Source organism: Nitrosopumilus sp. (assembly GCF_025698945.1).
Taxonomy (GTDB): Archaea; Thermoproteota; Nitrososphaeria; order Nitrososphaerales; family Nitrosopumilaceae; genus Nitrosopumilus.
On sequence record NZ_JAILWM010000002.1, the window covers coordinates 169,463 to 252,502 of the forward strand.

81 protein-coding genes, 6 tRNA genes and 2 pseudogenes (1 of these 89 running past the window's edge) are annotated in these 83,040 nt (G+C 34.5%); 41 read left to right on the forward strand and 48 right to left on the reverse strand.

The genetic code is table 11. From position 1 onward, the window contains the following. The 3 genes in view from pdxT to K5790_RS06245 are tightly spaced (at most 30 nt apart) and all read right to left on the reverse strand, a layout consistent with a single transcriptional unit that may run on beyond the window. On the reverse strand, positions 1-398 hold the 5' portion of the coding sequence (gene pdxT, locus K5790_RS06235) for a pyridoxal 5'-phosphate synthase glutaminase subunit PdxT (RefSeq protein ID WP_297593380.1). 220 nt of this gene lie to the left of the window's left edge; only the first 398 of its 618 coding nucleotides appear in the window; it begins with the start codon at positions 396-398; its stop codon lies beyond the left edge, outside the window. Further along, a complete protein-coding gene (gene pdxS, locus K5790_RS06240) occupies positions 395-1,363 on the reverse strand; it encodes a pyridoxal 5'-phosphate synthase lyase subunit PdxS (protein ID WP_297593382.1) in 969 nt (322 codons plus the stop codon). Before pdxS ends, pdxT begins: the two co-directional genes overlap by 4 nt. Positions 1,364-1,393: 30 nt before the next feature. Beyond that, positions 1,394-1,927 (reverse strand): hypothetical protein, encoded by a 534-nt coding sequence (locus tag K5790_RS06245; RefSeq protein WP_297593384.1) that lies wholly within the window; start codon positions 1,925-1,927, stop codon positions 1,394-1,396. An 88-nt stretch (positions 1,928-2,015) separates the two neighbouring features. Between K5790_RS06245 and K5790_RS06250 the strand changes: the two genes are divergently transcribed. Beyond that, a tRNA-Trp gene (locus K5790_RS06250) sits at positions 2,016-2,168 on the forward strand. 10 nt (positions 2,169-2,178) lie between these two features. Here K5790_RS06250 and K5790_RS06255 read toward each other — a convergent pair. Continuing rightward, positions 2,179-4,446: an aconitate hydratase gene (locus K5790_RS06255; protein WP_297593387.1), complete on the reverse strand. Its 2,268-nt coding sequence runs from the start codon at positions 4,444-4,446 to the stop codon at positions 2,179-2,181. Between the two features lie 153 nt (positions 4,447-4,599). Here K5790_RS06255 and K5790_RS06260 point away from each other — a divergent pair, with 153 nt between their 5' ends. Continuing rightward, positions 4,600-5,232 (forward strand): hypothetical protein, encoded by a 633-nt coding sequence (locus K5790_RS06260; RefSeq protein WP_297593389.1) that lies wholly within the window; start codon positions 4,600-4,602, stop codon positions 5,230-5,232. A gap of 4 nt (positions 5,233-5,236) precedes the next feature. Here K5790_RS06260 and K5790_RS06265 read toward each other — a convergent pair whose 3' ends face one another. From K5790_RS06265 to K5790_RS06275, 3 genes are read right to left on the reverse strand one after another with little or no spacing between them, the layout of a single operon-like run. Then, the gene (locus K5790_RS06265; protein ID WP_297593391.1) at positions 5,237-5,803 is read right to left on the reverse strand and encodes a hypothetical protein; all 567 of its coding nucleotides are present in this window, start codon (positions 5,801-5,803) and stop codon (positions 5,237-5,239) included. Between the two features lie 18 nt (positions 5,804-5,821). Continuing rightward, positions 5,822-6,061 carry an Lrp/AsnC ligand binding domain-containing protein gene (locus K5790_RS06270; protein WP_014963852.1) on the reverse strand — a complete coding sequence of 80 codons (240 nt, stop codon included), beginning with the start codon at positions 6,059-6,061 and terminating at the stop codon, positions 5,822-5,824. A gap of 43 nt (positions 6,062-6,104) precedes the next feature. After that, positions 6,105-6,524 (reverse strand): EVE domain-containing protein, encoded by a 420-nt coding sequence (locus tag K5790_RS06275; RefSeq protein ID WP_297593537.1) that lies wholly within the window; start codon positions 6,522-6,524, stop codon positions 6,105-6,107. Positions 6,525-6,846: 322 nt separating this feature from the next. Between K5790_RS06275 and K5790_RS06280 the strand changes: the two genes are divergently transcribed. Next, positions 6,847-7,107: a hypothetical protein gene (locus K5790_RS06280; RefSeq protein WP_297593392.1), complete on the forward strand. Its 261-nt coding sequence runs from the start codon at positions 6,847-6,849 to the stop codon at positions 7,105-7,107. Here the strand turns inward: K5790_RS06280 and pheT are convergent. Next, complete coding sequence (gene pheT / locus K5790_RS06285) at positions 7,078-8,721, reverse strand: phenylalanine--tRNA ligase subunit beta (protein WP_297593393.1); 1,644 nt, start codon at positions 8,719-8,721, stop codon at positions 7,078-7,080. The two genes, K5790_RS06280 and pheT, sit on opposite strands and share 30 nt — an antisense overlap. Further along, on the reverse strand, positions 8,712-10,100 hold the full coding sequence (locus tag K5790_RS06290) for a phenylalanine--tRNA ligase subunit alpha (RefSeq protein WP_297593394.1): 1,389 nt from the start codon (positions 10,098-10,100) through the stop codon (positions 8,712-8,714). Before K5790_RS06290 ends, pheT begins: the two co-directional genes overlap by 10 nt. 50 nt (positions 10,101-10,150) lie before the next feature. On the opposite strand from K5790_RS06290, the gene K5790_RS06295 reads away from it, so the two are divergent. Both K5790_RS06295 and K5790_RS06300 read left to right on the forward strand, forming a co-directional pair. Further along, positions 10,151-11,263 (forward strand): tryptophan--tRNA ligase, encoded by a 1,113-nt coding sequence (locus K5790_RS06295; protein WP_297593395.1) that lies wholly within the window; start codon positions 10,151-10,153, stop codon positions 11,261-11,263. Beyond that, the gene (locus K5790_RS06300; protein WP_297593397.1) at positions 11,260-11,541 is read left to right on the forward strand and encodes a hypothetical protein; all 282 of its coding nucleotides are present in this window, start codon (positions 11,260-11,262) and stop codon (positions 11,539-11,541) included. Before K5790_RS06295 ends, K5790_RS06300 begins: the two co-directional genes overlap by 4 nt. Positions 11,542-11,690: 149 nt before the next feature. On the opposite strand, the gene K5790_RS06305 is transcribed toward K5790_RS06300, so the two are convergent. The 5 genes from K5790_RS06305 to K5790_RS06325 all read right to left on the reverse strand — a co-directional run bounded on the left by K5790_RS06305 (position 11,691) and on the right by K5790_RS06325 (position 15,157). Next, entirely contained in the window at positions 11,691-12,743 is a 1,053-nt protein-coding gene (locus K5790_RS06305; protein ID WP_297593399.1) for a CxxC-x17-CxxC domain-containing protein, read from the reverse strand. Positions 12,744-12,815: 72 nt separating this feature from the next. Further along, entirely contained in the window at positions 12,816-13,145 is a 330-nt protein-coding gene (locus K5790_RS06310) for a hypothetical protein (RefSeq protein WP_297593401.1), read from the reverse strand. Between the two features lie 52 nt (positions 13,146-13,197). Then, entirely contained in the window at positions 13,198-13,674 is a 477-nt protein-coding gene (locus K5790_RS06315; RefSeq protein ID WP_297593402.1) for a phosphopantetheine adenylyltransferase, read from the reverse strand. A 33-nt stretch (positions 13,675-13,707) separates the two neighbouring features. Further along, positions 13,708-14,775 carry a hypothetical protein gene (locus K5790_RS06320; protein WP_297593405.1) on the reverse strand — a complete coding sequence of 356 codons (1,068 nt, stop codon included), beginning with the start codon at positions 14,773-14,775 and terminating at the stop codon, positions 13,708-13,710. A gap of 308 nt (positions 14,776-15,083) precedes the next feature. Beyond that, positions 15,084-15,157: transfer RNA gene (locus K5790_RS06325), tRNA-Ala, on the reverse strand. 79 nt (positions 15,158-15,236) lie between these two features. Here K5790_RS06325 and K5790_RS06330 point away from each other — a divergent pair. Next, positions 15,237-15,791, forward strand: a complete 555-nt coding sequence (locus K5790_RS06330; RefSeq protein ID WP_297593407.1) for a thioredoxin family protein — start codon at positions 15,237-15,239, stop codon at positions 15,789-15,791. A 33-nt stretch (positions 15,792-15,824) separates the two neighbouring features. Further along, a tRNA-Ile gene (locus K5790_RS06335) sits at positions 15,825-15,899 on the forward strand. Positions 15,900-15,906: 7 nt separating this feature from the next. Here K5790_RS06335 and K5790_RS06340 read toward each other — a convergent pair. Then, on the reverse strand, positions 15,907-16,800 hold the full coding sequence (locus tag K5790_RS06340) for a B12-binding domain-containing protein (RefSeq protein ID WP_297593409.1): 894 nt from the start codon (positions 16,798-16,800) through the stop codon (positions 15,907-15,909). Between the two features lie 437 nt (positions 16,801-17,237). On the opposite strand from K5790_RS06340, the gene K5790_RS06345 reads away from it, so the two are divergent. Further along, a complete protein-coding gene (locus tag K5790_RS06345) occupies positions 17,238-17,636 on the forward strand; it encodes a hypothetical protein (RefSeq protein WP_297593411.1) in 399 nt (132 codons plus the stop codon). 110 nt (positions 17,637-17,746) lie between these two features. Continuing rightward, positions 17,747-18,133, forward strand: coding sequence for a hypothetical protein (locus tag K5790_RS06350; protein ID WP_297593413.1), 387 nt, complete (start codon positions 17,747-17,749; stop codon positions 18,131-18,133). Between the two features lie 7 nt (positions 18,134-18,140). Here K5790_RS06350 and K5790_RS06355 read toward each other — a convergent pair. Next, a tRNA-Leu gene (locus K5790_RS06355) sits at positions 18,141-18,262 on the reverse strand. 91 nt (positions 18,263-18,353) lie between these two features. On the opposite strand from K5790_RS06355, the gene K5790_RS06360 reads away from it, so the two are divergent. Beyond that, positions 18,354-18,427: transfer RNA gene (locus tag K5790_RS06360), tRNA-Thr, on the forward strand. 137 nt (positions 18,428-18,564) lie between these two features. After that, positions 18,565-19,428, forward strand: coding sequence for a DNA adenine methylase (locus K5790_RS06365; RefSeq protein ID WP_297593415.1), 864 nt, complete (start codon positions 18,565-18,567; stop codon positions 19,426-19,428). A gap of 89 nt (positions 19,429-19,517) precedes the next feature. Here K5790_RS06365 and K5790_RS06370 read toward each other — a convergent pair whose 3' ends face one another. The 3 genes from K5790_RS06370 to K5790_RS06380 all read right to left on the reverse strand — a co-directional run bounded on the left by K5790_RS06370 (position 19,518) and on the right by K5790_RS06380 (position 21,318). Next, positions 19,518-20,168 carry an ammonia monooxygenase gene (locus K5790_RS06370; RefSeq protein ID WP_297593417.1) on the reverse strand — a complete coding sequence of 217 codons (651 nt, stop codon included), beginning with the start codon at positions 20,166-20,168 and terminating at the stop codon, positions 19,518-19,520. A 107-nt stretch (positions 20,169-20,275) separates the two neighbouring features. Beyond that, positions 20,276-20,638: a hypothetical protein gene (locus K5790_RS06375; protein ID WP_297593419.1), complete on the reverse strand. Its 363-nt coding sequence runs from the start codon at positions 20,636-20,638 to the stop codon at positions 20,276-20,278. A gap of 116 nt (positions 20,639-20,754) precedes the next feature. Next, on the reverse strand, positions 20,755-21,318 hold the full coding sequence (locus K5790_RS06380) for a methane monooxygenase/ammonia monooxygenase subunit C (RefSeq protein WP_297593421.1): 564 nt from the start codon (positions 21,316-21,318) through the stop codon (positions 20,755-20,757). A 254-nt stretch (positions 21,319-21,572) separates the two neighbouring features. On the opposite strand from K5790_RS06380, the gene K5790_RS06385 reads away from it, so the two are divergent. The 3 genes from K5790_RS06385 (at position 21,573) to K5790_RS06395 (ending at position 23,124) form a co-directional block, all read left to right on the forward strand. Next, the gene (locus tag K5790_RS06385) at positions 21,573-22,142 is read left to right on the forward strand and encodes a methane monooxygenase/ammonia monooxygenase subunit B (RefSeq protein ID WP_297593423.1); all 570 of its coding nucleotides are present in this window, start codon (positions 21,573-21,575) and stop codon (positions 22,140-22,142) included. Positions 22,143-22,235: 93 nt separating this feature from the next. After that, positions 22,236-22,550 (forward strand): hypothetical protein, encoded by a 315-nt coding sequence (locus tag K5790_RS06390; protein ID WP_297593425.1) that lies wholly within the window; start codon positions 22,236-22,238, stop codon positions 22,548-22,550. Between the two features lie 40 nt (positions 22,551-22,590). Further along, on the forward strand, positions 22,591-23,124 hold the full coding sequence (locus K5790_RS06395; RefSeq protein ID WP_297593427.1) for a hypothetical protein: 534 nt from the start codon (positions 22,591-22,593) through the stop codon (positions 23,122-23,124). A 101-nt stretch (positions 23,125-23,225) separates the two neighbouring features. On the opposite strand, the gene K5790_RS06400 is transcribed toward K5790_RS06395, so the two are convergent. Together K5790_RS06400 and K5790_RS06405 are read right to left on the reverse strand one after the other, a co-directional pair. Next, positions 23,226-23,567: a hypothetical protein gene (locus tag K5790_RS06400; protein ID WP_297593429.1), complete on the reverse strand. Its 342-nt coding sequence runs from the start codon at positions 23,565-23,567 to the stop codon at positions 23,226-23,228. 39 nt (positions 23,568-23,606) lie between these two features. Beyond that, positions 23,607-23,939 carry a hypothetical protein gene (locus K5790_RS06405; protein ID WP_297593431.1) on the reverse strand — a complete coding sequence of 111 codons (333 nt, stop codon included), beginning with the start codon at positions 23,937-23,939 and terminating at the stop codon, positions 23,607-23,609. 124 nt (positions 23,940-24,063) lie between these two features. Between K5790_RS06405 and K5790_RS06410 the strand changes: the two genes are divergently transcribed. The 14 genes from K5790_RS06410 to K5790_RS06475 all read left to right on the forward strand — a co-directional run bounded on the left by K5790_RS06410 (position 24,064) and on the right by K5790_RS06475 (position 36,152). Beyond that, positions 24,064-24,513 (forward strand): 30S ribosomal protein S15, encoded by a 450-nt coding sequence (locus K5790_RS06410; protein WP_297593433.1) that lies wholly within the window; start codon positions 24,064-24,066, stop codon positions 24,511-24,513. Then, positions 24,513-25,934, forward strand: a complete 1,422-nt coding sequence (locus K5790_RS06415; RefSeq protein WP_297593435.1) for a DHH family phosphoesterase — start codon at positions 24,513-24,515, stop codon at positions 25,932-25,934. The genes K5790_RS06410 and K5790_RS06415 overlap by 1 nt, the downstream gene beginning before the upstream one ends. After that, positions 25,897-26,139: a KEOPS complex subunit Pcc1 gene (locus K5790_RS06420; RefSeq protein WP_297593437.1), complete on the forward strand. Its 243-nt coding sequence runs from the start codon at positions 25,897-25,899 to the stop codon at positions 26,137-26,139. Before K5790_RS06415 ends, K5790_RS06420 begins: the two co-directional genes overlap by 38 nt. After that, positions 26,139-27,404, forward strand: a complete 1,266-nt coding sequence (gene serS / locus K5790_RS06425; RefSeq protein ID WP_297593439.1) for a serine--tRNA ligase — start codon at positions 26,139-26,141, stop codon at positions 27,402-27,404. Before K5790_RS06420 ends, serS begins: the two co-directional genes overlap by 1 nt. A 40-nt stretch (positions 27,405-27,444) precedes the next feature. After that, complete coding sequence (locus K5790_RS06430) at positions 27,445-28,056, forward strand: 30S ribosomal protein S3ae (protein ID WP_297593441.1); 612 nt, start codon at positions 27,445-27,447, stop codon at positions 28,054-28,056. 25 nt (positions 28,057-28,081) lie between these two features. Continuing rightward, positions 28,082-28,507, forward strand: a complete 426-nt coding sequence (locus K5790_RS06435; RefSeq protein WP_297593443.1) for an RNA-binding domain-containing protein — start codon at positions 28,082-28,084, stop codon at positions 28,505-28,507. 188 nt (positions 28,508-28,695) lie between these two features. After that, entirely contained in the window at positions 28,696-30,153 is a 1,458-nt protein-coding gene (locus tag K5790_RS06440) for an NAD(P)/FAD-dependent oxidoreductase (RefSeq protein WP_297593445.1), read from the forward strand. A 39-nt stretch (positions 30,154-30,192) separates the two neighbouring features. After that, positions 30,193-30,987 (forward strand): MoxR family ATPase, encoded by a 795-nt coding sequence (locus K5790_RS06445; protein WP_297593447.1) that lies wholly within the window; start codon positions 30,193-30,195, stop codon positions 30,985-30,987. Beyond that, positions 30,988-32,550 carry a vWA domain-containing protein gene (locus tag K5790_RS06450; RefSeq protein ID WP_297593449.1) on the forward strand — a complete coding sequence of 521 codons (1,563 nt, stop codon included), beginning with the start codon at positions 30,988-30,990 and terminating at the stop codon, positions 32,548-32,550. Between the two features lie 84 nt (positions 32,551-32,634). Continuing rightward, positions 32,635-34,185, forward strand: a complete 1,551-nt coding sequence (locus K5790_RS06455; RefSeq protein ID WP_297593451.1) for a pyridoxal-phosphate dependent enzyme — start codon at positions 32,635-32,637, stop codon at positions 34,183-34,185. A gap of 4 nt (positions 34,186-34,189) precedes the next feature. Next, positions 34,190-34,645, forward strand: coding sequence for an ASCH domain-containing protein (locus K5790_RS06460; protein ID WP_297593453.1), 456 nt, complete (start codon positions 34,190-34,192; stop codon positions 34,643-34,645). Positions 34,646-34,709: 64 nt separating this feature from the next. Next, positions 34,710-35,273, forward strand: coding sequence for a TATA-box-binding protein (locus K5790_RS06465; RefSeq protein WP_297593454.1), 564 nt, complete (start codon positions 34,710-34,712; stop codon positions 35,271-35,273). Between the two features lie 17 nt (positions 35,274-35,290). Next, a complete protein-coding gene (locus K5790_RS06470; protein WP_297593456.1) occupies positions 35,291-35,512 on the forward strand; it encodes a hypothetical protein in 222 nt (73 codons plus the stop codon). Between the two features lie 70 nt (positions 35,513-35,582). After that, the gene (locus K5790_RS06475; RefSeq protein ID WP_297593458.1) at positions 35,583-36,152 is read left to right on the forward strand and encodes a hypothetical protein; all 570 of its coding nucleotides are present in this window, start codon (positions 35,583-35,585) and stop codon (positions 36,150-36,152) included. 4 nt (positions 36,153-36,156) lie between these two features. Here K5790_RS06475 and K5790_RS06480 read toward each other — a convergent pair whose 3' ends face one another. Together K5790_RS06480 and K5790_RS06485 are read right to left on the reverse strand one after the other, a co-directional pair. Then, a complete protein-coding gene (locus K5790_RS06480) occupies positions 36,157-36,855 on the reverse strand; it encodes a hypothetical protein (RefSeq protein ID WP_297593460.1) in 699 nt (232 codons plus the stop codon). A gap of 104 nt (positions 36,856-36,959) precedes the next feature. Continuing rightward, positions 36,960-37,145, reverse strand: a complete 186-nt coding sequence (locus K5790_RS06485) for a hypothetical protein (protein ID WP_297593462.1) — start codon at positions 37,143-37,145, stop codon at positions 36,960-36,962. Between the two features lie 116 nt (positions 37,146-37,261). Here K5790_RS06485 and K5790_RS06490 point away from each other — a divergent pair, with 116 nt between their 5' ends. Further along, positions 37,262-37,603 (forward strand): P-II family nitrogen regulator, encoded by a 342-nt coding sequence (locus K5790_RS06490; protein WP_297593463.1) that lies wholly within the window; start codon positions 37,262-37,264, stop codon positions 37,601-37,603. Positions 37,604-37,753: 150 nt separating this feature from the next. Here the strand turns inward: K5790_RS06490 and K5790_RS06495 are convergent, their stop codons facing one another. The 5 genes from K5790_RS06495 to K5790_RS06515 form a co-directional block, all read right to left on the reverse strand. Next, on the reverse strand, positions 37,754-37,993 hold the full coding sequence (locus tag K5790_RS06495; protein WP_297593464.1) for an Lrp/AsnC ligand binding domain-containing protein: 240 nt from the start codon (positions 37,991-37,993) through the stop codon (positions 37,754-37,756). 139 nt (positions 37,994-38,132) lie between these two features. Then, positions 38,133-39,095, reverse strand: a complete 963-nt coding sequence (gene dusB / locus K5790_RS06500) for a tRNA dihydrouridine synthase DusB (RefSeq protein ID WP_297593466.1) — start codon at positions 39,093-39,095, stop codon at positions 38,133-38,135. Positions 39,096-39,153: 58 nt separating this feature from the next. Further along, entirely contained in the window at positions 39,154-41,322 is a 2,169-nt protein-coding gene (locus K5790_RS06505) for a thrombospondin type 3 repeat-containing protein (protein WP_297593468.1), read from the reverse strand. 78 nt (positions 41,323-41,400) lie between these two features. Further along, positions 41,401-43,569, reverse strand: a complete 2,169-nt coding sequence (locus K5790_RS06510) for a thrombospondin type 3 repeat-containing protein (protein WP_297593470.1) — start codon at positions 43,567-43,569, stop codon at positions 41,401-41,403. A 12-nt stretch (positions 43,570-43,581) separates the two neighbouring features. Beyond that, a complete protein-coding gene (locus tag K5790_RS06515; RefSeq protein ID WP_297593539.1) occupies positions 43,582-45,972 on the reverse strand; it encodes a thrombospondin type 3 repeat-containing protein in 2,391 nt (796 codons plus the stop codon). Between the two features lie 195 nt (positions 45,973-46,167). On the opposite strand from K5790_RS06515, the gene twy1 reads away from it, so the two are divergent. Beyond that, positions 46,168-47,196: a 4-demethylwyosine synthase TYW1 gene (gene twy1 / locus K5790_RS06520; protein ID WP_297593472.1), complete on the forward strand. Its 1,029-nt coding sequence runs from the start codon at positions 46,168-46,170 to the stop codon at positions 47,194-47,196. Here the strand turns inward: twy1 and rdgB are convergent. Both rdgB and K5790_RS06530 read right to left on the reverse strand, forming a co-directional pair. Then, positions 47,156-47,722 (reverse strand): RdgB/HAM1 family non-canonical purine NTP pyrophosphatase, encoded by a 567-nt coding sequence (gene rdgB, locus K5790_RS06525; RefSeq protein WP_297593541.1) that lies wholly within the window; start codon positions 47,720-47,722, stop codon positions 47,156-47,158. The genes twy1 and rdgB overlap by 41 nt on opposite strands. Beyond that, positions 47,706-48,326 (reverse strand): KEOPS complex kinase/ATPase Bud32, encoded by a 621-nt coding sequence (locus K5790_RS06530; RefSeq protein ID WP_297593474.1) that lies wholly within the window; start codon positions 48,324-48,326, stop codon positions 47,706-47,708. The genes rdgB and K5790_RS06530 overlap by 17 nt, the downstream gene beginning before the upstream one ends. A 37-nt stretch (positions 48,327-48,363) precedes the next feature. Here K5790_RS06530 and K5790_RS06535 point away from each other — a divergent pair, with 37 nt between their 5' ends. Next, the gene (locus tag K5790_RS06535) at positions 48,364-48,690 is read left to right on the forward strand and encodes a hypothetical protein (protein ID WP_297593476.1); all 327 of its coding nucleotides are present in this window, start codon (positions 48,364-48,366) and stop codon (positions 48,688-48,690) included. On the opposite strand, the gene kae1 is transcribed toward K5790_RS06535, so the two are convergent. Beyond that, the gene (kae1, locus tag K5790_RS06540; protein WP_297593478.1) at positions 48,684-49,667 is read right to left on the reverse strand and encodes a KEOPS complex N(6)-L-threonylcarbamoyladenine synthase Kae1; all 984 of its coding nucleotides are present in this window, start codon (positions 49,665-49,667) and stop codon (positions 48,684-48,686) included. The genes K5790_RS06535 and kae1 overlap by 7 nt on opposite strands. 1 nt (position 49,668) lies before the next feature. Further along, positions 49,669-50,856 carry a redox-regulated ATPase YchF gene (locus K5790_RS06545; RefSeq protein WP_297593480.1) on the reverse strand — a complete coding sequence of 396 codons (1,188 nt, stop codon included), beginning with the start codon at positions 50,854-50,856 and terminating at the stop codon, positions 49,669-49,671. A 73-nt stretch (positions 50,857-50,929) separates the two neighbouring features. Here K5790_RS06545 and K5790_RS06550 point away from each other — a divergent pair, with 73 nt between their 5' ends. Together K5790_RS06550 and tgtA are read left to right on the forward strand one after the other, a co-directional pair. After that, positions 50,930-51,478, forward strand: coding sequence for an AAA family ATPase (locus K5790_RS06550; protein WP_297593482.1), 549 nt, complete (start codon positions 50,930-50,932; stop codon positions 51,476-51,478). 31 nt (positions 51,479-51,509) lie between these two features. Further along, complete coding sequence (tgtA, locus tag K5790_RS06555) at positions 51,510-53,021, forward strand: tRNA guanosine(15) transglycosylase TgtA (protein WP_297593484.1); 1,512 nt, start codon at positions 51,510-51,512, stop codon at positions 53,019-53,021. A 38-nt stretch (positions 53,022-53,059) separates the two neighbouring features. Here the strand turns inward: tgtA and K5790_RS06560 are convergent, their stop codons facing one another. Together K5790_RS06560 and K5790_RS06565 are read right to left on the reverse strand one after the other, a co-directional pair. Further along, positions 53,060-53,362, reverse strand: coding sequence for an ATP-binding protein (locus K5790_RS06560; RefSeq protein ID WP_007403030.1), 303 nt, complete (start codon positions 53,360-53,362; stop codon positions 53,060-53,062). A gap of 140 nt (positions 53,363-53,502) precedes the next feature. Next, entirely contained in the window at positions 53,503-53,715 is a 213-nt protein-coding gene (locus K5790_RS06565) for a hypothetical protein (RefSeq protein ID WP_012215921.1), read from the reverse strand. A gap of 113 nt (positions 53,716-53,828) precedes the next feature. Between K5790_RS06565 and K5790_RS06570 the strand changes: the two genes are divergently transcribed. The 4 genes from K5790_RS06570 to K5790_RS06585 all read left to right on the forward strand — a co-directional run bounded on the left by K5790_RS06570 (position 53,829) and on the right by K5790_RS06585 (position 56,437). Further along, entirely contained in the window at positions 53,829-55,094 is a 1,266-nt protein-coding gene (locus K5790_RS06570; RefSeq protein WP_297593486.1) for an MBL fold metallo-hydrolase, read from the forward strand. Between the two features lies 1 nt (position 55,095). Then, positions 55,096-55,938, forward strand: coding sequence for a DNA glycosylase (locus K5790_RS06575; protein WP_297593488.1), 843 nt, complete (start codon positions 55,096-55,098; stop codon positions 55,936-55,938). Positions 55,939-55,971: 33 nt separating this feature from the next. Beyond that, positions 55,972-56,046 (forward strand) — tRNA-Arg (locus tag K5790_RS06580). A gap of 40 nt (positions 56,047-56,086) precedes the next feature. Continuing rightward, a complete protein-coding gene (locus K5790_RS06585) occupies positions 56,087-56,437 on the forward strand; it encodes a hypothetical protein (protein WP_297593490.1) in 351 nt (116 codons plus the stop codon). Here K5790_RS06585 and K5790_RS06590 read toward each other — a convergent pair. From K5790_RS06590 to K5790_RS06615, 6 genes are all read right to left on the reverse strand, one after another. Then, the gene (locus K5790_RS06590) at positions 56,434-56,895 is read right to left on the reverse strand and encodes a plastocyanin/azurin family copper-binding protein (protein ID WP_297593492.1); all 462 of its coding nucleotides are present in this window, start codon (positions 56,893-56,895) and stop codon (positions 56,434-56,436) included. The genes K5790_RS06585 and K5790_RS06590 overlap by 4 nt on opposite strands. A gap of 51 nt (positions 56,896-56,946) precedes the next feature. Beyond that, positions 56,947-58,533 (reverse strand): cytochrome b N-terminal domain-containing protein, encoded by a 1,587-nt coding sequence (locus K5790_RS06595; RefSeq protein WP_297593494.1) that lies wholly within the window; start codon positions 58,531-58,533, stop codon positions 56,947-56,949. After that, positions 58,517-59,122 (reverse strand): twin-arginine translocation signal domain-containing protein, encoded by a 606-nt coding sequence (locus tag K5790_RS06600; protein WP_297593496.1) that lies wholly within the window; start codon positions 59,120-59,122, stop codon positions 58,517-58,519. The genes K5790_RS06595 and K5790_RS06600 overlap by 17 nt, the downstream gene beginning before the upstream one ends. A gap of 46 nt (positions 59,123-59,168) precedes the next feature. Further along, entirely contained in the window at positions 59,169-62,963 is a 3,795-nt protein-coding gene (locus K5790_RS06605) for a S8 family serine peptidase (protein WP_297593498.1), read from the reverse strand. 31 nt (positions 62,964-62,994) lie between these two features. Next, entirely contained in the window at positions 62,995-63,963 is a 969-nt protein-coding gene (locus K5790_RS06610; RefSeq protein ID WP_297593500.1) for a methyl-accepting chemotaxis protein, read from the reverse strand. Between the two features lie 109 nt (positions 63,964-64,072). After that, a complete protein-coding gene (locus K5790_RS06615) occupies positions 64,073-69,208 on the reverse strand; it encodes a hypothetical protein (RefSeq protein WP_297593502.1) in 5,136 nt (1,711 codons plus the stop codon). Between the two features lie 279 nt (positions 69,209-69,487). Here K5790_RS06615 and K5790_RS06620 point away from each other — a divergent pair, with 279 nt between their 5' ends. Further along, the gene (locus tag K5790_RS06620) at positions 69,488-70,375 is read left to right on the forward strand and encodes an NAD(P)-dependent oxidoreductase (RefSeq protein ID WP_297593504.1); all 888 of its coding nucleotides are present in this window, start codon (positions 69,488-69,490) and stop codon (positions 70,373-70,375) included. Here K5790_RS06620 and K5790_RS06625 read toward each other — a convergent pair. After that, complete coding sequence (locus tag K5790_RS06625) at positions 70,356-71,231, reverse strand: glycosyltransferase family 2 protein (protein WP_297593506.1); 876 nt, start codon at positions 71,229-71,231, stop codon at positions 70,356-70,358. The two genes, K5790_RS06620 and K5790_RS06625, sit on opposite strands and share 20 nt — an antisense overlap. 140 nt (positions 71,232-71,371) lie before the next feature. Between K5790_RS06625 and K5790_RS06630 the strand changes: the two genes are divergently transcribed. Continuing rightward, positions 71,372-71,887, forward strand: a complete 516-nt coding sequence (locus tag K5790_RS06630) for a stage II sporulation protein M (RefSeq protein ID WP_297593509.1) — start codon at positions 71,372-71,374, stop codon at positions 71,885-71,887. Here the strand turns inward: K5790_RS06630 and K5790_RS06635 are convergent. Then, positions 71,876-72,688 carry an ArsR family transcriptional regulator gene (locus K5790_RS06635; RefSeq protein ID WP_297593511.1) on the reverse strand — a complete coding sequence of 271 codons (813 nt, stop codon included), beginning with the start codon at positions 72,686-72,688 and terminating at the stop codon, positions 71,876-71,878. The two genes, K5790_RS06630 and K5790_RS06635, sit on opposite strands and share 12 nt — an antisense overlap. A 33-nt stretch (positions 72,689-72,721) precedes the next feature. After that, complete coding sequence (locus K5790_RS06640; RefSeq protein WP_297593513.1) at positions 72,722-73,345, reverse strand: adenylate/guanylate cyclase domain-containing protein; 624 nt, start codon at positions 73,343-73,345, stop codon at positions 72,722-72,724. Positions 73,346-73,719: 374 nt separating this feature from the next. Between K5790_RS06640 and K5790_RS06645 the strand changes: the two genes are divergently transcribed. After that, the gene (locus K5790_RS06645; protein ID WP_297593515.1) at positions 73,720-74,283 is read left to right on the forward strand and encodes a hypothetical protein; all 564 of its coding nucleotides are present in this window, start codon (positions 73,720-73,722) and stop codon (positions 74,281-74,283) included. A 2-nt stretch (positions 74,284-74,285) separates the two neighbouring features. Here the strand turns inward: K5790_RS06645 and K5790_RS06650 are convergent, their stop codons facing one another. From K5790_RS06650 to K5790_RS06660, 3 genes are all read right to left on the reverse strand, one after another. Then, complete coding sequence (locus K5790_RS06650) at positions 74,286-75,728, reverse strand: hypothetical protein (RefSeq protein ID WP_297593517.1); 1,443 nt, start codon at positions 75,726-75,728, stop codon at positions 74,286-74,288. An 84-nt stretch (positions 75,729-75,812) separates the two neighbouring features. Further along, on the reverse strand, positions 75,813-76,916 hold the full coding sequence (locus K5790_RS06655; protein ID WP_297593519.1) for a hypothetical protein: 1,104 nt from the start codon (positions 76,914-76,916) through the stop codon (positions 75,813-75,815). Beyond that, the gene (locus tag K5790_RS06660; RefSeq protein WP_297593521.1) at positions 76,909-80,070 is read right to left on the reverse strand and encodes a hypothetical protein; all 3,162 of its coding nucleotides are present in this window, start codon (positions 80,068-80,070) and stop codon (positions 76,909-76,911) included. Before K5790_RS06660 ends, K5790_RS06655 begins: the two co-directional genes overlap by 8 nt. Before the next feature lie 181 nt (positions 80,071-80,251). Here K5790_RS06660 and K5790_RS06665 point away from each other — a divergent pair, with 181 nt between their 5' ends. Further along, positions 80,252-80,500, forward strand: coding sequence for a hypothetical protein (locus K5790_RS06665; protein ID WP_297593523.1), 249 nt, complete (start codon positions 80,252-80,254; stop codon positions 80,498-80,500). 391 nt (positions 80,501-80,891) lie between these two features. Here K5790_RS06665 and K5790_RS10785 read toward each other — a convergent pair. Both K5790_RS10785 and K5790_RS10790 read right to left on the reverse strand, forming a co-directional pair. Continuing rightward, positions 80,892-80,996 (reverse strand): annotated as a pseudogene (locus tag K5790_RS10785) (thrombospondin type 3 repeat-containing protein); the annotation flags it as partial. A gap of 111 nt (positions 80,997-81,107) precedes the next feature. Then, a pseudogene (locus K5790_RS10790) lies at positions 81,108-82,559 on the reverse strand (hypothetical protein); the annotation flags it as partial. Between the last annotated feature and the right edge of the window lie 481 nt (positions 82,560-83,040).

Consider the following 83,040-nt stretch of genomic DNA (forward strand, 5'->3'; position numbering starts at 1 on the left):
GATATGTCAGATTCAAATGATTCACGCTGTCTTCCAAAAGAATTTCTTTCAAGTTTGATATCAAGAATATCCAATAGTGGTTGATTGGTTTTTCCGACTACACGATCATCAGCAGTTTTTGATAGCATTATCATACCAGCACATATTCCAAGAACAGGCATTCCATTTTCAATTTTTTCTTTTAAAATTTTCAACGAACCATTAACCAATGATAATTGTCCAATTGTTGTACTTTCTCCTCCAGGAATAATCAAACCATCAATTTGAGAAATATCATCAGGTGTTTTTACAGCAATTACCTTTCCTTCGATACCTAAATCATCTAGTGCATTTTTTACAGATAGGAGGTTTTCCTGAACGTCACCTTGTATGGCTAAAACACCTATACAAACACTCATGAAGTTCCACCACGATCTTGCATACGTAATTCTAATGTGTTAACATCTAATCCCAACATAGATTGTCTTTCATCAATCATTTTTTGAGCTTCTTTTACTTTATCAGATTCATTCCAAAAGGTTGTTGCTAAAACAATTGCTCTTGCTCTTTCTTTAGCATCATCTGCATTAAAAATTCCAGAACCAACAAAAATACCATCACACCCTAATGACATTAGATATGCTGCATCTGCAGGAGTAGCAATTCCACCAGCTGCAAAATTTACAACGGGCAATCTTCCTAGTTTAGCAGTTTGTTCAACAATATCATATGAAACTTTGAATTCTCTTGCCATTCTAACAAGATCTTGATTATCGCCTGAATCATAAATTGATTTTATAGTTCGGAGCTCATCATTTACTTTTTTGATATGTGTTACTGCTTCTGCAACATTTCCAGTTCCTGGTTCGCCTTTGGTTCTAATCATTGCAGCACCTTCTTCAATTCTTCTTAATGCTTCAGATAATGATCTTGCTCCATTAACAAAAGGTGTTGTAAAATCCCATTTCCAAATATGATGAGATTCATCTGCAGGAGTTAATACTTCAGATTCATCAATCATATCTACATCAGTTTCTTGAAGAACCAATGCTTCATTGACATGACCAATTCTACACTTTGCCATAACAGGAATGGTAACAGAATCCATAATATCTTCAATAATTCTAATACTTGCAGTTCGTGCAACACCACCTGCTTTTCTTACTTCAGATGGAAGTTTGTCTAAAACCATAACTGAAACAGCACCTGCCTCCTCAGCTATTTGTGCTTGCTCAACATTTGTAACATCCATAACAACTCCATTTTTTAGCATATGAGCAAATCCACGTTTAAGAGTAGATGAGCCACGAATTACATCGTTAAAATCTACTTTTTCAGATATTATTCCTTTAGCATCATTACGTTCACCAGATAAAGGCAGCATACTCTAATTTTCACTTCAGCCTATTTGTACCTATTCACTAATTTTAGATATAATTTGATCTAGTTCAGATTCAACCATAGTAATTATTGGAGGAATAAAATTTGACGTGACGTTTTGTTCAGGCCAATGGATTTGGTTTACACGACCGTTAAGAGTAACTTTGACATTAGATTTTTGATATTCACTTGCATTATCAAAAACTACAAAAGATTCAGATGGGATTGAAATAAATCCAGTTTCTTTGATCATTGCTTTTAATTTGTTTAAGGTTACTTCATCTATTTTGGAACGAATGTCAGGTTTTGGATATCCTTGTTCAGTAACAGAATATTTTACTTCCCCATCATTTTTTATTAAAAGAATTTCAGTTTTTTGAGATCCAATTCTTTCAGCTACACCAAAAGAAATTTTTTTTAATTGATGCTTTGTATATTCAATTTCTATTTTGTCATAAGAGTTAGCTGCAGAAATAGGGATTTCATTTTTTGTTAGTAATGGAACAGAAAGTAAAATTGCAGCAATTACAGGAATTGCTCCTAAAAGTAAGTAAATTGTTTTTACCATGATTGATTTACAATGAGAAATCGTTGATTATGCAAATAAATCTTGGTTAAAATAACTTAAAATTCAAGTCTATTTCATTCTTGATTGTGGGGTCGTAGCCTAGCCTGGTAGGGCGACAGTGTCTACGATTAGATCACCGCTAAGGGCTCCAGAGGTAAACTAAGCTAAACTGACTCACGGATGATGTAAGTTTGGAGCTGTAGTGACCCGTAGGTCGCCGGTTCGATTCCGGTCGGCCCCACGTTGAAATTTTATGGATTATTTCTCAAAACATTAAGTGCAGAACCAGCTTTGAACCACTCTATTTGTGCTTCATTATAAGAATGATTTAGTAAAATCTCTTCTTTATTTCCGTCATTATGTGTAATAATACACTTAACTTGTTTGTGTGGTGCTAAATTATCAAGTTCAACTAAACTGATTTTGTCATCTTCTAAGATTTTATCATAATCAGAAGGGTTGCTAAATGTCAATGCCAAAATTCCTTGTTTTTTCAAATTTGTTTCATGTATTCTAGCTAGACTTTTTGTAATTACTGCAACACACCCCAAATATCTAGGGGTCATTGCAGCATGTTCTCTACTACTGCCTTCTCCGTAATTATTATCGCCAATAATCACCCAGTTCATTTGTTTTTCTTTATACTGACGGGCAATTTTTGCAAAAGATTCTTGCTTGTTGTTAAGAATATTCTTTCCGACCCCAACTTCATCATTAAATGCATTAACTGCACCTAAAAGCATGTTATCGCTTAGATTATCCAAGTGACCTCTTAGAGATAACCAAGCACCAGCAGGAGAAATATGATCAGTAGTACATTTTCCTTTTGCCTTTACCATGATGGGTAATTCTTCAAAATCTTTTCCACTCCATGCAGGAAAAGATTCCAGTCTTTGCAGTCGTTTACTGTTAGGATCAATAATTACTTCAATATCTTTAGAATTTTCTGGTGGAGCAATAAAAATTCCCTCAGGTCTCATGAATCCTTCTTTAGGAACTTCAGGTGCGGGTTTTGGTGGTTCAAGCTTGAACTTTGTACCATCTGCAGCGGTTAATTCATCTTTTAATGGATTAAAAGATAATTTCCCACCTAATGATAAAGCAATAATCATTTCAGGACTTCCAATAAAATTTAGTGTATTTCGATGACCATCATTTCTTCCAGGGAAATTTCGATTAAAGGTAGTGACTATAGTATTTTTTTGATCTTTATCTAATTCAGGTCTATTCCATTGACCAATACACGGACCACATGCATTTGCTAATACTGTAGCACCAATCTCTTTTAGAGAATCCATTTGACCATCACGCTCTATTGTTCCTCTGATTTGTTCTGAACCAGGAGTAACGAGTAAAGGAATTTTAGATTTGATTCCTTTTGCCCTTGCTTGCTCGGCAATACTTGCAGCTCTTGACATGTCTTCATAAGATGAATTAGTACAACTTCCAATTAATGCAACAGATATTGGATCTACATAATCATTGGAAGTCACATCATCAGATAGTTCAGAAATACTTCGTGCTAAATCAGGAGTATGTGGTCCAACAATATGTGGCTCTAAAGTTGAAAGATTGATTTCAATTACTCTATCAAAAAAGTTTTCTGGATTATTTTCAATTTCAGGATCTGCAACAAGTGAAGCTTTATTTTGATTAGCTAATTCAGCAATGTCAGCTCTGTTTGTATACTTTAGATAGGTTTCCATTCTTTCATCATAAGGAAAGATTGAACATGTAGCACCAATTTCTGCTCCCATATTAGTTATGGTTGCTTTACCTGTACAACTAATTGATTTTGTACCAGGACCAAAATATTCAACAATTGCATTAGTGCCACCAGATACGGTTAATTCTTCTGCAACTTTTAGAATGATATCTTTTGGTGCAGTCCATCCATTTAGTTCACCAGTTAATTTTACACCAATTTTTTTAGGAAAAAGTAATTCCCATGGCAATCCAGCCATAGTTTCAGCAGCATCAAGACCACCCACACCTATTGCAATCATTCCTAATCCTCCTGCATTTGGAGTATGTGAATCAGTACCAATCATTAATCCTCCTGGGAAAGCATAATTTTCTAAAACTACTTGATGAATAATTCCTGCTCCTGGCTTCCAAAAACCACAACCATATTTTGCAGCTGCAGATTGTAGGAATTTGAAAACTTCACTGTTTTCATCAAGTGAAACTTTCATGTCAATATCTCCTTGAACTTCAGCTCTAATGAGATGATCACAATGAACAGTAGTTGGTAAAGATGTTTTATCAAGTCCAGCTTGCATGAATTGAAGCATAACCATTTGGCCAGTTACGTCTTGTAGAGCTACTCTGTCAGGTTTAAGAAAAACATAGTCTTTACCACCTTCAAATTTTTTTTCATCTATCTGATTAAAATGGCCTGCTAGAATTTTTTCAGTAAGTGTAAGTGGTCTTCCTACAGTTGATCGGTATTTTTTGATATTTTCTTTTAATTTTAGATATACATTTGAAACTAGTTCTGGAGTAGAATCAATATCCATATCAGCAATAAATCCATCCCGAATTTATATTTGCAATTAAAAAATACCTAAAAATTTTTTCACAGGCATGAAAATTCTTAACAATTATAAGCGAAAAGCAGCTTCTTAATTTACTGTTGGGGAGTAGCAAATTTTCAAAATTGAGGTGTAAACATGGTCAATAAGGGTTTTCCAAAATTTGGCATGTCACAAGCTGGAGCATTTGTTGCAGCACTTAAAAATTACAACTTGCCAGATTTCATTTTAGTTTTAATTGCCAAAGAATGCAAATCAGAACTTCTAGAGAGAGGACGGATAGACGATAGATTACAAAGTATGAATGATGAAGCTCTAGAACTTTTACACAAAGTTTTTGTTGGTTGTGAAGAAGACAGCGCAGGAAAATATGCACAATACAGATTCTATGCATATGTTTCTAGTATGTATCATAAATGTGAAGTTTTAGTTAATGAAACCATTCCAGGTCAATCTGGTAAAAATCACAAAATTCCAGTTGCTGTAAAAAATAATGGAATGTATATTTCGGTAGCATATAATAAAGCAACAGGAAATCCAGTTAACAAAAAAGAAACTGCAAGATTCTACGAAATGGTTGATGATATTAAGAGAGGAGAACATGGAACGATGTTAACTGATGCAATTTATGGTTCATCGGTAGGATTTAGAGGAGATGCTTTAGTGGAACTTGAAACTTTGAGTAAATCAAGACCAAATGATCCTGAAAACAAACTAGATTTTAAAACTGCAAATTTCGAAAATAATATTTATTCTGTAACAAAGTGTTAAGAAATTACAAATTTAGTTGAGAAGTATTTATAGTTAGAAACATTGGTTTACCATCTGTTTTTTTGAAATCTTCACCATATTGCTCAAATTCCAATTGTTCATAGAAATGTTTTGTCCAGATATCATGAACTTCCTGAACATATTTTTTGTGTCTTAAAATACGCAATAGTTCATGAAGTATCTCATGAGATACAGTAGTACAATTTTTTTCTGCAAGAAATAATGTATCATTTTCTTCTTTAGGTTGTTGCCAAAAAGCAAGACCAAAATTTTCAGCATGATATCCCTCACATGTACAATCTGTCCACAATGGTTTGAAATGAGTTAAGTAGAAATGATAAATTTCTTTTCCTCTTTGCTCATGATCACGTACTAGAGTATGTGTGTCAAGTCGTTGCAATATACTTCTAGGTTGGGTAACTAATTCATCACATTGAATTTCATAGTCTAATCCGAATTTCTCTTTAATCCAAACCTTGTAAAATTGGCTCATTTTTTGGATATATTCAAATTCAAATTTCCTTTTATCACGATCTTCTTCTTTTACAACAAAAATAAAGTGTAAAATCATTTTAAGAAAAAAGGGTGTTTATGTTTGGCCTTCAATACCCATCAGGGTTAGAGTTGAACGAATCTTTTCAATTTTTCTTATTTTCCAAGTAATTGTTTCTCTAAGTTTTTCAACAGTATCAGATTCGATCTTGGCCAAAATATCGTATGCACCAAAAGTTCCATGAACTTCCTTAACACCTTCTAAGCCCTTTAGTTGCTGTATGATAGCTTCTTCTGAACCTAGTTCACAGTTTATTAAAACATAAGCTGTTGCCATAAAATAATTAGATAATTCGACTATATCAATAAACCGATTTTAGTTAGGTTTGAGAAATCTTTAAAATCGCGTCCCATATTGGCTTTGGAACAGGCATTACGGATAATCTAGATATTTTAATCAATTCCCAATTTTTGAATTTTTTATCTTTTTTCATTTCATCTAGAGTTACAGGACGTTTCAAAGTTTTTTTATATTTTACATCAACAACAACAAAACGAGGATTTTCTTCTTTAGGATTAGGATAAGGCTTTGAAGTAATTTGCATAATTCCTACAGCTTGTCGTTCATCTCCGGTATGATAAAAAATTGCAAGATCACCAGGTTTCATTTCCCTCATATGCTTTAATGCTAAATTATTATGAACACCATCCCATACAGTTGATTTTTCTTTCTTCAATCTTTCAAAATTATATCCTCTAGGACCACTGGGTTCTTGTTTTGCTAGCCAATAATTTACCATTTCATTTTTCATTTTTGTAATGGATGTTTAATGTTTATCTAAAAATGAAAAATGTTCCCCGGTTCTGACTCGCACAAGATCATTGGTATTTTAGCCAAAACCTCCTTGGGTTTTCTAACCGGGGTTGCCCATAATGTAGCACGCCTGGGTGAATTAGAAATCATAGGTATCATTACGATCGACTCATCCTAATCCGTCTGCGTGCCTGCTCTTGGGCGTTTAATTGTAGAATCTACTTCTACTAAAAACCATCGTGGTCATTTTGAATTTATTAAATCAATTTTGTAACTAAAATTAAATTTCATATTAAAAATGAAATATTATGGAAATCAAAAATGTTACTTTATTTTTTATAGGAATTGTATTTTTAATTTTAGGATCATTGATAATAATTTTTGATTATCCACAAATTCAGTTTTTTGAAAATATGGAACTTCCAACTTACAATTTACTTGATGCCAATTCCAAGCAAATTCATCAAAGACTTACAATAGAATACTATATCGGAGTAATTTTTTTTGGTTTAGGAATATTATCATTGATTGTTTCTTTTCTAAAGAGATTTCAGAATAGATTCAGATAGTGAAATTTCAAAAGCCACAACAGGTACACGGATTTTATAGTTTTCAATGATTTTTGAGTTAATTTCTCCAATTATTCCAATAGATTTGCCACTTACAACAACATTAGCACAACGGCCAGCTTCAAAAGTTGGATGAGTTGCAGTTTTTGTTTCAATTTTCATATTAAAACCAGTATTTAATGCAGATTGCAAAATGGATTTAATTTCAGTAAAGTTTGAATCTTGATGTGCACTAACACATGAAAAATTAATTTTTTCAGATATTGGATTATCAAGTGAAAACACAGTTCCTGTCTCAAATAATTTTTGAGGATAAGATTCATGAATATTTTTTGATAGATTCTCTAACAATCCCGGAAGAATAGAATCACGCAATATTGTATGTTCCTGACTTTTTGAATCAAGTACAGAAATAATTTTTGAAGTATTTCTATTTGTCATTTCATATAGAACTCTTTTGCTAGTTAAACTAGAATTCAATGCCTCATGATATCCAAGTCCTGTCATTATTAGGCTCAGAGATTTTAGGACAACAGAGATTGGACTTGTTTGGCCAATGGTTTGTGACGGAGATAGTGTTGGTTCAAGATTTTGAATTCCATAACCTAAAGCAACTTCTTCAACCAAATCCATTTCTCCAAAAATATCAAACCTGTACGGAGGAATAGTACAAACAATGTTTTTTCCTTTAGATATTGCATCTAAACGAGATTTTTTTAATGAAGAAATAATTTTTGAAGTATTAAGATCTAAACCTAGGGTTTGATTAACTAGAGAAGAACTAACAATCATTTTCTTTTGTTCAAGTCTGGGTGAAGAATTTTTTGCACCAGATATTTGAACAGATTCTAAAGAAAAACCTGCAGTTTGTAAGATAGTTGCAACAACTGAAAGCATATCTTCAGCATCTGCTTTATTGATACCAGTCACCTCAACAAACAAATTTTTTGTTTTAGGTGTAACAGTTGTTACTGCAGCATTGATAATAGGAGGAAATGAAACCGTTTTTTGATTAGCATCTAAAATTAGGGGCATATGTGAGGAATTTTCAAGGATATTTCCATAATCTTTTCCAACATCTGTGTTTGAGAGAATTTCAGTGATTGTTAATTCCTTATCAGAATTTAATGGGACAAAATTGTGGTTTTGATTTGTTGTAGTGTAGACTAGAGGAAATGTGATCTTATCTAAATCATGAATTCCAATTGAGGATTTTTTTCGTTTTCTCCCTATTCCAAAATGTAAATCTTCTTGCATTACCATTAATTGCTTGATTGTTTTATCATCAATTTTGCCATTTTTGGCTACAATTCCAGTCACATATGGACGAATTTTAGATACTTGAGGCTTTACAGAAATTTGATATTTGTTTGATTTTTTGACAACAAGCTTTACTGCTCCAGTTTTTTTCCCAAGTAATCCTTGCAATCCAAGAGCAATTCCAAAATCAGTGGAATAATCTGGTCTATTAGGGCTGTATTCAATTCTAACAAGATCTTTATCTTCAGATTCTATATCAAGACCTAGGAAAGGCAGAGAATCTGAAATTTGTTTTTTTGATACTTTACCAATCAGTTTCTGTAATCTGGAATATGATAATTCAATTACTGGCATTTGGTAGCACTCCTTAACCAACCTAAATTGTTGTTGTAAAATTCTCTAACATCATCTAATCCATATTTCAACATGGCAATTCTTTCAATTCCACCACCCCAAGCTAAAACTGGTTTGTTTATTCCAAGAGGTTTGGTTACTTCAGGTCTGAAAATTCCCATTCCAAATAGTTCTACCCATTTTCCTAATCTTTCATTATATACCATAGTTTGCAAAGATGGTTCTGTGTATGGGAAAAATGTTGGCCAAAATTTTATTTTTGTGATTCCAATTCTTTTGTAAAACTCTCGTTGAATGCCCATCAAATCCCTTAACGTTGCATTTTTTCCAACAACAACTCCCTCTATTTGATTAAATTCTACTAGATGTTTGTAACTAACTTTTTCATTTCTAAATACACGACCTAATGAAAAAACTCTAGCTTCATCAGGCTTATTTTCAGCTAGATGTTTTATTGTAACACAAGTGGTATGGGTTCTAAGGACCATTTTTCTTGCTTCATTGATATCCCACTGGTATCTCCAATTTTTCTTATGAGAATCAGAAACTCTTCTAATTTGCTCAGACGTTCCAATTTTTTTTGCAGAAATTTTATCAAGATAAAAAGTATCTTGTAGTTCTCTTGCAGGATGATCTTGCGGAGTGAATAGAGCATCAAAATTCCAAAAGCTTGGTTGAGTCATATTTCCATTAATTTCTGAAAATCCCAATGTTACAAAAATTTCACGAATTTCATCAATGGTATCTTTCAATGGATGAGTTCTTGCAACAAAAACCTCTGGAACTTTAGCCTCTACATCTATTGCACCAGTTGATTCGGAGAGTTTAATTGATTTTGCTAAATCTGTTAATGAAATTTCTTTATTCTTGATAACTTCTTCAACAATAAAATCAGGTCTTCTCAAAAGGGATGCTAAATCATTTGCATCTACTTTGTCTTTTGATAGTTTTTCAGTTCTAATTTGTTTAATGGTTTTTTCTCCAGGCAATTCTGCAGGAATAGATAGAGATGAAAGTTGTTCTGATGAACTTTCAATCCAATTATTTTTTTTACATAATCCCATTGCGGGTCCAAAAATAGGACCTAATTCTTTTTGTAATTCAGATAATTTTTTTGGACCATCTTTTAAAAGATTCAATAATCTTCTTTCAGGCAATCCCAGTTCCAAGGATTCTTTTCCATTTTTTCCCAAAGTAAGAATACTTGATGTTGATTCGTTTACAATTGCAAGATCTTTGAGTTTTAGCCATTCTATTCCACGTCTAACTTGATCTGGTGAAAGAGAAGTGGATTTTTCAAGCATTTCAGGAGTTTGTTTTTGAACATCTTTTAGAGATGCGATAATTTTTTTTTCAATCTCATGAAAAACCTGCGACAACAGTGAAAGTTCGAAAAAGACTTTTTAAACCTTAACCTAAGTCAAATTGAATGTCAGTTGATGACTTTGTTGTAACTCCTTGGCATGTAGAAGGAGATATTGACTATGATAAATTAACCAAAAAATTTGGCACTGAAAAGATTTCACCAGAATTGAATAACAGAATCAAAAAGATTGCAGGGGAAGACCATTTTATGCTAAGAAGAGGCATATTCTTTTCTCACAGAGATATGAACAGAATTCTTGATGACTATGAAAAAGGGAACAAATTTTTTCTTTATACTGGCAGGGGACCCTCAGGTCATACTCATATAGGACATTTAGTTCCATGGGTTTTTGCAAAATGGTTACAGGAGAAATTTGATGTTAACATGTATTTCCAACTAACTGATGATGAAAAATTTTATTCAAAAGCAGATTTAACATTAGAAGATACTAAAAAATTTGCATATGAAAATGCCTTAGACTTTATTGCACTAGGATTCAAACCTGAAAAAACAAAAATTATAATCAATACAAAAAATATTCAGACGCTTTATCCTATTGCGGCTCAAGTTGCAAAAAAGATTAATTTTTCAAACACAAAGGCAACATTTGGATTTACTAATGAAACAAATCTAGGAATGATTTTTTATACATCATTACAATCGGCCCCTTGTTTTATTGAAGACAAACCGGTTTTAATTCCACTAGGAGTAGATCAAGATCCACATTTTAGATTAACAAGAGACGTAGCACCAAAAATAGGAAAACCAAAACCTGCACTAATTCACAACATTATGATTCCAGGTTTAGAAGGACCAGGAGGAAAGATGTCTGCATCTGATGAAAATGGTACAGTATACACCACTGATACACCTAATGTGGTAAAGAAAAAAATTAACAAATATGCATTTTCAGGTGGTCAACCTGACATTGAAGAACATAGAAAACTTGGAGGTAATCCTGATATTGATGTATCATTTCAATATCTAAGAATATTTTTTGAACCAAATGATAATAAATTAAAATCAATTTATGAAGATTACAAATCGGGAAAGCTTCTCTCCGGAGAATTGAAAGCAATTTTAATTGAAAAAATTAATAACTTTCTTTCAGTACATCAAGAAAAAAGAGAAAAAGCAAAAGACCAATTAGAGAAATTTCTTTTTGAAAATAAATGAAAATCAGTATAGAGTGTGATGATGAATATGAGGCTCAAAAATTAGCCTCCTTAATATTCATTAAAGACGGAAAAGAAACATACATCACAGGAATTCTAAATATTGTAAAAAATGAACTTGTAATATCATTGAAAGACAAATCAGCTCACAGTGTTTTATTAAAAGACCAGGATCATGTTGAAAAATTTGCAGATTTTATTCAATCAGTTTTAGACAAAGAACACACCCTAATTTCTACTAAAATTTCAGAACATATTGTAGAAATAGTAAAAAAGTGAGGACCTATGGAGAAAATATAGTGTAAAGGGCCACAATTCCAACCATTGCAATAAGAGAAATTCCTAAAGCCTTAAAGTCGCCATTCATATTATATTTCAAAAATAATTATAATTAAAGTGTTAATAAATTCTCAGAAATGATTCTAGGATTACCTAGGAAAATATCTGCTCTTTTTCTGTTTTGGTTTTACTTTTTCTACTTTGCTTTTTGTAATAGGTTGTCTGATCTGGTTACAGTTCAAACATAGGACCTTTAGCTCTTCTCTAGCGAGTTCAGGTTCTGAAATGTATTTTCCCCATGAGGAAGCTGCACCCCCTCGTTTAACATCATCAAAGCCATTTTCTTCAAAAATATGACTTATTCCTAAAGCTCTCTCATCTTTAAATCCACAACTAGAGCAACTTTTGCCGCCTAAAATTTCAAACAATTTTTCTTTTAGAGATTCATAAAATTTGTCAGAAGCATTTGCAAAAAAACTCTCTCGCTTTTTTAAGAATTTTTCATTTTTTGGTTTTTTGGAGATAATTCTGTCCCTACTGGACTGTTTTTCATTTCTTGAATATCTAGAGTCTCTATCGTTTCTAGAATTTCTGTCATTTCTAGAATATCTATCACTAGCTGAATCTTGTGGTTTGTTTTGTCTGAAACAGTCATTACAGTAAACAGGTCTGTCTGTTCTTGGAACAAATGGAACTTGACATTCAGTACCACAATCAGCACAAGTTACTGTTGTAGATTCTTCTCGTCGGTCATTTCTTGAATATCTAGAGTCTCTATCGTTTCTAGAATTTCTGTCATTTCTAGAATTTCTGTCATTTCTAGAATTTCTGTCATTTCTAGAATTTCTGTCATTTCTAGAATATCTGTCATTTCTAGAATATCTATCATTTCTAGAATATCTATCATTTCTAGAATATCTATCATTTCTAGAATATCTATCACTAGCTGAATCTTGTGGTTTGTTTTGTCTGAAACAGTCATTACAGTAAACAGGTCTGTCTGTTCTTGGAACAAATGGAACTTGACATTCAGTACCACAATCAGCACAAGTTACTGTTGTAGATTCTTCTCGTCGGTCATTTCTTGAATATCTAGAGTCTCTATCGTTTCTAGAATTTCTGTATGAACGACTAGTGTTATTATCTCCAGAGGATCTCTGAGATTTTTTCTTATCAGAATACTTTGATTTGTAAAGCTCCATTTCTAAGAAATTTTAGATTGATTGGTTATAGATACTTTGAGATAAAATTTATGCCTAGAAAAAAAATTTCTACTAGACTAGAGATTTGTCCATTTCTGTAGCCAGTACTTCTTGAACTTTAAGAAAATAGAGTTTGGTAGAATATGGCATCTGATCTAAATTATTATCAACTACAATCATAAAGTATCTCACTGCACGTTTTGAGATATCTAGATTGAATTTCATTGTAAGAATAGGATCTTGATGAACTTTAATTTTATCTTGTAACCAAGGTGGTGCCATCTCAATTGTTTCATTAATAATTTTTTTGTACCAAAAAGAGAGATTTTGTGGATGGAGTCCCTGCTTTAGATCATTAACATCATTATCAATTATTTTCATCATATTATTGATGATTGCCATTAGCCTCAATCAAGAAATTGTGTTTTATTCCATTTACTCAAAGTTCTGCAATCTATTTGTCAATTGATAACAGGTTTCCTTCTGTATCAATTTCTGAATTTTTTATTCTAGTAGTAGAAATTCTCGTACCATCTTTTGCCAAAAACATAGGAACAGAGATAATTTTAACAGGAGGTAGGTTTTTTTCTTCCCGTAATTTGTTTAGTATCTGACCCTGATTGCTTGTTTCATCACTAGTAACTAAGGCTTCAACTCCTGTTTCCAATACTGCAGGACCAAAATCGTTTTCCAATTTACTAATTTGATAAGAAGAATTTGGAAATTCTTTTGAAATTAATTTATTTAAATTTTCTAGTCTTGTTTGATAGTTATTAGTTAGAACTTTACCTTTTTTTAATGCCAATTCATCACTTGTCAATCCAATTATTACTTTTTTAGAAATTTTAAATGAATTTGAAAGTAATGTAATATGTCCACGATGAATGATATCAAATGTACCTCCAGTAGCAATAAGAGAGAATTCCTGCATGAGAAACAATAAACTTCTTTTAAAATAAACTTACTATTTTACAATAACTAATACAAATGGACCTTGTTCTGCAATTGGAATATTATTTCTATCCCAAACAAAGGTTTCAATAAAAAACAATCCTGGTTTTTCAGGAATCCAGTCAATGGTTTGTGTTTGAAGTCCTGTTCCGATAAATCGACCATCATATTTTCCAATAAATTCTACATATGGAGATTCTCCGGATTCTTTAATTTGGACATAGTATGTGTATGGAGTTTCATTCGAGTTTTGTTTTAATGAAAACTGCACCCATGTTTGACTTTCAATATTTACTGTAGAGCCTAATGTAATTTCTGAAAGTTTGTTACCGGAAGTATCTTTTACGGATACATCTGAAATTTTTACTAATTTGGTCAGAGATTGTGGTGGTGGAATTTTCACATCAACAAAATCTGAATAAAAAACATCTGATTCAGCAAATAACAAAAATCCTACAGCTCTTGCATCAATGTTTTCATCAAGCTCAAAAGAAATCTCAGCATTTGATGCTACATTTCCTAGTTCAATAGTTGAGATCTGCAAATATCTTGGTGGCTCAAAACTATCATAAAAAACAGCATAGACATTTGTGTTGGAATTAGGTGCCCCACCATTCTCTAAAACCCCTGATAGGCGTAATGATGCATCATAGAAAACATCAGTGGGATAAACCAAGAGTCCCTTTTGTTTTCCTTCTGAAGAATCAAATCCCAACAAAGTGACAGATGCTTGTGTTATCTCTGAATTAGGAGATGTTGAACGAATTGAATATGGAGATTTTCCATTTGGTGGAATTGATTCTAGAATAGTTCCCCCAATTGAGATGTCAATTGGAGCAGGATCTATATCATCATAGAAAGTTACTTGGATTCTAACATTATCTACTGCAGATAGTGAATCATGGTTTTCTACCATCCCAATAACTACAGTGTATCCTTCAGCATCCTGATAAACAAAAGGTGTTTCATTACTTAGTGCTACTGATAATGTTGGTGCATTATCATAATATTCTTGAGAAAAACCCTGAGTGAATGGAATTAATAGTAAAATCAAAAATATATTAAAAATAATTTTTCGCATCTGAATTTCTTTCAGATTAGAGATTAATTTCGTATAACATATCATATAGTGAACAAGAAAGGTAACAACGTTTAACCCAGTTGACACTAGACATTAGAGATAATAAAAAGAGATTAAAAATAGATTAGTTCTATTTTCTCTTTGCTGTAATTGCTAACCAGTATATCAAACCGGGAGCTAAACCAACAATGAGTGGAATCCATACAGGCCATCCATCTACTGCGCTTGTCATAAAAGAAAACCGAAACTTATCCTATTTAAATCCATCCAGCAGTCTGAAATTCATCACTGATCGTTATAGGTAAAAGTGGACCGGACGGAATTTGAATCCGTGACCCCCCGCGTGCAAGGCGGGTATACTACCAGGCTATACTACCGGCCCACGAGAGGATGTTTATTGTGTGGATTTTAATTGTTGTCTTCTTGGCAAGAATTTTATTTGAAAGGAAGGAATTTTTTTTATGGTACTATTAGAATCACAAGTCAAACTAAAGACAGGTGATATAGCTCCTGACTTTGAATTACTAGGAATTGACGACAAAAAGCACTCCCTAAATGATTATGGAAACTACAAAGGAATTTTGATTATTTTCATGTGTAATCACTGTCCCTATGTCAAGGCAAAAGTTGATGCATTAAATGAGCTGTATGAAAAATTTGGAAAGGAAATCGCAATTATTGGAATAAACAGTAATGATTCTACAGATTATCCTGAAGATAGTTTTGAAGCAATGAAACAGACTGCAAAGGAGAAAGGATTTGGTTTTGATTATTTGGTTGATGAAACACAGGAGATTGCCAAGAAATATGGTGCCATGTGTACTCCAGACCCATTCTTATTCAATAGTGAAAGAAAGTTAGTTTTTCATGGAAGAATTGACAATGCAATGAAACCAGATGATATAGCCACAGAAAAGACAATGATCAACAATATACAGAAACTATTGACAGGTGAAAAAATTGAAAAAGACTTTGACCCATCAATTGGTTGTTCTATCAAGTGGAAAGAAAATTAAACTTAAATGAGTCCTGCCAAGAGATTTGTTCGTGGGCTCGTAGCTCAGCTTGGCTGGAGCGTTCGACTGATAATCGAAAGGTCATGTGTTCGAATCACATCGGGCCCATTTTTCATTATTTAGAATTAGCATATACTGTCTGAGACCACTGTAAAATATCATCAATTTTTTCAGAAATTAAATCGGATTCAATTTTTGTTTTCTTAGATACTTTGCCACAAAGAGCTAATTTCATTTTTTTGCCTGATTTTTCTTTTATTGAAGATATTGAATCAACAAAAAAGTTCAGGCCTTCGCTAGTTTGTGAGAATACAACTACAATCAAAATTCCAGGTTTTTGTTTCCATATTTTTCCTACAAGTTTTTGAAAATCAAGATCAAATAAGACATCTATTGCAGATGACATGTCACCCAAATTGGAAACTCTCCATCCATTAGAATGATACACAGCAGAAACTGCTTCAGAGAGCAGACTGCTTTGAGAATCAGCTGAAATTAATACCACATTTTTTTGTGGATCTGAAACCATAGATTGTTGATTGAAGATTTGAATAGATTTTGAGATCGTGGTCCTAAGAAGATTACGCTCTGCTGTTCCAATCTTTCCATCATCATATAATTTCTGTACATAATCAATTGCTGGCAAAATTACTTCAAGAATTAATCGATTTACAGTTCCACCTGAATTCAAACAATTTCGAATTAGAGAAAAGACTTGGTCTTCTGTTCCTTTAACTAAATAATCAGCATACTGTGGTTGAACTTTAAAATAATCATCTGGAAAATTAAATGATTCTTGACCTGGTTCTAAAAACCATAATGTGAGATTTCCAATATTTTTTTGTCGCAGTAAGCCTTCAGCTGCAAAAACTTTGAGGTATTTAGACATGGTAATTCGATTAACTCCTATCTTTTCAGAGATTTCAACACCGGACATTCCAGAAACTGAGTTTTCTAATAATGAGATTAGTTTTTGTCTAATGTCCTCAGTAGAATATCCTCGTGCCATAGTGTATTTTGATAGAGGTATTGTATAAAGACTAATTTTAGAATTTACCATTAATGAGAAATTTAGTCTTCCTTTTAGGAAATAACCAGATTCAAAATGGCAGGGTAGTGGAAAAAGATTAGTTGATTCAAAATAATCTAAGAATCACGGAAGCAAATCATAACCTGCATAATATCTAATCAAAAGAGTGATACCGATACCAAGAGAAATACTCACACCTAATGCAATCATCACTAATTTATCCAATAATATCTTCATTTGTTCATACTATAATTATTTTTTGGACATTCAGAGATTTAGATGAAAAGACGCCCACCGAAGCCTGTGGGATTGAAATCAAGGGGGATAATAAATGGAAAACCATGATTCAAAATTCTGTCAAAAGTTAATAGCAACTCAATTCTATTGTTTATTTTATGGTAATTCCAATCTGAATTATGGGTAAAGAACCAAGATCCATAATTGTAAAAACAATGGTGACAACAAAAGTTAGTAAAGATACTTTCGAATTTTTTTCAAATCTAAAAAATTGGGAATTTGGAGGTGCATTAAAAAACATTCAAAAAGATAAAGATGATTGGTGGGTATGCAATTCGCCATTTGGTGAAGTAAAGATAAGATTAAGATCAAATGAGAAATTTGGAATTTTAGATCACGATTTTATTGGTGGGGGTGGAGAATGGACTGTATCATGCAGAGTTACTCCAAATGAGAGTGGTTCTACAGTAACATGGTTGTTTATACGACCTGAACCTATGACACAAAAACAGTTTGAAGAACAGTTGAAGAATTTTGATAATGAGATTATGGGTTGGAAAAAAGCCTTAGAATCCTAACACATGTCCCGACTGAAAACAGTCAAAATCATGTCCCATCAAGGAAACAGTTCCCAAAAAATAAAACATTATATACTTCGGTACCTTAATGTACGGTAAGGAAAAGTAAATTGCCAAAAGCCGGATTCAAATCAATCACTGTTTCAGAAACTGTTTATGATAAATTCCACGAAGTTTATCAAAAAAGTAAAGACGACCTACAAATGAAAGGAGTCAACAGTTTTTCAGGTTATGTCACTTACATGTTAGAGGAGATGATGCAAAAGGACAAGACCTTTGCAAGATATGCTCCAAAGATTGAAAAGATTTCAGTTGATGATGATAGAGTAATACTAAAGGATAATATCAAAAATAGAATTGCAGAAGTTGCAGTACAGAAAGGAGAATTGTTCTGTCAGCTCTGTGACGAAAAAGATTGTGTACATATTGGCTTTGTTTTCTCTCTGCCAGATGTTTACGAAATCCTCAATGCCAGAGGAATAAAACATCCAAAATAAAGAACAGTGGAGGAGGTGGGATTTGAACCCACGAACTCCTGAGAGACAGGATCACCCATTATTTGATCTTAAGTCCTGCATGTCCAAAAGCACAAAGTGCTTACTTTGGCCAGGCTTGATTACTCCTCCAAAAGGGTAGAAATTTGTGTGAAATTTAACAGTTTAGAGTAAATTGCAGAAGAATGAAGAATTATAAGGATTTTCTACAGGGAAAATTTGTGCTTCGATAGCTCAGCCTGGTAGAGCGTTACATTGGTAATGTAAAGGTCGCGGGTTCAGATCCCGTTCGAAGCTTATTATTTTCTATAACATTCTAAAATTGACAGATTTACGAAATTTGTATTTAAGCTATTCTGAGGCAAGTAAAAAGTTAGTTCAAGATCAAATAAATTTGTGTAAAGTGCAGTTAATGAATTCTGCAATACTAACTATTGAAACAAGTATACTCTCAAGTATCATCTGTCACTCCAAAACCATTTGTTAAATGGGCAGGAGGAAAACGCCAACTAATTCCAATTCTAAATGAGAGTTTACCCAAATCTTTTGGGACTTATTATGAGCCATTTCTTGGAGGGGGAGCTTTACTATTTCATATGCTAACTGAAAGAAATGGTCAAAAATGCAGCATCTCTGATTTGAACTCTGATCTAGTATTGGCATATACTACAATTAGAGATAGAATTGACGAGCTTATTTCCTCTCTAAAAAATCATGAAAGAAATTATCAGAAAGATTCTAAATCATACTATTACTCCATTAGAGAATCAAATCCAAGAAGTGAAATTGAAAAGACATCAAGATTGTTATTTCTCAATAGAACCTGCTTTAATGGATTATATCGAGTAAACAGCAAAGGAAAATTCAATGTACCTCTTGGAAGATACACCAACCCAAATATCGTAAATGAAGAAAATTTACGTTCAGTTAGTTTCATTCTCCAATCAAGCAAGGTTGCAATCAAATGTCGTGATTTTGAGGCAGTACTGCAAGATGCCAAAAAAGGAGATCTAGTATACTTTGATCCACCATACCAACCAGTAAGCGATACTGCAAATTTTACCAGTTATACAAACAAGGATTTCACAGATAGCGATCTTAGTAGACTAGCAGAACTTTGCTCAAAACTTGATTCAAAAGGATGTAAAGTCCTATTATCAAATTCAGATTCAAAACAAGTTGCCGATATGTTTTCAGGAAAAACTTGGAAAGTTAGAAAGATTCATGCAAATCGTTCAATCAATTCAAATTCTAAAAAGAGAACAGGTCACTTTGAATTATTGATTAAAAATTATTAGCCTTAGTTTATTTTCAAAAATTTTCAAATAAAAAATCTATAGAGTGTACTCTAGAGGATTAAGAAAATGAAAAGGAAGAGGTTGGGTGTTTAGTCCCACTTTGACCATGCGGCCATCCATCTGTATGTCCAAGTGTTTAGTTTACAACCTAGTGCTGCAAACGTACATGCCAATACTGCACCTGCACCTGCACCTAAAGCCACTGGGCTGTTATAGAACTTTCCAACTTGAGGTTCTATCGGTGTCATGTATGGTGGCAATGTTGGTCTTGGATATTTGAATGCCGTTTCAAGTGGGTCTGCTACTGTTATCAGGTTTACCATGTTGAACAATGGTAAAGACATTCCTACTAGTACGCCGCCAAACAGTATCAAGGAGTGCTTGTTCTTCTTTGTTGCCCAGTAGACTAAATCCAACAGCATTGCTGATGGTAACCAAACTGGTGTTACAATGAAGTCATATGGATATCCGAGTGCAAACCATGCACCTTTTGCTACCCATGTGTATACTGTCATAATTAGAGCGTAGTACGTTGCTGTACCTGGAACACCTGTAAATGTTAGGTAATATGTTGCACCTACTACAAGCATCAACGTTTGCGATATTGAGAATACCGTGTACGAAGTCCAAGCCCAGTCAGTGTAGAAGATGTAATCTCCTGCATTAATTGTTAACAGTGTTGAGTTAACTGCAACTACTACTATGAATAAGTAGTGTGTACATCGTCTTAACCAGACCATATGAAGGTGAAGAAACGGTCAGTATATAAAATTTTAGAGTATGATGGAGATCGTTGTTCTGAACCTAAAAATGAAAATGAAAAAGAAATGTCTGAAGGGTTTTCCTTCTAGTATCCAACATATAGTGATATGAATATTGTACCGGCTGTGACAGCAGCTACACTACCGCCAACGATACCATTACTATTTTTGTTGGAACCTTCTTCCATGACTTTAACACAGAAGATATAACCTATTGCCTCAATGATTGTCAAGACGATGAATGCAAAGTGACCACTAGAGGTTGGATATGCCCATGGATAATAGAAATATCCTGCTGCAGTACCACCAAAAGTTGCTAACCATGCTGCCCAGAATGAAATTGTAATCATACCAGTCATGTTTTCAACGCGCTTTCCAATCATTCGTTCTACATCAGCACTTGATGATCCACCAGCGCCGCCAGAACCGAATCCTTTAGGAAGAGTCATTCTGGAATTATTCTAATAGAGAATCCTTTTAAGTCTTTCTTAAACTGAGGGAGGAAGTACGATCTACGTCTTTTGAAAATAATAAAAAGGAAAAAAGTGTGCTTTTGCACTTTTGTCTATGGTATTGCTCTGCTGTACAATTTGCCTTCTAAGGCCATCTTGTACATTTCTGCAACATATGGGTTCTCTCCAGGAGTTTCTGCACCTAGTTCTACGAGTCTAGCATATACTCTGACTACGTATGCAAGTGCACCCATGAATGCTACTACAACACCCATGTTAAACATCCAGTGATTTGGTACTGCAAAGATCTCCTCTACAAACCAGAAGTGCCACATCTCATTGACTCCAATTGTAAACATTGTTGCAAGGTAACCTAGAATGGTCATCTTCAAACCAGTGTTCATTGAATTATTTGGGCCTCTAAGAACTGGAACTTTTCTATCATAGATTGCTGCTGCTCCCCATCCAAGTGGTAATGCGATGAAGTGGGAATACAACCACCAGTGAGCTGGTGTGAAAGCACTATCTCTGATAGATGTCTGATGTAGTGATCCATCAACGAAGTTATCAACTTCGACTGATGCTGCAGTGGACCCCATAGCAATAACGATGAGCCAGATTTTTTTAAGTCTCTGAATCTCAACTTCTTTTGGGATTAATGCGGGCATCTGTGCCATGTCTACAATCATGTGAGTTCGGCATATAAAGTAAGAGTTTCAAAAATGGTTAGTTAGGTTCAAATTTTTTAGTAATTAGAGTAAAAATCAATGAAATTTTTTCTTTTCATTGATTTAGATTGAAATAATTTTATTATTATTTTTTCATTTTCATTGTTAATCATTGATGATAAACAATGATTGGAGCATCGATCCTCGCTATCAAGGTAAAACATATAACGATGTGTATTTCTTTCTGAATATTAGGGATAACTATGGTCGAAAAAAAGATTTTCGTATTTGGACTAGCTGTAGTACTTGCACTAGGAACTTTAGGTTTCAACTGGGTTGAATCCGTACTTCCAACTGCAGATGCACACGGTGTCCAAGCACAACTTCAGAGTCGTTTCATCAGAATTGAGGATGAAACCTTCAACAGACAATCCCTGCAAACTGGCGAAACCTTGACACTTCAAGGAACTTTAGTCAGTCTTGTAGAAAGAGACCTTAGAGGATGGCTATCTATCTTCTCAGAGTCAACCAACGCAGGTAACAGATGGGAAATGTTGGCAAGAGACCCACCAGGAAACGTCTTTGACATTCCAGGTAACTCAGTCATTGATTACTCACTATCTGCAAAAGCACTTGAACCAGGTGTATACCACGTACACACCCAACTCAATGTAGCAAAAGTTGGTCCAGGACTTGGTCCAGGTCAAACAGTAGTAGTTGAAGGAGATCCAATTATCAAACCAATCCCATATACCAACATAGCTTACCAATCAATTATCATTGGCGTTGGATATGTCATTACGTTTGCAACACGACCCTGGCAAGTAATATAAACACCCAACCTTTTCCTTTTCATTTTCAATGAACTTACGTTTTACGTAATTAGATAAACCAAGTTTTATCTTCTAGAAAATTAATATGAAAATATGCTAAGTTTTAAAATTACCAAACTAGATATTTTTCAAAGTTATTTTTTTGGCGAAGTAGAATTTCGTTCAGATAAATTCAAAGTAAATATTCAGAATCAAAGAAGAGGTAAAGTTCTCAAACTTCCTTTTGAGATAAAATCAAAAAATGAAAAAGTGATTGTCAGAATGACAGGGCCAGGTGATTTATTCATTGAAGATTACATCCCATACAAAGGAGAATCAGAATGGCTTGAAATTGACTCTGATGAAATTACATATTATATTGCAGATCATCAAGATCAGTTAGATACAATTGAAATAATGATAGAGTAAAAGAAAGGACTTTAAGGTATATCTTGTCAAAGGCATCACGATGAAATATCCTGGAATGGGTGATCCCTACAAAAGGAAAAAAACTATCAGATTTTTAATTATTACAGCAATCATAGCAATATCAGTAGGAGTAATCAGTTCCGTTCTTCAGGGTCAGTTTAGTCAAAATGACCCTCTCAAAGTATGCATCAATGATAGAGAAACCCCTTACAAAATGAAAGTCACTTTGGAGTTAATTATTGATGGTCTTCCTACACCAATTCCTGCCAATATCAATGCAGGATTAAATGATGGTGAATGTAAAAGAACCATGTATACTCTAACAGATGATGGGACCATCTATGTTGAGTGGAAAGAGGAGTATCCATGGGAAATTGGACACTTTTTGTGGATGTGGGATTTTCCTCTAAGAGATATGGATCAGGATAAATCTACATTTTATGTAAATGGTAAAGAATCATCACATTTCATCAATACGCCATTACAAGATGGATATCACTACAAGGGAGTATTTACTACAAAGGATTATGATTCATCCAAAGATTCAGATTTCCTACCAGAGTTAGAAAAATAGTATTTACGACTTTGATAAAAGATCAAATTTTGAAAAAATAGAATTAGTGCAAGTTAAAACTAGAGTTTCTAAAAATAATGAAAAGAAGAAAGGAAGTGATTTTACCAGTATTTACCGTTGTCTGGAATCAGACCAATACCTTCTCTTTCAAAGTGTCTGTCTAATTCGTCAACCCATCTCTCACGGTTGTCTTTGTAAGCCCATCCGTGTACACGTAACCAGAATGAGATAATTCCGAGAAGGAATATTGTGAACATCATGGTTCCGAAGATGTAAATCATTACATCATAGAATAATGGATCATAGTTTGGTCCCAGTTGTCCTGTAATTGAAGACAGGATGCTTAGGAAAATTCCTACGATAGGAGTCATTGTATATTTTGGCTCTATTTGTGCGATATATACATTTCTTTTATTATCAGAAAGTACGAGATCAGTATTCACTAAGAGTATCTAATAAAATAATAGAAAAGTGAGGTTTGACTATCCTCTACCCATTGCTGCGTATTTACCAGATCTTCCTCTAAGGAAGAAGGCGCCTGCAATACCACCGAAGACAGCTGCTGCAATAACTGATGCACCAACTACACCGCCTGCGTCAAGATATGGAGTTCCTGAACCCGATGCAGGGTTTGCTTCAGCAGCTTCAATTCTTCTTCTTTGAATTTCAAGTGCTTCTTCTAAGGTATAAGCTCCGGTTTCTCCTTGGCCGCCGACATTTCCCATGTACTGTGCAAATGCAACTGATGCTGCACCAATAGCACCGAAGAAAAATACAGCTAGCATTGTTGTTGTTAAGAGTATTTTTGTATTCATACGGTTTACCTGTTCGATTTGAACCCGGTGACTTATTTAACTTTTATTCTGAACCCCAATTTTTGGTATAATGTACGAGATCAGTAGAAGTAACGTTTAATTCTGTTCTAAATTGTGCAAAATCATGGGACGAATGCACACTCATAGACATGGAAAATCACATTCCATAAGACCAGCTACTCTACGTGCACCTTCATGGATTACACAGAGCCCAGCAGAAATTGAAGAATTAGTAATAAAATATTCCAAAGAGGGTTTAACTCCTAGCCAAATTGGAATTAAACTAAGAGATCAGCATTCAATTCCATTAATCAAACCAATTACCAAAAAAGGCATCGGTCAAATTCTTGAAGAAAATGATTTGAGAGCAGAAATGCCAGAAGACCTAGATAACATTGTAAGAAAAGCAGTTGGTCTTCAAAAACACCTTAAAGAAAACAAGGGAGACAATAGAAATGTTAGATCTTTGGAATTAATCGAAGCCAAAGTACATAGACTATCTGTATATTACAAAAGGATAGGACGAATTCCAGCAAAATGGAAATATAAATCCGTGGTTGCTCAATTAGAGTAATGACAAAATCACTTGACGAATCACTTTCATTTTTCAAAGATAAAATTTCAGACTGTATAAAATCAAAAAAATCAATTTCCGTTACAACTCATATTGATTGTGATGGACTTACATCAGGAAGTATTATTACCAAAGCACTAATCAGAGAAGGGGCAAATTGCACTGTTAGAACATCAAAAGAATTTAGTAAAAAAATTGTAGAATCATTCAAAACAGATTCTAGAGACTTTCACATTGTAACTGATTTGGGAGGAGGGTTTGCAAAAGAACTCAATGAAACATTAGGAGATAATTGGATAGTTTTAGATCATCATCAAATTTCTGATGAAGAAATAGATAATGAAAATGTCATCAATGCATGGAGTTATGGAATTGATGGAGGAGTTGAGATATGTGCTGGAGGAATGGCATATCTAGCATCAGTTGCCCTTGATGAGAAAAATTCAGATTTATCGTCTATTGCTGTGGTCTCGGCTTTAGGAGATAGACAAGATCAAGGAGAAAGAAAGTCATTTACTGGAAAGAATTTTGAAATTGCAAATACTGCCAAAGAATTAGGATTAGTGGATATTGATTTAGACTTGCTTTTAGTTGGCAGGGAAACAAGACCACTTCCAGATGCATTAGCATTTACATCTCAGCCATTTATTGAAGGATTAACATGGAACAGAGATACTTGTCTTTCACTTCTTAATTCATCTGGAATTAAGTTAAAAGATGGAGGTAGGTGGAGAGTACCTGCGGAACTAAATGAGGAGGAAAAAAGACAAGTTATTGAATCAATTTCCAAATTTACCTCTGGCAAAAACTCCACTGAGATAATGTCAGAGTTAATCGGATATACATACACATTTCCAAGAGAAGATAAGAGAAGTTTCTTGCGAGATGGAAGAGAATTTTCAACTATGTTAAACTCGTGTGGGAGAATAAATCGATCTGGAGTTGGAATGGCAGTATGCATGGGTGATCGAAATAAGATACTAAGAGAGGGAGAATCAATTTTAACAGATTATAGAAGAATGATCAGAGAGTACATGAATATTCTTTCAAATGAGAGATGGAGAATTTCAGAAAGTGAGACATGTGTGATGGTAAATGGGGAAGACATTGTTCCTGAAACCATGACAGGTACCATTTCATCATTAATTGCAGGATCACCTAAAAATGCAGGAAAAATTGTAATTTTGAGAACCAAAGGAGAAGAGAATACAATAAAATTCTCATCAAGAAAATCCTTTGGTTGTAATTCAGATATCAATCTTAGTGAAGTAATGAGAATCGGTGCTGAAAAATTTGATGGTGTCGGGGGAGGGCATAATACAGCAGCTGGAGCAAAAATAACTAAAGACAAATTAGATGAATTTCTTAATTATTTAGAAGTAAATGTCGTTAACGTGTCAAGTCCAAGTAACAATCAATAAAATATCAAAAGAAAAGGCGGAAACTGTCAAAAAGGCATTAGAACCAGATAATGTGAATTTTCCCGAAGGATTGAGTCTTTATGTTGAAAATATTGATAACAAACTAGTTTTTAATTTTGAGAGTAAGAAAAACATGAAACAGCTGATTGGAACTATTGATGAAGTGTTAGAGCATATTCAGGTTGCACTAAAGGTGATAGAATAGTGTTAGATCCTAAATTAATCAAGGAAAAATCCCAAATAATTCAAGATATGCTAAAAGCAAGATCTGTAGATTTTGATTTAGATGCCCTAATAGAATCTGATCAAAAACGACGTGATTTTATTATAAAGACTGACGAATATAGAAAAAGGAAAAATGAAATCGGGATACAAATCTCAAAAATGAAAAAAGCAGGAGAGGATACAACCCAGATCTTAAATGAAATGGTTGAGATCTCTGCAAAATTAACAAAGTTAGAATCAGAGCAATCAGAAATAGAAAAAGATTATTCAAAATTAGCATTAACTATTCCGAATCTTATTCATGAATCAGTTCCAATTGGAGCCGATGACAGTTTCAATAAAGAAATTAGAAAATGGGGGGAAATTCCAAATTTTGATTTTAAAATAAACGATCACATCGATATTTCAGAAAATTTGGATTTAGTAGATTTGGAGAGAGCAGCAAAAGTTGCAGGAGCCAGATTTTATTACTTGAAAAATGATTTAGTTAGATTAAACCAGTCATTGATTCATTTTGGATTAGATTTTCTTGCGGAAAAAAAATATTCATTGGTTCAACCACCATATATGATCAATAGAGAATCAATGGAAGGTGCAGTTATTGCAGATGATTTTGAAGAGGTCATTTACAAAGTTGATCAAGAAGATCTTTACATGATTGGAACATCAGAGCATGCCATGGCAGCAATGCATTCTAAAGAAATCATTGAGGGAAAAGATCTTCCTATCAGATATGCTGGAATTAGTCCCTGTTTTAGAAAAGAAGCAGGTGCTCATGGTCGGGATCAGAAAGGGATTTTCAGGGTTCACCAATTTGATAAGATTGAGCAATTTGTATTTTCAAGACCTGAAGACTCTTGGAAGGAACATGAAAGAATGTTATCAATTGTCGAGGAATTTTATCAAAAATTAGGAATTCCTCACAGAGTTATGTTACTATCAAGTGGAGATATGGGCAAAGTTTCAGCAAAGACATATGATATTGAGGCATGGATGGCAGGACAAAATGCCTACAGGGAAGTAGTTTCATGTTCAAATTGTTTAGACTATCAAGCTCGCAGATTAAAGATCAGATTCAGAGATAAGACAAATGAGGATACACAATATCTACACACACTCAATAGCACACTAATTGCTACAACAAGAATTTTGGTAGCAATAATGGAGAACAATCAAACAAAAGATGGACATATTAGAATTCCAGATGTTTTACAGAAATACATGGGAAATCAGAAAGAAATCTAGTGACATACCCTTATATTTTGGATTCAAAGGTCGATAATAATTGGCACGTAGAAAAGGTCGAGTAAAGGACAAGTGGAGAGAAAAACGCTGGATTACAGTTAATGCTCCAGATTCATTTAACAATGTTCCAATTGCATATGTACCAATCACTGATGATGAAAATGCAGTTGGGAGAGTTTTAGAAGTTACATTATATGATATTCTAAAAGGAGATCCTTCACAACACCAATACAAAATCTATTTCCAGATAAACAATGTAGATGGAGACAAGGCAACAACAATGTTCAAGAGATTTGAATACTCAAAAGAATTTTTACGAAGTTTAGTTAGAAGAGGATCATCAAAAATTAATTTCATTATAGATATCAAAACTAAAGATGGGTATATCTTTAGAATTAAAGTAATTGCACTTACTCATAGACAACTAAACACATCTAGAAAACATGCTCTTAGATTAATTGCAAGAGATGTAATTAACAAAACAGTTCCAGATATGACTATTGAACAATTTGTGCAAGCCACTTGTTACAGTAAGATTAACTCAGATATCATGGCCGCATTTAAGAAAGTAATCAGAGTAAGACATGTAGGTCTAGAGAAAGTCAAACTCATCAGAACTGCAGAAAAAGAAACAGTATTGCTTGAAGCATAAAACCTGAAATCATTCAAAATCAATCATGATTGAAAAGATTGAAATTTCTATTGATGTCATAGTTCATGCCACTGAGGATATTTCAAAAATTTTCAAATCATTTGAGGTATTTGATTTAGAAGAGGAGAATTTTGAGGTCAAAGAAACATCAGGATATTTTGATAATCCCATCAAAATCTTAAATGCAAAAATTACCAAAAATAATGCTCAAAAGTTTATGAAAAAACTTGTTGAATTATTATCAAAAGATCAAATTAATGAGTTAATTGATCAAATTGAAGAAAGAACAGTGGATTCAAGGTTTCACATGAGATTAGACAAACAGGAGTTAATCAAAGGCAGTATAGCAATCAAAGAAAAAGATACAATAAAAATAAAAATTCATACTCCAATTTACAATAAAAAAGATACAATCAAATCATTTACAGAAATTTTTCAAATTGCCAACTAGATTAAATAGGAATAAGAGAAGAATACCATTTGGGAATGAGGAAATAACAGCCGCTCCAGTCTGAGTGAATACTATGAAGACGCCGCGACGAACCGACCCCATAATTGATTAGATCAATTGAATTTTCAAATAATTTCCCAATAATCATGATGTATTATTTTAAATACGGATAGACGAACCCCATAAACGTGGCAGACTATGATGTTATTGTTGCAGGCGGAGGGCTTGCAGGTACTATTACAGCACAAGCTATATCTCATTATTCAAAACAAAATCTGAAAATTCTAGTTGTTGATAGAAATACAGAATTTTTACCAGGTAGAAAATCATTGGCAGGTTGGGTATGTGGTGATGCATGCTCCAAAGAAGCAGTCGATTTTATGTCAAAAAGGATCAAAGTTGAGTGGACCAGACCTGAAATCGAGCATGATGTTAAAGGGGTAATGGCATTTTCACCAGATAAAGAAACCGCAATTCCATTTGATGGTGCAGGATACATGTTAAATCGTCAAAAACTACCCGAGATTCAAAATGAAAGATGTAGAAAAATGGGAATTGAATTTGAATATGAAATTAATCTAACTGGTTTAATTTATGAAGGACAGCAGGCTGTTGGAGTTCAAGGAATAGATAATAAAACTAAACAACCCTACAAAAAAACATCAAAAATTGTGATTGATGCAACAGGAGTTACATCAATGCTAAGAAACGGACTCCAAAATTCTACAAAGGTTGAAAAAAGAATCGATAGAAGAGATTTGGAATCAACTGGCAGATACATTATGTACTTTGATCAGGGAGAAAAAGATCTTTCTGAATTTGATCCTGATTATTGTATAATTCACTTGGATCAAGATATTGCTCCTGGGGGATATGGTTGGGTATTTCCTAAAGCAGATAACAAAGTCAATATAGGTTTAGGAGTAGAAAAATCACTTTTAGAAAGAAGGAACAAAAGATTAGGTAAAAAAGACAATGTCGAATCATTAATGAAAGAATATCTAAATCGCAATACTGCAATAAAAAATCCAAAACTATCAGAAGACCCAGAAGATATCAATAACAATTCAGGGATTTTTCAAGTATCTGTAAGAAGACAAAACGATTGTATGGTATCTGGCGGATACATGTTAGTTGGTGACTCAGCATGGATGCCAAAACCAATTGATGCAGGTGGAATTGGTCCAGCATTAATTGCAGGAACTATTCTTGGAAACAATGTAGCACAAGCAATTGAAGCTAATGATGTAACAGAGGCTGGACTTTGGCAATACAATTTAGATTTTATCAAAGAGTATGGATACAAAACTGCTGGTCTTGAATTGTTTAGAAGATTAGTACAACAGATGAGTAATGAGCAAATTAGTTATGGAATGAAACACTTTTTGGGAAATCTTGATGTAGAATCAATAAGTAAAGGCGAACATCCTGACTTTTCTGGACTAGGTAAAATTGGAATGATTATCAGAGGTGCAATGAATAAAACAGTTGCAGATGGACTAAGATACACATCAAAACAAAATCAATGGTTAGTAGAACATTACTATAACTATCCAAAAGATCCTTCTGGATTTGAGCAGTGGAATAAAACATTACATCAAAGACTCGATGAAGCTTTTGCAAAAGTAGAAGCATTTGATAAATAGATCTAATATTAAATATTGAGATAATCATTAAAAACATACTTGGAAGAAACTCAGTATCTTGATTGGAATAATTCCATTCAAATTTTAAAAAAAGCCCATGAAGCAGGTCTTTTTGTATTAATTATTGGGCCAAAAGGAACAGGTAAAACATCTCTGGTTAGGGATTTTGCAAAAAATATGAATTCAAACTTAGATTCAATTAATTTTAGCCTCCGAACTAGAGAAAGTCATCTTGTTGGAACAAAAACCCTAACCGATGGAACAGTAAGTTTTGACGAAGGGGTTTTGATTAAATCAATGAGGCAGGGGGATTTACTTTACTTAGATGAAATTAATTCAGCTGAAGCAGATGTATTATTGAGATTAGATGAAGCATTAGATGATCGACGACAAATAATGCTAAAAGAATCAACAGGAGAAGTAGTAAAGGCCAATGATAATTGGTTTGTTATTGCTACAATTAACCCATTAACACATAGTGGAACAAAAGAGTTGCCTCCACAAATTTTAAGCAGATTTCCTGTAAGAATTAGATTAGAATATCCACCAGAAGATATAGAACTAGAAATTATTAAAAAACATGTTTCAGGAGTAAATGATTCAGAGTTAGTTCAAGCAATAAAATTGGCAAATACATTAAGACAAGCAGCAGCTGTAGAAGAATTATTTTATTCACCTAGTTTAAGGGAAACAATTGCATTTGGAAAACTAGTGGAGAAAGGAATGTCTCCAAAAGATGCTGCAAATTACGTTTTTGGAAATGTTTACACACAATGGGGAAATATAGAATATCAAAAAGTAAGCGACATCATTACCTCCATGTTTGGTAATTAGATGCAAGCAATTCAACTTCAAAATGAATCTTTAGTTGAGATTGCTACTTTTCTTGTAAGGCGATGGTCAGAAAGAGATAACATGGTAGTTGAAATCTCCGATAAAGTTGAAACTAAAACAAGACTTAATGAAAATAAGGTAATACTTACACCACTTGAAAAGAGAATTGGAAATGACTTTCAAAAATATCGACAACTAAGAACATCGTTATGGTATGAAGCAATGAGAATAAAGTACTGTAAAAAAATTCTTAGCAATGATCATGCATTTGGTTTTATTCTCAATACAATTGAAACATCAAGAATTGAACAACTAGGAAGGAAAATTTGGAAAGGAATGACTGATGAAATTATTTTTAATTACGCCTACATGTTAGTAGAAAGACCTCAATTACATACGGTTTATGGAAAAGCTAGAATCGTAGAGGCATTTTACCAATATTTTATGTTTGGAGCAATAAAAGGTGAAATACAATCAAGCCACTTTGAGAAAATTAAAGAAGCATCTATTTTTGCAAAGAAAATTGTAAAAAAAGCGATTGAAGAAAACTATGATACAGAGTGGCTTGAAAAAAATGTTAGTCAAATTATTAAAATTCTAGATATTGATTCTCTACTAACAATTCCAATGTCAGTATCATTTTTGAAAGCTGGAATGGCACTAACTGAAGAAGAATTACTAAAAGTTCTAAAAATTATTGCCAAAAATAAAGAAGGAGATTTTGGATCTGTAGATTCTTCTGCAATTTTAAGAGGAGATAATGTTTATGGAGAATACAAAGTATTACTTGATGAGAATAAAAAAAGTGAAAATAAAGGATTGACCCCTGAAGCAATTGGAATTCAAATTCCATCAACAAAAAATGTTGATGAAACAACAATTTATGATATGAATTTAATTAATGGATTAAAAGTAAAATTCAAAGAATGGAAAACAGGTTGGAAAGAACAACACCTCAGTTCAGGAGAAGAGTTTGATGAAGAAAACTACATTGAGGGTCATGAACCATTTTTTACAGATGTTAAAAAGTCAATTAAAACAAAAATTGTAATATTATTGGATCACTCATCTAGTATTGCATCAGATGCACTGGAATACAAAAAAGCAACTCTGGCTCTTTGTGAGGTTTTATCATATCTCAAAGTAAAATTTGCAGTTTATGCATTTAGTACTGAAAACAGATCAGTTGTCTGCTGGTCTATCAAACCTGACAACATAAAGTGGAATAATATAACTGCAAAGAGGTTAACTCAGGTAGTTGCAAATGGATCAACTCCATTAGCAGAAGTTTATGATAAAATGTTTCCAACATTACAATCAAAAAGGCCAGACATCTTTTTGACATTAACAGATGGAGAACCATCAGATCCTGATGCTGTAAGAAATATGACAAAAGCTCTCAAAGGATTAGGAATTAAGATGGTAGCCTTAGGATTAGGGCCAAATACTCTCAGAGCTACTACTATTGCTAATAATCTCAAGCATTTAGGATATGAAAAAACAATGGCTGTAAGTAGACTAAAAGACATTCCAAGTAAAGTAATCAGTGTTTTAGATGTTTAAATCAATGAGTAACGTTTCCTTCTGCATCGTTTTCTTATGAAATATTTTATATGAGATTAGAATTGATGCAACACTAGAGAGATTTTGAGCGAAAACCAAAACAATTCCATCGATAATGTTTTGTTAGAAAAATTTGAACAAGAAATATGGAATAAAATACCTCATTTGAAAGAAGAAGAAATTGTAAATCCAACGCCACTAGTTGATCTAACGGAAGATTTCATAGAATGTGCCAAAAGTGTGTATAAAGTAGACCTTGATGAGAAGGATTTGAAAGTCTATGGAAAGTTTGATTCTACATTATTAAGTGGATCAATCAAAGTAAGAGCTGCTTCACACATCATCCATGAAGCAATTATCTCGGGTAAACTAAAAGGAAATCAAACAGTAATTGAAGCTACTTCGGGAAATTTCGGAATAGCACTGGGTCTATTATCAAAGATTGGAGTGAATGTAGTTGCACTTGTATCAAGAAAGCTACAAGAAGGAGTGTTTAAAGAATTAAGAAATGAAAATATTCGAATTATGGATTTGGATATGGATATTTGTCCTGCACCAGGAATGGAAAATAAAGCAGACGAGTTGGCTGCAAAAGCAACTGCTGGGAATATTCGTTCACAACTAGTAGAGCTCGGATTTGATCCTAAAATTTTTGATGAAAATATTCAAGATATAGAATCATTGCTAGCTAAACAAGACATCATAAACTTGGCAAGATTTCTTGCAAAAATTTACGATTTATTCTGTCCAAAACAATACGATAATGAATTGAACATAGATATCCATAGGACAGTAACAGCTCCTGAAATTGATCAGCAACTGCACAAAAATGGAGATTCATTAGAAAATTATCAAATAATTTGTTCATTTGGTACTGGAGGAACATCAGGAGGTTTAAGTCAATATATGACCAACAAATATGGAAAAAAATCAATTCATGTAGTTTTCCCAAACCCAGGACAAGATGTTGCAGGAATTAGAACTAAGGCAAAAGCCACAGGATTGACACTATATGATCCTAAGACATATGCAGCAGAACACGAGGTGGATTTTGAGAAAGCAAAATTTCTTTTAAAGTATTTTGTGGATAAAGGACACGATATTGGAGAAAGCACAGCTCTAGAATTATTTTCAGCAATGGAGATGGCAAAATCTGGAAATTATAAAAAATTTGTCATCATGGTAGCTGATGGAATTGAAAAATACAGGAAGAACTTTGAGCAGATATCAAAAAATAAAATGCCAATAAACATTTCCTTAGAGCAAGCATCATCAACAGTAAATGATTATGATAAAGTTATCTGGGTACATACACAATATACTCCTAAGGAAGAAGGAATTGAAATGATTGCAAAGTCATTAGGAATTGACAAGTCTAAAATTTCAATACCCAAAGCAAGCACCATTAATCAATTATTATCAACTCAACAAATTCCAGAAGAACTCAGTAAGGAACTAAATGGTTCAAAAGGAAAATCCTTGTTAGTGTGCATGGCAGGAAATACATCACTTATGACTGCACAAGTACTTGCAAGTAAAGGAATAGTTACTCAGAGTTTGAATGGTGGAATCACAAACTTACCTGAAGGAAGAGGTAAAAATCCTGGGGAATACATCAAAGTAGCTACTGAATAATATTTTGAAATGTCTTTCGGTTTCTCAACCATTTGCTGATTTGATTATCTCAGGTAAAAAAACTATAGAGTTAAGAAAATGGAACACGAATTTTCGAGGTGAATTTTTAATTCATGCACCAATTAAAATTAGAACTAAAGATTCTAAGAGATTGAAAATAAATAAAAAATTTGTAACTGGTGTTATTGTTGGCAAAGCAGAACTATATGATGTAAAAAAGTATAATTCGTTAAAAGAGATTAATGCTGAGAAAAAATTTCATTTTGCATCTAAAGATTATCATAATAAAACATATGGATTTTTACTAAAGAAAGCAAAAGCATTTAGAATTCCAATTCCTTGTAAAGGTCAATTAGGTTTTTTTGAAGTAGATTTGCCAAAATCTAAAATAAAAAATAATGAAATTGTATCAGATATCATTGATGAAGAATTTAGGTATCAGTGGATTGGACATCATTGAAAATTTCAAATATTCCAAAAAATCGGACTAGTATATATAAAGGAAGTATTTAAATCCCCTCGTTATGCCTCAGACAAAGCCTATTGTTAGTGTTGAAAATGTTGTAGCTTCTGCATCTGTTGATCAGAAAATTGATCTTAATGACATAACTGCAAAATTTCCAGATACTGAATATCATCCTGAGCAATTTCCAGGACTTGTTTTTAGATTAACAAATCCAAGAACTGCAACGTTAATTTTTCGAACAGGGAAAATGGTTTGTACTGGAGCAAAATCTGAAGATATGGCAATAAAAGCAGTTAATACAGTAGTTCAGAAATTAAGAAAAGGAAAAATCAAAATTAAAAATGATGCAGTGATTACAGTTCAAAATATTGTAGCTGCAATTAATTTAGGTGGAAAAATCCATTTAGAAAAAGCAGCAAGAACTTTACCTAGAAGTATGTATGAACCAGAACAATTTCCAGGATTAATTCACAGAATGCTTGATCCAAAAACAGTTATTTTGTTATTTGCATCAGGGAAATTGGTTTGTACTGGAGCAAAAAAAGAGTCTGATGTTTATCGTTCAGTACATAACTTGCATTCATTATTAGAAGAAAAAAATTTAATGATTTATGACGAATAATTAATTTTTTATATTAATTGACTCAAGATTCATTTGAAAAAGAAAAAATCAAACTTACACCAGATACTGGATTTAATTTAGTTGGAATTGATTATTTTGCAGATACTGGCAATCAATTGTATTTAGTTGAACATTTTGAAATGTATCAAGATGCACTAAATGCTAAGAAAGATAAAAAAAATCCCGATGATTATTTTGTTTTGTACAAAGACGGGGTTGGGGAATTTTACTGTAGATAATCATAAAAATAGCAAGACTGTATAATATTTTACAAACTTTCTTATCATCCAGTGATCATCTTGATAATTTATGGCTGATGAAACTAAGGATTTAATCGACACATTATACCAAAAAGACACTTTAACAAAAACTGAGCAAATATCTCAACCAATTAGAAAGAGCCCAAAGGCAAAGTATCAGATTTTCGATGAGTCTGAATTTACTAGGGGTAGAGAGGTTTTAGGGGATCTTATTGTACATGGCATGATAGCCTCAGGTGGTACCGATATTGACTGGTTAATTGAGCATAATGGTGGATTTATCATTCTAGAATTCAAGGGGTTTCATAATGATAAGATCAATATTGCCAAAGGACAAATGATTGCCTACGAAAAACTACATGAAAAATTGAATCAATCGTCAAAATGTTTTCTTTATGTTGTAGGATGTGACGATATTGACTTTTCTAATCCTGATTCCACAGTTTGGTTATTTGAAATGAGACAGTGGAAATCAGGAGCAATTCCTAAAAACACTATGGATATTTATGGTGAGGAATCAAATCGGCAAAATAAATTCATTGTTTATAGAGAATACATGAATGAGATCACAGTGGAGAAACTAAGAGAGGTACTAGATTCTCATTGGAAAGAATTCTAGTAAATTACTTTGAAAATGAAAAGGTACTAGATTTAGTTTCTTTACCATTATCAACTTTAAGAGTATAAGTTCCAGAGTTTTCCCATCCAGCACCACCAGCAATAGCTAATGTGGAAAATCTCCCATTACTTTTAGTAGAAACTTGTTCGGCCCAAACTAATTCATTTTCATTATTTAGAATTGATAAATTTATAGTTCCAGAGGTATCAGAAATGCCGCTAATTGAAATTAGATCCTTTTTAGAATATGATGACAAGTCAGTTTGAACAGAAAGAGAAGTAGGTTCTGTACTAGTTGGAGTATTAACTAATGTAGGTGATGTTTCAGAAATATCACTAAATGAAATAACCAAAGCAATTATTATTACTAATGCAACACCACCAATACCCATGTAAAGTTTGGAATTTTTTACATTAGAAGAATATTTGGGTTGGGGTTTAGTTTGATATGTTTGATTTTGTTGAATTAATTTAATTTCAGGTAGAACAACATCAGGAATTACTGGTTTATCTTCTTGTGTAGGAGTTTTACTGATTGGTTTTTTGCCAAGATGTTTTTCTGCTAATTGCCTTACATAATTTCTTTCATAATTACTTATGACTTCATTATTTTCACATGCTCTACAAATTTGTTTTAGAATGCGATCATCTCCAAAATCTTTGTCTAAAAGGGCCTTTACGTCATCTAACAGAGGATCATTCATGTAAAAATCATCTCAATTTGATTATTTATGATTAGCTTGTTTAACATTTCGAATGATTTCTTTATTAAAAAAATAATATTTGAATTTTAATTGTTAATAGAGACCTATTTTGAATAAATTTTTTGGGCTTGGATTATGACTGTTCTGATGTAATCTTTAGCAGTAGAATCAGAAACACCCATTTGTTTGGCTCTTTGATAAAGTTGATTCTCATGAGGATTTGTCAAATAAAACTTCAAGAGATAGTTTAGTCTGTGAGAACGTTTTTCGTCGCTTTTCATAATTTTCATTTTTTTTTACCCTAAAAAGGCAAGAGGATAATAAAATAACCAATTGGCAAATAGTATCATAAAAACGAAAAAAAAACATATGATCTTTTTTAAACAATAGTAAAAAATGAATGAAAATGAAACGAATTGAGGCAACCGTACACATTGATAAAACAGGTGCTGTTTCCAATGCAATCAAGGATTTAGTTGGAGGATTTACCATTCTGGAAGGAAATGGTAGAGGTTCTGGTGAAAGACAAACTATGAGAGCAGGAAGGGGAACAGGAACTTTTATCGCAGAATTCAACAAAGTTGCAACTGTAAGTACAATAGTGGATGACTCCCAAGTAGAAAAGGTTACAGCAGCCATTATAGATGCATCATTTACTGGTAAAGCAGGAGATGGTATTATTGTGATTTCATCAGTTGATGATGTCATTAACATTGCATCAAAAAAGAGAGGTTCTGAAGCCCTCTAATCATTTCTTTTATTATAAGATAAATTATTTTATGAAGCTTCTGAGAGGGTCACTACTCCTCTCAGATAGGTGTCTCTTTGGGAGACGAGTTTTTTGAAGGGATGGAATATCATTACAATTTAAGTATAAAAGCAAATGATTTTGGAAAATTCATTGTTGCCCTTCAATTCCCATTAGTGTAAGGGTTGAACGTATTTTTGGGATTTTTCTAATCTTCCAAGTAATTGTTTCTCTAAGGGCTTCTACCTGCCCAGATTCAACTTTGGCTAAGATATCATATGCGCCAAATGTTCCATGTACTTCCTTTACCCCTTCAATAGATTTTAGTTCAGAGATTACTGATTCTTCAGAACCTAGCTCACAGTTTATGAGAACATAAGCTGTTGCCAATTATGATTCAACTCCTATTTTCATACATAAAATGCCATGTTGAAATATATAAGAATAGTCCAATTTATTTTAAAATTCAATAGCATTTTTGATTAAAATATGAACGAATGTAAAGGTATTTTCAGAAAAATTTGAAATTCTAAGAGTTTGTGGAAGCACATGTCATGATTTTTTCTAGTTCTTCAATTGTTTTTGAAAAAGTAATTTTAGAGCGCAATTGAGCACCTCCTTTCATTCCTTTGGTAAATCTCATGGCCTGACCCTTTATGTTTGCAAATTTAATTTTATAATTCATTGTTAAATGCAAATAATCAAAAAAGGAATTCAATCTATCTTTAAAAGAATATTCCTTGTAAGATCCAGTTTTGAGATAATCGTTGATTTGTTCAAATAAAAATGGATTTCCCATTGCTCCTCGTCCTATCATCACATAATCACAGTTTGTTTCATCAAGCATATTTTTTGCATCTTCAGGAGTAGTAATATCACCATTTCCAACTATAGGGATGTTAGAAATTTCTTTGAGCTCTTTAATTAATTTCCAATCTGCATTTCCAGAATATCCTTGACTTACAGTTCTTGGATGAAAAGTAATCATTTGAATTCCCTTGTCTTCTGCAAGTTCAGCAATTTCTCTAAAAAGAAATTTGCTAGCATCAGTAACACCTGCACGAATTTTAAGCGTAACAGGTTTTTTTACAGCATTAACAAGAGTTTCAAAAATTTGATTAGTTAAATTGACTTCTTGTAAAAGAGCACCGCCTGCCATTTGTTGAGTAATATGAGGTGCAGGACAACCCATATTGTAATCAATTATATCAAAAAAAGGTTCTACGATTTTGGCAGCTTGTTCTAAAGCATTAAGATCAGAGCCAAATAACTGAACAGATAGAGGCCTTTCATTTTCAGAGAATTCAATGAAGTCTTGTATTGTACTCATTTTTTCTTTTAGTTGCTTTTCTTTTGCAATAATGCTATGAATGTTAGTAAACTCAGTTACAACTAATCCCGCTCCCATTTTTTTACATTGTAATCGTAATGCAGGATCACTCACCCCAGCCATTGGAGCCAAAAATGCCCTACTAGAAAATTTTGGAAGCATAATATAAAGTCAGAATTTATGATATATTTACTATTTTAAAATAATAGAAAAATAATAATCATGGATCGGGGCAACCGTCTTCATCTCGGTCACCATCATAATCCTCAGGATCAGATGGACACAAGTCAAGATCATTTATGATACCATCCAAATCATCATCATGGACAAATCTTTGCTGTTCTGGAGCAATATCTGGGCAGCCATCATGATCATTGTATTTATTCCATGTTTCAGGTTGAGTAGGACACAAATCTATATTGTCATAATAGCCATCACCATCAGAGTCAATTTTTGTAGGTGTAGTTGATTGTGCTGCTAGAACATCTGGACAACCGTCCCAATCCAAATATCCATTAAAGTTCTCTTGTTCATCAAGACATGCATCCCATCTGTCATCTATACCATCTCCATCAGTATCTGGGAAACTATAAGATGGAATAATGGAGCCTGTTGCATCTGGACAACCGTCTTCGTCTTGATAAAAGTTGTAAGTTTCAGGTTCTAGTGGACATGCATCAGAAATATCTGGAATTCCATCTCTGTCAGAATCTAGTATGGAGTTAAAGCTATCAGGACAACCGTCTTTGTCTTGGAATCCATTGTAAGTTTCTGGTTGATTTGGGCAGGAATCTAGATTATCAACAATACCATCACCATCTGAATCTGCTGTTGGCTTGTTATCAGCAATAGTATCTGGACAGCCATCTGTGTCTTGGAATCTATTGTAAGTTTCTCTAGCTTTTGGACATTGATCAATATTATCAGGAATTCCATCAAAATCAGAATCACCAAATGAATCATAAGCTATAGTATCAGGACAACCGTCTTCGTCTTGGAATTGATTATATCTTTCAGCAATAGTTGGACATTCATCAAAAATATCTGGAATTAAATCATAATCAATGTCAGATAATGCAGATTTTGAAACTCCAGGTACATCAGGGCAACCGTCTCTATCAAGATAATCATTATAGTTTTCCTTTTCATCAAGACATGCATCCCATCTGTCATCTATACCATCTCCATCAGCATCAGGAAATACGTAGGATGATACAACAGTTCCAGAAGTATCAGGACAACCATCAGCATCTTTGAAAAAGTTGTAAGTTTCAGGTTCTAAAGGACATTCATCTAAAACATTTGGAATTCCATCCATGTCAGAATCTAGTGTTGAGTTAAAGCTATCAGGACAACCGTCATCATCTAAAAATCCATTATATGTTTCTGGTTGATTGGGGCAATGATCTAGATTATCAACAATTCCATCTCCGTCAGAATCATAAGTAAAAGTATTTGTTCCAGTAGAGTCAGGGCAACCGTCATCATCTTGGAATTTGTTGTAAGTTTCTTTAACATAAGGGCATAAGTCATATTGATTTGAAATTCCATCTCCGTCAATATCACTAGTTACTTCATATTCTACAGTGTCAGGACAACCGTCATCATCTTGGAATTTGTTAAAATTTTCACGTTCCAATGGACATACATCACGAGAATCTGGAATACTGTCATAATCAGAATCTATCAAGGCTTCAGAAAATCCAGTAACATCGGGGCAGCCATCCCAGTCAAGAAATCCATTGTAGTTTTCAGGTGAATTCAAGCATGCATCCCATCTGTCATCTATTCCATCGCCGTCAGTATCTGGGAATTGGTATTGAGATGTAGTAGAGTCAACAGAATCAGGACAACCGTCATCATCTTGGAATCTATTGTAAGTTTCAGGTTCTAATGGACATGCATCTAGCGTATCAGAAATGCCATCTCTATCTCTATCAGTTAAGGTTAATGCATTTTCTGGACAACCGTCCTTATCATCAACTCCATTGAAAGTTTCTGGTTGATTTGGACACAAGTCCATATAATCAGGATAGCCATCCCCGTCAGAGTCAGCAATGTCTTTTGCCCCACCTGGAGCAATATCAGGACAACCGTCATCATCTTGGAATTTGTTGTAAGTCTCTTTTACAGTTGGGCAATTATCAATATGATCTTGAATTCCATCATAATCCACATCATACCATGGAACAAAATCAGCAGGACACCCATCAATGTTATTGCCATATTGAGGATCATAATCTTCTTTTAGATGAGGGCAAAAGTCCACATCATTAGGAACACCGTCACCGTCAGAGTCAATTTCAACATTAGCATATACACTGCCAGGTAGTAGCCCAATAGTAGATGTAAGTAAAAGTAGAAAACCTAAGAGAAATTGTTTTTTCATTGTCTATGACACCGCTATTATCACGTATTTATTAAGTCTCACGTTAAATAGATTCTTCTAAATTTTGAAAAATAACAATCATGGATCAGGGCAACCGTCTTCGTCTCGGTCACCATCATAATCCTCAGGATCAGATGGACACAAATCAAGATCGTTTATGATTCCATCCAAATCATCATCATGGACAAATCTTTGCTGTTCTGGAGCAATATCAGGACAGCCATCCCAATCTAAGTATTTGTTCCATGTTTCAGGTTGAGATGGGCAAGAGTCAACTACATCTGGATATCCATCATTGTCAGAGTCAGCATAAACTGGAATAGTAGACTCTGCTCCTGGAACATCAGGGCAACCGTCTTTGTCCAAGTAACCATTATAATTTTCTGGCTCGTTAATGCAGGAATCCCATCTGTCTTCAATTCCATCACCGTCAGTATCTGGGAATTGGTATTGAGAAATTGTAGAGTCAACAGAGTCAGGGCAACCGTCATCATCTTGGAATTTGTTATATGTCTCAGGTTCTAATGGACATGCATCAGATACATTTGGAATTCCATCTCTGTCAGAATCAAGTTGTGTTGATAATCTATCAGGACAGCCATCTTTGTCTTGGAATCCATTGAATGTTTCAGGTTGAGTAGGACAGAGATCTATTCTATCAGGAATTCCATCACCGTCAGTATCTGCTGATAATTTGTCATCAGCAATATAGTCTGGGCAGCCATCCCAATCTTGGAATTTATTGTATGTCTCTTTTGCAAGTGGGCATTGATCTACATCATCAAGGATACCATCACCGTCAGAGTCACCATTGAATGGAAGAAGAACGCTATCAGGGCAACCGTCATCATCTTGGAATCCATTGTATCTTTCTGCAATAGTTGGACAATCATCTCTATCATCTGGAATTCCGTCATAGTCAGTATCAATTAATTCTAGGGAGGTAGCACCTGGAACATCAGGGCAACCGTCTTTGTCCAAATAACCATTATAATTTTCTGGCTCGTTAATGCATGAATCCCATCTGTCTTCAATTCCATCACCGTCAGTATCTGGGAATTGGTATTGTGATACCAATGAATCAATAGTATCAGGGCAACCGTCTAAATCTTGGAATCTATTGTAAGTTTCAGGTTCTAATGGACATGCATCTAAATTATCTGGAACACCATCTCTATCTTTGTCATTGAAACCTAATGAATCAGGGCAACCGTCTTTGTCTTGGAATCCATTGAATGTTTCAGGTTGAGTAGGACACAAATCTATTCTATCAATTATTCCATCACCGTCAGTATCTGCTGCAAATTTGTCATCAGCAATATGATCAGGGCAGCCATCCCAATCTTGGAATTTATTATATGTTTCAGGGCTAAAAGGACACAAATCGTTTTGATCTGGAATACCGTCACCGTCTGCATCACCAGTGAATTTGTACTCAATTAAATCTGGACAACCGTCATCGTCTTGGAATTTATTATAATTTTCACGCTCTAAAGGACAATCATCTCTATCATCTGGAATTCCGTCATAGTCAGTATCAATTAATTCTAGGGAGGTAGCACCTGGAACATCAGGGCAACCGTCTTTGTCCAAATAACCATTATAATTTTCTGGCTCGTTAATGCATGAATCCCATCTGTCTTCAATTCCATCACCGTCAGTATCTGGGAATTGGTATTGAGTTGTAGTAGAGTCAACAGAATCAGGACAACCGTCATCATCTTGGAATCTATTGTAAGTTTCAGGTTCTAATGGACATGCATCTAAAGGATCAGAAATGCCATCTCTGTCTGAATCTTTTAGACTCAATGCATTTTCAGGACAACCGTCCTTATCATCAACTCCATTGAAAGTTTCTGGTTGATTAGGACACAAGTCCATATAATCAGGATAGCCATCTCCGTCAGAGTCAGCAATGTCTTTTGCCCCACTTGGAGCAATGTCAGGACAACCGTCATCATCTTGGAATTTATTGTAAGTCTCTTTTACAGTTGGGCAATTATCAATATGATCTTCTACTCCATCAAAATCAGCATCATACCATGGAACAAAATCAGCAGGACACCCATCAATGTTATTGCCATATTGAGGATCATAATCTTCTTTTAGATGAGGACATTGATCGATATCATTAGGAACACCGTCACCGTCAGAGTCAATTGCTTGATTAGCAAAGGCACCTCCAGGAAACATTCCTATTGTAGATGTAAGTAAAATCAAAAATCCTAAAAGAAGTTGTTTATTCATTTCCAGATACTCCTATTGTCCAGGTGCTGTGTCGGGACAACCATCTGAATCTTGATAATTATTGTAAGTCTCAGGCTCTAGTGGACATAGATCATATTCATTGATAATATCATCTAAGTCAGCATCATGTTTGTATCTTGATTGCTCTGGAGATATATCAGGACAACCATCTGAATCAGAATATTTGTTCCAAGTTTCTTTTTCATTTGGACACAAGTCATTATCATCAAATATTCCATCGCCATCAGTATCAACTCTTAGATTTCCTGTAGGTACTGTATCAGAACAACCGTCATAATCTGCAAATCGATTCCATGTTTCGTTTTGGGTAGGACACATATCCATTACATCTGGAACACCGTCACCGTCAGAGTCAGGTTGTGTATCATCAACATCAGGGCAACCGTCTTCATCTTGGAATCCATTATAGTTTTCAGCAACTAGTGGACAATCATCATCAATATCATTAATTCCGTCATTATCTGAATCAATCACAAATGATGTTGTAATGGTATCGGGACAACCATCATCATCTTGGAATCTATTGTAAGTCTCTTTTACAGTTGGACATGCATCTATTGCATCAGGAATTCCATCTCTATCACGGTCATTAGATGGAATATAACTATCAGGACAGCCGTCTCTATCTAGAATTCCATTGAATGTTTCTGGTTGATTTGGACAGTGATCATTATAATCATTAATTCCATCACCATCTGAATCTGGCATTCCTTTGTTATCTGCTATATTATCAGGACATCCATCCAAGTCTTGGAATTTATTATAAGTTTCAGGTGAATTTGGGCATTGATCAGTTTTATCAGGAATTCCATCATAGTCTGAATCTAAACTAGTTACATAATCTGGATAATCTGGGCAACCATCATCATCTTCGAATCCATTATATCTTTCTCTCTCAAGTGGACATTGATCTACTCCATCTAAAATACCATCAAAGTCAGAATCAAATTCAGATGGATTGTCTGGGCAACCGTCTTGATCTTGATATCTATTCCATGTTTCAGCTTCAGTTGGACATTGATCTAATTCATCTCGAATACCATCACCGTCAGAATCTAAAACTGCAAGATCTGGACAACCGTCTTGATCTTGATATCCATTAACTGTTTCTGGTTCAAGAGGGCATTTATCATTCAAATCAATTATTCCATCACCATCAAAGTCGGCATTAGATAATCCAGAGACACCGTCTGGACAGCCGTCATCATCTTGGAATCCATTATAAGTTTCAGGGTTAAGTGGACATTTATCTAATTCATCAGGAACACCATCTCTATCTCTATCTTGAGTGGATGCAGAATCTGGACAGCCGTCTCTATCAAAAATGCCATTGAAAGTTTCTGGTTGATTTGGACATAAATCTGCAAAATCATTTATTCCGTCTCCATCAGTATCAGGAATTCCTTTATCACTTGTTACAAAGTCAGGACAACCGTCTTGATCTTGGAATCTATTGTAAGTTTCTTTTACTTGTGGACATTGATCAATACTGTTTGGAATTCCATCTAGGTCTGAATCAACATCACTTGAATATGGAGGAATATCAGGACAGCCGTCATCATCTTGGAATCCATTATATCTTTCTGGTTCAAGTGGACATACATCATTAACATCTTTAATTCTGTCACCATCAGTATCATCTAGTACTCCATCAAAAGAAGGAGCTGAATCAGGACAACCGTCATAATCTGCGAATCTATTGAAAGTTTCTGGTTCATTTGGACAAATATCAAATTTGTCATCAATACCATCACCATCTTTATCATTAAATGTAGTATCTAAAACGACATCAGGACAGCCGTCTGTATCCCTATAACCATTAAACACTTCGGGTTCATTTGGACATAAATCAATTTTATCTTGTAAACCATCATTATCTGAATCAATAAAAGAAGAATCTGTTGCATTATCAGGACAGCCGTCTTGATCTTGGAATCTATTGTAAGTCTCAGCACTTAGAGGACATTTGTCTAAGTTATCTGGAACTCCATCTCTATCTCTATCACCGGCACCAAAAGTATCAGGACAACCATCAGTGTCTAAAATACCATTGAATGTTTCTGGTTGATTTGGACAATTATCTACCAAGTCAACTATACCATCACCGTCAGAATCAGGCAATCCACCTTTTCCACCAGATGGAGATAAATCAGGACAACCATCCTCATCTTGGAACTTATTGTAACGCTCTTTAAGATTTGGGCATTGATCTAAATGATCTGGAATTCCATCAAAGTCCTCATCATACCATGGAACAAAATTTGATGGGCATCCATCTATTGCACTCTCATAATCTTCTTGAAGATTTGGACATAAGTCAATTGAATCATCAACGCCATCTCGATCCAAGTCAATTTCAGCAAAAGCTGGACTTAGAGGAATGCTGGTTAAAGTAGTAACAAGCAAGACTAGAAATGGTAAAATATGTATTTTTTTCAATGCCTAAAAATACGTCGAGGATCCAGTTATTAAACCTCACTCTAGAATCAGCTAAAAATCTTTGAAGATTTAGTAAAAAATTCCATGATGGACAAAAATCTCGATCAATTTAAGTAAATGAGATCAAGATTTGAACATATGAGTTGTTCTGGAGAAACAATTGAAGAGGATGATCACCTAATTCAGATCAAACCAACAATATCTGAGCAATTAAAAAAAGCAAAGTATGGTGTTGCAGATCATTCAACAGTCGAGCTTTGTCATTGGACGAAAAAATCTTTCAAGCATGAAGGAAGTTGTTACAAACACAAATTCTATGGAATTTCAACTCATAGATGTATGGAGTTTTCTCCAGCAGGTATGCATTGTGAAAATCGTTGTGTGTATTGTTGGAGACCAATGGAGTTTTATGATTCTCTAAAAATGGATGCTGAACAAGTTGCAGAACCAAAAGATATCCTAATTAAATTAATGGCTGAAAGAAAAAAACTAATCAATGGATATTATGGTGATTCTAGAAACGATAAACAAAGATTAGATGAATCATTGCTACCAAGTCACTATGCCATTTCACTTTCTGGGGAGCCAACTATGTATCCAAAACTACCTGAGCTAATAAAATATCTAAAATCACTTGAAGCAACAAAATCAATATTTCTTGTAACAAACGGACAAGAGCCAGACATGATTCAAAGGTTACAAGATGAGGATGCATTACCTACACAATTGTATCTATCAACTAATGCTGCAGATTATGAGTCATTTTTAAGAATTAACAAACCAAAATATGATGACTCATGGGAAAGATGGAACAGAACTCTTGATATGTTAAAGAATTTGAATACCAGAACAGTTCTACGAATTACTCTAATTCGAGACTTTAACACACAAAAGGAAATGATTCCAGCCTTTGCAGAAATGTTTAAAAAATCTAGTCCACATTTCATTGAGATAAAATCTTACATGCATATTGGTCGTTCAACTAACAGACTAGAGCATTCAAACATGTTAGAAATGGAAGAAGTAAAACAATTCAGTGAAGAAATTATCAAACAAAGTAAAATATTTTCAATCATGGATGAAAGTTTTGTATCAAGAATTTGTGTATTACAAAATAAAGAACGATTTATAGATCGTTGGATTCCTGCCTATCTAAATACCATTTAGAAAATTTTTTTAGTGCTTTGTATCTATGAGATAATTGATTTTTATTTTTTAATTCAGCAAAAGTTTTAGAAGAATTTATTGGTGTAAAGATTGGATCATATCCCCAGCCTTTTCCTTTTAGGGATTTAGAAATTGTTCCACTAATCTTTGCGTTAAATGATTGTAAATTTTTTTTATCACAAAAAGTAATTATTGATTCAAACTTTGCTTTTCTATTATTTTTTAACAAATTAAGAATTCCAACATTACCAATAGTTTGAAAAACATATGATGAGTATGGACCAGGAAATCCAGACAGAGAATCAATAAAAAGTCCATCATCTTCAATAATCAAAGGCTTTTTACATTTTGAAAAAGCATCTTTAGCTTTTTTCTTTGCAATATCTTTCAAGGAATTTGATTGAATTTCCTCTAGTTCAGTTTTGAAAAATCCAATTTCAATTCCAAATGTATTGAGAATTTTTTTGACTTCTTGGTATTTGTGTTTATTAGACGATACAAAGTAAATATCAAACAACTGTTGCATATCTTCCACGACTCTCAATATCTGAGACCAAATTTAGGATTTTTATATAATACTCATTTCCTACTACAGATTTGTATCCTAAAAGGAAATTTTTCCAGGCAGGAATCATAATTTTAGCATGAGCGCTGTTTAGAATTTCTTTAATTAATCTTAAATCAACTGCGTGGTCTTCAGGTTTTATAGTATTTTGTGATAGACCAAAATCAATAACATATACAATATTTTGAAATAAAATAAAATTTGATGTGGTTAGATCACCATGCATTATTCCATTTTTATGTAGCAATCCAACCAATTTTCCAATTTGTTTTGATAATTCAATTATTTTTGATTCAGATAAATCATGAACGGGTTTACCAGGAATTTCTTGCATTGTTATTGAAGTATTATTCATATTTACAAAATAAACCATAGGTGATGGAATGCCAAATGATTTTACATGAGATAACATTTGAGATTCTTTAATTGTTCTTTGCTTTCTGATTTTTGAATCAAGAGAATCATTACGATAGTTCTTAATCTTTCGAATTTTTAGAATGGCTTTAGAGTCTTGCCAAAAAGTTTGATAAATGTCAGCTTCTGCTCCTTTTTTGATTAATTTCATTAACATTATATCTATAGGAATTCAATAAAAATTAACCATGGATGAGGGAGAAAAGAAGATCAAGCAAGAAGATTGTAATGAGGATAATCTAGGTGCAGGAATTCTTACATTAACAAATAAGAGATTAGCATTTGATAAAACAAGATCTAGAATGATGGACTTTTCTAAACAATTTGGTGATACAGTAATTGATGTTTCGCTAGAGAATGTTACTAAAACTTGGAAAGAAGGATTACTAATCAAAAAAGTGTGTTTTACTGCAAAAACCGATAATGGTGAACAAATCTTCAAGTTTGGAGTTTTTAATACTAAAGGATGGTTGAAGAGCATTGAAAACGCAATAAGTGAATTTAAAAATCAATAATCTACTTTAACAGAGTCTAATCTCCATGATTGTGTAACAAAAGTATCTTTGAGATTTACTCCACGCTTAACCTGAGATTCTAATAGACCAGTCCAGCAAATTTGACTTCCACAATCACCTGAATATTTTAAAGGCACCACATAAAATTTGCAATTGTGTCTTTTACATACATCTTGAAGCATTTCAGATAATCTTTTGTTAGCAGCAACTCCACCAACAATCATCAATTCTTTTTTTCCAGTAAATGACAGGGCTCTCTCAACAGTTTCACTTATCATCGCAAAAGCTGTTTCTTGAAGGGAATAACATGCATCATTCTTGCTTTTTTTTGCAATAGATTTTGTTGCAGATAATAGTCCTGAAAATGAAACATCATTTCCCTTAACTGAATATGGCAAAACAATATAATTTGAAGATAAAGATGCCAAGTCTTCAATATTTTTACCACATGGTGAAGCAAATCCAAGAGAGCGACCAAATTGATCAAGTAGTTGACCTAAAGTAATGTCCAGAGTTTCTCCAAAAACTCGCCACTGCTTGTTTAGAAATGCTAGCAACATTGTATGACCACCTGAAACTAAAAGAACAAGAGGATTCGTAGCTCCAGTAAGTAATTTTCCTAATTCAATATGTCCAATTGCATGATTGACAGGATAAATCGGAATTTTATAAAATGAAGATAGAGATCTTGCTACTACTGCACCCACTCGTAAACAAGGACCAAGACCTGGACCTGCAGCATATGAAATAATGTCCAAGTCCTTGATTGTAGTATTTGCTTCTTTTAGACATTCAGATAGAACAATTGAGCTGTTTTCGATATGATGGCGTGATGCCTCTCTTGGATGAATCCCTTCTCCATCATCTGGGCGATAAATTTTTTTTATATCAGAGAGAATCTTGCCTTTCTTGCCTTTTTTTTCTATAATTGCACAAGAGAATGTGTGAGCAGTACTTTCAATTCCCAGACCAAGCATGTTATCCCCTACTTAATGTAGATACAATTTTGATAACATCGCCATTTTTGAGTTTTTGCTCTCCACTGATTCGTTGTTTTGTTTTACAATCAATAGCATGCAAAAATCCCTTTGCAATATCAGCATGAATCAAACCTGCCAAATCTTTTGCAGTAGAATCTTGTGGGATTAATTTGGTGTCAGGTAAAATTTCTCCATCTTTGTTTGTTAGTTTAGTTTCATCCTCTACAGGATAGACTACAATAAATTTAAGAGAATCAAATACAGCAGTATTTAGAATTTTTTGAATGCCAGTAGAAGAAATTTTTGTTAATACAGACTTTACCAATTCAAGTGCTTTTTGCTGAGGAGGTGGAATTTCTTTTCCTTGAACAATATCAAAATCTTCATCCCCTGGTGAGTAGTGTATGATTCCTGCTTTTGCTGCTTTACGTAAAAGGAGTTCAGTTTCAGCACTACAAGGAATTGTGATTTCTGGAATTTTTTTAATTACTTCAAAATCTTTACATAAATCTGCTTTATTTGCTGCAATAATCATGGGTTTAGTACTCTTTCTTAATTCCTTTACAAATCTTTGAATGTCTTCATCTTGCCAATCTTTTGGGTTTTTTGAGATTAGACCCTGTCTTTGTAAAATTTCTTGTACTTGATAGTCCTTTATGCCTAATCCAGTGAATCGCTTTGCAATTCCATCAGTTAGTTTTGCACGCTTTTGATCAATTTCTCTTGTAATCTTATCCCATTCTCGCTTTAAAATATCTGCAAACCATTGATCAAATTCATCTTGAACAAATGCAACGTCCTCTAGAGGATCATGGGTTCCTACTGGAATTGGTTGTCCTTGGATATCAGTTGTTCCTGCAATATCTACAACATGTATCAAAACTTCAGCTTGTCTTGCGTCATCAAGGAATTGATTTCCTAGTCCTTTTCCTTCATGTGCACCAGGAACTAATCCAGCAACATCAATTAGTTTGACTGGAATAAATCTAGTCCCATTAACACATAATGGATTTTCATGTTTTATTCCAAAATGTTTGCAAGCACAATCAGACTGAACATAAGCCACACCAATGTTTGGTTCAATTGTAGTAAATGGAAAATTTCCTGACGCTACAGGTGTTTCAGTTGCAGCTGAGAAAAAAGTAGATTTTCCAACATTTGCTTTACCCAATAGTCCAATTTGCAATATTCTCAAAAATTCAATTCTACTTATTAGTATTGCAGAAATCGTTTAATGTTGATTATACAGTTTTTAGTTAATGTCAATTGCAATTACTGGAAATCCTGGAGTGGGAAAACATAGTATTTCAGATAAAATTGCTCAGAAATTCAATCTAAATGTAATTGACATCAACAAAATAGCAAAAGATTCAGGATTATTTGAAGTAAATCAAAATACTAATGATGTAGATACTGAAAAACTAAAAAAAGTCCTTAAAGAAAAAATATCTAAAAATAGCCTAATCATAGGACATTTAGCTCCATATGTTCTAGAAAAAAATCAAGTGGAAAAAATAATTATTCTGAGAAGAAATCCCTATGAACTTCTCGATGTGTATAAACAAAGAAAGTATAATGATAAAAAAAGTAAGGAAAACACGGGTAGTGAAATTTTAGGCATTATCACCCATGATACAATCAGAGAATTTCAAGAGAAAGCATTTCAAATAGATACGAGTGAAAAAAGCATTCAGGAGGTAACAGAAAAAGCCATCAATGTTATTTCAGGCGATACTCAAACGGAGGAAGTCGATTGGCTTGATTTAGTAACAAAAAATAATGATTTTAAAAAATTTTTTGATGATTGATTAAATAACGTCTTATATTTTGGAAGATCACTTGTTTGAAATATCAAAGACAGATTTAGCTGGAAGGATAGGAACTCTTTACACTAACCATGGAAAGATTGAGACACCAGCTTATGTTCCTGTAATTCACCCAGTAAAACAAACCATCCCATCAAAGAAAATTCGAGATATGGGTTTTGATCTAGTAATTACCAATGCATACATTACAAAAAATAATTATGGAGATGATGCAATTAAAAAAGGAATTCACAAAATCATAGATTTTGACGGAGCAATCATGACAGATTCAGGTGGTTACCAGGTTTTAGAATATGGAGATCTAAAAGTTTTGCCACCAGAGATGGCAAATTTTGAGAAAGGGATTTTAACGGATTTTGCAATCCCACTTGACAAACCAACAGGATTTGGCTTACCAATTAAAAAAGCAGAAGCGTATGTAAAACACACTCTCAAAGTTTCAAAACAAACCCTTGATGAAAAAGAGAATAATGGTCAGATATGGATTGGTCCGATTCAGGGCGGAGAACATTTTGAACTAGTTGCAAAATCAACAAAGAGTCTAGTAGACATTGGATTTGAAATGTTAGCTTTGGGAAGTCCAGTTGAATTTATGGAATCATATGAGTATAGATTGTTGGCTCAGATGATAGTGGCTGCAAAAAAGAATATGCCTCATTCTATTCCATTGCATCTGTTTGGAGCAGGACATCCACTAACCATTCCTTTTGCCGTGGCTTTGGGTTGTGATACTTTTGATTCAGCATCATACATGCTTTATGCAAAGCAATTACGATACATAACTGATGATGGTACTCGTTATTTATCAGATATTTCCACTTTCCCATGCAATTGTGAAGTCTGCTCAAAATACACTCCAGATGAGTTACGTCAGCTTGAGTCAACTGATAAAATCAATCAGTTAGCGATTCATAATTTGTATTCAATAAAACTTGAAGTTGACAGGGTAAAACAGGCAATTCATGAGGGAAGATTATGGGAGTATGTAATGAAAAAGGCAAGGGCCCATCCCAAATTATTTGAAATGGTTGAAGTAATGACCAAAAATTATGAATTTCTAAGTATAACTACACCAAAATTTAAAGAAAAAGCAATTTTTCTTTATGGAAAAGAGGATCAATTCCGTCCAGAGGTTCAATCATATCACAATATTGTCAGAGAATTCAAATCAAAGAAAAAAAGAATAATCATTACCAGTGAGAGCAGCACAAAGCCAGCATATCTATCACATCAATACGTGGGATTAAAAAGAAAAATCAAAGATTTTGAGTCTTTCCAAGTTTGTCAATACAATCCAGTTTTAGGATTGATTCCAATAGAGATTTCAGATATTTTTCCTGCAGCACATCATGAGACTGCCAGAATTGATTTTGACCCAAAAGAATTCTCAGTATTTGAGAATACTTGGAAAAATTTCTTTGATAAAAACAAATTTGAAGAGATACATTATGACAGAAAAGATGAATTTGTAAAACATTTTGTAAAAACTCTACCAAAAAAAATTAAGAAAAAATCATTTGTATAATTAAAAATAAGAAAAAAGAATGTGCTAAAAGATTCAGCTTATAGTGCTGCGTCTTCTGCCCAACCTTTGATGAAGATACCGTTTTTGTGAAGAGGTACTGGTTGTCCAGCGGTGTAATTCATTGGTCTCATCCAAAAGATTGACTTTGTTGGGCATACACCTATGCATGCACCATCAGAAATACATCTTTCTGGATAGAAAACAAATGCTTTACCTCTCTTCCAGCCTTCAACAGGTTTTACTCTAAGGACATCTGGACCAAGAGTTGTACAGATTTCTACACATAGTGCACATCCGATACATCTTTGTTCATCAATGTCTGGAAGTATTGCTATTGGCATTACAATTACAAGATGGCTTGGAGACTATTTAAACCATGATTGAAATTCATAACCCTGTTATGAAATAGATCTATGAAAAAATATGCGCAGAATTTAGATTCGAAAATCTAAAAAACAAAAAGATAACGTGTTTTACACGTTTATTTTCTCATTGCGTCTATTTGACCAGAAGTAACCCAGTCAAGTAATTCAGCAGAAGAAGGATTTAGGTCTGCTTTCTGATTCATCAGATTGTTAACCCAAATCCAGTTAATTTGGTTTAGGAGTGGTTTGTTTGCTTCGTCACCTGCACGTGTTTTAGCGACGACGGCTTGATCTTGTTGTCCTAACCATTCTTGGAAGCTTCTTCCCATGAGGATCGGATCTTAGCTTACACTAATTAAAGCTTTTGTAGATTCCATAACAGGCATAATGATCGGTCTAATGCTAAGAAGGTTTTAACGTCGTCTTAAATTCACTTTAATTCTTGAATGTTAAAGTTTTAGGAGCTGCAAATGAAGTTGGCAGATCTGGTTTTTTAGTTGATTGCAATGGAACTAACCTGTTACTTGATTATGGAGTATTATTTGGAAGAAGAGGAACACCACCCCAATATCCTGTTCATGTAAAACCAAAGGATTTGGATGCAATAATTATCACACATGCACATCTTGATCATTCAGGAAATGTACCATCACTTTTTGTAAGTGGAAATACTGATGTCTATGCAACTCCACCAACCTTTGATTTATCAAAATTATTAATTGAAGACATGCTAAAAATTGAAAAAAATTCACACCCATTTGATATTCCTGAACTAAATAATATGATGAAAAATGCCAAAGAAATTGGTTTTAAAGAAAAAATTACCAAAGGAAATGCAACTTTTGAATTAAGAGAGTCAGGACATGTGATTGGTGGAAGTACAGTATTAGTGGAATCTGAAAAAAAGCGTCTATTCTATACAGGTGATATAAAGACAAATGGTTCACGAATGCTTCGAGAGATGGATTTGGATATTGGTGAGATTGACTTGCTAATTACTGAGAGTACTTATGCAATGACTGAGCAAAGACCTAGAAAAGAAACTGAAAGGGAATTAATTGAATTTGCAAATGAGGTAATGGATAGAAAAGGAACACTGTTTATTCCATCTTTTTCAGTTGAACGCTCTCAAGAAATTGCATGTATTTTAAAGAGTGCTAACTTTAAACATAAAATCATCATGGATGGAATGGCATTAAAAGTAAACGAGATAATGTTTAGACATCCAGATTATTTACGAGATCCTAAAGTTTTCTCAGAAGCAATCAAAAGTGCTGTATCAATCAGAGAACATAATGAAAGGAAACATGCAATGGAAGAGCCATGTGTTGTAATTTCACCTGCAGGAATGTTAGTGGGAGGAAATGCAGTGTATTATTTACAACAACTTTCATTTGATGATAAAAACGGAATTGCTCTTGTCTCGTACCAAGGAGAAGGAACTCCTGGAAGAAAATTACTTGAAACTGGAAAAGTTTCCTCACGGGGTAAAGATATTCATGTTACTGCTGAAGTAAAACAATTTGATTTTTCTGGGCATGCCGATAGAAATGAATTATTTGATATGATCAAACAGATAAAGGGAAATCCTAAAGTGTGTACTGTTCATGGAGACACTGAATCATGTGAATTATTTGCAAAGGAAATTAATGAGAAATTTGGGTTAGAGACTATCGCTCCGAAAGTCAATGATGTAATTTCAGTATAATATGCAAAAAAAGTATACAATAAATGTAGATATTTCAATTAATAGTGGCCAAGTTTTTCTTTGGAGAAAATATCAGGATTATTGGTATGGGGTAAATGGACAAAATGTTCTAAGGATTGATAATTTAGGTAAAATCAAATCATATCAAAATAAATCCATTGATTTTTTTAGAAATAAAGACAACACAGACCAAATAATAAAATCAATTTCAAAAGACAAGGTAACAAAAAATTCCGTAAAAAAATATTTTGGTTTAAGATTAATGGATCAAGATCCTTTCCAATGTTTGATTTCATTTATTGTGTCTTCAAATTCAAATATTCCAAAAATTAAACAAAGCTTAGAATGTATTTGTGCAAGATTTGGAGATAAGATAAAATTTGACAATAAGGAATTTTTTTTATTTCCAACACCCGAAAAATTATCTCAAGCGTCAATTTTTGAAATTAAAAAATGCGGAGTTGGATATCGTGCAAAATTTATCAAAGAAGCTGCAAAAGTAGTTGTTTTAAAAAAAATAGATTTTGAGGAGTTAAGAAAAACAAACTATTCTGAGGCTAAAAAACATATTTGTAAAATTCCAGGTGTTGGAAATAAAGTGGCTGATTGCGTATTATTATTCTCATTAAATAAACTGGAATCTTTTCCATTAGATAGATGGATGATTAAAATTTTAGAGAAATATTATTTGGATGAATTTAAAATAATGACAAAAACCATTACAGAAAAACAATATGAAATATTACATGAAAAAATTGTAAAACATTTTGGCCCCTATGCAGGATTTGCGCAACAATTTCTCTTCAAAATGGAAAGAGAAAATTACAAAAAAAAGTGGCTGTAAACCCTTAAAATGGCAATTAATTGCTATGTTTTTGGGCCTATAGCTCAGCATGGATAGAGTGTTGGACTTCTAATCCAATGGTCAAGGGATCGAAGCCCTTTGGGCCCGTTTAACAAAATTATTTATTCTAAATTAATTAGGTATTCTCGTGAAGGATATAGATTTTAAATTAAATTCTACAGATATTCATCCAAACACAGAGATAAAGGGAGTAATTTCAGTATCTTATCCAGGAAGATATGATGGAGTTGTAATTAATACTCAAATTTCTGATTCAAATGAGCACATTATTTACAAATCATATAATGGGAAAAATATCTCTCAAAATGTTTCAAGATTGTTTATCAACAAAGATGTAATGCCTGATAATACTGCAGAGTTTACTGCACTAATTCAATTTGAACCAAAGCAAGAACATGAGATAAAATTCAGAGCATCAATTATTGAACAACACAAAGAAATTGAAAGTCAGATAATTTTTGCAAAATATTCTGTCTAGAATCTACTCTTTTCTACAATTAAAGAACCAGTCATCCATGGATGTGGTTGACAGTGGTAATGAACTTCTTGTGGTTCTGTAAATAGAAATTCATATGTATCGCCAGGTTTGAGAACACCAGAAGACCCAAAGTCACCACTATAAGCATCGGCATGTCTGTGATCAGGAGTTACAGTATGTGCAGTATCATCCATGTTTTCCCATATCACTCTATTATTAATTGTCAATAAAACTTCGGCCTTATTTGGAACATAGTTTTCATTTCCCTCGATTACGGCACCTGGAACTATTTGAATTATCAAATCTTTTTCTGGATGTAAAATATGTTCATCAACTGAAGGTTTTGCAAGGGATTCTGGAAGATAAAATGAAGTGTAAAAAACTACAGTAGCTGACATGCCAATGATTAGTGCAATTACCCCAATACCGTATGCGTGACTGGATGTAGGCGCACTCATAATTTTTTTACTCTCCCAAGTTCTTATAAAGCTTGTTTAGGATTTTTGGAATCATGGTTTTTGAATATCATTAGAACCAAGATTTGGATTAGTATTTGTACCAACTCCTAGATCTGCTTGTGTCTTTGATACTGAAACTTCTGGAGCTAATTCTTTAAGTTCCGGTTTTGTTTCAGAGTCAGATTTTCCTTCGGGTAATTTGCTTAGTTCAGAAGATGCAGCTGGTTCGGCAAGTTTTGGTTTTTCATCTTGGACTGGTACTGGTGGGGGTGGGGGTGCATTCTTTTGTTGACTCATTGCATATCTGTAGACATGGAAGAATGCAGCAAACACTAGCAGAATAATTCCAATGAAGAACAAAGACACATTTTTCATTCCAGTTAATGCTGCATTGTAAGCTGCAATGTTTAGGAAGACTTGGAATGCCAATAATGCAACTAGTACCCAGTTTATCCATTTTTCTGAAAGATTAATTGTTGCAACCTTTTTTGGGCCTGTACTTTTTGCAAGCTTTGACTTTCTTTCAGCTTCGTTTGCAAGTTTAATCATCATATAGGTAAATCCAAATCCTAATGGAACCATCAAGATCATAGTAGAATAGAAGAATATTGGATCAATTACCAAACGCTCTACTAGTGGGACTGAAATATCTGGCGATATATAGAATCCCCAGTATGTGGTTACCATAATTTGTGCAAGGCTAGTAATTCCAAATGCAGTAATAATTGGTCTATCTCTCCAAGAGAATTTCTTGTATCTGTCTATGAATGGAATTAATACAAATGATATGATAAACAGCAATGGCCACAGTAATCCTGTGACAAATTTATCGTATTGAGTTCTCATGAATGCATAAATTCCTGTCAGATACCATTCGGGAACAGTAACACCAGGCGGTACGGTAGGCTCAAACTTGAAGCCCATATCAATAGGGAAGACACCGCCAGTGATCAGAATTGCACCGCCAATTGCCATTACCATTGGAACATCAAATACTAGGAATCTTGGGAAGTGAACTGCCATTAATCCTAGCATTACAATTGGTAGTAAGAACACATGTTGTGCATAAAATCTCAATACAAAATCCGAGAACCCACTTCCAAGTGCTGCATCACGAATCGTCGGTCCTGCAACAGGTATTGAAGTGGTTAATGACGCTGCAATACTGATTGCTAGTTCTGCTCTTTCACTAAAAATTACATCATATCCTGTAAATGCTTCAAGAATTGTTACTACTCCAAGAATGACACCAGTCATCCACAATACTTCGTTTCTTATTTTGTATCGTCCACTAAAGTATTGATAGTACATATGAAGAACAGCTAAAAGCACCATTGCATTAGAACCATGATAGTGAATGTTTCTAATGTGAAAACCAAATGGAACCTCATCGTTGATGAATTGAACACTATCCCATGCCCTATCTAATATTGGTTGATAGTAAAACATGAGAAGAGCTCCAGAAACACCTAGAATAATAAATACAATAAAAGTAAGCATTCCCAAGAAACCAAATGGACTTACAAATCGAGCGGGAAATGAAAACTTGATTCCAGTAAAAATTGTCCTATCAATTCCATCCCATAACCAGTAGAAGAAGCCTACAGCTCCTGTTCTACGTTTAAGCGAAACGGCCATATCCTATTACTCCATTTTCATGTGCATCAAACTTTGGTGGCATGATAAAAACAAATCCATCTGAATCAATCTCCAAAGTAAGCTTAGCTAAAGTATTTGATGGTGCAGCTTGTACTGAGGCAGGTCCAATAAAAGCTGTTCCAGTAACAGGATCATACATACTTCCATGACAAGGACACTCTCCTCTCTTTCTTCCTTCATCAGGCCAATATTTCCAAAGACACCAAAGATGTAAACAAATCATACTATAAGCTCGTAAAGCACTTGTATCTTTTTTTGCACCACCCAATTCTTCTGGGAGTCTAATGAATTGCCATTTACGGAATGCTTCTGCATCAAGTGCAGCATCGCCAGTTGAAGGGTATGTAATTACTTCAGCATGATTAACTGGATAAGTATTGATATTTGCCTGAGTGCCATCGGGTAAAATTACAGGAACTTTTTCTAATGAAGCCTGGTTTGGATTTGGCATGAAATTGCCAAATGGGACAAATGGTGCAAAAGCTAAGCCAGTACCTGCAGCACCGATTAATTTTAGAAAGTCTCTACGCGATAATCCGCCAGACTTTTTTGTCCCCAGCTCTGACATTCAAGCTGACGTACTCGCCAAATTGCTTATAAACCTTGTTCAATATTCAAGGTGATTTTTGTCTAATAATAAAAACACAAGTAATTCCGATCGCAATTCCAATGACCAGACCAATTGCAATACCCGTGATAAGTGAAGAATCAGAATTTTCAACAGGAATAGATTCTTGAGATAAAGTTTTTGTTTCAGAAATCATATCAGAGTCTTCAACTGATGAAATTGTTGGTTCTGAAACTTCTTCGACAGGTTCTATTGAAATTATCATTTCAGGAGAGATGTTAGTGAATTTTGCAGCTAATGTTATTGGCTCAGTTGTAGAATTTCCACCAAACAAAGTAGAATGAGTTAAAATTGTATATGTACCTGTTTGATTAATTGGCACATATAATACCGTTGAAGTATCATCTTTATTTTTTACAGGAAAGAATCCACCACCTTGACTAAAAATAGAATTGCCTAACCAATCAAGTGATGTCCAACCAAGAAAATGACCAAATACACCAGAAGGAACATTTGTTTGAATTATTTCTCCGGTTGGATCCATAACAAAAACTGCTAGATTAGTATCATCATGTTTCCATGAAAGCTCAATTGATACAGAATTAATAGATTCATTTTGAACATCAAAATAAAACTGACGCCAATCACCTGCCATATAGCGATTAACCATATCAAATGCACCTTTTGTATATCCATTGCCATAAAGAACATCATCGCTTTGTTTTCCTTGTATCAAAATTGCAGAATCATTGTCAATAATTGGGTGCTTTACAACAAATGATACGGGAGCATTTACAGAATGTTTATCGCTTTCAAATTTTAAAAATCCCTGATAGATACCTGTCTGCAGATCATTAGGAACAACCAGTGTAACATCAATATTTAGAATGTCTTTTGGTGGAACTAGAACAGTCTGAGAATCAGGCCAAATCATCGACCACTTTTCTTTTTGATAGTAACTAGCTGAAATGGTATAATCCATTGAAGTTGAATTCTGTTTTGTATCACCTAGCCAGTAAGAATATCTAGTTGGTACAGGATATACACCAATTAATGGTGTACCGTCAAATTTTTCTGAGGGATCTGAAACTCTTAATTCTTGAACAGTTCCCCAAGAACCTGCTCTATTAACTAGAGATAATTCAGAGCTTGTAATTTTTGTATCATTATTACTATCAATCCAATCATAAAGATATAATGAAGATATTTTGATATCATCTGCATATACCTTTGCAGTGTCATTCATAAATTGACTAAATGGAAAATTAACATTTAGAATTACTAGAGACGATTCATCAAGAGTTGGATTCTCCTTGTAAAAATAATCTCCAAGTTTAGTAGTATTTTTAACATCAGATAACTTAACATAGTTTGGGATAAAAGCATCAGTTTTATTTAGAAGTGAGTCTTGCTGACGTACAACAGTTGTTCCATTATATTGTGTTTTTTTAATTAATGAAAGCATTTCAGACTTTACGTCAATTGTTAATGTTTCATTTGTTGGATTTTTTATTGTAAATGTAGTTGTAGTTCTCTCTCCAGGTGATAATTGTCCTGCAAACCAACTAGTCATAGGAAATGATTTGTCTGATAGTTGGAATTTTTCAAATCCTATAGATGTAGTATTGAATTTTGCAATTGCAGGATCAAGAATTTTTTTAATGTTATCATATGATTTGTCATTATAAACAATGAATTTTCCATCATCACCATGAACATAGTTTAGTGCTGATTCTACATTTGCAAGACCTGAACCCTGAGTAAAGGGATCATTGTTAAGATCAGTGGCAGTTGACATCAGAATATTTTTTATCATAAAAGAATCATAATCTTGGGATTCTTTTTTCATTTCTTCCATTAATAATGCTGCCATACCAGAAACTAATGGAGCAGCCATACTAGTTCCACCAAATAACGAAAACGATTCATTCTTGGAATCTTTATTGACTTTGATTACATTTGATGGAGTAAATCCATGAGCACCAATACTCATTACATCAGGCTTTGGATCACCAATTATTCCAGGACCTCTACTTGAAAAATCAACTACGTGATTATAATGAGATGTATCATTTCCAAATCGCGGTTGATCTTTGAATGGACCATAACCTACAAACACGTTATTAGTTGTTGCACCAACTGTTATTCCAAATGGTGACGCATTTGGTAATCCTATCGTTCCATATCCATGTCCAGAATTTCCAGCACTTGAAATTATTGTAATACCAGGATAATTTTCATCCAAAGAGTTTGGAGTTACAAGTACACTTAGAATCAAAGACAAAACATCCATGCCAGGTGATGCCTTAAATGATGGAAAATTTGAAACACCCCAGCTATTTGAAATAATATCTACTCGCGGTTTTCCTGAAAATTTCCATTCATGGTCTTTGTTTTCAAATCCGGCAGCCCATAACCATCCATATACAGTATCACCAAACCAAAGTGCTTTAATGGGAACAATTTTTGCATCTGGAGCTACGCCCGTTATAGAATATTTTTTAGAGTTATTGTAAATATCATATGTCTCTTGACCACGTGAAGTAATAGATGCAGCACTTGATGTTCCATGTCCCATAAAATCAGCCATTATTCCAAAAAACTCCCCATCAGGATCTAATGCAGGAAGCAATGTACCATTAACTGCCTTTAGGACATCATCAACATTAGTAGAATTATTTTTAATTACACCATATACATCAAGAACTTGTGCACCAAGTGTTCCTGCACTATAATCATTTTTTCCATCTTTGTTAGAATCATAAACAAAAAATTCTTTTCCACTACCCAATACAATTGGCTTTTCATCAGTAAAATCAAAATCATAATTAGGTTTTTGACCAGACTTCAAGTCAAATCTAGTATAGTCTTCCCAAGAAGTACTTAGATCAGGAATTACAGTATCATAAACGCCTGCAGTAAAAGAATCGACTACAAGTACAGGTACAACTTGTATTCTAGCTAATGGTCCTTGTAAACCTCCTTGATAAATCACTCCAAGATGATAGATTCCACTTTTTGATTTGATATAGTTTCTATTATCGTGACCAATTTTCATGTCTTCGGTAAGAGTACCATTAAAAATTACTGTTGAGCCAAACTGAGGATAAAATGAATTATAGATTGGAATTTGACTTCCTTTACCACCTTTTGAAACATCAAGAAAAACACCATCCTTTGTAACATATGCTTTTGAAGTCATGTCTGATGGTATCGGTTTTGAATAATTCCTAATGATTTCATTTTTGTCAATGAATGCAAAAAAAGTTGCATTTGTTAGGACAATTCCTTGTCCGTCAGGATCTAGCATTATTGGATGGTTAATTTTATCTCGGGCTAGCGAGTGTTGAATATCAGGATTTGAAAAATCAACCCCAGTATCAACAATACCAACAAGTACATCTTTTCCAGTTGTACCATATTTTTTGGTGGATTCACTAGAACCCGTAATCATACCAATTCTAGATGCATCTTGAATTGTTTGATTTGATAAATGGTAATCTAATTTAAAATCTTCAATCACATGATAGCCTTGAGAAGATAAAGATGACGCATCTTTTTCTGAAAGAACTGAAATGTAAAAAAAACCATTATCAGAATTGATCCCTGTAATTGATTTATTTTTTATAAAATTATCTACATCTCCACTTCCAAAAATCAGATATCTTTTAAAATTATTTTCAGTGAAAAAATTAGAATCTATATCGACAACTCCTGTATCAAACATAATAGAACTTTGTAAATCATTCACATGAACTAGATCACCAGAGATAGATGCAAAAGAATTTGAAAACACGGGGGAGAAAAGAAGAACAATAAAGAATAAAGCCGCTTTGGGCATTAGTTAATTTTTATTTCCAGCATTATTATAACTATCTTCTTCTAGCAATTATTGTTATTTGTAGTGCAACTATAATTCCAATCGAAGCAATGATTGGAAACAATAATGAGTTTAGTTGTGATGATGCTTCACTGATAAATTCCACAGATGTAGAAATGGTACCAGTACTCTCATCTATTTTATTACTTGCTCTCTCCAACGTATTATCAAATCCTTCAATTTCTAATTTTAGGATGTCAAGTTCGTTTGATGTCTCATCAAGAATTGAATTTAGTTTAATTATTTGTTCAGAAATTCCTCCTAAATCCTGACTAAGTACATTAGTTGCAGCTGAGCCATGAGATGTCGTTCCTTGACTAAATGCAACTACATGAAACACATGTGTTCCAACTTCTCTAGGCGTATAATCTACATAGTATAATCCCTGATGTAGAGTCTTAAATGAATTTGATAATGGTACAGATATTCCTGATGGGAGATGAACATGTGTAGTTCCAAGTAATTTTGTTGGCTCACTTCCTATCAAAAGGCCATCACTTGTTGTTTGCACAAAAACTCGAATTGGTTGATTTATGGCTGCAGTTTCTGGAGCAAAAACTAGTGTATTTACAAATCTCTCAACTGGAACATCCAGTAGTTCAGTTGTTGATGAAAACTTTACATCAATTTTTTTGGACAAACCATTTTGTTCAGTGCTAATTACTTCAACAGTATATGTCCCATATGGAAAATTTGTTGATGGTTGCGGCCATGTTAGCAAATTGTAATTAAATGAACCATCTTCATTAGTTGATATTTGATCAAACTTTGCAATTGTCTCATCAGGTGCAAATAATCGAATAATTAGATTTTCTTCAGGCAATCCAGTTCCATAAACTTGTAGGTTGTGAGAGGGAGCATACACTTTACTGTTTGTAGATAAATCAAGTTCTGAAAAGGAATTTGGAATACCAACTATCAATAATACAAATATTAAAGAAAATAAAATTTGTAATTTCAATTTATTTAATTCTGATTGTTCTCCTAGATATTACTTCTGGAAAAATAGTCTATAACTTACGTTAAGAGATATTCAAAAAAAAGAAAAAAAGGGTAATGTGAACTAGTTTTTAACTTACAGTAATTGTTGTGCTGACTGGTGGTGATAATGCCGTTGGATTATCAACAGACTCCCAAACAAATGCAGTTGCACTATAAGTGCCTGCTTGATCTGGAATCCATGATAATGCTGGGCTGAATGATTGACCAGCTGACAATGAACCTGTAATCCATGCTAGTGAGACTGTAACACCGTTACCATCCTGGATCTGTACCAAGTATGCAAATTGTTGCTCTCTATCCTGACCATTTGCTAAGTCGGCTGTGATTTGTACCTGTTGGTCTACTTTAACAGTGCTTAGACTGTTACCGAAGGCATCAACGGTTCTCAAGTTAGAAGCTGGTGCTCTCTCGAGAGGTGGTACAACAGTACCGATTAGCGAAGTGGCAGTAATATCAAGTTCATCTGCAGTTGTGTATGGATCAGGTAGTGTATTGTCCTCATATTCTGCGGTGACAGTGTCACCTTCTGCGACTCTGAGTCTGTGACCAGAAGATTCATCAGTTACTGTGAAGAACACAGTTCCCTCGAATATTCCAGTTGCCTCATTAGTCTCAGTTACAGTAAGGTCAATACCTCCGGCATCGGAGTCAGACCACACATCGACATCGAAGTTGTCGACGGATTCTGGATCTAAGTTCATGTCTGGATCAATTATTCTTACAACACCTGTACCGCTAGCTGGATAGCTTGCTTCAAGCCACTGAACCTCACCGATGTTCCATCTGATTAGTGATGAACCAACTACAGTTTCATCCTCTGAGAATTCAAAGGATACTGTAATACCGTCATCATCATCAGATTCGATGTATCCGCTAGTTGGTCCAGAACCTGTGGTTCTTGGATTAGTATCGGATCCACCTTGTGTTGAATCACCAGTTGATGATTTACCATCAGCATCATGTACGAAACCGGTAAGGATAACCTCACCAGTAAAGATGCCTGTGTCAGTACCAGTTTCTACAAGTTTGTAGTTATTTAGTTTGTGTCCTCGGGTTGAGATCTTGATTGGATCAGTATCTGTATCTCCGATTTCATCAACTAAGTTACTATCAAAGTTGTGGTCTGGTGCGACGATGGTAATGTATACTTTATCAGTCCATGAGTAGACTTTTTGGTCAAGCTCTACAGTTGCTCCGAAGTTTGAAGTAAAGATTGTCAAGTTGACATCTTCATCTTCATCTCCTACATAGTCAGATCCGGATGGACCCCAGTCGGTATACTCGAGAACAATTTCTTCTCCTCTTTCTAACTTATCACCAAGTAATATATCAGGAATTTCGATAACAATCTGGAAGATACCAGTACTGTCACCTGTTTCTCTGAAGTTAAGTGGTTCTGGATCGAATTTTCCTCCTGAACCGCCAAGTGTACCCATAGATATGGTTGCGGCATCAGAGTCCCATTCGATTAAGTCCAATGAATATGTCTCAGCCTGATCATTGTCCAAATCAAGGTCTGGCTCAATGAGGGTCAAGATCATATCAGATCCTATAATATACACAGATTTGTCAGATTGCAATACACCGTTTCTTAGGTCAAAGGTAGCAGAATCTGTAACAGTATTGACATCACCTGATGCATCGGCTGGATCAGTATATTCTACTTGGAGAATATCTCCTTGTAAGATACAATAATCAGTACCGGCTGCTGGTGCTTGGTCAAATCTCTTATAGACATCTGTTCCTGCTACACCGCCAATTGCTACATAAGATGTAGTGTCTGGACAGGTGGAGCTTGCTGGACCATCGGTATATCTAATTAATATGTCAGATTCAAATATTCCTGCATCTGGTGCGATTTCTTCCATTGGACCAAATTGTCTGATGTTTGTAGACTTAGTAGCATTGTTGTTTCCAACATCTATTTCGCCTGGAACAGCAGATGGACCGCCGGCATAACCTAGTACGACTACTGATGAACCTCTGATAACAGAGAGTTTAACAGGTCCTACTTGGTTTGCTGGAAGTGCAGCTGCGACATTTTGTGCAATGGCATCTTCACCACTTGCGGATATATCGAAATCTGGGTCATTAACTCTAACGTGGACAGTTAAACCACCTTTTGATAAGAACTCACCAGAAGTTGTCAATCCAGAGGTACCATCCATTGCTGTTTGGTGTACTGGGAAGACAGATCTTCCATTTGGTGTAGTGTTAGTGTCAGGGGTTGCAAATCTCTCCGGAATACCAAATGGTACTGGATAGACTGTTCTGTCTAGACTGACTGATCCGGTGTTTGCGCGAACTCCTGCGCCATCACCTACTTCAATGGTTTCACCAGATGCGTCTCTAAAGTCAACATAGTTAACTTCAATGTCGAGTCCGGTTACTGATTCAGAAGCAGATGAAGTTGATCTACACCATGCTGATGGAATTTGGAAGTCACCAACGAAGATACCAGTTTCTGTTCCTGTCTCAATTAGAGTAAATCCAGTTGCGGCAAGGCCAGAATCAACACCTGTAGGCAAGCTACAGGATCCTCCTACGTTAGCAGCAGTCCAAAGTAAGTCATCAAATGTGACATCTAACAATCTACCTAACAGTTCACCATTTACGAGTGTAATGGATGTACCATTGTTTATTGCTGCAGTAGCACTTCTAGTACCACTTCCAACAATATCTCTAAGTGGATCACCTGGGTTTGAGACTGTTGTATAGATATCAATAAGATCAGAGTCTACGTTAAGGTCTGCGTCTTCTAGTGTAATTGTAACTGTGTCAGCATTCTTGTAACTGGATTGATCAAATGATACAATACCAGAGTGAGATGGAGCTTCTTGTTGATCAGCTACTTGTGTTGATACACCATCGGCACCTAAGTCAAGATAATTGACTCTTGGAGAGTCTTCATCTGTTAGGTCTTCAATTACGATGAAACTTGGATCATCGGCAATTGGAGATAAGCCTAGGTATGTATTTGCATCAAGTATGTTTATCTGATTGACCATGATAAACTCCAAGCTACCTGCAAAGGTGCTTGTGTTATCACCAGTCTCTTCTAGTTCCAATCTGATGAGTTGGTTGGCGATTCTCTCACCTGCATCCAATCCATCATTTACGAAACCGAAGCTGAAGAAGTCTGCTACCACTGCGTCAGTTTGATCTGGAATTGCTGGGCTTCCAACTAACGTACTGCTAACAAATGCTAGACCAACGTTATTTGTATTACCAACGGTTCCAGAATAAATTAAGTCATTAGTGGCATTAGGGATTTGGATTAAACCTGATTGCGGACTTACGTCATCTGCAATAAGTAATGCTCCTACTGGTACTGTATCTTCAATTAAACCAGTGGTAGAATTAACGATACGTGTAGTACTGTTCAGTAGATAGACATCAAATGTTCCTGTTGAACTTATACCTCTAACATCTATGTTGAGGAAGTTAAATCCATAGAAATCATCCTTGTCTAAAACTGTGCTGTGCAAATCATCTAGATCTGTACCTATATCTACAACAAGTGTATCAACTGCAGTTAAACCAGTACTGTTTACAATTGCTCTTTGACTGAATGTTTGTACAGTCACGTTTGCAATTTGAGTATCGGTAACTGTTGATATCTCACTTGCTCCAGTAAGACCAGGCCATACAATGTATGCAGCACGAGCTACGGTGCCTGAACCTGTACCTGTTTCACCAAGAGTAAATGGATCACCAGTTCTAAGAGCTGGAATCAAATCTACTGCTGGATCGTTTAGATCAAGGTCTTCATCGGCTCTGCTGTTTTTGTTGGCATCAGAGTCAACTAAGACTATTGGAATCTCTTCACCAGAGTTCCATTCATCATCAGTTGCCTGAATGTCTATTGTTGCAAATCCAAATCCTACAAGAATTGTAACTGGGCTTTCGTTGTAATCAATAGAAGCAGATTTACCCCTTGGGGCAGTTTCTGATACTTTGATTGCAGATTTATCTCCCTCATCATAAGTACCGAATACACCACTGTTTGGTCCTTGTTCAGTTACTGTGACTGGAATAGAATTAATCCCTATCTGCAAGGTTGTTGCAGTAGCTGGATCTTCTGAAGCAGTCAAAATCTCTGAATCTTCGTTATCTTGAATGGTAACGATAGCAGAACCTGTGGATTGTACGTCAGTATTTAGTAGGAGTACACAATTATCCTCACACATCAAGGATGATAATTGTGGAGCAATGTTGATAACACCACCTGTGATGGCATCACCTGCTGGTGCTCCGTTTTCATCAAATACTTGATAGTATGTAGCTGGACTTGTGCTGTTTGCTGCCCATGTCCAAGAGTCCTCATCTGTTGGGTCAATATTGAGCCAAAGATCAGTAATCGTGGCATGTACTTGTGAACCTTGTGGATAGTTTGCTCTATCTAAGCTTACACCGGCAAAGTTGTCAACAGTATCAAATGTGAGTGTTGTTGTTTGAACACCACCACCTTTGTTGTACTGTACGACTACGTTACCAGTTGGGTTTAGAGTATATAGTTGAACAAATGGCCATAATCCGTTTAGATCTGCTTCAGTTCTGTCAGTATCATATCCAATTTGTCCTATTGGGACAAGTGAATTGATATTGACATCTTTTGCTTCTCTAACAACATTAGATGTTCCATTAGGTCCACCGAGGGCATATGATGCACAATCAGCATTTGTTGCTGTTAGTGGTACTGGTGGATTAACTCCAACAGACATATCTCCTGCTGTGACGTTTAATGGAAGTGCGACTCCAGAGGTTTCAGTAACTGAGAAACCCAGTGTTGTGCCAGCAGTACCTGCTGAACAGAACACACCAAAGTTCAAGCCTACGGCTTGTCTTGGTGATACTGAGACTGTAGAATCTGCGATTAGTGCCATGTTTCTATCTGCAAAGTAACCATACCAGTTACCGTCGACGGCTTGAGTCATTCTGAGCTTTTTGCCGTTTACAGTAACGTCTGGTTCACCTTTAGCCTCATCAGTATCATTGATATCGCTATCAATGACTACGACCTCAATTACTTGAGGTCCTGACATATAGTTATCAAACTGTGAGTTTTCTGCGGATACAAAGAGGTTGGCGTTGGCAGCATGTGCAGCTGGCATTACACCAGGAATTGCAAATGTCATACCACCGGCAACCATAATTGTCATTAATGTAAGACTAGTTATTTTACGTCCTAATTCGTTGTTCATGTTATTGACCTTTTTCTTGAAAGTTTGTATTTAAGCCTAATGGACAAATTGTCCACAAATGGAAGGATTTTTGAAGTTTTTTCATGCCTATTGGAATTTTCGTATAATTTTTTGATCGCTTGATGTAATTTTTACATTTTTGTGGTTTTTTTGGTACTTTGTATGCTAAAAATTCTTCATTTCATATAACTATTATGTAAATATTTTAAAGTATTTGGCAGTTTTAATACTTCTGATCCTATAGAAACCAAGATAATTGTCTTGTAATTGGAATATTCATTGAAGATTCTAGTTACTGGAGGTGCAGGGTTTATTGGTAGATATTTAGTAGAATCTTTGAAGAAAAATCACACAGTTCTAGTCTATGATAATTTGTCAAACTCTAAAAAAATTCCAGATGAGAAAAATGTGAAATTTTGCAAAGGCGATATATTGGATTATGATAATCTCTGTAAGTTCTCAAAAGATGTAGATATTATGATTCATCTAGCTGCACTTACTAATGTTACAGAATCTGTAATTGATCCTGAAAATACAATAGATGTTAATGTTAATGGAACTGCAAATGTTATCAAAGCATGCAATGAAAATAAAATTAAAAAAATCATCTTTGCATCATCAGCTGCAGTATATGGTGATAATAGTGAGATAATTTCAGAGAATACAAAAACAGATCCTCTATCTGCATACGGGAATAGTAAGATAGAAGCTGAAAAAATAATTGTAAAAAGATGCAATGAAAATAAAATCAGTTACATAATTTTAAGAATATTCAACGTTTATGGCAAGGGGCAAAATGAAAAATATGCAGGAGTGATTACAAAGTTTGCAAAAAATATTTTGCAGAAAAAACCAGTTGTGATTCATGGTAATGGTAAACAGACACGTGACTTTGTTTCGATACATGACGTCATTGATGCGTTTTTGTGTGCAATAGAATCAAAGAGTAATGGAGTGTACAACATTGCAAGCGGAAAGTCTTTGTCAATTAATGAGCTAGCCAATATGATGTTTGATGTGTTTGGAAAAGTTGAGATAAAACATCTAGCCAAACAAAAAGGCGACATACAAAACAGTAACGCAGACATTACACTTGCAAAAGAGCAACTGCATTTTATTCCAACCAGAAAACTAAAGAAAGAACTGGCTAGTATCTATCACGAATAAGATTTGCCATTGAAAACAAAATCACTGCAGTAACAGACAAAATAGCACCAAGCAAAAACATCACAACAGATCCTAGCAAAGATCCGTAAAAGACAGTTTGTTGGTTAAGATATGCATCAAGAAATATCCCACCTAAAATAATTCCTGCTACAATTAATGCAATTCCTGGGATCCCGTAAAACTGCAGCGGATGCTTTATGGAGATATACTTTATTGTGTTTGCCAAAACAGATAAGCCATGTGATACTGGATTGTGAACTGATGTGTTCTCCCCATAAGAAACAGTTATTGGGATTTCAGCTAGTGATAGTCCTTTGTTTGATATTTTGAGTAAGATTTCAGTTGATACTGACATTCCTTCCTCTGTTGGATGAATCGCATCAATTGCGTTTTTTGAGTATGCCCTAAATCCGGATTGTGAGTCAGATACTTTGAGATCTGCACCATAGTTGGCAGCAGATGTTATAATCTTGATTCCTCGCTTCCTATAACCAGGAGCTTCTGCAGAATCATTTAGGAATCTTGATCCAATAACAACATCAACATTATGATCAGATAGTGTGTTTAGGAGCAGCGGTATTTGTTTGGGATCATGCTGTCCATCACCATCAAGTGTAATCATAATTTGCACATTGTTATTTCTTGCATAGTCAAAAAGGGTAATTATTGCTGCACCATAACCCCGGTTTGTTTTGTGTGAGATTACTATAGCTCCTGCTTTTTTTGCAATATTTGCCGTGTCATCAGTAGAGCCATCATCACACACTATAACTTGGTCAACATGATTTAGGGCAAGTTTTACCAAGTCTTCAATATGTGACTCTTCATTGTATGCTGGAATGCAGGCTATCTTCAATGTAATTTTTGTGAATTAACAGATATGTAAATAGTTAGTTTTTCAATTTTTTGAAATTTTCAGCCACTAAATATGAAATAGAAAATAGTTTGAATTATTCAAAGCAATAACCTCAAATAATATCTTAAGCAGATTACAGCGTGCTAAAAGTTAGAATAATTATATTTTTTATTTTTTTTGGGTTGTTTTCACTTGCTTTTCAAATCGGTGCAATGTATGATGTAAGTGATGAGGAAGCAAATGCGTTTGTACAAGAATTTCTATCAAATACAAATGAAATAGATGGTATTGGGATTTTTCTAAACAACATTTCAGCAGCACTTCCAATGTTTGTTCCGGGATTCGGAATAATTTGGGGGTTATACACAGGATGGTCTACTGGGATTGGTTTTGCATCACTAGTAACGATGGCACCTGCACTAAATGAAATCATGCCACTTTCAATTTTGTACTATTCGCCATTTGGATTCATGGAATTAATGGCATACTCGATTGCAATGTCTCGCAGCTATCATATTGTAATGGTATTGGCAAAAAAGAATAATTTAAAGAAAATTATCAAACCCACAATACTAGAGATTGGAATTGTAATTGCAATTCTTATCGTTGCAGGATATTTAGAAGAGTATATGATTGGTTTGGAACTAGTTGTTTGAGAGTTTATTTGCAACAAAGGGTTGTGCGTTGTGCCATGAATAATTAAAGTAATCAAAACACCACTGATGAAATAATGGGTCTTTGCTAACAAATGCAAAACCAGCATCAAGTTTTCCATCCAAATTTGGAAATAACAAACATGATTGTTTTTCATTAAGTATTACTGCAGCGCTGACATTTTTTGTCATCATTCTTTGGATATCTCCACTGTCAATGAATTTTTTGAATTTCTTTATTACAGTATTACGTGTACTAGATACTATTGCCTTTTCATAAAATATTGATTTTATCTTAACACCCTGTGAAAGCTTGGCATGTATTGGTTTTACAAAGTCATCAAAGTATGGAACATCATAGAGTACATTGTAAATGTATTCCTCTGCTTCTTCATAGATATTTTTCCAAGACTCAAAAACATCAACATAACTCTTCAAAAGTTTGGATTCATATAGTTCTCCTAACCTAGATATGAATTTTTCAGGAATAGAATCTACGGGATGCTCCAAAAAATATTTTTTGTGATCAATAACAAATGAAAGATTAGGGGCAATTCCTAGAACCATCTGTCCTAGTGTACTTAGAACAAAACTTCCTTTGGAATTTTTTAGAATAAATCCAGATTTTTCTAACCTCTCAAGGTTTCTGTGCACCTCAGGTGTTGTCGCATCAAGGGCTTTAGCAAGCTCTGAGAGTCTGTAGGTCTTTTGATTTAGCAGTTGGATAATTCTTAGTCTTTGCTCACTTGAGATCTCTAAGAAGTATTTAGCGTATTCATCTAATTTGTGGTCCACCTTTACCATGGTATTACACTAATACAAAATGGTTATTACTGTTTATGATAAATTTACAGAGTATACCTGATAGTTGTGCTTTATTGCAGACTTGAATTGTGTAATGTGTTTAAATGAATATTTTTTGGATTTTCTTGCAATTTCAAACAAGTCGCCACCTATTACTATCTGGTTTGGAGCAGCAAAATGATTTATCTTAGAGCATAGATTCACAGTAGAGCCAAAGATATCCTTTGATGAGGATGTCTTGTAGTTTGCAATCATTAGAGGTCCATAGTCCAAACTTATCCTATACTGTATTTGTGGAATTTTTCGTTCTTTTAGAATATAGTTTATTGCTCTTGATAACTCTATGAGTTTAGCACTGCATGCTAATGCAGAATTTACCGATTCGAATTGGGGAAAATAAAATAGAATTCCATCTCCAATATTTTTTACAACTGATCCTCCATGAAACTTTATGGCATGAGCTAATGTATTATGAAAAACCGAATAGTATTGGCATGCTTGTTCTTGTGAGATTTTTGAGATGATTTTAGTAGAGTTTACCACATCTACAATTCCTACAACATTATTCTGGTAAAGATTCTCAAATGAAATCATGTCTTCGTTAATTACTCTATTTGTAACCAAATCAGCATGTTGCATGTTTGTTTGAATCATCATGTTATGAATATGGTATAATTCAATGATAAGGGGTTGTTAGCTAATCAGCTAATTTTGTATGATTCATGCAAAAAGATGGTTATATTTTACATGTCACATATTATAATCATGCTTACAAAAATTTCATGCAATGTATGCCAAAGAATGACAGGAATCAAAGTATGGGAAGATCGATACAGGGGATACAGGGGCGTTTGTAATAGATGTGAGGGGAATTGGCCAGAATCATGATGACAAAAAGGGGTTTGGCCATACAGAGTCATTTCGATGAGATGTCTTGCATGCTATTAGAGGGATACTCAAATAAGAAAATAGACTAGTCGTAAACTCATACACGACAAAAAGTATATTCAACACGCATTGAAAATCAAAGTGTGGAAGATTTTGAGCTCTTATCAGTAATTGGAAGTTTAGCTACTGCTGTTGCCACAATAATTCTAGTAGTTTTGTTATGGAGAACAATCAGGCAGATGGAGGCAACAGTAGTTCTTAGCAGAATACAAACAGAGTTTAGGTTTCGTCCTTGGATTGGTCCTGTAAATGGCATCAAGAGTATGGGTAAAAATTCAGAGGGAAGGTTTCAGTTTGATGTTACAATAAAAAATTATGGCGAGCTTCCAGCTACTAATGTAAAAGCATCATTTACATCAAGTAACAAGATGATAAAAAAGAGCGAAATTAGTTTTACAGAAGATCAGAAATTCAATCTAGGTCCATTATTGCCAACTATGGAGAAACATTTTTGGTTTTTTATAGATGAGCAGACATTTGAAAAGGCAAAAAAGTCACAGGAGGAATTGTTCATTGCAGTATCCTTTGAATATCCCATAACAGACAGAACTAGCAGCTATGCAATGATAAGTCAATACAACCCAGACTTGGATGAGTTTGTGCATATAGACATGTGGGTTACAGGAACAGATCCGACCAAAAAATAGAATCACCAATCAAATGTGTATGCATCAAATGCCTTTAGATTTTTTCCTTGCCAGATAATTTGTGTCATATCTTTTAGGTACTTTATTGTTGCAGGTGGCTCTGCATTCCACTTGTATCCTAGCTCAGTGTCAACTTTTAGGATTCTGCTTTTAATTTCGACACCTTTAGGAATCTGGAAGTTGTAAGAAAACTCCTTGCAGTTAGTTGGAATTTTGTAAGAAAATGTGCGCTCTGGCTCTTCCCAATCATACTCTATTGTAACAAATCTTTTTCGCTGTCTTGGTTTGATTGGTTTTTTGAGTTTCACGGTAAATTCTTTATGTGTGGGCTTGTTTTCAGTAAGGCTGAGAATATCTGCCTCCAATCCTGATTCATCATAGACGCGTACGTTCATGTCAGCAAAGTCTTTGGGCGTATCGCCATCAAGGTAGTAAAACACTTGATCCTTTGGGGAGTTTGACAGGTTTACAAGATTCCATCGCCATGTATGATGAACCATCATGGTCTTGGGATCTGTTACTTTAAGATCAATGCCAATTGTGTTAAACAAAAACTCGGTCTTTGATTTTAATTCCTGCTCAAATGTCTCTTGTTTTTGCAGTATCTTTTTCTTTCTTGGAGTAGATTTTTCACCAAATCCCTCTCCGTAGATATTGAAAATGTTTAGCTGCTCGCCGTGCTTTATAGAATAGTCTCCTATTGGATGCATGATTTCCTTATACTCTGGAGAGAGAACCCTGACGTCTTCGGCAAACCTAGAAGAGCAGAAAATGTTTTGATCACCTGCCAAGTCCATTACACGTCTTGTCAGAATAATACCAGGTCCCCAGACATTATCCTGGCCGTTGAGATCCTTGATTATATAGACAGGCCCAATATCTATTCCAATTCTCAAGAGTACCTTGTCATCTTTTCTCTTTTTTGTCTTGTTGTATTTGTTTAGAATTTTATGCAGTTGTATTGATAATCTTAATGGGTACTCTGGACTATCAGAGAATCCAATTGCCATTCCATCACCTGTTGGCAAAATTACTGTAGAGTTTGGATCTCGATTTTGAAATATTTCTGTTCTCTGAATAAGCTCATTTAGGACAACTACTTTTCTTGCTTGCTCTTTTGTTGGAATTGTAGGGTTTGATCCTGCCACAATGTCTGTGAAAAACCAAAAAAATGTTCTAGTAAATGCGTTGATATCCCCAATATCATCAATGTCATGACCCTTAAGTGCGTCAAGCAGGTAATCTAAAAAGTCATCAGGACAGGACTTTAAGATTTGAAAACTGTTCATTGATAGTTTTATTGGAATTTTTAGTGACTTTTTTTTTATTTGTTTTTTTATCCATTCTTTTGTTTTGTGTGATTCCTCCATTAGTGATAATATTTCAGCTTCTTTTGTGATGCGTTGCAGTTTCCTGGAATTGGAAGAAGTGTCTTGTTTTTGCATGTGATAATTTTAAAACATCATTTACTTTTCAAGATTTCTATTGGTATTGTAAAATAATAAAATACTAAAGCACTATTTTAGGATCTAGTCATCAAGTGAGTGCTCACGAATTATTCCTGCACCCTTTAGATATTCTACACTTCTTAGAAATTCCTCATCAGTTATTTTCTCATCTGCCCAAAATTTGGCAGTATTCTTAAACCAGTAAGGCAACCCAGAAAAGTCCATCTTTTGGAATTCCTGATGATCAATCTTCATCTTCTCCCTTACCTTCTCCATAACATCTACTTTATTCTCATCAGACCCATCAGCTAGCAAAACATCCTCCCATGTTATTTGCCCCTTTTTTACGGGACCGTCTTTGAATAGTACGTTGTATTTTGCGTCATTTGTTTGGGACTCTTTAATTGAGAGCAATCCCAAAGCGTTAGAGTAATCACCATCGGAGATTTTGCCCAAAGCCCACCATTCAGTCATCATTTTACCCAGTTTCAAAAGGTGTTTTGAGGATTCCACGTTGTTACTTTTGATTTCACTAATGCCAATTGCTTCTTTGTACGGAGGCATTACAGAAAACGAGTATGCCATGTGTTCAACGTACAGTTTTGTCATAAATGACTCGCATGAATCATCATAGTCTGCTCTGCACTCGTCATATTTTTCATCATACACGTGAACAAGATCTTCAATTACTGCAATATCAAACTCTAGAAAATACAAAATAAAGTGAGACATCTCGTGTGTTAGAATCCATACCGGATCAGAGTAGTAAAAGTTTGGGCAATCACAAATAATTATTGCGTTATTAAATTTTCTGTCATTTCCTGCATGCATGAACAATCCTCCCATCTTCTCAGAATGAAGTTCTTCTTCTCCAAGATTCTTGGAGTAAACTAATACCAACAAGTCAAGATCTTCTGGCACATCATACATTGCATTGTATCTGTTCTGGTTTATACATAATGGATCGTATTTTGTGTTCTCAAACTGATACAATGCAAAATATTTTTCTGTTATTGTGTTGTATTTTTGAGTTGACTGGTAATCATAATTACTGCACACATTAGTATCAGTCACATAGACTAGTTGCCATTTTGTGTTCTCTGAAAAGTGTGTGGCATATGCATCAACTGTAAAAACTCCAACTGCAACAACTAAAGCAATGAGAACAATGAGTTTTTTAATCAAATCTTATCACTCCGTTATTTACAAGCCATTCCATTGACTTTACAAAATCATCATCAGAGATTTGATCATCTGCCCACCACTCTGCATTGCTTTTTATCCACTTTGGTATTTGAGTTTGACTTGTTGATTCATGGTTTGGAGCAAACATAATTCTATTATTTATGATATACTGTATTCCTTCTACAAATAGTTCATCAGAGATTTGATCATCTGCCCACCACTCTGCATTGCTCTTTACCCACTTTGGTATTACATCTGTTCTTAATTCTTGAATCTCTACTTCTTCACCCATATCAGGCAATGGATTGAATTCTGGAGATGACGATTCTACTTTAATTGCATCTCGGATAATGGTATCAAATGAGTTCAATTTCGGATCCCATGCACGAATAATGATATCGCTTGTATCCATTGGATTTGCAAATGTCATGTTAAATACTACAAATTTCTTTGGAGAGTCCTCCACTTCTTGTATTATCACATCTGCTTTCTGGAAGAATCCATTTGGATCCTTTACTTGGAGTGGCTTACCATCATTGTAAAGAATTTGTGTGTCGCTTTGTGAAATAGAATCCTTTGCGTCTCTCAGATTCATGTATAATGAAAAGTGTTGTATCTTTGTAGCCTCATATAGCACAAACTGAATTGTTATAGTATTATCAGTAACTAGTGAATGTGTAGATAATGTATTTTCAAATCCACCAAGAACGTATCCACTATCATTAATCATTAGTGGAAAATCAAAATCCTCAAAAGAATCTAGTGGCATTGGAAAAATTTGTTTTTTAGAGTTGTGGTTTAGAATCATATCCTCTACTTCTAAAGGAACATCAATCAAGGAATTTAGGACAAGGTTGTTCAACGATAAAGTTGGTGCCGAATAGTCAGAGCCACCACCGCCAAGTGCAGATATTCCAGCCAATGCATTAACCACTAGTCCAGGTCTTACTAATCCTCCACCTCCACCTCCAGGTCCTGAAGAGTCTTTTACTGAGACATCATGAGATTTTCCAAGATATGATACGGTAACAGTATCATCTGAATCAAAATTAACTGATATGCCACCTTTTGCTTTATCAGAAATAGGAGTAATCAATGCATTTGATGTAAAAAACCCACTTGTAATGCTCAATATATCCTCTGGAACAACTTGGATGGAACTGTTTGGAGTAGATGGTCCACTGGTTAGGCTAAGAACATTTTGGAATTTACCAGTATTAACTCCAGTTTCAGTTAGAATAAACGATATACCTCCAGAATCAGTTGTAGATTTAATTGATATGGTAGAAGTGTCAAAATTTAAGGGATCAATATTTTTGGATGCATCAGTTTGATTAATTGTAATGCTTTGAGAAGCAGATGCAAATGCATCACCATTCATAAAGATCAGAGTAGAAGAGGACCCGCCAAAGATTCCAGTGTTTAAACCTGTTTCACCAAGGGTAAGCGTAATTCCATCAGTATCTCTAGTGGATGCTATAGTAACATCAATCTCTTCAGCTGCTAATGGGTCTTGGTTGGAATTTTTATCATCTACTTGAACATTGACAACATCTCCATAATCAAAACTTGTAAACGAAGTTCCTCCTTTCTGAACCTCAATTAAGATAGGAAAGATCGTTGCAGCAGATGAACTGCCAGAAAAACTAGCAGTGATTGTATCTCCTGCTTTTGCCTCAATTGCAGATCCTAAAGTTGAATCTGCAAAAAACAATGTTCCAGTGAAAGTTCCTGTACCCACTCCTGTTTCAGATAATGAGAGTACCAGCCCGAGAGAATCTGATGTTGATGTTATTGTTGCATCAATAGAACCTGAAGATAAGGAGTCAACAATACTAATTTGTGCAGATTCATTTAGGGTGTATTGTGATTTATCAAAGGATACTGTAATTGGGGATGGTGTTCCTGTTACAAACAATACATCCCTATCAAATCCACCACCATCAGGGGTGGTATCTTCCCATGCAACAAAAACCCGATCTTCTTCAAGAGATATTCGAGGCTCTAAAGAAATTCCACTGTTACTACTAATATTTTGTGAAGTGTCAAAGGTCACACCAGAGTTGTCACTTGATTTAACTAAAATCTCATCATTTCCAGATGTGTTATCTCTCCATGAAACTGAAACATAGCCATTATCAGCTGCTACTTGCGGAGATATTGATTCTCCAGAGTTTTGGCTTAGATTTAGCGTTGTAAAAGTTGTTCCACTATCAGAACTTTTAGCAATAAATATGTCATCAGAGCCTGATACGTCAGCACTCCAAACAACATAAACAGATGTGCCGTCTATAGCAATCTTTGGATTTGGTGTTGACGTTCCTCCTGTGTCGCCAATGTCTTTAACAATAAAAGTATCACCATTGTTTGTACTGCTTGCAAATAAAATATCAGTACTGTTCTTCCATGTCACATAAACATTAGATCCTGCAGATGCAATTTCATGTAGTGATGCAGAACTTCCTGAACTTAGAAAATTCTTTGAACCAAACGTATCACCGTTATTGCTAATTCTCATAAATGCAATATCGTCTGATTCTTCCCAGACAACATATGCATCACTTCCAGAAACAGATACCTTTGGAATGATTGAAGACGTACCACTTAGCAATACAGGAGCATCAAAAGTCACACCCGAATCGCCACTATCTGAGAAAAATATCTCAGTCCCTTGCTGCCATACCACATAGACATCACTTGATAATGCTGCAACGTCGGGAAGTACAGATGTGTTAGTAGAAGAGCTTAAGATTACCTGTGCACTAAAAAATCCTCCAGAGTCTGTACTTTTAGAAAATGCTATCGTACTTGGACTAGATCCTTCGTGCCAAGCAGCATAAACATTAGTTCCTGAAACTGCAATTTGCGGGTTTTGAGAGTTTGCAACACCAGAGTCTAAAGTGATTGCACTTGCAAAGCTAGTACCGTTGTTTGTGCTTTTCTTAAAAAGAATGTTGTTACTTCCACTAGTATTATCCCTCCAAATCAAGTACACATCATCGCCTGATGTAACCATTTGAGGTTGTTGAGAGTCGCCAGAATTTGATGAGACATTAACTTGTGAATCAAAATTAAAAGATAGTGCAGATACGGGTATAGCTGAGCTTAGCAGTAACAACGACAATACAATTAATAGAAAATAAGTAGCATTCATCTTATAGCATGACAGTATTATACAAATAAATGATTTTCTTCGTAAGTGCATATTTGTCAAATCAGATCTAACCCATATTGTATTCAGACTTTTAAAGACAATAAAGGATCTTAGCTGTATTGATAATTTTTTTACAGCATAGCTAAGTCGTTCTTTTGTACATACAAGGCATATCTAACTTGTGAAGATATGTTGTGGTAGGGGAACAGCATCTGTTGAGATAGACATCTCGGAAATGCCATGGGCTGGAAAGCCTTTCATGGCATTTCAGAAAGAAAAGATAAGCAGCCTCCCAAAAGAAAAAAAACTTTGCATCATAAGAGGTACAAAGTCAGTATCACTACAAGAATACCTAAAGTCAAGAAGAAAAATTCTAGATGAAGGATTCTCTCTTGTGATATCTCGCGGAACTAGGATTCTGCGACTCTGAATTTTTTTTAAAGTATTGGAAATTGTATAAAATTGAAAATATTATACGGTAAATGATGTCTTGAATTAAAATTAGAATAATCTTGTGGAATTAAGATTAGGTGATTTTCAAATTATTTTTATTGACATCCAAGAGACGACTTTGCATCAGATATCAATTCTAGTAAGACATCTGCATCTTCTTGTAGCAATCCATTCTTCTTTCCTATCTTTGCGTTGATTTGGTTTTCTACAGCATTGACCTTACCACATACTGCAACATCATTATTTGGGTTTTCATCTTCTAGCAATAATATTGCATCACCTAATGGAGAACCAATGCCATTAATGTCACCTGACAGTGAATCTATTGCAGAAATTAGATCCAGAATAATTTCCTGAGGAACAACCACATCACATGCATCACCTAGTCCATCACTGTCAGAATCTTCTTGTTCAGGATTTGCAACAAGTGGACAGTTATCTTCCTCATCTCCAACTCCATCTCCGTCAGTATCTACAATGTTACTAACGTTAATTGATGCTGTTGCAATGTTGCTTGCCTCAAGTCCATCTCTTGCAATGAAAGTAAAGGAATCAGTTCCTGCAAATCCAGGATCTGGAGTATAAGTCATAGTTGCAGTATATCCTGTTTGTACAAATTCTGTCAGCTTTCCATGCAAGGGTTGTGATTTTATTATAATATTAAGTACATTGCTTTCAGCATCAGATGCAGACAAGATCACAATAGCAGAAGAGTCGGTTTGCATATCTACCTCAACATCTTCTGCCACAGGTGGTGTATTCAATACAGTATCAACTGTTGCAGGATTACTTGTGATTGGTAATCCATCAACTAGTGTTGTAACACTATATGTAAACGAGTCGTTGCCATCAAACGTATCAGGAGAATATATTACATTTGCAGTTGTTCCATCAGGATTGATAGTTATTGCACCAAGCGTTCCTTTTACAGGTTGTGTAATAATGTTAAACTGCATATCCACCCCTACAGCAGAAGATCCTGAAAGTGTAAGATTTACAGCATCTTGAATATTTCTTGTGATGAATCTTGCATCAAATGCTGATGGTTTTTGTGTATCAACATCAGGGGCTGCAGTAGATTCGATTACTGTATCAGTTGATTTGAATTCATTTAATGCAAATATTGATGTGTGAACTCTGTCACCATAGAGGAAGTTTACATCATCTCTAAAGTTAACATCGATGCTGCTCCAGTCATCAAATCCTTCAAGTGTTGTAATTGATTCGTCCTGGCATCCTGAGATCTCTTCTCTATAGTGAACATTTTGTGCAAATCCTGAATCAGTGTTTGGACCGTTTCTGTTAAAGTCAAATGGAGTACCTGTAGGAATTATTTGGGTAGGTGGTTTTGAGCCATCTGCAAGTATTCCGCCAACTACTGTTTGTAGATAAAATTCATCTCCAGGAGTTACAACAACACCTAGATTTTCATCAATAGATGTTTCTTCTAATGATGGCAATGTATCTCGTGAAAAGTCCAAAGGTCTGTTTGTATCAACATCAACTCCTCCAATTCTAGTCTCTGGGAACTGGAAGTTGTAGTTCATGACACTGTGATAGTTTGGTTTGCAGTTTAGATTATCATCTCCACCATGTTTTAGACCTAAGGTATGACCTAGTTCATGCATTAATGTTCCTGCCTGCTCATCAACAGTTCCTGCTTGTCCTGAAAATGATCCCATAGATATTGCAATATCGTTTCCACCAATTTCGGCAACACCTGATGAAAGTGGATCTTCGGCTAACTGGTTAAGGAAAATAACATATCGATACACTTGGGCCTTTAGTGCCAAAGTCTCTTGTCCTGCATCTCTTTGAGTAGAGTTTCCAAAGTATGCAGACTTTAGATCAGCAAATGATGGTTCATTTCCAACAGTGTTTTCCTCCCAGCGAATTAGCGGATGGAATGGAATCTCCTCATCAACTAGAACATGCAAGTTTACACCAGTATCTCCGTTATTGTTAATCAATGGTGAGTTTGCAAATGCTTCTACTACTTGATCAATTGCATCTTGTGATGGTGCTCTGTTTGTCATCCAGTCTATCTCAACGAATACATCAACTGCATCTGAAGATGGACAGTCAGCATCATTTCTGTTTGAAAGACCTGTATCTGCGCTGTTACATGTTTCAGTATATACTGCACCATCTTTCTCAATGGTCAGGCCCACATTTTGCTGAATCCAAGATGCACAAACACCATCGGTATTAAAGTCAGTACAAATTTCAGGTGTAACTGCTGTTGCATTAAAGACTCCAACTACCGGTTGAGGTTGTGCAATTATTTCTCCTCCAACAAACTTTGCAGATACTGCTGACACAGTAGCAACGTTGGCAAATGAATCACCATTCCAGTCACCTATCAGAGGAATGCTTCCTGCTGAACCCCACAAGAATTGAGGGGTATAGTAAGTTCCAGTATCAAGGTCGCGTAAGTGCCATCTACCATCAGAGTTGAATGTTCCAATGTCATCACGACCATCGCCATCCCAGTCGCCTACAACAGGAATGCTGTTT

What these genes read in the sequence shown, in the direction of transcription:
- pdxS (WP_297593382.1), bottom strand. Translation starts at nt 1,363, where the DNA reads ATGCTGCCTTTATCTGGTGAACGTAATGATGCTAAAGGAATAATATCT.
- K5790_RS06245 (WP_297593384.1), bottom strand. Translation starts at nt 1,927, where the DNA reads ATGGTAAAAACAATTTACTTACTTTTAGGAGCAATTCCTGTAATTGCT.
- K5790_RS06255 (WP_297593387.1), bottom strand. Translation starts at nt 4,446, where the DNA reads ATGGATATTGATTCTACTCCAGAACTAGTTTCAAATGTATATCTAAAA.
- K5790_RS06260 (WP_297593389.1), top strand. Translation starts at nt 4,600, where the DNA reads ATGGTCAATAAGGGTTTTCCAAAATTTGGCATGTCACAAGCTGGAGCA.
- K5790_RS06265 (WP_297593391.1), bottom strand. Translation starts at nt 5,803, where the DNA reads ATGATTTTACACTTTATTTTTGTTGTAAAAGAAGAAGATCGTGATAAA.
- K5790_RS06270 (WP_014963852.1), bottom strand. Translation starts at nt 6,061, where the DNA reads ATGGCAACAGCTTATGTTTTAATAAACTGTGAACTAGGTTCAGAAGAA.
- K5790_RS06275 (WP_297593537.1), bottom strand. Translation starts at nt 6,524, where the DNA reads ATGGTAAATTATTGGCTAGCAAAACAAGAACCCAGTGGTCCTAGAGGA.
- K5790_RS06280 (WP_297593392.1), top strand. Translation starts at nt 6,847, where the DNA reads ATGGAAATCAAAAATGTTACTTTATTTTTTATAGGAATTGTATTTTTA.
- pheT (WP_297593393.1), bottom strand. Translation starts at nt 8,721, where the DNA reads ATGCCAGTAATTGAATTATCATATTCCAGATTACAGAAACTGATTGGT.
- K5790_RS06295 (WP_297593395.1), top strand. Translation starts at nt 10,151, where the DNA reads ATGTCAGTTGATGACTTTGTTGTAACTCCTTGGCATGTAGAAGGAGAT.
- K5790_RS06300 (WP_297593397.1), top strand. Translation starts at nt 11,260, where the DNA reads ATGAAAATCAGTATAGAGTGTGATGATGAATATGAGGCTCAAAAATTA.
- K5790_RS06305 (WP_297593399.1), bottom strand. Translation starts at nt 12,743, where the DNA reads ATGGAGCTTTACAAATCAAAGTATTCTGATAAGAAAAAATCTCAGAGA.
- K5790_RS06310 (WP_297593401.1), bottom strand. Translation starts at nt 13,145, where the DNA reads ATGGCAATCATCAATAATATGATGAAAATAATTGATAATGATGTTAAT.
- K5790_RS06315 (WP_297593402.1), bottom strand. Translation starts at nt 13,674, where the DNA reads ATGCAGGAATTCTCTCTTATTGCTACTGGAGGTACATTTGATATCATT.
- K5790_RS06320 (WP_297593405.1), bottom strand. Translation starts at nt 14,775, where the DNA reads ATGCGAAAAATTATTTTTAATATATTTTTGATTTTACTATTAATTCCA.
- K5790_RS06330 (WP_297593407.1), top strand. Translation starts at nt 15,237, where the DNA reads ATGGTACTATTAGAATCACAAGTCAAACTAAAGACAGGTGATATAGCT.
- K5790_RS06340 (WP_297593409.1), bottom strand. Translation starts at nt 16,800, where the DNA reads ATGGCACGAGGATATTCTACTGAGGACATTAGACAAAAACTAATCTCA.
- K5790_RS06345 (WP_297593411.1), top strand. Translation starts at nt 17,238, where the DNA reads ATGGGTAAAGAACCAAGATCCATAATTGTAAAAACAATGGTGACAACA.
- K5790_RS06370 (WP_297593417.1), bottom strand. Translation starts at nt 20,168, where the DNA reads ATGGTCTGGTTAAGACGATGTACACACTACTTATTCATAGTAGTAGTT.
- K5790_RS06375 (WP_297593419.1), bottom strand. Translation starts at nt 20,638, where the DNA reads ATGACTCTTCCTAAAGGATTCGGTTCTGGCGGCGCTGGTGGATCATCA.
- K5790_RS06380 (WP_297593421.1), bottom strand. Translation starts at nt 21,318, where the DNA reads ATGGCACAGATGCCCGCATTAATCCCAAAAGAAGTTGAGATTCAGAGA.
- K5790_RS06385 (WP_297593423.1), top strand. Translation starts at nt 21,573, where the DNA reads ATGGTCGAAAAAAAGATTTTCGTATTTGGACTAGCTGTAGTACTTGCA.
- K5790_RS06390 (WP_297593425.1), top strand. Translation starts at nt 22,236, where the DNA reads ATGCTAAGTTTTAAAATTACCAAACTAGATATTTTTCAAAGTTATTTT.
- K5790_RS06395 (WP_297593427.1), top strand. Translation starts at nt 22,591, where the DNA reads ATGAAATATCCTGGAATGGGTGATCCCTACAAAAGGAAAAAAACTATC.
- K5790_RS06405 (WP_297593431.1), bottom strand. Translation starts at nt 23,939, where the DNA reads ATGAATACAAAAATACTCTTAACAACAACAATGCTAGCTGTATTTTTC.
- K5790_RS06410 (WP_297593433.1), top strand. Translation starts at nt 24,064, where the DNA reads ATGGGACGAATGCACACTCATAGACATGGAAAATCACATTCCATAAGA.
- K5790_RS06415 (WP_297593435.1), top strand. Translation starts at nt 24,513, where the DNA reads ATGACAAAATCACTTGACGAATCACTTTCATTTTTCAAAGATAAAATT.
- K5790_RS06420 (WP_297593437.1), top strand. Translation starts at nt 25,897, where the DNA reads ATGTCGTTAACGTGTCAAGTCCAAGTAACAATCAATAAAATATCAAAA.
- K5790_RS06435 (WP_297593443.1), top strand. Translation starts at nt 28,082, where the DNA reads ATGATTGAAAAGATTGAAATTTCTATTGATGTCATAGTTCATGCCACT.
- K5790_RS06450 (WP_297593449.1), top strand. Translation starts at nt 30,988, where the DNA reads ATGCAAGCAATTCAACTTCAAAATGAATCTTTAGTTGAGATTGCTACT.
- K5790_RS06465 (WP_297593454.1), top strand. Translation starts at nt 34,710, where the DNA reads ATGCCTCAGACAAAGCCTATTGTTAGTGTTGAAAATGTTGTAGCTTCT.
- K5790_RS06475 (WP_297593458.1), top strand. Translation starts at nt 35,583, where the DNA reads ATGGCTGATGAAACTAAGGATTTAATCGACACATTATACCAAAAAGAC.
- K5790_RS06480 (WP_297593460.1), bottom strand. Translation starts at nt 36,855, where the DNA reads ATGAATGATCCTCTGTTAGATGACGTAAAGGCCCTTTTAGACAAAGAT.
- K5790_RS06485 (WP_297593462.1), bottom strand. Translation starts at nt 37,145, where the DNA reads ATGAAAATTATGAAAAGCGACGAAAAACGTTCTCACAGACTAAACTAT.
- K5790_RS06490 (WP_297593463.1), top strand. Translation starts at nt 37,262, where the DNA reads ATGAAACGAATTGAGGCAACCGTACACATTGATAAAACAGGTGCTGTT.
- dusB (WP_297593466.1), bottom strand. Translation starts at nt 39,095, where the DNA reads ATGCTTCCAAAATTTTCTAGTAGGGCATTTTTGGCTCCAATGGCTGGG.
- K5790_RS06505 (WP_297593468.1), bottom strand. Translation starts at nt 41,322, where the DNA reads ATGAAAAAACAATTTCTCTTAGGTTTTCTACTTTTACTTACATCTACT.
- K5790_RS06510 (WP_297593470.1), bottom strand. Translation starts at nt 43,569, where the DNA reads ATGAATAAACAACTTCTTTTAGGATTTTTGATTTTACTTACATCTACA.
- twy1 (WP_297593472.1), top strand. Translation starts at nt 46,168, where the DNA reads ATGAGTTGTTCTGGAGAAACAATTGAAGAGGATGATCACCTAATTCAG.
- rdgB (WP_297593541.1), bottom strand. Translation starts at nt 47,722, where the DNA reads ATGCAACAGTTGTTTGATATTTACTTTGTATCGTCTAATAAACACAAA.
- K5790_RS06530 (WP_297593474.1), bottom strand. Translation starts at nt 48,326, where the DNA reads ATGAAATTAATCAAAAAAGGAGCAGAAGCTGACATTTATCAAACTTTT.
- K5790_RS06535 (WP_297593476.1), top strand. Translation starts at nt 48,364, where the DNA reads ATGGATGAGGGAGAAAAGAAGATCAAGCAAGAAGATTGTAATGAGGAT.
- kae1 (WP_297593478.1), bottom strand. Translation starts at nt 49,667, where the DNA reads ATGCTTGGTCTGGGAATTGAAAGTACTGCTCACACATTCTCTTGTGCA.
- K5790_RS06550 (WP_297593482.1), top strand. Translation starts at nt 50,930, where the DNA reads ATGTCAATTGCAATTACTGGAAATCCTGGAGTGGGAAAACATAGTATT.
- K5790_RS06560 (WP_007403030.1), bottom strand. Translation starts at nt 53,362, where the DNA reads ATGCCAATAGCAATACTTCCAGACATTGATGAACAAAGATGTATCGGA.
- K5790_RS06565 (WP_012215921.1), bottom strand. Translation starts at nt 53,715, where the DNA reads ATGGGAAGAAGCTTCCAAGAATGGTTAGGACAACAAGATCAAGCCGTC.
- K5790_RS06575 (WP_297593488.1), top strand. Translation starts at nt 55,096, where the DNA reads ATGCAAAAAAAGTATACAATAAATGTAGATATTTCAATTAATAGTGGC.
- K5790_RS06590 (WP_297593492.1), bottom strand. Translation starts at nt 56,895, where the DNA reads ATGAGTGCGCCTACATCCAGTCACGCATACGGTATTGGGGTAATTGCA.
- K5790_RS06595 (WP_297593494.1), bottom strand. Translation starts at nt 58,533, where the DNA reads ATGGCCGTTTCGCTTAAACGTAGAACAGGAGCTGTAGGCTTCTTCTAC.
- K5790_RS06600 (WP_297593496.1), bottom strand. Translation starts at nt 59,122, where the DNA reads ATGTCAGAGCTGGGGACAAAAAAGTCTGGCGGATTATCGCGTAGAGAC.
- K5790_RS06605 (WP_297593498.1), bottom strand. Translation starts at nt 62,963, where the DNA reads ATGCCCAAAGCGGCTTTATTCTTTATTGTTCTTCTTTTCTCCCCCGTG.
- K5790_RS06615 (WP_297593502.1), bottom strand. Translation starts at nt 69,208, where the DNA reads ATGAACAACGAATTAGGACGTAAAATAACTAGTCTTACATTAATGACA.
- K5790_RS06635 (WP_297593511.1), bottom strand. Translation starts at nt 72,688, where the DNA reads ATGGTAAAGGTGGACCACAAATTAGATGAATACGCTAAATACTTCTTA.
- K5790_RS06640 (WP_297593513.1), bottom strand. Translation starts at nt 73,345, where the DNA reads ATGATGATTCAAACAAACATGCAACATGCTGATTTGGTTACAAATAGA.
- K5790_RS06650 (WP_297593517.1), bottom strand. Translation starts at nt 75,728, where the DNA reads ATGCAAAAACAAGACACTTCTTCCAATTCCAGGAAACTGCAACGCATC.
- K5790_RS06660 (WP_297593521.1), bottom strand. Translation starts at nt 80,070, where the DNA reads ATGAATGCTACTTATTTTCTATTAATTGTATTGTCGTTGTTACTGCTA.